The sequence below is a fragment of the Variovorax boronicumulans genome (genome assembly GCF_019352895.1).
Taxonomy (GTDB): domain Bacteria; phylum Pseudomonadota; class Gammaproteobacteria; order Burkholderiales; family Burkholderiaceae_C; genus Variovorax; species Variovorax boronicumulans_A.
The window spans coordinates 5,654-117,287 of the sequence record NZ_JAAAFX010000005.1 but is presented as its reverse complement, the minus strand read 5'-3'; the positions used below and the strand labels follow the sequence as shown (position 1 = coordinate 117,287).

The 111,634-nt window shown below is 69.7% G+C and carries 100 protein-coding genes, 1 pseudogene and 1 riboswitch (1 of these 102 only partly in view); of the genes and pseudogenes, 42 read left to right on the top strand and 59 right to left on the bottom strand.

Features of this window, described 5'->3' with window-relative positions; genetic code table 11:
• Both K0H49_RS14265 and K0H49_RS14260 read right to left on the bottom strand, forming a co-directional pair.
• Positions 1 to 681 carry the 5' portion of an ABC transporter substrate-binding protein gene (locus tag K0H49_RS14265; protein ID WP_257624865.1) on the bottom strand. The gene continues 456 nt to the left of window position 1, outside the view, so only the first 681 of its 1,137 coding nucleotides appear in the window; the start codon lies at positions 679 to 681; its stop codon lies off the left edge, out of view.
• A gap of 327 nt (positions 682 to 1,008) precedes the next feature.
• The gene (locus tag K0H49_RS14260; RefSeq protein WP_219213597.1) at positions 1,009 to 1,782 is read right to left on the bottom strand and encodes a helix-turn-helix domain-containing protein; all 774 of its coding nucleotides are present in this window, start codon (positions 1,780 to 1,782) and stop codon (positions 1,009 to 1,011) included.
• 189 nt (positions 1,783 to 1,971) lie between these two features.
• On the opposite strand from K0H49_RS14260, the gene K0H49_RS14255 reads away from it, so the two are divergent.
• From K0H49_RS14255 to K0H49_RS14215, 10 genes and pseudogenes are all read left to right on the top strand, one after another.
• Complete coding sequence (locus tag K0H49_RS14255; RefSeq protein WP_219213593.1) at positions 1,972 to 4,233, top strand: TonB-dependent receptor; 2,262 nt, start codon at positions 1,972 to 1,974, stop codon at positions 4,231 to 4,233.
• Positions 4,234 to 4,235: 2 nt separating this feature from the next.
• Entirely contained in the window at positions 4,236 to 5,630 is a 1,395-nt protein-coding gene (locus K0H49_RS14250; protein ID WP_219213590.1) for an MFS transporter, read from the top strand.
• Between the two features lie 45 nt (positions 5,631 to 5,675).
• Positions 5,676 to 7,346, top strand: a complete 1,671-nt coding sequence (locus K0H49_RS14245; protein ID WP_219213589.1) for a serine hydrolase domain-containing protein — start codon at positions 5,676 to 5,678, stop codon at positions 7,344 to 7,346.
• Positions 7,343 to 8,782 (top strand): annotated as a pseudogene (locus tag K0H49_RS30605) (M81 family metallopeptidase); the annotation flags it as partial. The gene K0H49_RS14245 and the pseudogene K0H49_RS30605, both read left to right, overlap by 4 nt.
• 36 nt (positions 8,783 to 8,818) lie before the next feature.
• Positions 8,819 to 9,727: an alpha/beta fold hydrolase gene (locus tag K0H49_RS30600; protein WP_307886062.1), complete on the top strand. Its 909-nt coding sequence runs from the start codon at positions 8,819 to 8,821 to the stop codon at positions 9,725 to 9,727.
• Positions 9,724 to 10,905 carry an alanine racemase gene (locus K0H49_RS14235; protein ID WP_219213584.1) on the top strand — a complete coding sequence of 394 codons (1,182 nt, stop codon included), beginning with the start codon at positions 9,724 to 9,726 and terminating at the stop codon, positions 10,903 to 10,905. Before K0H49_RS30600 ends, K0H49_RS14235 begins: the two co-directional genes overlap by 4 nt.
• A gap of 37 nt (positions 10,906 to 10,942) precedes the next feature.
• Entirely contained in the window at positions 10,943 to 11,815 is an 873-nt protein-coding gene (locus tag K0H49_RS14230; protein WP_219213583.1) for a MotA/TolQ/ExbB proton channel family protein, read from the top strand.
• 34 nt (positions 11,816 to 11,849) lie between these two features.
• Positions 11,850 to 12,278, top strand: a complete 429-nt coding sequence (locus K0H49_RS14225; RefSeq protein ID WP_183027338.1) for an ExbD/TolR family protein — start codon at positions 11,850 to 11,852, stop codon at positions 12,276 to 12,278.
• Between the two features lie 12 nt (positions 12,279 to 12,290).
• Positions 12,291 to 12,725, top strand: a complete 435-nt coding sequence (locus K0H49_RS14220) for an ExbD/TolR family protein (protein WP_219213581.1) — start codon at positions 12,291 to 12,293, stop codon at positions 12,723 to 12,725.
• A complete protein-coding gene (locus tag K0H49_RS14215; protein WP_219213579.1) occupies positions 12,722 to 13,378 on the top strand; it encodes an energy transducer TonB in 657 nt (218 codons plus the stop codon). The genes K0H49_RS14220 and K0H49_RS14215 overlap by 4 nt, the downstream gene beginning before the upstream one ends.
• 45 nt (positions 13,379 to 13,423) lie before the next feature.
• On the opposite strand, the gene K0H49_RS14210 is transcribed toward K0H49_RS14215, so the two are convergent.
• Together K0H49_RS14210 and K0H49_RS14205 are read right to left on the bottom strand one after the other, a co-directional pair.
• Positions 13,424 to 14,869 (bottom strand): M81 family metallopeptidase, encoded by a 1,446-nt coding sequence (locus K0H49_RS14210; protein WP_219213578.1) that lies wholly within the window; start codon positions 14,867 to 14,869, stop codon positions 13,424 to 13,426.
• A gap of 32 nt (positions 14,870 to 14,901) precedes the next feature.
• A complete protein-coding gene (locus K0H49_RS14205; protein WP_219213576.1) occupies positions 14,902 to 16,056 on the bottom strand; it encodes an NAD(P)/FAD-dependent oxidoreductase in 1,155 nt (384 codons plus the stop codon).
• 97 nt (positions 16,057 to 16,153) lie between these two features.
• On the opposite strand from K0H49_RS14205, the gene K0H49_RS14200 reads away from it, so the two are divergent.
• Entirely contained in the window at positions 16,154 to 16,843 is a 690-nt protein-coding gene (locus K0H49_RS14200; protein WP_219213574.1) for a helix-turn-helix domain-containing protein, read from the top strand.
• Between the two features lie 4 nt (positions 16,844 to 16,847).
• On the opposite strand, the gene K0H49_RS14195 is transcribed toward K0H49_RS14200, so the two are convergent.
• The 3 genes from K0H49_RS14195 to K0H49_RS14185 all read right to left on the bottom strand — a co-directional run bounded on the left by K0H49_RS14195 (position 16,848) and on the right by K0H49_RS14185 (position 22,453).
• Complete coding sequence (locus tag K0H49_RS14195) at positions 16,848 to 20,321, bottom strand: ATP-binding protein (protein WP_219213571.1); 3,474 nt, start codon at positions 20,319 to 20,321, stop codon at positions 16,848 to 16,850.
• A 3-nt stretch (positions 20,322 to 20,324) separates the two neighbouring features.
• Positions 20,325 to 21,578, bottom strand: a complete 1,254-nt coding sequence (locus K0H49_RS14190; protein WP_219213568.1) for a metallophosphoesterase family protein — start codon at positions 21,576 to 21,578, stop codon at positions 20,325 to 20,327.
• 134 nt (positions 21,579 to 21,712) lie between these two features.
• Positions 21,713 to 22,453, bottom strand: coding sequence for a response regulator (locus K0H49_RS14185; protein ID WP_219213565.1), 741 nt, complete (start codon positions 22,451 to 22,453; stop codon positions 21,713 to 21,715).
• Positions 22,454 to 22,721: 268 nt separating this feature from the next.
• On the opposite strand from K0H49_RS14185, the gene K0H49_RS14180 reads away from it, so the two are divergent.
• The 6 genes from K0H49_RS14180 (at position 22,722) to K0H49_RS14160 (ending at position 27,594) form a co-directional block, all read left to right on the top strand.
• The gene (locus K0H49_RS14180; RefSeq protein WP_219213561.1) at positions 22,722 to 23,093 is read left to right on the top strand and encodes a hypothetical protein; all 372 of its coding nucleotides are present in this window, start codon (positions 22,722 to 22,724) and stop codon (positions 23,091 to 23,093) included.
• A 43-nt stretch (positions 23,094 to 23,136) separates the two neighbouring features.
• A complete protein-coding gene (locus K0H49_RS14175) occupies positions 23,137 to 23,700 on the top strand; it encodes a thioredoxin family protein (RefSeq protein WP_219213558.1) in 564 nt (187 codons plus the stop codon).
• A 1-nt stretch (position 23,701) separates the two neighbouring features.
• On the top strand, positions 23,702 to 23,833 hold the full coding sequence (locus K0H49_RS30595) for a hypothetical protein (RefSeq protein WP_257624864.1): 132 nt from the start codon (positions 23,702 to 23,704) through the stop codon (positions 23,831 to 23,833).
• 140 nt (positions 23,834 to 23,973) lie between these two features.
• Positions 23,974 to 24,396 carry an organic hydroperoxide resistance protein gene (locus K0H49_RS14170; RefSeq protein WP_219213555.1) on the top strand — a complete coding sequence of 141 codons (423 nt, stop codon included), beginning with the start codon at positions 23,974 to 23,976 and terminating at the stop codon, positions 24,394 to 24,396.
• A 30-nt stretch (positions 24,397 to 24,426) separates the two neighbouring features.
• Entirely contained in the window at positions 24,427 to 25,782 is a 1,356-nt protein-coding gene (locus tag K0H49_RS14165; RefSeq protein ID WP_219213552.1) for an ATP-binding protein, read from the top strand.
• A 93-nt stretch (positions 25,783 to 25,875) separates the two neighbouring features.
• Complete coding sequence (locus tag K0H49_RS14160) at positions 25,876 to 27,594, top strand: cytochrome c biogenesis protein DipZ (RefSeq protein WP_219213549.1); 1,719 nt, start codon at positions 25,876 to 25,878, stop codon at positions 27,592 to 27,594.
• Here K0H49_RS14160 and K0H49_RS14155 read toward each other — a convergent pair.
• The 4 genes from K0H49_RS14155 to ruvB form a co-directional block, all read right to left on the bottom strand.
• Positions 27,581 to 28,753, bottom strand: coding sequence for a glycosyltransferase (locus K0H49_RS14155; protein ID WP_219213546.1), 1,173 nt, complete (start codon positions 28,751 to 28,753; stop codon positions 27,581 to 27,583). The two genes, K0H49_RS14160 and K0H49_RS14155, sit on opposite strands and share 14 nt — an antisense overlap.
• On the bottom strand, positions 28,750 to 29,628 hold the full coding sequence (locus K0H49_RS14150) for a UDP-2,3-diacylglucosamine diphosphatase (RefSeq protein ID WP_219213543.1): 879 nt from the start codon (positions 29,626 to 29,628) through the stop codon (positions 28,750 to 28,752). Before K0H49_RS14150 ends, K0H49_RS14155 begins: the two co-directional genes overlap by 4 nt.
• Before the next feature lie 54 nt (positions 29,629 to 29,682).
• Complete coding sequence (dmeF, locus tag K0H49_RS14145) at positions 29,683 to 30,654, bottom strand: CDF family Co(II)/Ni(II) efflux transporter DmeF (RefSeq protein WP_219213540.1); 972 nt, start codon at positions 30,652 to 30,654, stop codon at positions 29,683 to 29,685.
• Between the two features lie 161 nt (positions 30,655 to 30,815).
• A complete protein-coding gene (gene ruvB / locus K0H49_RS14140) occupies positions 30,816 to 31,871 on the bottom strand; it encodes a Holliday junction branch migration DNA helicase RuvB (protein WP_219213537.1) in 1,056 nt (351 codons plus the stop codon).
• Between the two features lie 320 nt (positions 31,872 to 32,191).
• On the opposite strand from ruvB, the gene K0H49_RS14135 reads away from it, so the two are divergent.
• The 4 genes from K0H49_RS14135 to K0H49_RS14120 all read left to right on the top strand — a co-directional run bounded on the left by K0H49_RS14135 (position 32,192) and on the right by K0H49_RS14120 (position 36,704).
• Positions 32,192 to 33,892, top strand: coding sequence for a bifunctional alpha/beta hydrolase/class I SAM-dependent methyltransferase (locus tag K0H49_RS14135; protein WP_219213534.1), 1,701 nt, complete (start codon positions 32,192 to 32,194; stop codon positions 33,890 to 33,892).
• Between the two features lie 53 nt (positions 33,893 to 33,945).
• Positions 33,946 to 34,380, top strand: coding sequence for a hypothetical protein (locus K0H49_RS14130; protein WP_219213531.1), 435 nt, complete (start codon positions 33,946 to 33,948; stop codon positions 34,378 to 34,380).
• A gap of 127 nt (positions 34,381 to 34,507) precedes the next feature.
• The gene (locus K0H49_RS14125; RefSeq protein WP_219213527.1) at positions 34,508 to 35,818 is read left to right on the top strand and encodes a ParB/Srx family N-terminal domain-containing protein; all 1,311 of its coding nucleotides are present in this window, start codon (positions 34,508 to 34,510) and stop codon (positions 35,816 to 35,818) included.
• Between the two features lie 130 nt (positions 35,819 to 35,948).
• Positions 35,949 to 36,704 (top strand): hypothetical protein, encoded by a 756-nt coding sequence (locus K0H49_RS14120; protein ID WP_257624863.1) that lies wholly within the window; start codon positions 35,949 to 35,951, stop codon positions 36,702 to 36,704.
• A 12-nt stretch (positions 36,705 to 36,716) separates the two neighbouring features.
• Here K0H49_RS14120 and K0H49_RS14115 read toward each other — a convergent pair whose 3' ends face one another.
• Both K0H49_RS14115 and ruvA read right to left on the bottom strand, forming a co-directional pair.
• Entirely contained in the window at positions 36,717 to 37,706 is a 990-nt protein-coding gene (locus K0H49_RS14115) for a hypothetical protein (protein ID WP_219213526.1), read from the bottom strand.
• Complete coding sequence (gene ruvA, locus K0H49_RS14110; protein WP_219213525.1) at positions 37,703 to 38,275, bottom strand: Holliday junction branch migration protein RuvA; 573 nt, start codon at positions 38,273 to 38,275, stop codon at positions 37,703 to 37,705. The genes K0H49_RS14115 and ruvA overlap by 4 nt, the downstream gene beginning before the upstream one ends.
• Positions 38,276 to 38,306: 31 nt before the next feature.
• On the opposite strand from ruvA, the gene K0H49_RS14105 reads away from it, so the two are divergent.
• Together K0H49_RS14105 and ybeY are read left to right on the top strand one after the other, a co-directional pair.
• Complete coding sequence (locus K0H49_RS14105; RefSeq protein WP_219213523.1) at positions 38,307 to 39,254, top strand: PhoH family protein; 948 nt, start codon at positions 38,307 to 38,309, stop codon at positions 39,252 to 39,254.
• Positions 39,254 to 39,706, top strand: a complete 453-nt coding sequence (gene ybeY, locus K0H49_RS14100; RefSeq protein ID WP_219213521.1) for an rRNA maturation RNase YbeY — start codon at positions 39,254 to 39,256, stop codon at positions 39,704 to 39,706. Before K0H49_RS14105 ends, ybeY begins: the two co-directional genes overlap by 1 nt.
• 126 nt (positions 39,707 to 39,832) lie before the next feature.
• Here ybeY and dtd read toward each other — a convergent pair whose 3' ends face one another.
• Together dtd and K0H49_RS14090 are read right to left on the bottom strand one after the other, a co-directional pair.
• Positions 39,833 to 40,273, bottom strand: a complete 441-nt coding sequence (gene dtd / locus K0H49_RS14095) for a D-aminoacyl-tRNA deacylase (protein ID WP_219213519.1) — start codon at positions 40,271 to 40,273, stop codon at positions 39,833 to 39,835.
• A complete protein-coding gene (locus K0H49_RS14090; RefSeq protein ID WP_374122363.1) occupies positions 40,270 to 41,199 on the bottom strand; it encodes a cation diffusion facilitator family transporter in 930 nt (309 codons plus the stop codon). The genes dtd and K0H49_RS14090 overlap by 4 nt, the downstream gene beginning before the upstream one ends.
• A 118-nt stretch (positions 41,200 to 41,317) precedes the next feature.
• On the opposite strand from K0H49_RS14090, the gene K0H49_RS14085 reads away from it, so the two are divergent.
• Together K0H49_RS14085 and K0H49_RS14080 are read left to right on the top strand one after the other, a co-directional pair.
• The gene (locus K0H49_RS14085) at positions 41,318 to 41,785 is read left to right on the top strand and encodes a FecR family protein (RefSeq protein WP_219213515.1); all 468 of its coding nucleotides are present in this window, start codon (positions 41,318 to 41,320) and stop codon (positions 41,783 to 41,785) included.
• Positions 41,782 to 42,384 carry an OmpA family protein gene (locus K0H49_RS14080; protein ID WP_219213513.1) on the top strand — a complete coding sequence of 201 codons (603 nt, stop codon included), beginning with the start codon at positions 41,782 to 41,784 and terminating at the stop codon, positions 42,382 to 42,384. The genes K0H49_RS14085 and K0H49_RS14080 overlap by 4 nt, the downstream gene beginning before the upstream one ends.
• Positions 42,385 to 42,450: 66 nt before the next feature.
• On the opposite strand, the gene tyrS is transcribed toward K0H49_RS14080, so the two are convergent.
• Positions 42,451 to 43,683, bottom strand: a complete 1,233-nt coding sequence (gene tyrS, locus K0H49_RS14075; protein WP_219213511.1) for a tyrosine--tRNA ligase — start codon at positions 43,681 to 43,683, stop codon at positions 42,451 to 42,453.
• A gap of 159 nt (positions 43,684 to 43,842) precedes the next feature.
• On the opposite strand from tyrS, the gene K0H49_RS14070 reads away from it, so the two are divergent.
• Both K0H49_RS14070 and K0H49_RS14065 read left to right on the top strand, forming a co-directional pair.
• The gene (locus K0H49_RS14070) at positions 43,843 to 45,192 is read left to right on the top strand and encodes a peptidoglycan DD-metalloendopeptidase family protein (RefSeq protein ID WP_219213509.1); all 1,350 of its coding nucleotides are present in this window, start codon (positions 43,843 to 43,845) and stop codon (positions 45,190 to 45,192) included.
• A gap of 22 nt (positions 45,193 to 45,214) precedes the next feature.
• A complete protein-coding gene (locus K0H49_RS14065; RefSeq protein ID WP_219213507.1) occupies positions 45,215 to 46,333 on the top strand; it encodes an anhydro-N-acetylmuramic acid kinase in 1,119 nt (372 codons plus the stop codon).
• Positions 46,334 to 46,351: 18 nt separating this feature from the next.
• Here the strand turns inward: K0H49_RS14065 and mdtD are convergent, their stop codons facing one another.
• The 4 genes from mdtD to rplM form a co-directional block, all read right to left on the bottom strand.
• Entirely contained in the window at positions 46,352 to 47,770 is a 1,419-nt protein-coding gene (gene mdtD, locus K0H49_RS14060; protein ID WP_219213505.1) for a multidrug transporter subunit MdtD, read from the bottom strand.
• 119 nt (positions 47,771 to 47,889) lie between these two features.
• Complete coding sequence (gene erpA, locus K0H49_RS14055; protein ID WP_183027375.1) at positions 47,890 to 48,261, bottom strand: iron-sulfur cluster insertion protein ErpA; 372 nt, start codon at positions 48,259 to 48,261, stop codon at positions 47,890 to 47,892.
• A gap of 342 nt (positions 48,262 to 48,603) precedes the next feature.
• The gene (gene rpsI / locus K0H49_RS14050; protein WP_162569459.1) at positions 48,604 to 48,996 is read right to left on the bottom strand and encodes a 30S ribosomal protein S9; all 393 of its coding nucleotides are present in this window, start codon (positions 48,994 to 48,996) and stop codon (positions 48,604 to 48,606) included.
• A gap of 11 nt (positions 48,997 to 49,007) precedes the next feature.
• Positions 49,008 to 49,439, bottom strand: a complete 432-nt coding sequence (gene rplM, locus K0H49_RS14045) for a 50S ribosomal protein L13 (protein ID WP_219213503.1) — start codon at positions 49,437 to 49,439, stop codon at positions 49,008 to 49,010.
• Between the two features lie 212 nt (positions 49,440 to 49,651).
• On the opposite strand from rplM, the gene K0H49_RS14040 reads away from it, so the two are divergent.
• Positions 49,652 to 50,581: a 23S rRNA (adenine(2030)-N(6))-methyltransferase RlmJ gene (locus tag K0H49_RS14040; RefSeq protein ID WP_219213501.1), complete on the top strand. Its 930-nt coding sequence runs from the start codon at positions 49,652 to 49,654 to the stop codon at positions 50,579 to 50,581.
• A gap of 29 nt (positions 50,582 to 50,610) precedes the next feature.
• Here the strand turns inward: K0H49_RS14040 and K0H49_RS14035 are convergent, their stop codons facing one another.
• From K0H49_RS14035 to ahcY, 4 genes are all read right to left on the bottom strand, one after another.
• A complete protein-coding gene (locus K0H49_RS14035; protein WP_374122362.1) occupies positions 50,611 to 51,237 on the bottom strand; it encodes a septal ring lytic transglycosylase RlpA family protein in 627 nt (208 codons plus the stop codon).
• Positions 51,238 to 51,314: 77 nt separating this feature from the next.
• Positions 51,315 to 52,148, bottom strand: coding sequence for a methylenetetrahydrofolate reductase [NAD(P)H] (gene metF / locus K0H49_RS14030; RefSeq protein WP_219213499.1), 834 nt, complete (start codon positions 52,146 to 52,148; stop codon positions 51,315 to 51,317).
• Positions 52,126 to 52,929, bottom strand: a complete 804-nt coding sequence (locus tag K0H49_RS14025; protein ID WP_219213497.1) for a TlyA family RNA methyltransferase — start codon at positions 52,927 to 52,929, stop codon at positions 52,126 to 52,128. Before K0H49_RS14025 ends, metF begins: the two co-directional genes overlap by 23 nt.
• A 15-nt stretch (positions 52,930 to 52,944) precedes the next feature.
• Positions 52,945 to 54,384, bottom strand: a complete 1,440-nt coding sequence (gene ahcY / locus K0H49_RS14020; RefSeq protein WP_219213495.1) for an adenosylhomocysteinase — start codon at positions 54,382 to 54,384, stop codon at positions 52,945 to 52,947.
• Positions 54,385 to 54,570: 186 nt separating this feature from the next.
• Positions 54,571 to 54,638, bottom strand: a riboswitch (S-adenosyl-L-homocysteine riboswitch).
• A gap of 141 nt (positions 54,639 to 54,779) precedes the next feature.
• Between ahcY and K0H49_RS14015 the strand changes: the two genes are divergently transcribed.
• From K0H49_RS14015 to K0H49_RS13995, 5 genes are all read left to right on the top strand, one after another.
• Positions 54,780 to 55,445, top strand: coding sequence for a hypothetical protein (locus tag K0H49_RS14015; RefSeq protein WP_219213493.1), 666 nt, complete (start codon positions 54,780 to 54,782; stop codon positions 55,443 to 55,445).
• A gap of 116 nt (positions 55,446 to 55,561) precedes the next feature.
• A complete protein-coding gene (locus K0H49_RS14010) occupies positions 55,562 to 57,190 on the top strand; it encodes a peptide chain release factor 3 (protein ID WP_219213490.1) in 1,629 nt (542 codons plus the stop codon).
• 12 nt (positions 57,191 to 57,202) lie between these two features.
• Positions 57,203 to 58,960: a glycosyltransferase family 39 protein gene (locus K0H49_RS14005; protein WP_219213488.1), complete on the top strand. Its 1,758-nt coding sequence runs from the start codon at positions 57,203 to 57,205 to the stop codon at positions 58,958 to 58,960.
• Complete coding sequence (locus K0H49_RS14000) at positions 58,957 to 59,940, top strand: glycosyltransferase family 2 protein (RefSeq protein WP_219213486.1); 984 nt, start codon at positions 58,957 to 58,959, stop codon at positions 59,938 to 59,940. The genes K0H49_RS14005 and K0H49_RS14000 overlap by 4 nt, the downstream gene beginning before the upstream one ends.
• A complete protein-coding gene (locus K0H49_RS13995) occupies positions 59,918 to 60,346 on the top strand; it encodes a GtrA family protein (protein WP_219213484.1) in 429 nt (142 codons plus the stop codon). Before K0H49_RS14000 ends, K0H49_RS13995 begins: the two co-directional genes overlap by 23 nt.
• Positions 60,347 to 60,351: 5 nt before the next feature.
• On the opposite strand, the gene K0H49_RS13990 is transcribed toward K0H49_RS13995, so the two are convergent.
• From K0H49_RS13990 to K0H49_RS13980, 3 genes are read right to left on the bottom strand one after another with little or no spacing between them, the layout of a single operon-like run.
• Positions 60,352 to 61,155 (bottom strand): ABC transporter permease, encoded by an 804-nt coding sequence (locus K0H49_RS13990; RefSeq protein ID WP_219213482.1) that lies wholly within the window; start codon positions 61,153 to 61,155, stop codon positions 60,352 to 60,354.
• Between the two features lies 1 nt (position 61,156).
• Positions 61,157 to 62,008, bottom strand: a complete 852-nt coding sequence (locus K0H49_RS13985) for an ABC transporter permease (RefSeq protein WP_257624860.1) — start codon at positions 62,006 to 62,008, stop codon at positions 61,157 to 61,159.
• Complete coding sequence (locus K0H49_RS13980; RefSeq protein ID WP_219213479.1) at positions 62,005 to 63,000, bottom strand: ABC transporter ATP-binding protein; 996 nt, start codon at positions 62,998 to 63,000, stop codon at positions 62,005 to 62,007. The genes K0H49_RS13985 and K0H49_RS13980 overlap by 4 nt, the downstream gene beginning before the upstream one ends.
• A gap of 103 nt (positions 63,001 to 63,103) precedes the next feature.
• On the opposite strand from K0H49_RS13980, the gene K0H49_RS13975 reads away from it, so the two are divergent.
• Complete coding sequence (locus tag K0H49_RS13975; RefSeq protein ID WP_219213477.1) at positions 63,104 to 63,931, top strand: HAD-IIB family hydrolase; 828 nt, start codon at positions 63,104 to 63,106, stop codon at positions 63,929 to 63,931.
• A 10-nt stretch (positions 63,932 to 63,941) separates the two neighbouring features.
• On the opposite strand, the gene K0H49_RS13970 is transcribed toward K0H49_RS13975, so the two are convergent.
• Positions 63,942 to 65,180 (bottom strand): MFS transporter, encoded by a 1,239-nt coding sequence (locus tag K0H49_RS13970; RefSeq protein WP_219213474.1) that lies wholly within the window; start codon positions 65,178 to 65,180, stop codon positions 63,942 to 63,944.
• Between the two features lie 88 nt (positions 65,181 to 65,268).
• On the opposite strand from K0H49_RS13970, the gene K0H49_RS13965 reads away from it, so the two are divergent.
• Complete coding sequence (locus K0H49_RS13965) at positions 65,269 to 65,841, top strand: TetR/AcrR family transcriptional regulator (protein ID WP_219213472.1); 573 nt, start codon at positions 65,269 to 65,271, stop codon at positions 65,839 to 65,841.
• Between the two features lie 131 nt (positions 65,842 to 65,972).
• Positions 65,973 to 67,415: an NAD-dependent succinate-semialdehyde dehydrogenase gene (locus K0H49_RS13960; RefSeq protein WP_219213470.1), complete on the top strand. Its 1,443-nt coding sequence runs from the start codon at positions 65,973 to 65,975 to the stop codon at positions 67,413 to 67,415.
• A gap of 282 nt (positions 67,416 to 67,697) precedes the next feature.
• Here the strand turns inward: K0H49_RS13960 and K0H49_RS13955 are convergent, their stop codons facing one another.
• From K0H49_RS13955 to K0H49_RS13945, 3 genes are all read right to left on the bottom strand, one after another.
• Positions 67,698 to 68,777: a Fic family protein gene (locus K0H49_RS13955; RefSeq protein ID WP_219213467.1), complete on the bottom strand. Its 1,080-nt coding sequence runs from the start codon at positions 68,775 to 68,777 to the stop codon at positions 67,698 to 67,700.
• Positions 68,778 to 68,888: 111 nt separating this feature from the next.
• On the bottom strand, positions 68,889 to 69,860 hold the full coding sequence (locus K0H49_RS13950) for a Bug family tripartite tricarboxylate transporter substrate binding protein (RefSeq protein ID WP_219213464.1): 972 nt from the start codon (positions 69,858 to 69,860) through the stop codon (positions 68,889 to 68,891).
• Between the two features lie 112 nt (positions 69,861 to 69,972).
• Positions 69,973 to 70,473 (bottom strand): hypothetical protein, encoded by a 501-nt coding sequence (locus K0H49_RS13945; RefSeq protein WP_183027392.1) that lies wholly within the window; start codon positions 70,471 to 70,473, stop codon positions 69,973 to 69,975.
• A 262-nt stretch (positions 70,474 to 70,735) separates the two neighbouring features.
• On the opposite strand from K0H49_RS13945, the gene K0H49_RS13940 reads away from it, so the two are divergent.
• Entirely contained in the window at positions 70,736 to 71,635 is a 900-nt protein-coding gene (locus tag K0H49_RS13940) for an SMP-30/gluconolactonase/LRE family protein (protein WP_219213461.1), read from the top strand.
• Between the two features lie 20 nt (positions 71,636 to 71,655).
• On the opposite strand, the gene uvrA is transcribed toward K0H49_RS13940, so the two are convergent.
• Positions 71,656 to 77,379, bottom strand: a complete 5,724-nt coding sequence (gene uvrA / locus K0H49_RS13935; protein ID WP_219213924.1) for an excinuclease ABC subunit UvrA — start codon at positions 77,377 to 77,379, stop codon at positions 71,656 to 71,658.
• Positions 77,380 to 77,562: 183 nt separating this feature from the next.
• On the opposite strand from uvrA, the gene K0H49_RS13930 reads away from it, so the two are divergent.
• On the top strand, positions 77,563 to 78,675 hold the full coding sequence (locus K0H49_RS13930) for an ABC transporter substrate-binding protein (RefSeq protein WP_219213458.1): 1,113 nt from the start codon (positions 77,563 to 77,565) through the stop codon (positions 78,673 to 78,675).
• Positions 78,676 to 78,681: 6 nt separating this feature from the next.
• Here the strand turns inward: K0H49_RS13930 and K0H49_RS13925 are convergent, their stop codons facing one another.
• The 15 genes from K0H49_RS13925 to K0H49_RS13855 all read right to left on the bottom strand — a co-directional run bounded on the left by K0H49_RS13925 (position 78,682) and on the right by K0H49_RS13855 (position 94,382).
• Positions 78,682 to 78,834, bottom strand: coding sequence for a hypothetical protein (locus K0H49_RS13925; protein WP_219213454.1), 153 nt, complete (start codon positions 78,832 to 78,834; stop codon positions 78,682 to 78,684).
• A gap of 129 nt (positions 78,835 to 78,963) precedes the next feature.
• A complete protein-coding gene (locus K0H49_RS13920; protein WP_219213450.1) occupies positions 78,964 to 80,658 on the bottom strand; it encodes an MFS transporter in 1,695 nt (564 codons plus the stop codon).
• 150 nt (positions 80,659 to 80,808) lie between these two features.
• On the bottom strand, positions 80,809 to 81,453 hold the full coding sequence (locus tag K0H49_RS13915; protein ID WP_219213447.1) for a 2-hydroxychromene-2-carboxylate isomerase: 645 nt from the start codon (positions 81,451 to 81,453) through the stop codon (positions 80,809 to 80,811).
• Positions 81,450 to 81,731, bottom strand: a complete 282-nt coding sequence (locus tag K0H49_RS13910; protein ID WP_219213444.1) for a DUF1289 domain-containing protein — start codon at positions 81,729 to 81,731, stop codon at positions 81,450 to 81,452. The genes K0H49_RS13915 and K0H49_RS13910 overlap by 4 nt, the downstream gene beginning before the upstream one ends.
• Positions 81,728 to 82,216 carry a YbaK/EbsC family protein gene (locus K0H49_RS13905; protein ID WP_219213442.1) on the bottom strand — a complete coding sequence of 163 codons (489 nt, stop codon included), beginning with the start codon at positions 82,214 to 82,216 and terminating at the stop codon, positions 81,728 to 81,730. The genes K0H49_RS13910 and K0H49_RS13905 overlap by 4 nt, the downstream gene beginning before the upstream one ends.
• 33 nt (positions 82,217 to 82,249) lie before the next feature.
• Entirely contained in the window at positions 82,250 to 83,170 is a 921-nt protein-coding gene (locus K0H49_RS13900) for a hydroxymethylglutaryl-CoA lyase (RefSeq protein ID WP_219213438.1), read from the bottom strand.
• 47 nt (positions 83,171 to 83,217) lie between these two features.
• On the bottom strand, positions 83,218 to 84,156 hold the full coding sequence (locus K0H49_RS13895; protein ID WP_219213435.1) for a 2-hydroxyacid dehydrogenase: 939 nt from the start codon (positions 84,154 to 84,156) through the stop codon (positions 83,218 to 83,220).
• Positions 84,157 to 84,200: 44 nt separating this feature from the next.
• Entirely contained in the window at positions 84,201 to 85,112 is a 912-nt protein-coding gene (locus K0H49_RS13890; protein ID WP_219213432.1) for a DUF4349 domain-containing protein, read from the bottom strand.
• Positions 85,113 to 85,170: 58 nt separating this feature from the next.
• Positions 85,171 to 87,171 (bottom strand): acetyl-CoA carboxylase biotin carboxylase subunit, encoded by a 2,001-nt coding sequence (locus tag K0H49_RS13885; protein ID WP_219213430.1) that lies wholly within the window; start codon positions 87,169 to 87,171, stop codon positions 85,171 to 85,173.
• Positions 87,164 to 87,835: a DUF4126 domain-containing protein gene (locus K0H49_RS13880; protein WP_219213427.1), complete on the bottom strand. Its 672-nt coding sequence runs from the start codon at positions 87,833 to 87,835 to the stop codon at positions 87,164 to 87,166. Before K0H49_RS13880 ends, K0H49_RS13885 begins: the two co-directional genes overlap by 8 nt.
• 1 nt (position 87,836) lies before the next feature.
• Entirely contained in the window at positions 87,837 to 88,625 is a 789-nt protein-coding gene (locus K0H49_RS13875) for an enoyl-CoA hydratase/isomerase family protein (protein ID WP_219213425.1), read from the bottom strand.
• The gene (locus K0H49_RS13870; protein WP_219213422.1) at positions 88,622 to 89,734 is read right to left on the bottom strand and encodes a dienelactone hydrolase family protein; all 1,113 of its coding nucleotides are present in this window, start codon (positions 89,732 to 89,734) and stop codon (positions 88,622 to 88,624) included. Before K0H49_RS13870 ends, K0H49_RS13875 begins: the two co-directional genes overlap by 4 nt.
• A gap of 44 nt (positions 89,735 to 89,778) precedes the next feature.
• On the bottom strand, positions 89,779 to 91,401 hold the full coding sequence (locus K0H49_RS13865) for a carboxyl transferase domain-containing protein (protein ID WP_219213421.1): 1,623 nt from the start codon (positions 91,399 to 91,401) through the stop codon (positions 89,779 to 89,781).
• Positions 91,398 to 93,074, bottom strand: coding sequence for an AMP-binding protein (locus K0H49_RS13860; RefSeq protein ID WP_307886058.1), 1,677 nt, complete (start codon positions 93,072 to 93,074; stop codon positions 91,398 to 91,400). Before K0H49_RS13860 ends, K0H49_RS13865 begins: the two co-directional genes overlap by 4 nt.
• A gap of 126 nt (positions 93,075 to 93,200) precedes the next feature.
• Positions 93,201 to 94,382, bottom strand: a complete 1,182-nt coding sequence (locus tag K0H49_RS13855) for an isovaleryl-CoA dehydrogenase (RefSeq protein ID WP_219213416.1) — start codon at positions 94,380 to 94,382, stop codon at positions 93,201 to 93,203.
• A gap of 142 nt (positions 94,383 to 94,524) precedes the next feature.
• Here K0H49_RS13855 and K0H49_RS13850 point away from each other — a divergent pair, with 142 nt between their 5' ends.
• Positions 94,525 to 95,553 carry an AraC family transcriptional regulator gene (locus K0H49_RS13850; RefSeq protein WP_219213414.1) on the top strand — a complete coding sequence of 343 codons (1,029 nt, stop codon included), beginning with the start codon at positions 94,525 to 94,527 and terminating at the stop codon, positions 95,551 to 95,553.
• On the opposite strand, the gene K0H49_RS13845 is transcribed toward K0H49_RS13850, so the two are convergent.
• Genes K0H49_RS13845 through K0H49_RS13835 form a run of 3 tightly spaced genes read right to left on the bottom strand, consistent with a single transcriptional unit; the run spans position 95,554 to position 98,462 of the window.
• Positions 95,554 to 96,399, bottom strand: a complete 846-nt coding sequence (locus tag K0H49_RS13845) for a PA4780 family RIO1-like protein kinase (RefSeq protein WP_219213412.1) — start codon at positions 96,397 to 96,399, stop codon at positions 95,554 to 95,556. It lies immediately after the preceding gene.
• A gap of 36 nt (positions 96,400 to 96,435) precedes the next feature.
• Positions 96,436 to 97,806 carry a sensor histidine kinase gene (locus K0H49_RS13840; protein ID WP_219213410.1) on the bottom strand — a complete coding sequence of 457 codons (1,371 nt, stop codon included), beginning with the start codon at positions 97,804 to 97,806 and terminating at the stop codon, positions 96,436 to 96,438.
• The gene (locus K0H49_RS13835) at positions 97,803 to 98,462 is read right to left on the bottom strand and encodes a response regulator (RefSeq protein WP_219213408.1); all 660 of its coding nucleotides are present in this window, start codon (positions 98,460 to 98,462) and stop codon (positions 97,803 to 97,805) included. Before K0H49_RS13835 ends, K0H49_RS13840 begins: the two co-directional genes overlap by 4 nt.
• A 134-nt stretch (positions 98,463 to 98,596) precedes the next feature.
• Here K0H49_RS13835 and K0H49_RS13830 point away from each other — a divergent pair, with 134 nt between their 5' ends.
• On the top strand, positions 98,597 to 100,636 hold the full coding sequence (locus tag K0H49_RS13830) for a S9 family peptidase (protein ID WP_219213406.1): 2,040 nt from the start codon (positions 98,597 to 98,599) through the stop codon (positions 100,634 to 100,636).
• A gap of 13 nt (positions 100,637 to 100,649) precedes the next feature.
• On the opposite strand, the gene K0H49_RS13825 is transcribed toward K0H49_RS13830, so the two are convergent.
• The 3 genes from K0H49_RS13825 to K0H49_RS13815 all read right to left on the bottom strand — a co-directional run bounded on the left by K0H49_RS13825 (position 100,650) and on the right by K0H49_RS13815 (position 104,210).
• A complete protein-coding gene (locus K0H49_RS13825; RefSeq protein WP_219213403.1) occupies positions 100,650 to 101,870 on the bottom strand; it encodes an MFS transporter in 1,221 nt (406 codons plus the stop codon).
• Between the two features lie 123 nt (positions 101,871 to 101,993).
• Positions 101,994 to 102,545, bottom strand: a complete 552-nt coding sequence (locus tag K0H49_RS13820) for a DUF3304 domain-containing protein (protein ID WP_219213401.1) — start codon at positions 102,543 to 102,545, stop codon at positions 101,994 to 101,996.
• Positions 102,546 to 102,602: 57 nt separating this feature from the next.
• On the bottom strand, positions 102,603 to 104,210 hold the full coding sequence (locus K0H49_RS13815) for an MFS transporter (protein ID WP_219213398.1): 1,608 nt from the start codon (positions 104,208 to 104,210) through the stop codon (positions 102,603 to 102,605).
• Positions 104,211 to 104,437: 227 nt separating this feature from the next.
• Here K0H49_RS13815 and K0H49_RS13810 point away from each other — a divergent pair, with 227 nt between their 5' ends.
• Positions 104,438 to 105,484, top strand: coding sequence for an alpha/beta hydrolase (locus tag K0H49_RS13810; protein WP_219213396.1), 1,047 nt, complete (start codon positions 104,438 to 104,440; stop codon positions 105,482 to 105,484).
• A 39-nt stretch (positions 105,485 to 105,523) separates the two neighbouring features.
• On the opposite strand, the gene K0H49_RS13805 is transcribed toward K0H49_RS13810, so the two are convergent.
• The 6 genes from K0H49_RS13805 to K0H49_RS13780 form a co-directional block, all read right to left on the bottom strand.
• Positions 105,524 to 106,195 (bottom strand): glutathione S-transferase family protein, encoded by a 672-nt coding sequence (locus tag K0H49_RS13805; RefSeq protein WP_219213394.1) that lies wholly within the window; start codon positions 106,193 to 106,195, stop codon positions 105,524 to 105,526.
• Between the two features lie 71 nt (positions 106,196 to 106,266).
• Positions 106,267 to 107,253 (bottom strand): Bug family tripartite tricarboxylate transporter substrate binding protein, encoded by a 987-nt coding sequence (locus K0H49_RS13800; RefSeq protein ID WP_219213392.1) that lies wholly within the window; start codon positions 107,251 to 107,253, stop codon positions 106,267 to 106,269.
• Between the two features lie 44 nt (positions 107,254 to 107,297).
• On the bottom strand, positions 107,298 to 108,134 hold the full coding sequence (locus K0H49_RS13795; protein WP_219213923.1) for an SDR family NAD(P)-dependent oxidoreductase: 837 nt from the start codon (positions 108,132 to 108,134) through the stop codon (positions 107,298 to 107,300).
• Positions 108,135 to 108,145: 11 nt separating this feature from the next.
• Entirely contained in the window at positions 108,146 to 108,973 is an 828-nt protein-coding gene (locus tag K0H49_RS13790; RefSeq protein ID WP_257624859.1) for a hypothetical protein, read from the bottom strand.
• Complete coding sequence (locus K0H49_RS13785; protein ID WP_219213390.1) at positions 108,970 to 109,767, bottom strand: citryl-CoA lyase; 798 nt, start codon at positions 109,765 to 109,767, stop codon at positions 108,970 to 108,972. Before K0H49_RS13785 ends, K0H49_RS13790 begins: the two co-directional genes overlap by 4 nt.
• Complete coding sequence (locus tag K0H49_RS13780) at positions 109,764 to 111,293, bottom strand: class I adenylate-forming enzyme family protein (RefSeq protein ID WP_219213388.1); 1,530 nt, start codon at positions 111,291 to 111,293, stop codon at positions 109,764 to 109,766. Before K0H49_RS13780 ends, K0H49_RS13785 begins: the two co-directional genes overlap by 4 nt.
• A gap of 172 nt (positions 111,294 to 111,465) precedes the next feature.
• Here K0H49_RS13780 and K0H49_RS13775 point away from each other — a divergent pair.
• Positions 111,466 to 111,634: helix-turn-helix domain-containing protein (locus K0H49_RS13775; protein ID WP_219213918.1), on the top strand; the 169-nt coding region annotated here is incomplete at its 3' end.

Below are 111,634 nucleotides of genomic sequence, written 5' to 3'. Positions count from 1 at the left end.
CTCGGCGGCCACGAACACGCCGTCGGCCTTGGCCGCGCGCAGCTTGGTCAGCAGCGTGTAGAAGTCGGTCGCGCCGTGGTCGAAGTACTCCTTCATCACGGTTTTCACGCCCATGCCGGAGAGGTCCTTGGAGAAGTCCTCGACACCGCCGCGGCCCCAGTCGTCGTTGACGCCGATGTAGGCCACGTTCTTGAGCTGCAGCTTCTCCGCGAGGATCTTGCTGAAGGTCTTGGACATCAGCCGGTCGGTCTCGGCCGAGCGGAAGAAGTACTGCATGCCCTTCTCGGTCAGATCGGCCTTGGACGACACGCCGCTGAGCAGCGGCACCTTGTACTTCTCGGCCACCGGCATGACCGCGGCCGTGGCCGAGCTGCAGAAGGCGCCGGTCACGGCCACCACCTTGTCGCGCTGGATCAGTTTCTCGGCTGCGTTCACCGAGTTGGCGGGGCGGCACTGGCCGTCCTCGATCACCAGTTCGATCTTCTTGCCGCCCACGCCGCCGGCCGCGTTGCGCTGTTCGACCGCCAGCTTGGCGCCCGCCACGAAGGCCTGGCCGTTGTAGGCCACCGATCCGGTCAGGGGCTGGATCACGCCGATCTTGACCGTGTCCTGCGCCCAGGCGCCGAGGCAGAAGGTCGGCAGCATCCACGCCGCTGCGAGGGATTTCCATTGGAAGTTCATGAGGTTCTCCTGAAAGAGCGTCTGCCAAGGCAGGACTTACATAATTAATCGATCAATTAATTTCAGGCGAAGTTTAGGGCGTACACCGCGCCACGCCACGGGACTAACCCTGACAATTAATTGATCGGTTAGTAAGCAATCGGCGTGCCAAGCGCGGCAACGCCTTTTCGCTCGTGACGGGCACCGTGGACGCCCGGGAACGTGCATGCCGCACCGGCACGCGGCGCCGCTCCCCGATCAGGGCATGGCTGGACTTGCGACGCCGGGCCGCAACGCAGACGGCCGCTGAACGACGGGGTGCCGTCGGCACCTTCGCGATGCGACAGGCTACTTCTTGCGCTTCGCGCTCGGCGCCGAGGACGGCGCGGATGGCGTGCCAGCCTCGACGCGCCGGACGATCGGCGGCATGGCCACCGGCGCGCTCATCGACGGATGCACGTCGTTGACCGACTCGCACACCGAGAGCATCAGGCACGGGCCCTCGCTCGCGGCCACGTAGGCGTGGCCCATGGCGCTGTCGAAGTAGACCGAATCGCCGGGATTGAGCAGCACGGGCGCATAGAGCTCGGTGTGGAACTCGATGCACCCCTCGAGCGCATAGATGAATTCCTCGCCCGGGTGGTGCGTGAGGCCGCCGAACTCCGAGAAGAAGTCGTCGAGGCTGCGCGCGCGCACCTCCGTGATCATGGGCGTGAGCCGCTTGTTGAGCAGTTCGGTCGCGAGGTAAGTCTGGCGGTAGGTGCGGTTGCTGACCGCCATGCCCTCGCCGTGGCGCTGCACCACGCGGCGCCCCGTGCCCCGCACCTGCGGCGCGGGTGCCAGCGCCGGGCCGCCGCGCGCGCCGGTCACGCCGCTGCCGGTGCTGCTGCCGGAGGGCTCGAGCACCTGCGCCATGTCGACGCCGAGGCCGCCGCTGATCAGCTGCAATTTCTCATACGTCAAAGACGCATGCCCTTTTTCCAATTTAGACAATGTGGAAACCCCTAGTCCCGTGCGTGCGCTGACCTCGCCCAGCGTGAGGCCCAGTCGCTTGCGAAGGGCACGAATCGTCTCGCCGGGCGCCACGCGCGCAGGGGAGAAAGCAGACGGGTTGTCGTTCATGAGGCGATGTGGTGAGAGGTCCTAGGGACGATACGGATTGCAGACCGCGAATCTATACGCAAGGCGGCATTTTGCCCAATTCGCCAAGTTTATACAGACAAGAAAATAAATTGCTAATTTGGAAATTCATTTGTAGGATGCCGACCGGATCGACTGCCGTCACAACCCCTTCGCTGGAGTGCCTCACCCATGATTCGTCTCGACAATACCGGCCTCAACCGGATCGCCCGCCCCTCTTTCCTGCGCGCCACGCCGCTCGCTCTGCTGGTGGCTTCGGCTGCCGTTCTGATGGGCCAGGCTGCGCACGCGCAGACCGCCGCCCCTGCGGCAGAGACCGAGAGCAAGGCAACGAACGCGCTCGACAGCGTGACCGTCACGGCCACGCGCCGCCGCGAGCCGGTGCGTGAAGTGCCGATGCAGGTCAACGTGGTGCCCAGCGAGAAGCTGGAGCGCGAAGGCGCGAAGAAGCTGGCCGACTACATCGCCGACCAGCCGGGCGTGAACCTCACCAGCAGCGGCACCGTCGGCGGTTCGCTGAGCATGCGCGGGCTGACCACCGGCCCGTCGCAGACCATCGCCACGGTCGGCGTGTACATCGACGACATCGCCACGGGCATGAGCTCGGCCTATGCGCTAGGCGGCTTCACGCCGCTGGACATGGGCATGCTCGACCTGCACCACATCGAAATCCTGCGCGGTCCGCAAGGCACGCTGTACGGCGCCGGCGCCATGGGCGGCGTGCTCAAGTACGTGACCAACCAGCCCGACACCACCGAGTTCTCGGGCGCGCTGAAGTTCGGCGCCTCGTCGACCAAGGGCGGCGGCAGCGGCTTCACCACCGGTGCGACGCTCAACATCCCGATCAAGGAAGACACGGCCGCGGTGCGCCTCTCGGCCTTCAGCGACCGCGTCGGCGGCAGCTACAACGCCGTCGGCCCGGCTGCAGGTTCGAACATCGACCGCGGCCACACCGAAGGCGGCCGCTTCTCGCTGCTGCTCACGCCGACCCGCGAGCTGACCGTGCGCATGACCGCGACCAGCCAGGAAGTCAGCCGCCGGGGCCTGGGCTTCGAGGACATGACCATCGCCACCGGCCGCCCCGTCTACGGCGAACGCACGCGCTTCCTGTACACCGGCGAGCCCTACAAGAACCGCACCACGCTGTGGGGCCTGGACGTCGAATACGACTTTGGCTGGGCCCGCCTGAACTCGATCACCTCCGTGCAGGACGTGAAGATCAGCAACGCCGCCGACATCAGCGGTGCCTATGTACCCTTCCTGCGCACGCAGGGCCTGACGGCCGTCTCGGTCCCGCTGGGCAGCAATGTGGACCAGCACCGCACGAGCCAGGAGTTCCGCCTGACCTCGCGCTCGGGCCAGACCTTCGAGTGGCTGGCCGGCCTGTACTTGAACCGCGAGCGCGGCAACGTCGCGGGCCGCATCGATGCGAACCTGCCCGCCGGCCTGCCCGACATGAACCTGCTGGTCACCGGCAAGCCCAACCGTTATCAGGAAGTCGCGGCCTACGGCGACATCACCTGGAACGCGACGTCCGCGCTGTCCTTCACGGGTGGCGTGCGCCTGGCGCACAACAAGCAGTCGTACACCGACCGCAACGCCGGCCTGCTGATCGGCCCGGTGCCCTCGACGGGCGGCGGCGAATCGTCGGAGAGCCCCACCACCTACCTGGCCACGGCCAAGTACGCGCTCGACAAGACCAGCAACGTCTACTTCCGCGCCGCCAGCGGCTACCGCCCGGGCGGCCCCAATGGCCTGAAGCCCAACACCAACCGCAACCTCGTCAAGCCGATGTACGAGTCGGACTCGCTGTGGAGCTACGAGCTCGGCTACAAGGCCGATTTGCTGAACCGCACGGTGTCGGTCGAAGCCGCGCTCTACGACATCGAGTGGAAGAACATCCAGCAGCCGATCCGCGACGGGGGCTTCGGCTTCTTCACCAACGCCGGCGATGCACGCATCAAGGGTGCCGAGCTGATGCTGGGCTGGAAGCCCACCCGCGACTGGAACCTGCACACCTCGGCCTCGCTGATCGATGCGCGCCTGCAGACCGATGCCGCCGGCCTCCAGGCCAAGGCCGGTTCGCGCCTGCCCTCGACGCCGCGCTTCGCGGCCTCGGCCGGCGTGACGCGAAACTTCAGCCTCGCAGGCCGCGACGCCTATGTCGGCATCGCCGCACGCTACACCGGCAAGCGCGACGCGGGCTACGAAGGCAGCACGGTCGCGCCCAGCATCAAGCTGCCGGCCTACACGATGGTCGACCTGCAGGCCGGCATCGAGTTCCCGCGCTTCAGCCTGGCCGCCTATGTCCGCAACCTGGCCGACAAGCGCGGCCTGGTGTCGGCTGAAGTGGGCGTGACCTCGCCCACCCAGGCCCTGGTGGCCCTGGCACCGGCACGCACCATCGGTGTGACCATGACCGTGCCGTTCTGACGATGGCGCTGTTCACGCCGATCGCGCCCTCGCTGGCGACCGAAGGGTCGTCGGCCGGGGTGTCCGAAGGGGTCGTCAAGGCCCCGCCCAGCGCCTGGTATGCGCTGATCGTCCTGATCATCGCCACGGTGCTGGGGGCGGTCGACAAGGTCGTGCTCACGCTGCTGACCGAGCCGGTGCGCCTGTCGCTGTCGCTGTCCGACACGCAGATCGGCCTGCTGCAGGGCGCGGGCTTGGTGCTGTTCACCGGCATCGCCACGCTGCCGCTGGGCTGGCTCAGCGACCGCTACGACCGCCGCGTGGTGCTCGCCGCCTGCGTGGTGCTGTGGAGCGCGGCCACCGGCCTGCGCGGCACGGCCGAAGGCTATGGCGTGCTGTTCATCGCCTCGATCGGGCTGGGCGTCGGCGAAGCCGGCCTCACGCCGATCACCAACAGCATGATCCCCGACCTGTTCCCGCGCGCGCAGCGGGTGTTCGCCAACGCGGTGTTCGCGCTGTCGATCATCTTCGGCAGCGCGCTCGGCGCCCTGCTGGGCGGCAGCGTCGTGAACCTGACCGACGAACTGCGGCACCTGCTGCCGGTGTCGATGCAGGGCTACGAGGCCTGGCGCCTGACCTTCTTCGTGATGGCCGCCACAGGCATCCCGGTGGCGCTGCTGGTGTTGTCGATACGCGGCGGCCGCGGCGGCAAGGGCAAGGCCGCGCCCCTGAGCTTCGACACCGTGACACCCGCCAACGCCATCGGCTTTCGCGAGCACCTCACCACGCACTGGCGCACGTTCGCCGGCCTGGTGATCGGCTTCGGCCTGGGCGCCGTGGGCCTGAGCTCGATCGGCACCTGGCTGCCGGTGGTCGCGGCGCGCGAGTTCGGCGCCACGCCGGCCGAAGTGGGCCGCGGCATCGGCCTGGCCTTCCTGACCGGCACGCTGGTCGGCGGTGCGCTGGGCGTGCTCGTGATGCGCTTCGTGCAGCGCCGCATGGGCCCGGCCGCCGCGTTGCGCATCATCATGCTGGGCAACCTCAGCGCGGCGCTGCTCTCGGTGCTGATGCTGTTCATGCGCTCGTCGACCGACGTGTTCATGCTGCTCGCGCTGCTGGTCGTGCCGCTCATCAGCGGTGCGGTGCTGCTGCCCAACGTGCTGCAGGACGCGGCCCCGGCGCATCTGCGCGCGCGGACCATCGCACTGCTCACCATGGCCAGCCTGCCCTTCGGCGTGATGGGTCCGCTCACGGTGGGCCTGCTGTCCGACAGCCTCAAGGGCTCGATCAGCGGCAACAGCCTGGCCACCGCCGTCGTGATCACGACGCTGGTCGGCGGCGTGCTCGGCGCGATGGTGCTGCGCGCCACCGAAGGCCGCTTCGTGCGCCTGATGCAGGCCGCGCAGACCACCACCTGAGCCCGCCCCGCCCTTCTTCCATGTCTTCTCTTGCAGAGCATCCCCATGTCTGAACCTGTTCCCTTCACGGCCGACAAAGTGACGGCCGCGCTGGCCGCGATCGACGCGTTGCTGGCCCCCTTCCAACGCAGCGATGCGCCCGGCCTGGTGATCGGCATCGCCCACCATGGCCAGCTGCTGTACCGCCGCGCCTTCGGCATGGCCAGCCTGGAGATGGGCGTGGCGCTCACGCCGACCAGCCGCATGCGCATCGCCTCGACGAGCAAGCACTTCACCTCGATGGGCATCATGCTGCTGGTCGAGGATGGCCTGGTCGAACTCGACGCGATGGCGCAGACCTACCTGCCCGAACTGCCGACGCTGAGCCACAACGGCCCCACGGTGGCCCAGCTGCTCGCCCACACCAGCGGCTGGCGCGGCCACGACGAACTGTGGGTCATGGCGCACGGCATGACCTTCTGCCACCCCGGACCGGGCATGCCCGCGATGGCGCGCCAGAGCGAACTCAACTTCGAGCCCGGCTCGCAGATGGTCTACAGCAACGGTGGCTACCACCTGCTGGCGAAGATCATCGAACGCGTCAGCGGCCTGAGCTACGACGCCTTCCTCAAGGCCCGCCTGTTCGGCCCGCTCGGCATGCCCGACACCGCTTCGGTGACCACCGACCTCGACGTGCATCCGGGCCTCGCCGGCCTCTACATGCCGGCGGCCGAAGGCGGCTGGCAGCGCGGCCTCTACCCCTGCGAACTCGACGGCGGCGGCTCGCTGGTGTCGACCGTGGACGACATGCTGCGCTGGCTGGCGCACCTGCGCGCGCCCACCAAGACCGTGGGCACCCCGCAAAGCTGGGACGCGCTGTCGGCGCCGACCACGCTGAGCTCGGGTTCGACCGTGACCTACGGCTACGGCCTGGCGCGCCACCCCTACCGCGGCGTCGAGATCATCCATCACGCCGGCGCGGTGCTGGGCGCCACTTCGCAGATGCTGAGCGTGCCCAGCCACGGGCTCGACATCATCATCATGGTCAACGGTGCACCGATCGCGCCGAGTTCCTTCGCGTGCAAGGTGGTCGACCTGCTCCTCGAGGAGCAACTCGAGCCCCACGAAACGCGCCCGCAGGCGGCCGACTTCCCCGGCCTGATCGGCCAGCGCTACCACGCACCGGCCACCGGCCACGTGATTTCCTTCGCCGACGTGGCCGGCAAGCTCGCCATGTCGTGGCAGGGCAATGCCGCGCTGCCGATGCACCACGGCGACGGCAAGCTCTGGCTGGGCCTGCAGGACCTGCCGGTCAACGACCTGGTGCTTCAGGCCTCCGACCTCGATCCGGCCAAGACCAACGAATCCCTGACGCTGTTCGAAGGCGGCCACGCGCGCCGCTTCGAGCGCCTGGACCAGAGCGCCCCCGACGCCGCCACGCTGGCACCGGCGCTGTGCGGCCACTACCACAGCCCCGACCTCGATGCCACCGCGCGCATGGAGCTGATCGACGGCCAGTTGCTGCTCACGGTGCAGGGCCGCCACGGCCAGCAGGCCGCCGTGCTGACGGTCCTGTCGGCCGACGTGATGGTGCTGACCTCGACCGATCCGCTGCTGGCACGCATGGGCCGCTCGATCCTCAATGTCGAGCGCCACGCCGACAAGGTCCTGGGCCTGCGCATGGACACCCTGCGCACCCACAACGTGCATCTGATCCGCGAGGAGTCCCGCGCATGAAGTTCTTCGCCGCCCTGCTCGCCACCGAGACCAACACCTTCGTCTCGGCCCCCACCGGCTGGGGAAGCTTCAACGAATACGGCGTCTTCCACGGCGACTCCAGCACGCGCGACGCGGACGGCTACGGCATGTTCGCGGTCGAGCTGCGCCGGCTGCTCGCGGCCGAAGGCCACGACATGGTCGAGAGCCTGCTGGCTTTCGCACAGCCGCTGGGCCGCACCGTGCGCACCGTCTACGAGAGCCTGCGCGACGAGATCCTGGCCGACCTGCGCGATGCCGGCCCGGTCGACGGCGTGATCCTGATCCTGCACGGCGCGATGGTCGCCGACAGCTACGACGATTGCGAAGGCGACCTGATCTCGCGCGTGCGTGCCATCGTCGGCCCGAACGTGCCGATCGGCGTCGAGCTCGACCTGCACTGCCACTTCACGCAGCAGATGGTCAGCGGCGCCGACGTGATCGTGGGCTACAAGGAATACCCGCACACCGACGCGGTGGTGCGCATGCAGGAGCTGACGCGCATCGTCGTCGACACCGCGCAGGGCCGCGTCAAGCCGACCACCGCCGTGCACGACTGCCGCATGGTGGGCCTCTGGCACACCACGCGCGAACCGATGGCCAGCTTCGTGCGCCGCATGGAAGCCGCCGAGAAGCAGCCGGGCGTGCTCTCGGTCTCGCTGGGCCATGGCTTCCCCTGGGCCGACGTGCCCGAGGCCGGCGCCAAGCTCTGGGTCGTGACCGACAACGACCCCGCATTGGCCGCCAGGCTGGCCGACGAACTGGGCCGCGAATTCTGGGACCTGCGCCATCGGATCGGTGCGCACGCACCCTCCGTCGAGGAAACGCTGGACGCGGCCATGGCCGTCGAAGGCGGCCCGGTGGTGATCGCCGACATGGCGGACAACGCCGGCGGCGGCGCCACCAGCGACGCCACCTTCGTGCTGCGTGCCATCCTCGATCGCGGCATCGCCGACGTGGCCATGGGCGCCTTCTGGGACCTGGGCGCAATCCACCTCTGCCGCGACGCCGGTGTCGGCGCCAGCTTCGACCTGCGCCTGGGCGGCAAGTGCGGCCTGACCTCGGGCGACCCGGTCGACCTGCGCGTGACGATCAAGGCCGTGGCGGAAGACTATTCGCAAGGCGGCCTCACGGCCGGCACGCGCACCCTGCTCGGCACCACCGTCTGGGTGCAGGCCGCCAACGGCCTGGACATCGTGCTGATCAGCAAGCGCAACCAGGTCATGTCGACCGACCTGTTCACCGGCCTGGGCATCGAACTCGCGAACAAGAAGCTGATCGTGGTCAAGTCCGCGCAGCACTTCCATGCGCAGTTCGGCCCCATCGCCAAGGCCGTGCTCTATGTCTCGACACCGGCCGCCCTGAGCAACGACTTCGCGAACCTGCCCTACCGCGTGCGCGATCTCGACTACTGGCCCCGCGTGGAAGAACCGACACGCCTCGCGCCCTCCCCAATGAAAGAAAAACTGAAGATGAAAGCACCCGGCGAGCTCTACACCATCGACGGACGCACGATGCACCTGCAGCGCAGCGGCCCCGCACCCGCCAGCGCCACGCAGCCCACCCTCGTGATCGAAGCCGGCGGCGGCTGCGCCTCGCCGATCTATGGCCGCTTGCAACAGGCCCTGGCCGTCAAGCATCCCGTGGTGAGCTACGACCGCGCCGGCACGGGCTGGAGCGAGGCCGACGGCGAAGGCTTCGACGGCGTGCGCAACGCACACCGCCTGCATGCGCTGCTCACGGCCGCCGGCGTGACGGGCCCGATCGTGCTGATCGGCCACTCGCTGGGCGGCCTGCTCAACCGCATCTACACCGGCCTCTATCCGGAACATGTGGCCGGCATCGTGATGCTCGACGCCAGCCACCCCGAGCAGTTCGAAGTGTTCTCCGAAGTGCCCGAAGCCGTGCTGGCCGCGGAGCGCGACAAGCGCGTCAAGTTCCAGGCCGGTGGCCCGCCGCCGCCGGAGTTCGCGCCGGTGCAGGCCATCTTCGCCGACATGCCGCAGGTCATCGAACAGATGATCGCGACCTACACGCCCGAAGCCGTCGACATGACGAAGGCCGAGCTCGTCGCACTGCAGGACGTCGCGCGCCAGGCCGGCGCATCGCCCGACTTCGGTGCACGTCCGCTGGCCGTGCTGTGGGCCGCGCTGCAGAAGCTCCCGCAAGGTGCCGAAGGCGCCAGCGCGGTGCAGCAACGCTGGCCCGAGTTCCAGGAAGCGCACACCGCGCTGTCGACGCAAAGCAGCCTGCAGCTGATCGAAGGCGCGGAGCACATGACGCTGGTGCTGCTGCCGCCTTTCGTGAGCCAGGTGGCCGCTGCCGTCGACCAGGTGGTGGCGCAGATCGAGGCGTCCCGATGACGGCGTTCGCAGACATGGCGCTGGCCGAACTCGCCACGCCGGCGCTGCTGCTCGACAGCACGATCCTCGAACGCAACTGCGCCGCGATGGCACAGCGCGCCGCGCACCATGGCGTGGCCTTGCGTCCGCACCTGAAGACGTCGAAGTCGGTGGAAGTGGCACGCCTGGCCACGCGCGGACAGGCCGGCGGCATCACGGTCTCGACCGTGGCCGAGGCCGACTACTTCGCGGCCAACGGCTTCCTCGACCTGACCTATGCGGTGGGCATCAGCACCAGCAAGATCGAAGCGCTCGATCGCATCCAGCGCACGCACGGTGCACGGATCACGCTGCTGGTCGACCGCGTCGAAGCGGTGCTCTCGGCAGCCGAACAGGCACGCGCACTGGAAGCCGCCTTCCCCATGCTGATCGAGATCGACACCGGCGGTGGACGCGGCGGCCTGGCGCCCGACGACGCCGAGTTGCTGACCGTCGCACAGGCCGTGCAGCAGAGCGAGGCCTTCACGCTGGTTGGCGTGCTGACCCACGCGGGCCACAGCTACCACGCCCAAGGGCGCGATGCGATCCGCGCGATCGCGGAGGCCGAGCGCGCGGGTGCGGTGCACGCCGCCGAGCGCCTGCGCGCGGCCGGCTTCCGGATCGACGTGGTGAGCGTCGGCGCCACGCCCACCGCGGTGTGCGCGGAGAGCCTCGAAGGCGTGACCGAGATGCGGCCCGGCGTCTACACCTTCTTCGATCTCGACCAGGTCGCACGCGGCATCTGCAGCGTCGACGACGTCGCGATGTCGGTGCTCGCCACGGTGATCGGACACAACCCGCGTTCGGGTCGGGTGCTGATCGATGCCGGTGCGCTCGCGCTGTCGAAGGACAGCTCGGGCGCCGAGTTCCGCGACGACCTCGGCTACGGCCTGGTCTGCCCGGCCGATGGCGGCGCACCGCTGCCCGGATTGCACGTGGCCGAGCTGCACCAGGAGCATGGCCTGGTGGCCGGCGATGGCGACCTGCAGGCCCTGTTCACCGCACTGCCCGTGGGCAGTCGCGTGCGCATCCTGCCGCACCACGCCTGCATGACCGCGGCGCCCTACGACCGCTACCACGTCGTGCGCGGCGCCGGCGCCGATGTGCATGCCATCTGGGGCAAGACCCGCGGCTGGCAAGTTGGCACGGGTAGTGCGTAAGCGACGCTCCTTCTCATTCTTTTCCCTGGAGACACACATGATCAAAACGCTTCTCGCCCGCTTCGTGCCGGCCGCTGCGATGGCACTGACCCTCTGCCTGGCAGGCGCACTGCCGGCCCATGCACAGAACGCCGCCGCACCCTCGACCGAAGCCAGCGCACCCGTCGCGGCACCGACGACCGAAACCGCTGCAGCACCCGCTGCCGCTGCGGCACCGGCACCCGTCGCGGCCCACGCCGCAGCGGTCAAGACCGACAACCCCTACGGCATCGGCGCCCTGTGGGCCCAGAGCGATGCCGTGACCAAGGCCGTGCTCGCGATCCTCGTGATCATGTCCATGAGCAGCTGGTACGTGATCGCGATGAAGCTCTTCGAGCAGTCGCGCATGGGCCGTCAGGCCAAGCAGGTCGACGATGCCTTCTGGAACGCCAACAGCGTGAAGAGCGGCGCCGAGCAGCTCGCCCCCACCAGCCCCTTCCGCTTCATCGCCGATGCGGGCGTGCACGCCACCAAGAAGCATGACGGCCTGCGCGGCAAGGTCGACTTCGCGGACTTCGTGGACCTGTGCATCCACCGCGCCACCGAGCGTGTGCAGCGCCGCCTGAGCAACGGCATGTCGCTGCTCGCGACCGTGGGCTCGACCTCGCCCTTCGTGGGCCTGTTCGGCACCGTCTGGGGCATCTACCACGCGCTCACCGCCATCGGCGTGGCCGGCCAGGCCTCGATCGACAAGGTCGCAGGCCCCGTGGGCGAAGCGCTGATCATGACCGCCATCGGCCTGGCCGTGGCCGTGCCCGCGGTGCTGGGCTACAACTGGCTGCTGCGCCGCAACGTCGCCGTGATGGACGACGTGCGCGAGTTCAGCGGTGAACTGCACTCGGTGATCCTGGCCAGCAGCACCCCGGCCTGACCCCCTTGTCGCAACACGACATGCGAGGCGCGCCATGGCAATGAACATCCCCTCCGCCGGCGGCGACGAGGAACAGGTCATCGCGGCCATCAACACCACGCCGCTGGTCGACGTGATGCTGGTGCTGCTGATCATCTTCCTCATCACCATCCCGGTGGTCAATTACTCGGTCCCGGTGCAGGTGCCCAAGGAACGCAACGAGGTGCGCGAGAGCAAGCCGGAGACCGTCGTCCTGTCGGTCGATGCGGCCGGCCGGATCTACTGGTACGACACGCCGGTGCGCGACACGAAGAGCCTCACCGACAAGCTGACCAAGGTGGCCGCGCTCAACCCGCAGCCCGAGGTGCACATCCGCGGCGACTGGCAGTCCGACTACGAACCGGTGGGCAAGATCATCTATGCCTGCCAGGCCGCGGGCATCGCCAAGGTCGGCTTCATCACCGAGCCGCCCGCGCGCAACTGACAAGGCAAGCCCATGCGAAAAGACAAGCCGGGGCGCCGCCGCAGCGCGCCCTCCGACGAGCCCATGATGGACATCAACACCACGCCGCTGATCGACGTGATGCTGGTGCTCCTGATCATGCTGATCATCACGATCCCGATCCAGCTGCACGCCGTGAACCTGAACATGCCCACGGGCAATCCGCCGCCGAGCGACATCAAGCCCGAGGTGCTGCGCATCGACGTGGACGAACGCAGCAACGTGCTGTGGAACGGCGAGATCGTGGCCGACCGCGCCGATGTCGAGCGCCGCTTCGAGGTGGTGGCCGCGCAGGCCGTGCAGCCCGAGGTGCACCTGCGCCCCGACAAGCGCGCCAGGTACGAGATCGTGGCCGGCCTGATGGCCGCGGCGCAGCGCACCGGCCTGACCAAGCTGGGCATCGTCGGATCGGAGCAGTTCATCCCATGACGCGCGCCCAAGACTTCAACCCCAAGTCGCGCTTCGGCCCGGTGAGCATCGCCGTGATGGTGCTGGCCCATGGCCTGATCGGCTACGGCCTGGTCTCGGGCCTGGGCGGGCATGCGCTCGAGCTGATCAAGAAGCCGATGGAAGCGACCATCATCACCGAGGTCAAGCTGCCACCGCCGCCTCCTCCGCCACCGCCGCCTCCTCCGAAGAAGATCGTGCGCCAGGAAGTGGCCAAGGTCCCGCCGCCACCGCGGCCGGCCTACGTGCCGCCACCGGCCGTGACGCCGCCCGTGAGCGCGGCGCCGGCGATCACCGCGGTGCAGAGCACGCAGCCGGTGCCCCCGCCGCCGGCTGCGCCACCCACGCCACCGGCACCGCCCGCGCCGCCGAAGGCCACCACCACCGACATCGCCGTGGCCTGCCCCAAGCAGGTGGCACCGCAGATGCCGCGCAAGGCGCTGGACGAAGGCGTCAACGGCGTGGTCACGGCCGAGGCACGCATCAAGGGCGGCCATGTGACGGAAGTGCGCGTGCTCTCGGGGCCGCGGGTCTATCACAGCGCGGTACGCGCGGCCATGATGAAGTACGAGTGCCAGACCACGGGCGACGCCGAACTCCTGGCCACCCAGGAGTTCATCTTCAAGTTCGAGTGAGCCCACGCGAGCGCCCCGACATCCGGGGCGCTCGGCGAAAAGCTCCTACACATCCAGCGGCCACTTCGGCCGCTGTACTTTCTGGTAGGGCAAGGTCCGGAGGTCCAGCGTCACGCTGCCCGGCGCGCCCGCATAGATCACCTGCTTCGCCACCTGGGAGAAGGAGGCGTAGAAGTGCTGCGAGGACTTCACCACCACGATCTTCTTCGCCGCCAGCTCGCAGCCCAGCTGCGTGAACAGGTCGGTGCCCATGGCCTGGTTGCGCCGCGTGACCAGCACGATCTCGATGCCGTTCGCCTCGACCAATGCGCAGTCGCCCATCGCCACCGGCGTGCCCGACAGCCCGCTCATCACCAGGTCCTGCTGCAGCGCCTTGACGATGCAGACCAGGTCGAGCGGATCACCCGACAACGGACTGATCTTGCCGCCGATGCGCATCGGCAGCCGCGCCCCCACGCCTGCATCGAAGGCGATGCGCACCGCGATCGGGTCCCACATCGGGCCCAGCGCCGCATCGCCGATGCCGCGCTCGCTCATCCGGCGCAGCATGAAGGTCGCATCGCCGGCCGCACCGCCACCGGGGTTGTCGGCGCCGTCGGAGATCACCACCGGCCTGCCGTCGAAGGCCAGCGCCTGGTCGAGCGCGGTGTCGATGTCCGGATAGGGCACGGTGAGGCCGTCGCGCATCGCGATGAACTCGTCGGCCAGCTGGCGGGCCAGCGCCTGGGCCCGGGCCGCATCACCGTCGGTGTAGACCAGCAGCTTGGTGCCCATGTCGGGCACGTCGCCCCAGGAAAAGCCGTGCGCGATCGAGATCGACAGCACGCCGTCCTTGCCTTCGAGCGCCTGGATGCGGTCGACGAAGCCGCGCGCCGGCTCGCGCGAGGTGTGGACCGTGACGATCATCCCGCAGTCGACCACCGCGGCCACGGGGTCGACCTGGCCCTCGACCATCGCGGCGCAGAGGTCGACCAGTTCGAGGCCGCGTTCGAGGATGTCGGTGTGCGGGTACTCCTTGAACGCGACGATCAGGTCGGCGTGGGCGGTCATGGCCTCTGTCAGGTGGCAATGCGGATCGATTTCCACACCGATCACCCGGTCCGGCCCGGTGATCGCGCGCACGCGCGCCAGCAGGTCGCCCTCGCAATCGTCGTAGCCATCGGCCACCATCGCGCCGTGCAGGCCCAGCAGCACCATGTCGACCGGCATCGCCTCGCGCAGGTCGGCGAGCAGCTCCTCGCGCAAGGTCTCGTAGGCATGGCGCGTGGTGATGCCGCCGGGTTGCGCGCCCGCCACCACGCCTTCCTGCAGGCGCCAGCCGCGCTCGGCGCCGCGCAGGCGCGCGGCCCACAGCGGGCCCGCATAGAGGCTCATCCGGTCCGGGTGCTGGCCGGCCGGGTAGTGGCCGAAGTCCTTGAACGAGGACAGCGCCGTCGGCATCGGCGCAAAGGTGTTGGTTTCGACCGCGAGGGTCGCGCTGAAGACGCGCATGACAAGGCCCTTGGAAGTTGCGAGGTTGCCGCTCAGGCCGCGGTGCGCAGCCGTTGCGGGCCCAGCATCTCGGTCGTCAGCCCGAAGGCCGCGATGCGCTCGGGCAGTGGCAGGCCGCGGGCCAGCGCGGCGCAGGCCTCGCCCATGGCGGCCGAGGTCTGGATGCCGTAGCCGCCCTGGGCCGCGACCCAGAAGAAGCCGGGCGCCGAGGGCTCGAAGCCGCCCACCAGGTCGCCGTCGGCGACGAAGGAACGCAGGCCGGCCCAGGTGCGCGTGGGGCGGCGGATGGCCAGCGTGGTGGCTTCCTCGATGCGGTGGATGGCGAAGGCGATGTCCAGCTCCTCGGGCTGCACGTCGTGCGGCTCGACCGGGTCGGCGTTGGCCGGCGAGCCCAGCAGCATGCCGGCGTCGGGCTTGAGGTACCAGCCTTCGTCGGCGCTGTAGACCATGGGCCAGTGTGCGGTGTCGGCGCCCTCGGCGGGCGCGAAGATCAGGGCCGAGCGGCGGCGCGGCTCGATGCCGATGGGCGGCACGCCCGCCAGCCGCGCGATGGCGTCGACCCAGGCGCCGGCCGCGTTGAGCAGCACCGGTGCTTCGTAGACCTTGCCACCGGCCGTCACGCGCCAGCGTTCGCCGACGCGCTCGATCGCCGTGACCTCGGCATCGCAGGCCAGCAGGCCGCCGGCCCGGCGCATGCCGCGCAGGTAGCCCTGGTGGATCGCGTGCACGTCCATGTCGGCCGCGTCGGGCTCGTAGACCGCGGCTGACACCTGCTCGGGCCGCAGCGCAGGCACGCGCGCCAGCGCTTCCTCGCGGCTCAGGCGCTCGGCGCCGGTGTCCATCGCGCGCAGCACCTCCCAGTGGGCCTCAAGCGTGGGCAGCTGTTCCTCGCTCGCGACCATCATCGCGCCGCGTGGCGTGAGCAGCGGGTGCTCGGAGAAGCCTTCGGGCGGATGGTCGAAGAAGGCGCGGCTGGCCAGCGTGAGCGCCCGCACCTGCGGCGTGCCGTAGCTCTCCATGAAGAGCGCGGCCGAGCGGCCGGTGGAGTGGTAGCCCGGCTGGGATTCGCGTTCGAGCAGGATCACGCGGCCGTGCGGCGCGAGCCAGTGGGCGACGGAGGCGCCGGCAATGCCGCCGCCGATCACGAGGTAGTCGGCCGCGAGCGGCGCGTGGGTGGTGGTGTTCATGCCGAAAAGTGTAGGAATAAATTTGCGGATACGCAAATTTATTCCTTCGAATATCGGCTGGCAGAATGGCCGCGCACTACCGAACAGAAGAACCCGCGTGAATCCACACACCGCGACCCCGAAGGGCGCCCGGCCGAAGCAGGCGCCCCCCACGCTGGACCCCGCCGCCTTCGGCCTGCGCCTGCGCGCCGCGCGCAAGCGTTTCGGCTGGACGCTGGCCCAGCTGGCCGAGCGCTCGGGCGTGTCGATCACCACCATCTCGCGCGCCGAGCGCGGCCAGCTCGCACTGGGCTACGAGAACTTCACGGCGCTGGGCCGCGCGCTCGAGATGGACATGAACGCGATGTTCGCGGGCGCCGGCGTCAAGCCCGCGCCGCTGGCCGGCCCGGTGGTGACGCGCGCGGGCCAGGGCGTGGTGTACCGCGGGCTCGCGATCAGCTACGAGTTCCTGGGCACCACGGCCGCAGGCAAGCAGATGAGCCCGATCGTCGGCACGGTGCACGCCCGCCAGGTGCACGGCCCCGAGGACTTCGTGCGCCACACGGGCGAGGAGTTCGTCTATGTGCTCTCGGGCGAGATCGACGTGCACTTCGACCACGGCGAGGTGCTGCGCCTGGGGCGCGGCGACTCGCTCTACTTCGACAGCCGCATCGGCCACGCCTATGTCAGCGTGAGCCGGCCGCTGGCGAAGATCCTGGGCATGACCTGGGGCGAGAGCGTCTCGCTGCCCGAGATGCCCAAGGCGGCACCCACGACGGCCTTGAAGAAGCGCCCGCCGCGCGCCTGAACGCTCAGGCCGCGTCGCGCACCAGCGCGACCACGTTCACGCCTTCGGAGAACACCTCGCGCACCAGCGGCAGCAGGTGCGCATGGTGGGTGAGGAAGATCACCTGCGTGTGCGCCGACAGCGCACGCAGCACGCGCAGGCCGGCCTCGGCGCGCGCATCGTCGAAGTTGACGAAGAGGTCGTCGGCCACGAAGGGCAACGGCGGCGCGCCGACCAGGTGCAGCTCGAGCGCCGCGATGCGCAGCGCCAGGTAGAGCTGGTCGCGCGTGCCTTCGCTCAGGCCCGCGACCTCGACCACCGGCCCGCCGCGGCGCTTGGCGTAGAGCGCCGGCGTGTCCTTCTCGTAGTCGACGCCCAGCTTGACGAAATCGCCCAGCGTGAGTTCGGCGAACACCGCGCTCGCGCGCTGCAGCATCGGCCCCTGCTGCCGGTCGCGGTAGCGGTCGATGGCCCACTTGAGCAGCTTGCCCGCGGTCGCGACCTCGAGGTATTGCTCGGCCGCGTCGCCCATCGCGGCCAGCGCCTCCTGCCGCTTGGCCTCGGCGATCGCCGCGTTGGCCTGCCCTGCGATGGCGGCCAGCGCCTGCTCGGCGGTCACGCGCTGGCGCACCAGCGCGGCGAGGCGCTCGGCCAATGCCGCCAGTTCGCTTTTCGCCTGCTCGCCGAGCCCGGCCACCTGGGTCGGATCGAGCGCCGCGATCTCGGCCTCGATGGCCTCGCGCGTCAGGCCGTCGCCATCGCGGATCAGGGCTTCGCGCGCGTCGTCGAGCGTCTGGCGCAATGCGCGGCGACTGTCGGAGCGCTCGACCAGCGGGATCGCCTCGGCCACCGACGCGACGCCGGCCAGCGCCAGCAGCGGCCGGAGCTGCGCCTGCACCGTGGCCAGCGCCAGTTCGGCCTCGCTGCGGGCCGACTCGGCCTTGCGCAGGGCCTGCTCGGCCAGCGCGGCCTGCTGATGGGCGGTGGTGGTGTCGCGCAGCCGTTGCGCCAGCCGCCGCGCCACCTCGGGCCAGTCGGCCAGCGCCAGCCACTGTGGCTCGACAGCGGCACCGAGACGCCGCGCCTCGACCTCGAGCCGGTCCAGGTCGGCGCGCATGGTGTCGATGCGTTCGCGCCGGATCTGGTCGGCGCGCTCGAGCCGTTCGGTGACCCGCTGGGCCAGCACGACCGCGCCCTCGGCCTCGGCGAAGGTGGCGGAAGCGGCATCGAGCCGGGCGCTGCGCAGCGCCGCGGCCCATTGCGCCGCCCATTGGCCGTACAGCGCGGTCGCCGCATCGGCGCCGGACTGCAGGCCTTCGAGCGCACGTTGTGCCTGCGCGCATTGCTGCACCAGGGCGTCGCGGCTGGCCTGGGTGCTGTCGGCCTGGCGCACCTGCAGGCTGGCTTGCGTGCACAGCGCCGACAAGGCGATGCCGGCCGGCACTTCCACGCCCGCTTCCTGCAGCGCGGCGACCAGCGTCGCCTGCGCCTCGCGGCCGGCGCGGGCCTCTTCGTCGAACTCGCGCTGCCGCTGCGCCGCTTCGTCGTGGGCCGCCAGCGCCTCGTCGCGCTGCGCCAGGCCCTGGGCCGCGTCGTCGAGCGGCATGCCGGCCCAGCCCACGCCGCGGGCCAGCGCGGCCCAGTCGGCGTCGAGCGCCGCCAGTTCGGCCGCGCGTTCGGCCAGCACCGTGTCCTGGCGCGCCACGTCGGCCTGGGCCAGCGCCAGGTTCTGCCGCGTGCCCTGCAGGGTCGCGGCCTCGGTGGCCGTGCCGAGCTGGGCATCGACCAGTTCGTCGGCGCGGCGGATCGCGGCGTCGAGCCTCGGCGCGCCCTCGGCCAGGCCGATCTCGCCGTCCTTGACCGCGAGCCAGGCCGCATCGCGGCCGTCCCGTGCCGCGCGCACCTGCTCGGCCGTGACCACGGCATGGGCCTGCTCGAACTGCTGCAGCGCCAGCGCGAGGCGGTCGGCGACGGCCTGCAGGTCGTCGCGCTTGCCGCGCGCATGGGCCAGGGCCGTCGCGGCATCGTGCCGCTGGCGCTGCAGCACGCCGATGCGCGCGGGCGACGGCAAGGCCAGCGCGCGCAGCGCGTCGACCGGCGCCTGCCAGGGACCCAGGGCCGCCAGCGCCTGCGAGAGCCGGTCCTGCGCGGTCTCGGCGGCCGCGGCCAGGCTGCGCTGGCGCGCGGCGCTGTGGCCCAGCGCCAGCGCATCGGCCAGCGCCTGCCGCAAGGCCGGCGAGACATCCGATGCAGGCAGCGCCTGCAGGTCCTGTCGATGGCCTTCGAGATCCGCCGTCTTCTGGCGCACGGCCTCCTGCGCGCCGCGCATCGCCTGGTGCAGGCCGCCGCGGTCGCGCAGCAGGTTGACCACGGCCTGCAGCGCCAGCGCGCTGGGCCGGCCCGCGCGGATCTCGGCCTCGCCCGCGGGCCAGCCCAGTTGCACGGCGGCGTCGCGGGCCTCCTCGAGCAGGCGCTCGACCTCGGCCTCGCGCAGCGGCAGGTCGCGCGGATGGTTGGCGCACAGGCTGCGCATCCGCTCGAGCGCCTCGATGTCGGCGCTCAATGCGAGCACGGCCGCGTCGTACGACACCTCGCCGTGCTCGCCGCGGCGCGCCTCGACGTCCTTGGCGCGCGCCTGGCAGGTGGCCTCGGCGCGCGACAGCGCCTCGGCGCCCGTGCGCAGCTCGGCCAGCGCAGTCGCGGGGAAATCGATCACCTCGCCAGGCTCGGCCCAGGCGGCTTCGAAGCCGCGGATCTCGAGCAGCCTGGGCCCGAGCCGGCGCACGCGCTCGAGGCGCGAACGCTGCACCTCGAGCGCCAGGCGCCGTTCCTCCTCGGTGGCGATGCCGGCCAGCACCGTGTCGAGCGCGGCCTTGGCCTCGGTCCAGACCTTGGTCTTGACCTGCGCGTTCCTGAGTTCCGCCTGCGCCTCGTCGAAGCGCTGTGCGGCCTGCGCGTAGTCGCTGCTGTTCTTGCGTGGCGCCCAGAGGTTGCCGGCCTGCTTCTCCAGCGCCTCGCGCACCGGCCCGAGGCTGGCGATGCCGGCGGCCGACTGGAACAGCACGCGGCCCACGTCCTTCGAACTGTCGAGGATGCTGCGGCCGCCTTCGACCAGCCGGTCGTGGTCCATGCAGAACATCTGCTCGAAGAAGTCCTTGTCGGCGGTGCCGAGGAAGGGCGCGAGCTGTGCGTCGGGCATCACGGCGTCGGCCGGCGTGCGCAGCGGCGTGCGGCCGCGTGCGCGATGGAAGGCGAGCTCGCCGGGCCCGCCCTGCAGCACGCCGCCCAGCCGCATCTCGGCCAGCGCATGGCGGAAGTCCAGCCGGGTGCGCATCGGCATGCCGAACAGCAGCTCGGTGATCGCGTTGCGCACGGTCGACTTTCCGGCCTCGTTGGGACCGACCACCACATGGAAGTCGGCCACGGTGTTCGAAGGAAAGTCGAGGCTGGTGCCGTCGAACTTGCCGTACTTGAGCAGTTGCAGTTGCCGGATGCGCATGCCTTATTTCTCCCCGTCCATCAGGCTGGCCAGCAGCGCGGGCGAGACCTGCTGCAGCAGCCGGCCGAAGTCGCCCTCGCGCGCCATGGCGAGCAGCGGCACCTCTTCCTTCACGTCGGCCGGCACCTTGGCGAAGAAGGGCTGCAGCTCGGTGCGCAGCTTCTGCAGGAACTCGGGGTCGCTGCTCGCCTCATCGAGGATCTCCTGCAGGTCGGCGATCGCGTCCCTGCGCGCGCCGATGTCGGCGCGCTCGGCCACAGGCTCGGTCGCGAGCTTGACCTTCTCGAGCCAGAGCCGCTCGTTGCCGATGGCGGCGATCTGCCCCAGCACCTCGGCGCGCAGTTCATGCGCCTTGCCGAACAGCGCGCCATGCGCGGGCGTGCGGCCGCGCAGCGTGACGCGCACCGCGCGCGGCACCTGGGCATCGACCGCCAACAGCGCATGGAGCTGCTGCCCCACCAGGCGCGCCACGTCGCCCATCGACACGCACGCCGACGCATCGACCTCCACGCTCTCCCAGCGCAGCACGTCGAGGTACAGCCGCTCGACCGCGGTCTGCCCGTCTTCCACCGTGACCAGCACCGCGCCGCGCCGGCCGGTCTCGCGGATCTGGCGGCCCTGCAGGTTGCCCGGGAACACGATGTGCGAGGCCTCGGCCCAGTGCTGGAACTCGTGCACATGGCCCAGCGCCCAGTAGTCGTAGCCGCGCGCATGCAGCTCGGCGCGCGAGCAGGGCGCATAGTTGGCATGCGCGGCACTGCCTTCGAGCGCGGTGTGCAGCACGCCGATGTTGTAGTAGCCGGGCACGGGCGCGGGGTAGCCCAGCGCGAGGTTGTCGGTGACGGCCTTGTCGCGGAAGCTTTGGCCGTGCAGCGCGACCTTCAGGCCGTCGAGCCGGTGCACCTCGGGCTTGCGCGCCGAGAAGGTCTTCACGTTGTCGGGCAGCGTGAGCTTCCGGGTCATCTCGCTTTCGGCATCGTGGTTGCCGAACAGCAGGAACACCGGGATGCCCGCGCGCTGCAGCCGGCCCATCTCCTTGCTGAAGAAAATGCCCGTGTTGTGGTCGCGCCAGTCGCCGTCGTAGAGGTCGCCCGCGATCACCAGGAAGGCCACGCCTTCGTCGATGGCCCGCTCGACCAGCTGCGAGAACGCCTCGCGCGAGGCGTTGCGCAGCTGCGCGGCCGGCGCGTCGGGGTACGCGCTCAGGCCATGCAGGGGGCTGTCGAGATGGATGTCTGCGGCATGAATGAATTTCATGCGTCCTCGCTGGGTGGGATCGGCTGATGATGATGTTTCCGGCAGCCTGCCCAAGCCATCGCAGGGTCGCCGGTCCAGCCCGCGGGCCGCGTTCGAACGGCGTCAGTATGACCGCTGCGAACGCCCGACGCGCCTCAATCCAGCCCCTGCACGCTCGAGGCGAACACATAGCCCTCGCTGCGCACCGTCTTGATGTAGCGCGGCTCGCGCGCGTCGTCGCGCAGGCGCTGGCGCAGCCGGCTCACCAGCAGGTCGATCGAGCGCTCGAAGAGCTCGGCCTCGCGGCCCTGCGTGAGACTCAGCAGCTGGTCGCGGCTCAGCACCTTCTGCGGGTGGTCGAGGAACACCCGCAGCAGCCGGTACTCGGCGCCGCTGAGCGCGACCATCACGCCGCTGTCGTCGAGCAGGTGGCGCGCCACGGTGTCGATCTGCCAGTCGCCGAAGGCCAGCTTCTGCGAGGGCTCAACCGCGCCCATGTTGGGCGGCAGCATGCGCGTGCGGCGCATCACGGCGCGGATGCGTGCGAGCAGCTCGCGTGCCGAGAAGGGCTTGGCCAGGTAGTCGTCGGCGCCCATCTCGAGGCCCAGGATGCGGTCGGCCTCCTCGCTGCGCGCGGTGAGCATCAGGATCGGCGTGGCCTTGTACTTGCCGGTGCGCAGGTCGCGGCACAACGTCAGGCCGTCCTCGCCGGGCAACATCAGGTCCAGGATGATCAGGTCGAAGGGCCCCGAGGCCTCGAGCGCGGCGCGCATGTGCCGGCCGGTGGGCACCGCCACCACGCGCAGGCCGTTCTTCACCAGGTAGGTGCTGAGCAGCTCGCGGATCTCCCGGTCGTCGTCGACGATGAGGATGTGGTCGGAGGTCTTGGGCGTCATGGCGGCAGTGGGAAAGGGCGGGGAGTAGCCGCAATGTAGCGCCGCCGCCGGGCGCCGGGCCGGGCTTTGTATGCCTGTGTATCCCGCGCCGAGGCGGACACCGTCTGTTGCGCGGACGGCATGCCCGGCCGGCCCGGACGAGAAACGTAATGTGTGGATTTCCGATGCCGATACACAGGCATACACAGCGGGCGTCCAAGGGGTGGGCGGCGGCGAAGAATCCGGTCGTTGATTCGAAACACCCCCTCCACTCCCGAAGGACATCCCCATGAAGACGCTCTCCCGCATCGCCCTCTCCGCTTCGTTCGCCTCCATCGCCCTGCTCGCGCTCGGCACCGCCCAGGCCGAGGAATACCAGGGCGTGCTGCAGGCCCGCTCGGCCGTGGCCCGCAGCGCCGTCCGTGCCGAGGCCATCGCGGCCGCGCATGTGTCGAACCAGAACGCCGACGCCGCCTCGTCGGTGGTCGCCGCCGCACCGTCCGCCCCGCGCGACCGCGCCACGGTGCAGGCCGAAGCCTATGCCCGTGCCCACGCGCCGCACCAGAACCTGCGCGCCGAAGCCTTCGCCGGCAGCCGCGTGCCGGCGTTCTACGACCTTGCCGCATCGACGACGCGCAGCGCGCGCCTGGACCTGCGCTGAAGCCGCCGCCGCACGCCCCCTGACCCACTTCCTGGAGCCCACCATGCGCATCCGATCCAGCATCCTCCTGCTCGTCGCGGGCCTCGCGGCCTCGGCGGCGGTCCTGACCTTCGCGGCTTCGCCGTCCGGCGGCGACCTGGCCCCGGGCGCCGCGCCGCTCGCGCCGGCGTTCCAGAACATCGAGGCCTGGCACAACTCGCCGCCGCTGCAGCTCGACGCGCTGCGCGGCAAGGTGGTGCTGGTCGACTTCTGGACCTACACCTGCATCAACTGCCTCAACCACCTGCCCTACGTGAAGGACTGGCACGCGAAGTACAAGGACCAGGGCCTGGTCGTGGTGGGTGTGCACACGCCGGAGTTCGCCTTCGAGAAATCGCAGCAGAACGTGAAGGACGCGATCGCGCGGCTCAAGATCGAGCACGCGGTGGCGCAGGACAACAGCTACGCGACCTGGAAGTCCTTCCGCAACCAGTACTGGCCCGCGGTGTACCTGATCGACAAGCAGGGCAAGGTCGTCTACTCGCACTTCGGCGAGGGCCGCTACCGCGAGACCGAGCAGAAGATCCAGGCGCTGCTGGCCGAGCCGGCCCCGGCCCCGGGCTCCTGACATGAAGACGCTCTGGTTCGCCCTGCTCTTCATGGCCGGCGGGCTCGCGCACGAGCTCCGCAACCCGGTCAGCTGCCAATGCATCACGGCCCGCGCGGCCACGGGCGCCGAGAAGAAACGCGCCCGGCGCTGAGCCGACGGGAAACGTAGTGTGTGGATTTCCGGCACGGATACAGAGGCATACAGAACCCGGCCCGACGCCCGTGAACACGGAAAACAATTCCTTCGTTCCCTTCAGAAATCCTCCTTTTTATCTTCCTCCAGGACATCCCCATGACCGCATCGCCCCCCAAGATCCTCTACACCGGCAAGACCCGCACCTCCTCCGGCGGCCGCGACGGCGACGCCCGCAGCGACGACGGCCGCCTGGCCATCCAGCTCTCGTCGCCGGGCGGCAAGGGCACGGGCACCAACCCCGAGCAGCTGTTCGCGGCCGGCTGGTCGGCCTGCTTCATCGGCGCGATGGGCCTGGCGGCGAGCAAGCTCCAGGTCAAGGTGCCGGCCGACACGGCCATCGATGCCGAGGTCGACCTCGCGAATGCCGACGGCGCCTACTTCCTGCGCGCCCGCCTCCACGTCAGCCTGCCCGGCCTCGAACGCGACGTCGCGCAATCGCTGGTGGACGCCGCGCACCAGACCTGCCCCTACTCCAAGGCGATCCGCGGCAACGTCGATGTCGTGATCAACCTGGTCTGAGCCTGAACGCGCAGCGCCTATAAACGAGCCATGGCCACGACCCCCGCCCTTTCGCAGACGCCCGCGGCATGGCGGCGGCTCGTGCCGCGCTCGCTGTTCGCCCGCGTGACGCTGATCATCGTGGTCGGCCTCGCGATCGCGCAGCTGCTGACCTTCGCCGCGATCCGCTACGAGCGCGACACGGCGCTGCGCGAACTGATGATGATCGGCATCGAGCGCGACATCGCGAGCTCGGTCGCGATCCTCGACCGCCTGCCGGCCGCCGAGCGCGCCGGCTGGCTCGACCGCCTCGAACGGCGCAACTACCGCTTCGTGCTGGGCAGCGAGCCCGTGACGGGCACCGCGCCCGACTCGCTGGCGCTGCAGCAGTTCGCCGATGCGATCGTCGATGCGCTGCATCCCTTCGCGGTGCTCAAGGTGGTGGAGGTGGCCTCGCCGCGCGAAAGCCTGCAGGTCGCGGTGCGGCTCGCGGACGGCAGCGAGGTAACGGTGCATGCGCGGCGCGTCGGCATGCCGGTCTCGGGCTGGGTGCTGTGGATGCTGCTGGGGCAGCTCGCGGTGCTGGCGGCCTGCGCCTGGCACGCGATGCGGCTGGTCACGCGGCCGCTCGCGCAGCTCGCCGCGGCGGCCGACGGTCTCGGGCCCGAGCTCAAGACCCAGCCGCTGGCCGAGGAAGGTCCGACCGAGGTGGCGCACGCCGCGCGCGCCTTCAACGCCATGCAGCGGCGCATCGGCGGCTACATGGCCGAGCGGGTGGAGATCCTGGCCGCGATTTCGCACGACCTGCAGACGCCCATCACCCGCATGCGGCTGCGCACCGAGCTGATGGACAACGAGCGCGACCAGGCCAAGTTCCGCCAGGACCTCGACGCGATGCACACGCTGGTGCGCGAGGGCGTGACCTATGCGCGCACCTTGCACGGCGCCACCGAGCCGCCCTGCCGCATCGACGCCGATGCGCTGTTCGAGAGCATGACCGCCGACTACGAAGACGTGGGTCAGCCGGTGCCGATCGAGGGCCGCGCCGGCGCGCCGATCGTGACGCGACCCAACGCGCTGCGCCGCATCCTGATGAACCTGATCGACAACGCGCTGAAGTTCGGCTCCGAGGTGCGACTGCGCGTGCACGCCGAAGCGGACCGGCTGACGGTCAGCGTACTGGACAACGGCCCGGGCATCCCGCCGGCCGAGCTGCAGGCCGTGCTCCAGCCCTTCTACCGCGTCGAGGGCTCGCGCAACCGCGGCACCGGCGGCACCGGCCTGGGCCTGGCCATCGCGCACCAGCTCGCGATGGCGATGGGCGCCGAGCTCACGCTGCACAACCGCGCCGAAGGCGGACTGGAGGCACGCCTCACGATGAGCACCCGCACCGCCACACCGGGCTGACGCCCGCGCCCCCACGCCTCTTCTCCCGCCGCGGCTCGCACCTCGCGAGGCCGCCGGGAGCCCGCACGCCCCTTCCACACCAGGAGCCATGCCATGCTCATCCTCTTCATCGCCTACCTGGGCGGGGTGCTCACCATCCTGAGCCCCTGCATCCTGCCGGTGCTGCCCTTCGTCTTCGCACGCGCCGACCGGCCCTTCCGCTCGCACGGCCTGCCGATGCTGGCGGGCATGGCGCTGGCCTTTGCCACCATCGCCACGCTGGCCGCGGTGGGCGGCGGCTGGGTGGTCACGCTCAACCAGTACGGCCGCTACGCCGCGATCGCGCTGCTGGCGGGCTTCGGCCTCACGCTGCTGTTCCCGGCCCTCGCCGACCGGCTGAGCCGGCCGCTGGTCGCACTCGGCATGCGGCTGTCGGATGCGCCCTCGGCCGTGGCCTCGCCGCTGCTGCTGGGCATCGGCACCGGGCTGCTCTGGGCGCCCTGCGCGGGCCCGATCCTGGGCCTGATCCTCACGGGCGCGGCGCTCAACGGCGCCAGCGTCGGCACCTCCCTGCTGCTGCTGGCCTATGCCGCGGGCGCCTGCACCTCGCTGGCCGCGGCGCTGCTGTTCGGCGGCCGGCTGTTCGCGCTGATGAAGCATTCGCTGCACACCGGCGAATGGCTGCGGCGCGCGGCCGGCGCCGCGGTGCTGGTCGGCGTGGGTGCGATCGCGCTGGGGCTGGACACGGGCCTGCTCGCGCGCCTGTCGATCGGCACCACCTCGGCGCTGGAGCAGGCGCTGGTGGAGAAGGTGCGCCTGCCGGCACCGGCGACCGATGCCGGCGGCCTGATGCCCACCGCCTGGCAGGAGCCGGCAACGGCACGCGTGCTGCGCACCGAAGGCACGCTGCCTTCGCTCGCGGGCGCGACCGAGTGGATCCACTCGCCGCCGCTCACGGCCGAAGGCCTGCGCGGCAAGGTGGTGCTGGTCGACTTCTGGACCTACTCCTGCATCAACTGCCTGCGCACCCTGCCCTACCTGCGCGCCTGGGCCGAGAAGTACAAGGACGCCGGCCTGGTGGTGCTGGGCGTGCACGCGCCGGAGTTCGCCTTCGAGAAGCGTTCGGCCAACGTGCACCGGGCGGTGCGCGAGCTGGGCATCGGCTTCCCGGTGGCGGTCGACAACGACTTCGCGCTCTGGCGCGGCTTCGGCAACCGCTACTGGCCGGCCTTCTACTTCGTCGATGCGCAGGGCCGCATCCGCCACCACCAGTTCGGCGAGGGCGACTACGCGCAGGCGGAGCAGGTGCTGCAGCAGCTGCTGGCCGAGGCGGGCCGGACGAACGTGCCGTCGACGCTGGTGGCGCCCCAGGGCCAGGGTATGCAGGCCGCGCCCGGCACGGCGCCGGTGCTGTCGAGCGAGACCTACCTGGGCTACGCGCAGGCGCAGGGCTTCGCGTCACCGGGCGGCCTGGTGCGTGACCGCCGCCAGGCGTACGCCGGGGTCGACACGCTGCGCACCAACCAGTGGGCCCTGACGGGCGAGTGGACCGCGGAGTCCGAGCGCATCGTGGGCAGCAGCGCCCATGGCCGCATCGCCTACCGCTTCCATGCCCGCGACCTGCACCTGGTGCTGGGCCCCGCAGCCGACGGCAGGCCGGTGCGCTTCCGGGTGCGCGTGGACGGCCAGCCGCCGCTGGCCGACCATGGCGCCGACACCGATGCGCAGAAGCTCTACCAGCTGGTGCGCCAAGCCACGCCGGGCCCAGACCGGCTGTTCGAGATCGAGTTCCTCGACGCCGGCGCGCAGGCCTACGCCTTCACCTTCGGCTGAGGCCCGGCGTGCGGAAGTCGGGCGCCGGCAGGTCGGCCTGGGCCACGATGCGCTCCAGGATGGCCGGCAGCTCGAACACCGCGCAGTTGTCCAGGCGCCGGGTGGCGGCGCGGTAGCGCGGCAGCTCACGCACCAGCTGCGCCACCGCGGTGTCGATGCGGGCGAAGCTGGGCAGCACCAGCCCGACCTCGTGCTCGCGCACCCACTGCGTGTTGTAGCGCTCCTGCGGCAAGGTCCAGCGGTTGCGCACCACGATCACCGGCAGCCGCATCTGCACCGCCTCGCTGAGGCTGCCGGGCCCGGGCTTGCCGATGAAGAAGTCGGCCAGCTGCATGGTGCGCGCGACCTCGGGCGTGAAGCCCAGCACCCGCCGCGGCGCCCGCGCGGGCAAAGCCGCGAGCGCCTTGGCCAGCGCGGCGTTGTGGCCGCAGACCAGGATCAGTTGGGTGTCGGGCAGGCGCTTGGCGATGCCCAGCATGGCCTTCGCGCCCTGGCCGCCGAACAGCACGATGCCGGTGGGGCGGTCCGGGTCGAGGCCCAGGCGCAGGCGCTCGGCCGCGCGGTCGGCCGGCGGCGGTGCATAGAAATCGTCGCGCAGCAGCATGCCCGAGCTGGCGTGGATGTGGCTCGCGGGCAGGCCGGCGTCGCGCGCCTGCTGCAGCGCATGGGCCGAGCCGCAGACCACGTGCTGGTCCAGCCCCTTGTCGATCCAGAAGCGCGGCGGGTGGTCGGCCAGGTCGGTCAGCACGGTCGCGAAGGGCACGCCGGGCAGGGCCGAGGCCAGCGACTCGCGCAGGCCGCGGTTGAAGTTGGGGATCATCGACACCACCAGGTCGGGCTCGGTGGCCAGCCAGTGCTGCTGCAGCAGGCGCACGGTCGGCGCGTGCCACCAGCGGATCATGGCCTGCAGCAGCCTGAGCTCCTGCGCGAGCCCGGCGGTCCAGCCCCGCGCGATGCGCTTGTTGTAGTAGTCCTCGGGCTCCATGCCGGTCATGCGGCGGAACTTCTGCGTCGGGTCCAGCACCTCGCGCAGGTTCAGCAGGCGCACGGTCCAGGGCAGGCCCGCGCGCGCGATCGCGGCGCGCAGTGCGAGGGCCGAGGCGCGGTGGCCGCCGCCGGCATCGAGATAGACCAGGTCGACCGTGCGCGCACCGGTCATGCCGACACCGGCTGCCGCTTGGGCGCGGCCCGGCGCGTGCGCGCGGCCACCGGCATGTGCTCGCCCCAGCGCAGGATCTCCAGCGTGCCGTCGGCCTGCTCGGCCAGGGCCGTGAGGCTCTCGACCCAGTCGCCGTCGTTGCAGTAGAGGATGCCGTCGATGTCGCGCATCTCGGCGTGGTGGATGTGGCCGCAGACCACGCCCTGCACGCCGCGTTTGCGCGCCTCGCGCGCCACCGCGTTCTCGAAGTCGCCCACGTAGCTGACCGCGCGCTTGACCTTGAGCTTGAGGTACTGCGACAGCGACCAGTAGGGCAGGCCCATGCGTGCACGCAACGAATTGAGATGGCGGTTGAGCCGCAACGTGAACTCGTAGAGCGAGTCGCCCACGTGGGCCAGCCACTTGGCGCACTGGATCACGCCGTCGAACAGGTCGCCGTGCATCACCCACAGCGCGCGGCCGTCGGCGGTCTCGTGCACCCAGTCCTCGACCACCTCGATGCCGCCGAAGTCGTGGTTGACGTACTTGCGCGCGAACTCGTCGTGGTTGCCCGGCACGAAGATCACCCGCGTGCCCTTGCGTGCCTTGCGCAGCAGCTTCTGGATCACGTCGTTGTGCGCCTGCGGCCAGTACCACTGCCGCCGCAGCTGCCAGCCGTCGATGATGTCGCCGACCAGGTAGAGCGTCTCGCACTCGGTGTGCTTGAGGAAATCGAGCAGCGCATGTGCCTGGCAGCCCGGCGTGCCCAGGTGCAGGTCGGAGATCCACAGCGTGCGGTAGCGCAGCGGCGGCCGCGTCGGTGGATCATCGGCCGTCTCGGGAGAGGGGGCCGCAGTGTCGCGCCATGCGCGAAGGAAGGCATCGTCGCGTTGCATGGGACCGCAGCGTCGGCCCCGCGCATGTCCGCCGCGCGGCGGCGGCGTGAATTTTCAGTGACAGGGCTGCCGGATGTCGCTGCAGCGCTGCACTTCGACCGTCGAATGCACGATCTCCTCGTGCATCGAGAACTGCGCGCGCACCTCGTCGGCGCCGAGCGTGGGCGAATGCGTGACCACGCTGAGCGCGCAGGCGTAGGCGTTGCGGCCCACGCGCCAGACATGCAGATCGGCCACGCGGGTGTGCGAGTCGGCCAGGCCCTGCTCGACGCCCGCGCGGATCTCGTTGACCACGGGATGGTCCATCTCGCGGTCGAGCAGCACGCGGCCGGTCTGCAGCAGCAGGCTCTTGGCCCAGACCGCCACCAGCACCGCGCCGACGATGCCCATCACCGGGTCCAGCCAGGCCCAGCCGTAGAGCCAGCCGCCGACCAGGGCCGCGATGGCGAGCACCGAGGTGGCGGCGTCGGCCAGCACGTGGAGGTAGGCGGACTGCAGGTTGAGGTCCTTGCCATGACCGTGTGCATGGTCGTGCCCATGGCCGTGGCCATGGTGATCGTCGTGCGCGTGGTGCGCGCCGCCCAGCAGCCGCGCGCAGACCAGGTTCACCAGCAGCCCGAGCACCGCAATGACGACGGCCTCGCGGTAGTGGATGGGCTCGGGCGACCACAGCCGCTGCAGCGAACCGACCACCATCAGCGCCGCGATGCCCAGCAGCAGCAAGGCGCTCGCGAAGCCCGCCAGCACCTCGATCTTCCAGGTGCCGAAGGCGAAGCGCGGATCGGCCGCATAGCGCCGCACCGCCGCATAGGCGAAGGCGCTGAGTCCCAGCGCGAAGGCATGCGAGCTCATGTGCCAGCCGTCGGCCAGCAGCGCCATCGAGTTGAACCACCAGCCGGCGCCGATCTCCACCAGCATGGTGGCGGCCGTGATCCACATCACGAGGCGAGTGCTGCGCTCGGCCTGGTGGCTGTCGGTGTCGAAGCGATGGCTGTGCTGCCAGGCGCTCAGGTCGTGGGTGTGCATGGGCGGGGCTCCTTTGCGGCGCACTATGCCTGCAGCCGCTTGCCCGATACGCGAGAAGGGCCAGGGCGCCGTGGAACCGGCTTCGCCGGGCCACTGGCAGCGCCCCCTCGAGGGGAAGGCGCAGCCACACGAAGTGGGCCAGCCTTCGGGGGTGGGCCTTTTCAGGCCCCGAACATGTCGCCGTCGCGCGTGGGCGGCGCCACGCCCAAGTGCCGGTACGCCGCCAGCGTGGCGATCCGCCCGCGCGGCGTGCGCTGCAGGTAGCCCTGCTGGATCAGGTAGGGCTCGATCACGTCCTCGATGGTGTCGCGCTCCTCGCCGATGCTGGCCGCGATGTTGTCCAGCCCGACCGGGCCGCCGTCGAAGCGGTGGATCACGGCCTCGAGCAGCTTGCGGTCCATCAGGTCGAAGCCCTGCGGATCGACGTCGAGCATGGCCAGCGCCTTGTGGGCGATGTCCTCCGTGATCCGGCCGTCGCCCTTGACCTGCGCGTAGTCGCGCACCCGGCGCAGCAGCCGGTTGGCGATGCGCGGCGTGCCGCGCGAACGGCGCGCGATCTCGAAGCCGCCGCTCGGGTCCATCGGCACCTTGAGCAGGCCGGCGCTGCGCGTGACGATGCGCGCCAGCTCCTCGGGCGTGTAGAACTCCAGCCGCGAGACGATGCCGAAGCGGTCGCGCAGCGGGTTGGTCAGCATGCCGGCGCGGGTGGTGGCGCCGACCAGCGTGAAGGGCTGCAGGTCGAGCTTGATGCTGCGCGCGGCCGGGCCCTCGCCGATCATGATGTCGATCTGGTAGTCCTCGAGCGCGGGGTAGAGGATTTCCTCGACCACCGGGCTGAGCCGGTGGATCTCGTCGATGAAGAGCACGTCGTTGCGCTCGAGGTTGGTCAGCAGCGCGGCCAGGTCCTTGGGCTTCTCGAGCACCGGGCCCGAGGTCTGGCGCAGGTTCACGCCCAGCTCGGCCGCGATGATGTGGCTCAGCGTGGTCTTGCCCAGGCCGGGCGGGCCGAACAGCAGCACATGGTCGAGCGCCTCGCCGCGCTGGCGCGCCGCGCCGATGAAGATCTCGAGCTGCTCGCGCACCTTGGCCTGGCCCACGTACTCGTCGAGCAGCTTGGGCCGCAATGCACGCTCGATCGCCTCCTCGTTGGGCGAGGCCGGAGCGGCCGACACCACGCGGGGCGGAGCGGGAGCGAAATCGTCGGTCTGGATGGTCATGATTCGGGTAGTTGTCGGACAGTTTAGTCGGCGCAGCGAGGGCAGAATCGCCCTCCCGACAAACAAGGGTGACGTGTGTCGACCCATGAACCGAGCCCCGATTCCAGGCCATTTTGCGGCCGCCCCCGCCAGGCCCAAGCGCGCTCGGCACGCCCTCCGACGGGGCCCCGCAGCCGACCCGCCCCCTCCCCGAACGATCGCCCGCCCCATCGCCCGGACTGTCGGGCTTCGTCGGTGACGCTCGCCCGCCGGCGCCCGGCCGCCGCACCGAGGAACAAAACAACAAGACCGACCCACGAAAAAGAATGCACAGGGATTCCATGACCGAACACACGGCCCGCGTCTGCGCGGAGCAGCACTTCACGACACACGACGGCCTCTGGCTGTTCTACCGCCACTGGCCCGCCACCCGCACGCCCCGCCGGGGCGCGGTGGTCCTGTTTCACGGCGACCACGAACACGGCGCGCGCATGGCGCACCTGGTCGACGAACTCGATCTGCCGGATTTCGACTTCTTCGCCTGGGACGCCCGCGGCCACGGCCGCTCGGCCGGCCCGCGCGGCCACAGCACGGGCTTCGCGCCCTCGGTGCGCGACGTGCAGACCTTCGTCGAGCACCTCGGCGCGGCGCACGGCGTGCCCGAGCGCGCGCTGTACCTGATCGCCCAGAGCACGGGCGCGGTGCCGGTCTCGACCTGGGCCCACGACTACGCCCCCGCGCTGCGGGGCCTGACGCTCGCGTCGCCGGCCTTCAGGCGCCGGCGCGACGGGGCCTGGAGGCGCACCGGCCTCGCGCTGATGCAAGGGCTGCGCGGCGCATCCTCTGTCGCCAACGACGTGCCGCCCCAGCGCCTCACGCACGACCCGCAGCGCATCGCCAGCCACGAGAGCGACCCGCTGGTCTCGCAGGCCATCGCGGTCGACGTGCTGCTCGAGCGCCATGCCGCGGCCGAGCGCGTGGTGGCCGATGCCGGCGCGATCGTCCTGCCCGTGCAGCTGCTGGTCTCCGGCGTCGACCGGGTGGCGCATCGCCAACCGCAGCAGGCCTTCTTCGATCGCCTGGGCAGTGCGGTCAAGACCCGAATGGAGGTGCCGGGCTTCTTCCACGACGTGCTGGGCGAGCGTGAACGCGCGCCGGTGGTGGCGGCGGTGCGCGACTTCATCCTCGAACGCTTTGAGCCCCCCCCGCCGGCGGTCGAGCCGCCCGCGGCACCTGCGGCCGCCCCGGGCGCCGAGGCGCCGCGCGGGCAGCTGCCGAACGCCGGCCTGCGCCTGGGCCGCCTGTTCTCCCACGGACTGAAGCTGGTGCGCGACACCGGCTTCGACTCCGAGCGCACGCGCGAGCACATCGACCGCAACGTGCCCGAGGGTACGGGCGCACTCGGCCGCTGGATCGACCGGCGCTTCCTGAACACCATCGGCCCGCGCGGCCTGCGCCAGCGCAAGGCCCACGTCCAGGAACTGCTGCGCGAGGCCATGGAGCGCCTGGCCGAGCAGCACCGCGAGGTGCGCGTGATGGACATCGCCGCGGGCACCGGCCGCGACCTGCTCGACGCGGTGCTCTCCAGCCCGGTCAAGGCGACGTCGATCCTGTTGCGCGACCCGAACGAGGACCATGTGCGCGCCGGCCCCACGCTGTTCGCGCAGAAGGAGGTGCAGCACCTCGCGAGGTTCGTGCAGGCCGATCCCTTCGACCGCATGAGCCTGGCCCGCGTGACGCCGCGGCCCACGCTGGCCCTGGTGTGCGGCCTCTACGAAGGCTGCCCCGACAACGAGAGCGTGCGGCGCTCGCTGCAGGGCGTGGGCGATGCGGTGGAAGACCGCGGCTACCTGGTCTACACAGCCCAGCCCGGGCCGACGCCGTTCACCGGCCACGGCCCGGACGGCACCACGGCCATGCGCCGGCGCAGCCAGGCCGAGATAGACCGGCTGGTCGAGGAGGCGGGCTTCCGCAAGATCGCGCAGCGCATTGACGCGGCGGGCCTGTTTTCCGTCTGCCTGGCCATCCGTACCGGACACTGAGAAGAAGCAACGAAGGCCCCGCTCGGCCCCGCGACGCGGCACACTCGCAGGCCATGACCGACCACGAACGTTCGCTGTGCACTGCCACCGCCCGCCTGCTCCAGGCGGCCGGTGCCGTCGCGGCCTGGGGCCTCGGGCTGAGCCTGATCGCGATCGCGGTGCTGGCCCTGACCGGGCGCTCGCTGTCGCTGCTGTCCTGCATGGGGTTCGGGGCCGTGGCGGTGATCGGGGTGCTGGAGCGCTACCTGGCCCAGCGCCTGCGCCTCGACGCCGGCCTGTTCCACGACCTGGCCAGCGGCGCCATCGCCTCGCTGGGCACGCTCGACCTCGCCCTGAAGAAGCTGGGCCTGCGCTTTGCGCCCGATGCGCCGCGCGACCTGGGCGTCAGGGCCCAGGCCGCACGCCAGCTGGTGCAGCGCCATGCCATCACGGTGGCCTGCCAGAGCGCGATGTTCCTGCTGGCGCTGCTGACGCAGGACCTGCGATGAACGCCAGCCCGACGCCGCGCCGCCCCCACGTCGCGGACGGGTTTCGCCATCGAACTGTCATATTCGATTTCGAGAATGGGTTTTTCCCTTCAACGGGCCCGCACCGTGCGGCCCGGCCTCCTGCCCCATGTCTCTGGCCTTCCGTTTCGGGCGTGCGCACGCCGCACCGACCCTGCGCACCTTGTCTTCCCTGAGCGTTCTCTGCGCGCTGCTGCTCGCGGGCTGCGGAGGCGGCAGCGACGCGGGCACACCGCCGGTGGCCGAGACGCCGCCCGTCACCGTGGCGCCCGATCCCGGCACACCGCCGACCGTGACCGAGCCGGTCGCCCCCGACCCCCTGCTGAGCGCGGTGGCAGGCGACGTGCTCAAGGTCGCGATCCAGGACCTGCACCCGACGCAGCCCTCGGTCGGCTACGACCAGATCTACTACCACCTCGGGCGCAAGCAACCCGACCTGACGCGCTTCGCGGCGACGCCGGCGGGCTACCTGGGCGACGACGCCAACGACAACTACTCGCGCTACCTCTACCGCACCGAACGCAAGCGCGTCGACGACTACTGCGCCGACAACGGCCAGGGCGGCGTCGACGATGCGCGCTACGTGCCCATGACCGTGCGGCTGATCGACCCCAAGACCTTCGCCTGCAAGGACCCGGTGCCCACCGCGGGCTCGACCGGCGCGCAGGTGCTCAAGACCGTGGTGGTCGGCCGCGGCGGCACGCTCTACCTGACCGACGGCCACCACACGATGACCGCGCTCAACGAACTGGCCGACGGCGGTGCCGCGCTGCCGGTGTGGGTGCGCGTGGCGGCCAACTTCAGCAGTGCGGGCAGCGACAGCGCGTTCTGGGACCAGATGAAGGCCCAGCAGTACACCTGGCTCTTCGACGCGCAGCAGCGGCCGATCACGCCCGAGCAGCTGCCCGCCAAGGTGGGGCTGGCCACGATGCAGGACGACCCGTACCGCTCGCTGGTCTACTTCACGCGCGGCCTGGGTTACGACAACACCAACGTCTCGGAATTCGCCGAGTTCTACTGGGCCTCGTGGCTGCGCAAGAACGGCTTCGACCTGGCGGCCTACACCCGCGACGACCTGGCCCGTGCCCGGATCGAGATCAGCGGCGGCAAGCCCGTCCCGCGTGCCTCGGACAGCATGACCAGCTACGTGGCGGCAGCCCGCGATGCGGCGCTGCGCATGGTGGCGCTGGCCGTCACCGACCCGGTCGATGGTGGCCGCACCGCCGCCGACCTGGGCAAGCTGGCGCCCCCGACGGCCGCCGGCACCTGGAACGACGCGATGGAAGAAGAGATCTGGCGCACCGACCTCAACAGCTCCAGCCGCTACCGGTCGGCCGGCAAGGCCTGGTATGCCAAGCGCTTCCGCCAGTGCGGTGGCGCGGCCTCGACGGCGCCGGCCTGCTGGCTGCAGAGCGAGTGAGGGACGCGGGCCGCGGGGCCCGCGCGCGTATTTCATAGCGGCGTGCGCGAACGTCGGTTGACGGGGCGGCGGGGCATCGATCAGATCGTCCCCTTGCCTTCTTCACGCGCCCTGCGGGGGCCGCCGATCCATGCACACCGAACCCTTCTCGCTGGCCGTCGCCACGCCCACGCATTACGGGGCCATGGCCTCGCCCTATGTCGTCGGACTGTGCGAGCTGCAGGCCCATTGCTTCAAGCAGGACATCGGTTTCGAGCTGCTGCTGCAGGAAGGCGTCAGCGCCATCGACCACGCACGCAACTTCCTGGCCAACCGCTTCCTGAACGAGACCCGCGCCAGCCACCTGCTGTTCATCGACGACGACATGGGTTTCAACGTCGAGGAACTGGCCGCGATGTTCGAATGGCGGCACCGCGAGGTGGTGGCGGCGATGTGCCCCAAGCGGCGCATCGACTGGACCCGGATCAAGGCCATCGTCCAGGCCCATCCCGACATCGCGCCCGCGGCGCTGGACAACCTGGCCGGCGACTACACCGGCATGTTCAAGCTGTCGGGCGACGCGCAGACCATGAAGATCGGCGCCCAGCCGCTGCGCGTCGATGCCATCGGCACCGGCATCATGCTGATCTCGCGCGATTGCCTCGTGCACCTGATCGATGCGGCCGCGCTGCCGACGGCTTCCGATGAAGGCGCCGACTACCCGATCTACTCGTTCTTTCGCTCGACGGCCGTGGGCGGCCGGCTGCAGGGCGAGGACTACCACTTCTGCGACCTGGTCAACCGCCACGGCGGCACGGTCTGGGGCTGCCCCTGGCTGACCGTGACCCACAGCGGCACCCACCGCTTCGTCGGCGACCTCAAGGGCATCGCGCGCTACGCGGTCTGAGCCGGCTCGACGTCAGTTGTCGTCGTCGAGGCCGCCCCCTCGGGCGACCAGGTAGCCGATCAACAGCCCGACGCTGGCGCAGCCGATCGCCACCCAGAGGCTGAGGAAGGTATAGACGTTGTGGCGACCCGGATCGCTGGCCAGCGCGAACACCAGGTCGGCATCGCGCAGCCCACCGAGCCGGCGCGCCGCCGCGAAGTCGTAGGCGGCCGAGCCCAGGTGCGCCAGCGCCACGAACAGGGGCACGATCAGGGCCAGCGGCAGCCACACCCGGCGCACCTTGCGCCAGGCCAGGAACTGGGTGAAGAAGAACAGGCCGACCCCGATGACGATCAGTCCGAGCACGAAATCGTCGCGCGCAAAAGGCAGCAGCCACGGCCACACCGAGGGCAGCGGCCACAGCAGCCATTCGGCACGCGGCGCCAGCGCGATCACCGGCCGGGCGAAGGCATCGAGGCCCAGCGCCAGCAGGCCGCGCCCGACCAGCGCCGAGGCGCAGGCGATGGCCGCCACGATGAAACCCGCGGCACGCAGCCGCCGCATCCGCGCCGCGGGCGGCGGCACCGGCGGCAGCGCGGTCTTGAGCGCGACCTGCCGCAAGGGACGGCCGGGCGCCAGCCAGATCGTGTGCGTGGTGGTGATGCTGCGCGGCTGCGGCGCCGACGGCGGGGGGCTGTCGCCGGCCACGAGCACGTCGATCAGGGCCACGGCCAGCGCGAGGCTCGCCGTGGCCGTGAGCCAGGCGCAGGCACCCGGCATGTCGATGAAGCCGCCGGGCGTGAGCAGGGCCAGGTGGCCGTAGAGCAACCCGGCGCTGCCGTAGCTGATCAGGATCGGCACGCAGCAGATCAGCGCGAGCCGGCCCAGCATCGCATCGCCCTCGGGCGATTCCTGGCGCGGGTCAAGGCGCTGCCAGAGCGCCACCCAGCCCGGGGCCTCGCCGCGCCGATAGACCTTTTTCGCCTTCGCGGCGGTGCGTCGCCACCCGCCGCGCCAGCTCATTTGGCCAGCGCCCTCAGGGCCAGCTTGATGCCCTCGCTCACGCCCACGTCCTTGGGCAGGGCCTTGAGCGAAGCGGCCGCTTCCTTGTCGCTGTAGCCCAGCGCGACCAGCGCCTGCAGGATGTCGGTCTGCGAATCCGACACGTCGTGCTGCGGCAGCGCGATGTCGGCGCCGAGCTTGCCCTTGAGCTCGAGCAGCAGGCGCTCGGCGGTCTTCTTGCCGATGCCCGGGATCTTCACCAGCCGGCCCGCGTCCTGCAGCGTCACGATCTGCGCCAGCTCGGCCACGCTGAGCCCCGACAGCACGCCCAGCGCCATGCGCGGGCCGACGCCGGAGATCTTGATCAATTGGCGGAAGGTCGCGCGTTCGGCGGGCGTGCCGAAGCCGTAGAGAATCTGCGCGTCCTCGCGCACCACGAAGTGCGTGAGCAGCGACACGCGCTCGCCGGTCGGCGGCAGGTTGTAGAAGGTGCTCATCGGCACATCGACCTCGTAGCCGACCCCGTTGCAGTCCACCACCACCTGCGGTGGGTTGCGTTCGGCCAGCGTGCCGGTCAATTTGCCTATCATGGGTGCCCTTCTCTAGAGCCGGAATTATCCTTTGATCGTTCGCCACACCTTCAAGCCCCTCAACAACGTGCGCCTCGGCCACCTGTGCGGCCCGCTCGACGAGCACCTGCGCCGCATCGAGGACACGCTGGGCGTGACGATCGCGCACCGCCACGAGCAGTTCAAGGTCGAGGGCCCCAAGGCCATCGCCGACCAGGCGCTCGAGGTGCTGCAGGCGCTCTACGAGATCGCCGAGCGGCCGATCGACCCCGCCGTGGTGCAGCTCACGCTGGCCAGCGACTCGGGCATGACCGCCGACGGCGAGACCGGCCCGATGCTGGTCACGCGCCGCGCCGACCTGCGCGCCCGCACGCCCACGCAGGCGAGCTACCTCGAGAACATCGCGACCCACGACATCACCTTCGGCATCGGTCCGGCCGGCACCGGCAAGACCTACCTGGCGGTGGCCTGCGCGGTCGATGCGCTGGAGCGCAGCGCGGTGCAGCGCATCGTGCTCACGCGCCCTGCGGTCGAGGCCGGCGAGCGGCTGGGCTTCCTGCCCGGCGACCTGTCGCAGAAGGTCGACCCCTACCTGCGGCCGCTCTACGACGCGCTCCACGACCTGATGGGCTACGACAAGGTGCAGAAGGCCTTCGAGCGCAATGCGCTGGAGATCGCGCCGCTGGCCTTCATGCGCGGACGCACGCTGAACAACGCCTTCGTGATCCTCGACGAGGCACAGAACACCACGCCCGAGCAGATGAAGATGTTCCTCACGCGCATCGGCTTCGGTGCCAAGGCGGTGGTGACCGGCGACGTGAGCCAGATCGACCTGCCCAAGACCCAGCTCAGCGGCCTGATCGATGCCGAGCACGTGCTCAAGCGCGTCAAGGGCATCGCGACCACGCGCTTCACCAGCGCCGACGTGGTGCGCCATCCGCTGGTGGCGCGCATCGTCGATGCCTACGACGGTCAGCGCAAGCGCGCGGGAGGCCACTGATGGCCTTGCCGGCACTCTCGCTGTCGCTGCAGTTCGCACGCTTCAAGGACGTCGAGCGCCACCGCCTCGCGTTGCCGCGCCACAGCGTCACGCGCTGGCTGCGCCACGCGCTCGCCATCGATGGCGAAATCACCGTGCGCATCGTCGATGCCGACGAGGGCCAGCAGCTCAACCGCGAGTTCCGCGGCAAGGACTACGCGACCAACGTGCTGACCTTCGACTACGCGCAGGAGCCGGTGGTGATGGCCGACCTGGTGCTGTGCGCGCCGGTGGTGGCGCGCGAGGCGAAGGAACAGCGCAAGACGCTGGCCGCGCACTACGCGCACCTGCTGGTGCATGGCGCGCTGCATGCGCAGGGCTGGGACCACGAAACCAGCGAGGCCGACGCCGAGGAGATGGAGGCCTACGAAATCGAAATCCTGGCCGAACTCGGCATCCGCAACCCTTACTGAGGAACATCCCCGAAGCGCCTGCGGCGCCTCTTCCTCAAGGGGGCGACAGCAGCGGCCCTGCGGCGCCGGTTCCGAGGAGCCCCTGGAAAGGCATGCGCCCGTTCTCCGCGCGCAGCAAGACGGCGGTCAGACCATCTGCAGCGGGATCGTGACGGGCCCGTCGTTGACCAGGTGCACCTGCATGTCGGCCGCGAACACGCCGGTGGCGACCACCGGGTGCGCGGCGCGGGCCTGGGCCACGAAGCGGTCGTAGAGGCGCCGGCCCTCGTCGGGCGCGGCGGCGCCGGTGAAGCTCGGGCGGTTGCCGCCGCTCACGTCGGCCGCCAGCGTGAACTGGCTCACCAGCAGCAGACCGCCACCGACGTCCTGCACGCTGCGGTTCATCTTGCCGGCCTCGTCCGAGAAGATGCGCAGCTTGAGAAGCTTGGCCAGCAGGCGGTCGCCCACGGCGTCGCTGTCGCCGCGCTCGGCGCACAGCAGCACCAGCAGGCCCGGGCCGATCGCGCCCACGGTCTGGCCGTCGATGTCGACGCGGGCTTCGCGCACGCGCTGCAGCACGGCCTTCATTCGTGGGCCGCCATCTGCACGGCGCGCGCTTCCATGTCCAGCGGCAGCAGCTGGATGGTCACGCGCAGGCCCGGCACCGCGTCCATCAGCGCCTGCTCCACCGCGTCGCGCAAGCCGGCGGCGCGCTGCAGCGACCAGTCGCCCGGCACGTGCATGTGCAGGTCGGCGAAGCGGCGCTGGCCGGCGCTGCGGGTGGCGAGGTCGTCGAAGCGCAGTTGCGGCCCGTCGGGCTGGGCGGCGGCGAAGCGCGCCAGCGCGGCCTGCAGCGCCGCCAGCGAGTCGGCATCGAGGGCCTGGTCCATCAGCCCCTGCGACGAGCGCCACACCAGCTTGGCGCCCTCGCGCACGATGTTCAACGCCACGCCGATGGCCAGCACGGGGTCGAGCCAGAGCCAGCCGGTGAAGTGCACCGCGACGATGCCGACCACCACCGCGGCCGAGGTCCAGACGTCGGTGACCAGGTGGCGGCCGTCGGCCTCCAGCGCGATGGAGCGGTGCTCGCGCGCGGCGCGAAACAGCATCACGGCCAGGCCGGCGTTGAAGGCCGAGCTGACGATCGACAGCGCCAGGCCCCAGCCCAGCTGTTCCAGCGGCTGCGGCGACAGCAGCCGCAGCACCGCGACCCAGCCGATCGCCAGCGCGGCACCGATGATCAGGATGCCTTCGAAGCCCGACGAGAAGTACTCGGCCTTGTGGTGGCCATAAGGATGGTCCTCGTCGGCCGGGCGGGCGGCGATGGTCACCATGGCCAGGGCGAACATCGCGCTGGCGAGGTTGACGAAGGACTCCATCGCGTCCGAGATCAGGCCCATCGAGTTGGTGATGTAGCCCGCCGCGCCCTTGAGCACGATGGTCAGCAGGGCCACGGCGATCGACAGCCGCAGCAATGCGGAAGGACCCCAGCGGGCGCTGCGAGAAGGTGGGATGGGAGTTGGAGCCACGGTGAAACGGTACTGGCACACGGTTGAGGCGTGAATTATCAGGGCCTGAGGAAGTCCGCAGACGGGTCGCGTACCATGACAGCCCCCCACGCCCTCCCACGCCATGAAAAACAGACTCCTGCCCCTGCTTTGCGCGCTGGCCTTGCTCAGCGGTGCGGCGTTCGCCCAGAACACCCCCTCGGCCGAGCAGCAGGCCGGCACGGTCAAGTCAGTGCGCGGCGATGTGCAGCTGCTGGGCGCCGGCGATGCCACGCGGCCGGCCGCGCCGGGCGACGCCCTGTCGCCGATCGACCGGATCGTGACCGGCCCGGATTCGGCCGCCAGCGTGGTGCTGCGCGACGGGACCACGATGGTGCTCGGCCCTTCGTCGCGGCTGGACGTGAAGGAATTCCATTTCGACGCCACCACCCATGACGGCGGCCTGCTGGTGTCGCTGCTGCGCGGCTCGATGCGCATGATCACCGGCCTGATCGGCAAGGCCCACCCCGACGCCATCCGCGTCGAAACCCAGACCGCCACCATCGGCATCCGCGGCACCGACTTCATCGTGCAGGCCGACCCCCAACCGTGATTTCTTCCCGTCTTCCCGCCGCGCTCGCCCTGAGCGCCTTGCTTGCGGCCTGCGCCGCCCCCAGCACCCGCGTCGTGCTGCTGCCCCAGGAAGACGGCTCGCCGTCGGCCGTGGTCGTCAGTGCCAACGGCGGCCGCGAAACGCTGGACAAGCCCTACGCGCGCGCCACCGCGGCCCGCGGCGCCACCGGCGCGCCGGTCGTCGACCAGGCCGATCCGGCCAAGGTGGCGGCCGACAACCGCAGCCTGTTCGAACTCAAGCCGCCGAGCCCGCAGCGCTACACGGTGTTCTTCGACCTGGGCGGAACGGCGCTGGCCGGCGACTCCCAGTCCACGCTGACCGAGGCGCTGGCAGCGGCCCTGGCCCGCAGCGGCGGCGAGATCGTGGTCACGGGCCACACCGACACCATCGGCAACCTCGAACAGAACGACGAGCTGTCGCGCCGGCGCGCGCAGCAGGTGCGCCAGATGTTCGAAGACCGCGGCTTCCCGGCGGCCCGGATCCTGGCCATCGGTCGCGGCAAACGCGAACTGGCCGTGCCGACGCCCGACGAGACCGTGGAGCCGCGCAACCGGCGCGTGACGATCGAAGTCCGCTGAGCCGCAGGGCCGTGCCGGCCCGCTCGCCGCTTCAGACCGGGTGCGCCCCTCGAATCGACCCCTGAATCAGCCCAGCAGCACGCGCGCGAACTTGCGCTTGCCGACCTGCACCACGTAGCTGCCGGCCTCGAGCTTGAGGCCCTTGTCGGAGACCACCGTCGAGTCGACGCGCACGCCGCCCCCGTCGATCAGCCGGTTGCCTTCGGAGGTCGAGGCCGCCAACCCGGCCTGCTTGAGCAGTTGGGCGATGCCCAGCGGTGCGCCAGACAGGCTCACTTCGGGGATCTCGTCCGGCACGCCGCCCTTGCTGCGGTTGACGAAATCCTGCTCGGCCGCATCGGCGGCCGCTGCGTCGTGGAAGCGCGCGGTGATTTCCTTGGCCAGGGCGACTTTGGCGTCCTTGGGATTGCGGCCGCCCGCGATCTCGGCCTTGAGCGCTTCGATCTCGGCCAGCGAGCGGAAACTCAGCAGCGTGTACCAGCGCCACATCAGGTCGTCGGAAATCGACAGCACCTTGGCGAACATGCTGTTGGCCGGCTCGGTCAGGCCGATGTAATTGTTCTTGCTCTTGGACATCTTCTCGATGCCGTCGAGCCCTTCGAGCAGCGGCATAGTGAGTATGCACTGCGGTTCCTGGCCGTATTCCTGCTGGAGATGGCGTCCGACCAAGAGGTTGAACTTCTGGTCGGTGCCGCCCAGTTCCAGGTCGCTCCTGAGCGCCACCGAGTCGTAGCCCTGCATCAGCGGATAGAGGAACTCGTGCACCGAAATGGACTGGCCGGCCTTGAAACGCTTGGTGAAATCGTCGCGCTCCATCATCCGGGCCACCGTGTACTTGGCGGCCAGCTGGATCATGCCGCGCGCGCCCAGCGGGTCGCTCCACTCGGAGTTGTAGCGGATCTCGGTCTTCGACGGGTCGAGCACCAGGCTGGCCTGGCGGTAGTAGGTCTGGGCGTTGGCCTCGATCTGCTCGCGGGTCAGCGGCGGCCGGGTGCTGTTGCGGCCGGAAGGGTCGCCGATGGTGGTCGTGAAGTCGCCGATCAGGAAAATCACGGTGTGGCCCAGATCCTGCAACTGACGCATCTTGTTCAGGACCACCGTATGACCGATGTGAATGTCCGGCGCCGTCGGATCCAGCCCCAATTTGATGCGCAACGGCGTTCCGCTGGCTTCGGAACGCTGCAGTTTGCGCACCCACTCGTCCTGGGGCAGCAATTCGTCGGTGCCGCGCAACGACACTTCGAGGGCGTGTCCTACAGCATCGGAAAGGCTCTGGGTTGTAACAAGCTCGGGCTTCATTGGGACTTTTTAACGGTTTGGCGTATGGCCGAAGCTATACTCAGCCCGACTTTCCACAAGCGTCGGATTCTAAGCGGCGCTTTCTTCGGCACCGTCCTACAGACGTGCACTGCAAGCCGTGCACCGAGGACCTGCTGAACCGACACAGGGCTCTAGACGTTGATCCACGCCATTCTCGCCGCCGAGGAGTTGCTAGCTTCCCGCGTGGCCCATACGTTCCGCACGTACCCCAAACAGATCGTCGGCGCCATCGGCGCACTGCTGCTGTGCGCGGGCGGCGGTGCTTTCGCCGTCGCTTCGCTCGGCCCCGACGTGGCCGACCTGCCTGTGCAGCAGGTGCTGGAAGCCGTCAAGCCGCTGGCCGCCGACGACCAGGTCGAGGCGCTCGACAGCCACGACTTCACGCTCTTCCGCACCGAGCTCACGCGCTCGAGCGACACCATCGAGGCGCTGCTCAAGCGCCTGGGCATCGCCGACCCGGCGGCTGCGGCCTTCGTGCGCGGCAATGCCGAGGCCCGCGCCGCGCTGCTCAACCGCACCGGCCGCACCGTCACCGCCGAAGCGGCCCGCGACAACACGCTGCAACGCCTGAGCGCCCGCTGGATCCCCGACGGCGACGGCGCCTTCAAGCGCCTGGTGGTGGTGCGCGGCGACAAGGGCTTCAGCGTGCGCACCGAGGTCGACCAGCTGACCGCCGCCACGCGCCTGGCCAGCGGCGTGGTGCGCAGCTCGCTGTTCGCCGCCACCGACGAGGCACGCATCCCCGATGCCGTCGCCAGCCAGCTGGCCGACATCTTCTCGAACGACGTCGACTTCCGCTCGCTGCGCAAGGGCGACCGTTTCGCCGTGGTGTACGAGACCTTCGAAGCCGACGGCCAGTCGCTGCGCAGCGGCCGGGTCCTGTCGGCGGAATTCGAGAACAACGGCAAGACCCACCAGGCGCTCTGGTTCCAGGAACCCGGCAAGAAGGGCGGCTACTACCGCCCCAACGGCGACAGCCTGGTGCGCGCCTACCTGGCCTCGCCGGTCGAGTTCTCGCGCATCTCCAGCGGCTTCGCGATGCGCATGCATCCGATCATGAACAGCTGGCGCCAGCACAACGGCATCGACTTCGCGGCGCCCACGGGCACCGCGGTGCGCGCGGTCGGCGACGGCACGGTGGAGTTCGCCGGCCGCCAGAACGGCTACGGCAACATCATCATCCTCAAGCACCGGAATAACCAGCAGACGGTCTATGCGCACCTGAGCCGCATCGACGTCAAGGTCGGCCAGAGCGTGAACCAGAGCCAGTTCATCGGCGCGGTCGGCTCGACCGGCTGGGCCACCGGTCCGCACCTGCACTTCGAATTCCGCGTCAACGGCCAGTACACCAACCCGGCCAACATCGCGCAGCAGGACGGCGGCACGCCGATCACCGCTTCGGCACGCCCGGCCTTCAACCGGCTGGCGATCGCCACGCGCATGGAGCTGTCCGCGGCCTTCTCGGTCGTGCAGGCCAGCGCCGAATAAGGCCTGCCCCTCGGCATCGGGCATGGCTGAACGCTTCATCGGCCTGATGTCGGGCACCTCGCTCGACGGGGTCGACGGCGTGCTGGCCACGTTCTCCGATGCCGGCCGGGTCACGGTCGTCGGCCATGCCACGGCCGACTTCCCGCCCGCGCTGCGCGCAGAGCTGCTGGCCCTCAACACCGCCGGCGACAACGAACTCCATCGCGCCGCGCTGGCCGCCAACGGGCTGGTGGGCGTCTATGCCGGCGTGGTCCGGCAGCTGCTGGCCGACACCGGGCTCGGCGCCGCTGACGTCACCGCCATCGGCGCCCACGGCCAGACCGTGCGCCACCGGCCCGGCGAGTTCGATGGCATCGGCTACACGCTGCAGCTCGACAACCCCGCCCTGCTGGCCGAACGCGCCGGCATCGACGTGGTGGCAGACTTCCGTCGCCGCGACGTCGCGGCGGGCGGCCAGGGCGCGCCGCTGGTGCCGGCCTTCCACCGCGCGGTGTTCGGGCGCCCGGACCAGACCGTCGGCGTACTCAATCTCGGCGGCATCGCCAACCTCAGCGTGCTGCCGGCGGCGGATAGCGGCGGCGACGTGCTCGGCTTCGATTGCGGCCCCGGCAACGCACTGATGGACCACTGGTGCCAGGCCCACATCGGCCAGCCCTTCGACGCGGGCGGCCGCTGGGCCGCCAGTGGCCGGGTCCTGCCCACGCTGCTGGCCCGGCTGCGCGCCGACCCCTTCTTCACCAAGGCCCCACCCAAAAGCACGGGGCGCGACCTGTTCCACCCGGCCTGGCTGACTGCGCGGCTGGGCGACGACGGCGCCGCCCCGGCCGACGTCCAGGCCACGCTCTGCGAACTCACGGCCGGCGCCTGCGCCGACGACCTGCGGCGCTACGGTGCGGCGGCGCATGAACTGGTGGTCTGCGGCGGCGGCGCGCTCAACACGCACCTGATGACGCGGCTGGCGGCCCTGCTGGCGGGCGTGCGGGTGCTGTCGTCGGCCGAACGCGGCCTGCCACCCCAGCAGGTCGAGGCCGCGGCCTTTGCCTGGCTGGCGCGCGCCACGGTGCGCCGCGAGCCCGGCAACCTCGCCAGCGCGACCGGCGCCCGGGGCGAACGCGTGCTGGGCGCGCTCTACCCCGCCTGATCCGCCCGCCCTGATCGGTCAGCCCTGGCCCGAAACCTCGGGCTGCGCCGGCTGCACCGCACGCGCCTGCGGCGGCAGATGCCAGAAGATCATGGCCGAGGCCAGCGTGATCAGCCCCATGGTGGCGAAGGTGGCCTGGAAAGCATGCAGCGTGTCTACCGAGGCCTGGGTGCCAAACATGCCGGTGTAGCCGCCGAGCACCGAGCTCGCGGCCGCCACGCCCAGGCTCATCGCCAGCATCTGCACCATCGACAGCAGGCTGTTGCCGCTGCTGGCCATGCTGCCGTCGAGGTCGCGCAGCGTCACGGTGTTCATCGCGGTGAACTGCAGCGAATTGACCGCGCCGAAGAACAGCAGCTGCAGCAAATGCACCACCAGCGGCTGCCCCGGCGCAGCGAAGGCGAAGGTGGCCATCGCGACGCCGACCAGGGCGGTGTTCACGACCAGCACGCGGCGGTAGCCGAAATGCGTGATCAGGGGTGTGGTGAAGCGCTTCATCGCCATCCCCGCCAGCGCGATGGGCAGCATCATCAACCCGGCCTGCACCGGCGAGTAGCCCATCGACACCTGCAACAGCAGGGGCACCAGGAAGGGCATGCAGCTGCTGCCCAGGCGCGAGAACAGGTTGCCCAGCAACCCGATGCTCAGCGTGGGCACCTTGAACAGCAGAGGCGAGAACAGCGGCGCCGGCTCGCGCGCGGCGCGCAGCCAGTAGGCCGTGAGGCTGGCGAAGCCGAACACCAGCAGCACGAAGACGCTGACCTGGCGCAGGCCGAGCTCGGCCACGCCGTCGAGGGCCAGCGAGATCGTCACCATGCCCAGGGCCAGCATCGCGTAGCCGGCGGCATCGAAGCGCTGCTGCACCGCGCCGCGCAGGTCGGGCATGAAGCGCAGCGTGGCGATGCAGCCCAGCAGGCCGACCGGCACGTTGATCAGGAAGATCCAGTGCCAGGACGCGTACTGCACCAGCCAGCCGCCCAGCGTCGGCCCCAGCAGGGGCCCGATCAGCCCGGGAATGGCGACGAAGCTCATGGCCTGCAGGAACTCGCTGCGCGGCACGGTGCGCAGCAGCGACAGCCGCCCCACGGGCAGCAGCAGCGCGCCGCCCAGGCCCTGCACGACGCGCGAAGCGACCAGCTGCCCCAGGCTCTGCGACAGCGCACAGGCCACCGAGCCCAGCACGAACAGCACGATGGCCGAGAAGAAGATCCGGCGCGTGCCGAAGCGGTCGGCAATCCAGCCCGAGGCCGGGATCAGCATCGCCATCGTCAGCGAGTAGGCCACCACCACCGACTGCATGCGCAGCGGGCTCTCGCCCAGGCTTGCGGCCATGGCCGGCAGCGCGGTGTTGATGATGGTCGCGTCCAGCGTCTGCATGAAGAAGCCGACCGCGACCAGCCACAGGAGGCTCTTGCGAGCCGAGATCTCAGAAGCCATGGGAATGAGCAAAGACGCCGCGACGAGGCGCACGGCAGGCAACAAAAAACCGCCCTGAGGCGGTTTGTCGGGAGATCGAGGGGGTCAGACGCAAGACCGGCACCCTCGTGATCGCGGGTTCAGGCCGAGAAGCTCGAGCCGCAGCCGCAGGTGCTGGTGGCGTTGGGGTTCTTGATCACGAACTGGGCGCCCTGGAGGTCTTCCTTGTAGTCGATCTCGGCGCCGACCAGGTACTGGTAGCTCATGGCGTCGATCAACAGCGACACGCCGTTCTTGGTCATGGTCGTGTCGTCTTCGTTGGTGATCTCGTCGAAGGTGAAGCCGTACTGGAAGCCCGAGCAGCCGCCGCCTTGCACGAACACCCGCAACTTGAGCTCGGGATTGCCTTCCTCGGCGATCAGATCGGCCACCTTGGCGGCGGCACTGTCGGTGAAGACGATCGGCTCGGGCATCTGGGTGGGGGTCTGGATGGTTTCGGCAACAGCGCTCATGTGCGGGACTCCTGTGGGGTGGGCCGAACAAGCGGCCAATGGGAGGATGCTACTTCAACAAAGCGAAAGCCGCCCGGAGGGCGGCTTTCGGCAATGCACGAAGTGCGGATATTCGCGTCGCGAGGGCCTGCAGCGCAAGGCGCGAACCGGAACCGAGTCTGGCGACGGCTCGCAACCTCGCCTGCGGAAAGCAGGCGACAAAAAGCCGCCCGGAGGCGGCTTTCGGCACAAACGAAGTGCATATATTCGCGTAGCGAGGGCCTGCAGGGCAAGGCGCAACCCGGAGCCGGACTGACGTCCGGCGAGGATTGCAACGCGGCCATGCAGGTCCGTAGTAGCGAATCAGCGCTTCGAGAATTGCTTGCGGCGGCGTGCGGAGTGCAGACCGACCTTCTTACGCTCGACTTCACGCGCATCGCGCGTCACGAAGCCAGCCTGGCTCAACACCGGCTTGAGCGTCGCGTCGTAGTCGATCAGGGCACGGGTGATGCCGTGGCGCGCAGCGCCGGCTTGACCCGATTCGCCGCCACCGGCCACGTTGATCATGATGTCGAAAGCTTCGACGTTGTTCGTCAGGAACAGCGGCTGCTTCGCGATCATGATGGACGTTTCGCGGCCGAAGTAGGCCTGGATGTCCTTGCCATTGACCGTGATCTTGCCGGTGCCTTTTTTCATGAACACACGGGCGACGCTGGATTTGCGACGGCCGGTTCCATTGTTCCATTCACCAATCATCTCAAGGCTCCTTAGAGTTCCAGCACTTTGGGCTGTTGGGCGGTATGCGGGTGCTCAGCGCCACCGTACACCTTGAGTTTCTTGATCATCGCGTAGCCAAGCGGACCCTTGGGCAGCATGCCCTTGACGGCCTTTTCCAGGGCACGGCCCGGGAACTTGGATTGCATGTCGCGGAAGTTGGTGGCACTGATGCCGCCCGGGTAGCCCGAGTGACGGTAGTACACCTTGTCGATCGACTTGGCGCCAGTGACGCGCAGTTGCGCGGCATTGATGATGACGATGTAGTCACCGGTATCGACGTGAGGCGTGTAAATGGCCTTGTGTTTGCCGCGCAAACGGAGAGCAACTTCGCTGGCTACTCGTCCGAGGACCTTGTCGGTCGCGTCAATCACAAACCACTCGTGCGTCACGTCAGCGGGCTTGGCGCTGAACGTTTTGGTCATGAGTTTTTCTCTTCAAAAGAGGGTTTGGCGGGCCCTTTTCCACGGTCGGCGTTCCTCTGATGGGAATCTCTTAGGTGGGGATCGCGACGCCGCCGAAACGGGCATTGCGCACTTCGCCGCGGGGTCACAAAACGCTGCGAAGCCCTCGATTATACGAAGAATCAAGGACTTGGAGCAACCTGACCCTCCCGGTGCGGGTACGATCGACCCCTATGTTCAGTTACCGCCACGCCTTCCACGCCGGCAACCACGCCGACGTGCTCAAGCACACGGTGCTGATTGCCACGCTCGACCACATGCTGGAAAAAGACGCGGCGCTCACCGTTGTCGACACCCACGCCGGGGCCGGCCTGTACCGCCTCGACGGCGACTACGCCGACACCAGCGGCGAAGCCAGCCAGGGCGTGCTGCGCCTGCTGGCGCCCCCGCCGCCCGCGGCCCCGCCGAAGAAGGGGGCCCCGCCCAAGGCCGAGGTTCCGCTGGCCGGCGCGATCGCGCGCTACCTCGAGGTGATCAGCGACTTCAACCCCAAGGGCGGCGCCAAGGTCTACCCGGGTTCGCCGTTCGTCACGCAGCACCTGCTGCGCGACCACGACCGGCTCAAGCTGTACGAGCTGCACCCGACCGATGGCCGCACGCTCGCGGCCAACATCGCGCAGCTCGATGCCGGGCGCCAGATCGCGGTGCTGAACGAAGACGGCTTCGGCAGCGCCACCAAGTTCCTGCCGCCGCCTTCGCGCCGCGCGCTGGTGCTGTGCGACCCGAGCTACGAGATCAAGAGCGACTACGCCCGCGTGCTCGATTTCGTCGACGGCGCGCTCAAGCGCTTCGCGACCGGCACCTACGCGGTCTGGTACCCGATCATCCCGCGGCCCGAGGCACACGATCTGCCACGCCGGCTCAAGACCATGGCGACCAAGGCCGGCAAGTCGTGGCTGCACGCCACGCTGACGGTCAAGTCGAGCAAGATCACGACCACGCCCACGGGCGAGACGCGCCGCCCGGGCCTGCCCGCCAGCGGCATGTTCCTGATCAACCCGCCCTACACGCTCAAGGCGCAGATGGCGGCCGCGTTGCCGCAACTGGCCGAACGCCTGGGGCAGGACCGCAACGCCACCTTCTCGCTCGACGCGGGCGGCTGATCGCGACGGAGATTGCCGCCTGACCCGGCCTAGCGCCGGCGCCGCACCGGCGCCTTGCGCACCGCGCGGGCCACGGGCGCGGCGACCGGCTCCTCGGGCGCCCACTGCTGCAGCGCCGTCACATCGGCCACCTCGCCGTTGCAGCGCATGCCCGGCTGGTCGACCACATGCAGCGCGACCTGCTTGATGCCCATGCTCAGCATGTCCAGCGCCTCGGCCGCGGCACGGCTCAGGTCGATGATGCGACCCGGCCCGAAGGGCCCACGGTCGTTGATGCGCACCAGCACCTCGCGGCCGTTGACCAGGCTGCGCACGCACACCACGGTGCCGAAGGGCAGCGTGCGGTGCGCGGCGGTCATCGCGCCCATGTCGAAGCGCTCGCCGTTGGCGGTCCTGCGCATGTGGAAGCCGATGCCGTACCAGGAAGCGCCGCCGCGCTGGAAGATCGTGCGCGGGCCCTCGTCGCCCGGCACGCCGTCGTCGGGTGTGAGCTCGTCCGGGCCCGAGACCGCCAGGTCGTAGCGCACCGAGGGCACGTCGGAACGCGGGGCCACGCCGGGTGGCACGGCCAGGCCGGTGGGAAGGGGCTTCAGGGCGAGGTCGGGCGAGATGGCGCCAGCCACGGGCTCGGTGGGCGCATCGGGGGCCGGCGGCACCGCGCAGGCCGTCACCATCAGCCCGGCTGCCAGGCTCAGCAGCGCCGCGCGCCAGGAACCGTGGCGCGCGCCGAAACTCATGCGTTCAGCCCCAGACGCTCCAGCAAGGCGAGCGTGGCCGTGGCCTGGTTCATGGTGTAGAAATGCAGCGCCGGGGCGCCTCCCGCGCACAGGCGCTCGCACATCTGCGCCACCGCATCGAGGCCGAAGGCCTTGATCGAGGCGGTGTCGTCGCCGTAGCTCTGCAGCCGCAGCCGGATCCAGCGCGGGATCTCGGCGCCGCAGGCATCCGAGAAGCGCATCAGTTGCGTCGAGCTGGTGATGGGCATCACGCCCGGCACGATCGGCGTGTCGATGCCCAGCCGCCGTGCGTCGTCGACGAAACGGAAATAGGCGTCGGCGTTGAAGAAGTACTGCGTGATGGCCGAGTCGGCACCGGCCCTGGCCTTGGCGGCGAAGGCCTGCAGGTCGGCCTCGGGCGAGCGGGCCTGGGGATGCACCTCGGGGTAGCAGGCCACCTCGACATGGAAGTCACGGCCCGTTTCCTCGCGGATGAAGCCGACCAGGTCGCTGGCGTACTGGAACTCGCCGCCCACGCCGTAGCCGCTGGGCAGGTCGCCGCGCAGGGCCACCAGGCGCTTCACGCCCATGGTCTTGAGTTCGGCCAGCTGCGTGCGCACCGTCGCGCGGGTGGCGCCGATGCACGAGAAGTGGCTGGCCGCGTCCACGCCTTCGGACAGGATCTCGCCCACCGCGGCGAAGGTGCCCGCATGGGTCGAGCCGCCTGCACCGTAGGTCACGGAGCAGAACTCGGGCTTCATCTCATAGAGCTGCTGGCGCACCGCGCGCAGCTTGACCGCGCCTTCGGGCGTCTTGGTCGGGAAGAACTCAAAGCTCAGCGGAAGGCGCACGTGCGGCTCCTGGGTCGCCGCCCGCGTGGACGGCATGAATGAAGAACTCGCGATTGCCGTCGCCGCCGGCGATCGGGCTGTCGATCCAGCGCAGCACGCGCAGGCCGAGCGCAGCGCAGCTCTCGCGCAGCCGCTGTTCGACGATGGGGTACATCGCATCGTCGCGCACGATGCCGCCCTTGCCCACCTGGCCCGGCTGCAGCTCGAACTGCGGCTTGACCAGCAGCAGCAACTCGCCCTCGGCCGCCAGGAACGGCACGACCGCGGGCAGCACCAGCGTGAGCGAGATGAAGGACAGGTCGGCCACGATCAGATCGAAATCCGTGCGCTCCACTTCGTCCTGCAGGTCCTCGAGGCTCAATGCGCGGGCATTGACCTTCTCGATGGCCGTCACGCGCTCGTCCTCGCGGATGCGCGCATGCAGCTGGCCATGGCCGACGTCGATGCCCACCACCTGCGCCGCGCCATGCTGCAGCAGGCAATCGGTGAAGCCGCCGGTCGATTGACCGACGTCGAGGCAATGCTTGCCCGTGGGATCGACGCCGGTGGCGCGCAGCGCGCCCTCCAGCTTGAGCCCGCCGCGCGAGACGTAGCGCGACTCCGCGGCATCGGCGAGCTCGAGCTCGGCCGAGGCGGGGATCTCGTCGCGGTTCTTGCCCACGCTGCGCCATTCGGCGCCACTGCCGGCATCGCGCCAGCGCAACCCGCCCGCGATCAGGCGGACGGCCTGTGAACGCGAGGCCGCGAGGCCCCGCTCCACCAACAATTGATCAGCGCGCAAAGCTTGGGTGCGCCATCAGTAACGGTAGGTGTCCGCCTTGTACGGACCCGCCTTGTCGACGCCGATGTAGGCGGCTTGCGCGTCGGTCAGCTCGGTCAGCATGGCGCCGACCTTCTTCAGGTGCAGGCGCGCGACCTTTTCGTCGAGATGCTTGGGCAGCACGTAGACCTTGCCGGCCTCATAGGCTTCGGGCTTGGTGAACAGCTCGATCTGGGCGATGGTCTGGTTGGCGAACGACGAGGACATCACGAAGCTCGGGTGGCCGGTGCCGCAGCCCAGGTTCACCAGCCGGCCCTTGGCCAGCAGGATGATCTTCTTGCCGTCCGGGAAGGTGATGTGGTCGACCTGCGGCTTGATCTCTTCCCATTCGTACTTCTCGATCGACGCGACGTCGATCTCGTTGTCGAAGTGGCCGATGTTGCAGACGATGGCCTGGTCCTTCATGGCGGCCATGGTGTCGTGCGTGATGACGTCCTTGTTGCCGGTGGTGGTCACGAAGATGTCGGCCTTGTCGGCGGCGTATTCCATGGTCACGACCTTGTAGCCTTCCATCGCGGCCTGCAGGGCGTTGATGGGGTCGATTTCCGTGACCCACACCTGGGCGCTCAGTGCGCGCAGGGCCTGGGCCGAGCCCTTGCCCACGTCGCCGTAGCCGGCCACGCAAGCCACCTTGCCGGCGATCATCACGTCGGTCGCGCGCTTGATGCCGTCGACCAGCGATTCACGGCAGCCGTAGAGGTTGTCGAACTTGCTCTTGGTGACCGAGTCGTTGACGTTGATCGCGCGGAACTGCAGCGTGCCCTTGGCGGACATCTCGTTGAGGCGGTGCACGCCGGTGGTCGTTTCCTCGGTCACGCCGATGATCTCGGCGGCCTTGCGGGTGTACCAGGTCGAATCGACCGCGATCTTGGCCTTGATGGCGGCGTAGAGGATGCGTTCTTCCTCGCTGGTCGGGTTGGCCAGCACCGACAGGTCCTTCTCGGCGCGCTGGCCCAGGTGCATCAGCAGCGTGGCGTCGCCGCCGTCGTCCAGGATCATGTTCGGGCCTTCGCCGGCCGAGCCCTTGGGGCCGAACTCGAAGATGGCATGGGTGTAGTCCCAGTAGTCCTTGAGCGACTCGCCCTTGACGGCGAACACCGGCGTGCCGGCGGCGGCGATGGCGGCGGCCGCATGGTCCTGCGTCGAGAAGATGTTGCAGGACGCCCAACGCACCGAGGCGCCCAGCGCCTGGAGGGTCTCGATCAGGACCGCGGTCTGGATCGTCATGTGGATCGAGCCGGTGATGCGCGCGCCCTTGAGCGGCTGGGCCGCCTTGAACTCTTCGCGGATGGCCATCAGGCCGGGCATCTCGGTTTCGGCGATGCGGGTTTCCTTGCGGCCCCAGGCAGCAAGGGAGATGTCGGCGATCGCCTGATCGGCGGTGGAGACGGGGGTGGGCTTGAGAACAGCGCTCATGGAAACTCCAAAACTTGTTTGAACGAGGCCACTGTGTTCGACGGGAAACTCAGAACGCGTGAAGGAACCGTCGCGAGCGACCCGAGCCTGCATCGAGGAGCGGAGCCGCACTTGCGTGCGGTGAGCACCACAGGTGCGGGATCGGGGTGCGCAGCAGGTTCATTCACGTGTTCTCGCCGCGAGAACAGCGGATGAGCGTCGTTGCGATGGGTCCGAGCCTCACGCCTGACGGCGCTGCAACGCTCCTCGGAAGCGCGATTTTAGCTCAGCACGCCGCCCGCCGTCGCCTGCGAGTCGAGGCCCCGGCCGACAGATGCGCCCGGCGCCGAAGTCCACCATGGCGCTTCGTCCGCGTGACAGCACCGCTGGTGTCTGGCGTGGTCGCCCGAGGTCCCATGCACCCCCTCTTCCCCAAAATCTCTTCGGCCGCCCTGGCCGCCACCGTTCTCGCGGCCGGCATCGCCCTGCCGCTCGCGGCCTCGGCCCAGAACGCCTCTGCGAGCGCTCCTGCGGCGGCGCCACTGGTCCGCATCCGCGGCACGGTGGTCTACAACGACGCGAAGCAACTGATCGTCAAGGACCGCGGCGGCGAGGTGGTCACGCTGGCGCGCGCGGCCGACCTGCCGGTGTCCGAGGTCTACCGGATCAAGCTGAGCGACATCAAGCAGGGCAGTTTCATTGGCACGGCCGCGATGCCGCAGGCCGACGGCAGCCAGAAGGCGCTCGAGGTGCTGGTGTTCCCCGAGGCCGCGCGCGGCACCGGCGAGGGCCACTTCCCCTGGGACCTGCAGCCGCAGAGCACCATGACCAATGCCACGGTGGCCGACCTGGCGGCCGCGCCTTCGTCGGCGCGCGGCGGCCAGCAGCTCAAGCTCAGCTACAAGGGCGGCGAGAAGATCGTCATCGTCCCGGCGAACGTGCCGGTGGTGACCTTCAGGCCCGGCACCGACGCCCTGCTCACGCCCGGCGCCAGGGTGCTGGTCAACGCGCAGGAACGCAACGGCACGCCGACCGCCATGCGCGTGATCGCGGGGCGCCACGGTTTCACGCCGCCCATGTAATAAGGCCCGGCCGCCCCGCATGCCAGGGGCGGCTCGCTAAAATCGACGGCTTTGCGTAGCCGCCGCGCCGTGAGCGCCTCGCGCTCACCGTTCTTCGCGCGCCCCGCGTTCACGCCATGACCTTCGAATCCGAAACCCGCCGCCGTCGCACCTTCGCGATCATTTCCCACCCCGACGCGGGCAAGACCACGCTGACCGAGAAGCTGCTGCTGTTCTCGGGCGCGATCCAGATCGCCGGCTCGGTCAAGGCGCGCAAGGCCTCGCGCCACGCGACCTCCGACTGGATGGAAATCGAAAAGCAGCGCGGCATCTCGGTGGCCTCGTCGGTCATGCAGATGCTGTACCGCGACCACGTGATCAACCTGCTCGACACGCCCGGCCACAAGGACTTCTCGGAAGACACCTACCGCGTGCTCACCGCCGTCGACTCGGCGCTGATGGTGATCGACGCGGCCAACGGCGTGGAAGCGCAGACGCGCCGGCTGATCGAGGTCTGCCGCCAGCGCGACACGCCCATCATCACCTTCGTCAACAAGATGGACCGCGAAGTGCGCGAGCCGCTGGACATCCTCGACGAGATCGAGCGCGAGCTGGGCATGCCCTGCGTGCCGATGACCTGGCCTGTGGGCCAGGGCAAGAGCTTCGGCGGCATCATGAACCTGCGCACGCAGACCATGACGGTGTTCGATTCGGGCAAGGAACGCCTGCCGCAGGAGTTCGAGACCATCGCGCTGGACAACCGCGCCGAACTGATCAAGCGCTTCGGCACCGAGTTCGAGAACGCCGAGCAGAGCATGGAGCTCGCTGCGGGCGCTTCGCCCAGCTGGGACCGCGAGGCCTTCCTGGCCGGCAAGCAGACGCCGGTGTTCTTCGGCTCGGGCGTGAACAACTTCGGCGTGATGGAAGTGCTCGACGCGCTGGTCGACCTGGCGCCGGCGCCGCAGTCGCGCACCAGCACCACGATCGTCAACCGCCAGCCGGTGGTCCGGGAGATCCAGCCCGCCGACAAGGACTTCGCCGGCGTGGTGTTCAAGGTGCAGGCCAACATGGACCCCTCGCACCGCGACCGCATCGCCTTCGTGCGCATGGCCTCGGGCAAGTACACGCCGGGCATGAAGCTCAAGGTGCAGCGCACCTCGAAGGAACTGCGTCCCACCAGCGTCGTGACCTTCATGAGCCAGCGCCGCGAGGCCGTGGAAGAAGCCTACGCGGGCGACATCGTGGGCTTCACCACCCACGGCGGCGTGCAGTTGGGCGACACCATCACCGACGGCGCGAGCCTGATGTTCACCGGCCTGCCCTTCTTCGCGCCCGAGCTCTTCATGACCGTGATCCTGAAGAACCCGCTGCGCACCAAGCAGCTGCAGCAGGGCCTGGCCCAGCTGGGCGAGGAAGGCGCGATCCAGGTCTTCCGGCCCGAGGTCGGCGGCCCGATGCTGCTGGGCGCCGTCGGGCAGCTGCAGTTCGAAGTCGTGCAGCACCGGCTCAAGGGCGAGTACGACTGCGACGTGCGGCTCGAGGGTTGCCAGTACACGGGCGCGCGCTGGATCACGGCCGACACCCCGGCGGAACTGCGCGAGTTCGTCCACGCCTACCCGGTGCGCATGGCCAAGGATGCGGCCGACACCCTGGCCTTCCTCTGCACCTCGCCCTACGACGTGCGGCTGGCGCAGGAACGCTTCCCGAAGATCCACTTCCATCCGCTGCGCGAGCACGCGGGGCTGGCACTGCAGAGCGCCGGCTAGACGCCGGGAGCCATGGACAAGCTCGGCCATGTACTGGCGCAGTACGGTGCCCTGACGCTGGTCGTCCTCGCCTGCTGGGGTGCGGGCGACATGCTGCTTCGAGGGCTGAAGATCGACCGCGATCCGCACACCCGGCTCGGCGCGCCGCTGGCCATCGCGCTCGGGCTCGGGATCGGCATCTGCGTGTTGCAGTGGCTGGCGATCGCCGGCCGGCTGACATCGACCTTCGTCACGGCACTGCTCGCGGTCGGCCTGATCCCGGGATTGCGCCTGGCCATCGAACGAGGCGCGGCGCTGCGACAGGGCGGGCTTCGCGACCGGTGGCGCACAACGCCGATGCCCGAACGCTGGGCGGCCGCGGCGCTGGCCCTGGCCCTGCTCTGCACGCTCATGGCCCCGTTGCCGCCGCCCATGGCCTGGGACGAGCTGCTGTATCACCTGCCGCATGCGCAACAGTGGGCCGCGAGCGGCCACCTGACGGTCAACGACTGGCTGCGCTACCCCTGGTTCCCCTACAACTTCGACCTGCTCTACGCCGCGGCGCTGCTGTTCGGCAACGACGTGCTGCCGCACCTGCTGCATGCGCTCGCGGGCTGGCTCACGGCCGGGCTCGTGTACCGCCTGGGCCGGCAGCATCTGGACCGGCTCACGGCCTGCCTGGCCGCCGCGCTGTGGGTGCTGCTGACCCTGAGCGAATTCACCCGCGCCTATGTCGAACTGGGCGTGGCGCTGTTCGTGCTCGTCGCGGCCGCCGCCTACCAGCAATGGCGGCTGACCGAGGACCGCCGATGGCTGCTGCCCTGCGCCTTCGCCATCGGGCTGGCGATCGGTTCGAAATACCAACTGCTCACGCTCTTGCCCCTGTTCGCGCTCGGCCTGGCGCGGCACGACCGCCGGCCGACGACGTGGCTGCTGGTGCTGGGCGGGCTGCTGGTGCCCTGCATCTACTGGTATGCGCGCAACGCGCTGCTGACCGGTGATCCCTTCAATCCCGTCGGCGGACGACTGTTCGGATTCACCGACTGGAACGCCCTCGACTATCGGGGCCAGTTCGAGGACCTGCGGCGCAACTACGACCTGCCCGCCTGGCCCTTGTGGCCCGCGCTCGTGGTGCCCTTCATTCCCGCGCTGAGAGGCAGCGCCGCAGTGCGCCGGGCGCTGATCCTGTCCGCCTACATGGTGCTCGTCTGGGTCGCCAGTGCGCCCTATCCACGCTACCTGACGCCGGCCTACCCGCTGCTCGCGCTGCTGTCGGCCGCGGCCTGCGTGCATCTCGTGCGCCGTGCGGCGGCCCTGTGGCCGGCACTGCACCAGCGGCACCTGGTGCGCGCGACGGCCGGCCTGGCGCTCGCCTGCCTGGCCGCGCTCGCGACGGCGGACGGCGTGCGGTACTGGAAACGGATTGCCCCGACACCCGCGGCGCGCGAGGCCCTGCTCACGGAGCGCGTGACCGGGTACGCCCTGTGGTCGCAACTGCGCGCCCATCCGGTCGGGCGCATCTACCAGATCGGCGTCGAGGACTCGCTCTACTACGCGCCGCAGCCCGTGTGGGGCGATGTCTTCGGTCCGTGGCGCTACAGCGACTACACGGCGCTGGACGCCGCCCAACTGCATCGGAAGCTGGCCGCCGAGCACTTCGATGCGCTGGTGGTCCATACCGGCCGCTTCCCGCAGGTGACCGCGCAACCCGGCTTCGACCGCTACTTCGACCCTGTGCAGTCCGATGGGGCGGTGAAACTCTACCAACTGAAACCCCAAGGCACGCCATGAGCGCACCCGACTCCGCCGCGCGCCCCGGCCCGCGCATCGCCGTCATCCTTCCCTGTTTCAACGAGGCCGGCGCCATCGCCACCGTGATCGCGGACTGCAGGGCGGCGCTGCCGCAGGCCACGGTCCATGTGTTCGACAACCACTCGACCGACGACACCGCCGCCATCGCCCGAGCGCACGGCGCACGCGTGACGCAAGTGGCGCTGCGCGGCAAGGGCAACGTGGTGCGGCGGATGTTTGCCGACGTGGAGGCCGATGTCTACGTGATGGTCGACGGCGACGCCACCTACGACGTGTCCCACGCCGCGCAGATGGTCGAGCGACTGGTCCACGAGAACCTCGACATGGTCGTGGGCGCGCGCTTCGACGACGGGCGCAACCCGCAGACCTACCGCCCCGGCCATCGCCTGGGCAACACGCTGCTGACCTCTGCGGTGGGCGCGCTGTTCGGCGGGCACTTCAAGGACATGCTGTCAGGCTACCGCGTGTTCTCGCGGCGCTACGTCAAGTCCTTTCCCGCGGCGGCGCACGGCTTCGAAACCGAGACCGAACTCACGGTCCATGCACTCGAGCTGCGCATGCCCTATGTCGAGCTGCCGGTGCCCTACCTCGCGCGGCCCGAAGGCACGCAGAGCAAGCTGTCGACCTTCCGCGACGGCCGCCGCATCCTCGGCACCATCCTGCGCCTGTTCGTGAGCGAGCGCCCGCTGGCCTTCTTCACCGTGGTGGCGGGCCTGCTGGCGCTGCTCTCGGTGATCCTCGCGGTGCCGCTGATGATCGACTACCTGCACACCGGCCTGGTTCCGCGGCTGCCGACCGCGCTGCTGTCGGTCGGCGTGATGCTGTCAGCGATGCTGGCGCAGGCCAGCGGCGCGATCCTGCACACCGTCACGCTCGGGCGACAGGAAGCCAAGCGCCTGATCTACCTCTCGATCCCGGCACCGTTCTTTTCCGTACATGCTGAAGACACTGCTCGCTAGCCGCTTCCTGCGCTTCGGCGTGGTGGGCGTGGCCGGCCTGCTGGTCGACCTGACGGTGCTGCACCTGCTCGCGCCATGGCTGGGCTGGTATGGGGCGCGCATCGTCTCCTTCCTCGCCGCGGCCACCAGCACCTGGTGGCTCAACCGGTCCTTCACCTTCCGCAGCGGCTCGGCGCCGCGCACCGGCCTCGCCCTCGGCCGCGAGTACCTGGCCTACCTCTCGTCGATGCTGGGCGGCGCCGCGATCAACTACGCGGTCTACGCGCTCACCCTGCACTGGGTGCAGGGCGACATCGCGCCCTCGCTGGGCGTGGCCCTGGGCAGTTGCGCGGGGCTCGTCGTCAACTTCGCCGCCGCGCGCAAATTCGTGTTCAACGATGCCCCGAAGGGTCCGCGCGAGCCTTGATTCGCTCAACTGCCCGTCGACGCGTAGCGCCGCAGTCCCAGCCGCCACACGCCGAAGGCCGCCGCCAGGAACACGAAGCCCGCGAGCGGCGACAGCGCGCCCATCCAGGCCGGCGCGCCCAGCGGATCGGGCTTGCCCAGGATCGCCAGCGCCGGGTAATAGGCCACGCAGGCCAGCGGCACGACGAAGGTCAGCACGCGGCGGAACCAGTTCGCATACAGCGCCAGCGGGTACTGCGCCGCCTGCACGCCACCGTAGGTGAGCACGTTGGCGATCTCCAGGCTCTCGACGGTCCAGAACGCCAGCGTGCCCTGCAGCACCAGGATGCCCAGGAACAGCGCGATGCCGCCGACCAGCGCGAACAGCGCCACGGCCACCGTGGCCGGCGTCCAGGCGATGGGCGCCTGGTGGGTGGCGAATACCAGCACCGCCATGCCCTGCAGCAGCCGGCCCAGGCGGCTGATGCGGAAGTCGTGCCCCATGAGCTGCAGCGCCAGCGGGCGCGGGCGCAGCAGCAGCCGGTCGAAGGCGCCGGTGCGCAGGAACTCGGTGCCGAGCACGTCGAAGCCACGCCCCAGCGCATCGGCGATCGCGAACATGCAGTTCACCAGACCGTAGAACAGCGCCACCTCGCCGATGTGCCAGCCCTGCACGCTGCCGAAACGGTGGAACAGGGCCCAGACGGCGACCATCTCGATGCCGGTGCCCAGGAACTGTCCGAGGGTCAGCAGCAGTGCCGAAGCGGGATAGCGCGCCTGGCCGCCCACGGAGGCGCGCACCAGGCGGAGGAAAAGAGGAAGCGAGCCCATCTCAGCCCCCCTGCACCTGCAGGTTGCGCATCGTGCGCCCCATCGCGAACCGGCCCAGTGTGACCAGCACCGCGATCCAGAAGCACTGCAGCCCCAGGCCGCCCGCCGCATGCCAGCCGCCCAGCTGCCCGAAGTACAGCCGTGCCGGAATGTCCATCAGGCCGGCCAGGGGCTGGACCAGCAGCGCGGTCTGCCAGGCGTCCGGCAGCAGCGCGAGCGGCAGCAGGTTGCCCGAGAGCACGATGACCACCGGCGTCGCCACCGCATTGATGCCGCGCTCGTTGAGCGCCGCCGTGGCCGCCACGTTGAGCAGCATCACCATCGCGGTCGAGAGCAGCAGCGCGAGCCCGGCCGACAGCAGGAAGGCGGCGCCTGCCGCCACGCTCGCCGGCAGTTGCCAGGCCCACTCGCCCAGGCCCGCCAGCGGCAGCGCGACCGCGGCGAAGGCGGCCATGAGCGCCACGCGCGGCAACAGGCGCGCGGCGATCCAGCCGGCGCTGCGCGCGAACCAGAGCGTATAGGCGTCCACCGGGCGCAGCCGGTCGTAGGCGACCGCGCCGGTGCGCACGGCCTGCGCCACCTCCGGGTCGCCCAGCCAGGGCATCAGCACCAGCATCCCCTGAGCCAGCCAGGTGTAGGTGATGGCCTGTGCGAGCGACATCGACGTGCTGGCACCGGCGACGGCCGTGCCGCCGTAGAAGGCGGCGAACACCATCACCTTGATGCCGCCCCACCAGCACTGTGTGGCGAAGCCCGCGAGCGCGGCCGTGCGGTACTGCAGCATCTGCAGGAAACGCGAGGCGAAGGCGGCGAGGTAGGGGCGCAGCACGTCCGCAAGACCGATCCGGCTCATGCCTCGGCCGCCCCATGCAGCGCATAGAAGCGCGCGATCACGGCCTCGATGGCCAGGCCTTCGAGCCGCAGGTCTTCCACCGGATGCGCCGCAGCGATGCGCGCGATCAGCGCTGGCGCCGTGGTCACGGCGGGGTCGAAGTCCAGCACCAGCGTCTGGCCGTCGCGCGAATGCACGGTGGCGCCCGGCACCTGCGTCGGCAGCGCGGCGCCCTGCGCGAAATCGACCACCAGCCGGCGCTCGGCCATCACCTGCGCGCGCAAGGCTTCGACCGGGCTGTCGGCCAGCACGCGGCCGTGGCCGATGACGATCACGCGTCGCGCGAGCGCTTCGATGTCGTGCATGTCGTGCGTGGTCAGCAGCACGGTGGTGCCGCGCTCGCGGTTGGCGCGCCGCACGAAGTCGCGCACCGCCAGCTTCGAGGGCGCATCGAGGCCGATGGTCGGCTCGTCGAGGAACAGGATCTCGGGCTCGTGCAGCAGCGCCGCCGCGATCTCGGCGCGCATGCGCTGGCCCAGCGAGAGCTGCCGCACCGGCTGGTCGAACACGCGCTCCAGGTGCAGCAGCGCGACCAGTTCGTCGCGCGTGCGGCGATAGCGCTGCGGGTCGACGCGGTAGATGTCGCGCAGCAGGTCGAAGCCGTCGCCCACCGGCAGGTCCCACCACAGTTGCGTGCGCTGGCCGAACACCACGCCGATGCGTGCCACGTGCCGCTCGCGGTCCTTGAACGGGTCGTGGCCGTCGATCTCCACCCGGCCGCCGTCGGGCCGCAGGATGCCCGCGAGGATCTTGATGGTGGTGGACTTGCCCGCGCCGTTGGGCCCGATGAAGCCCAGCAGTTCGCCGCGCTCGAGCGAGAAGGTCACGCCCGACAGCGCCGCCACCGTGCGGTGGCGGCGGTGCACGAGCCCGCGCAGCGCGCCCATCACGCCCGGGTCGCGCTCGGAGATGCGGTAGGTCTTGAGGAGCTGGTCGACGAGGATGTGGGGCATGGAGAGGGCCGCGCCGGCCCTGGAGGCGCGGCGGGGGCGGGATGCTACACGAAAGCCCGCATGCCACCCGGTACGATCACGGCCCCTTCAGAGATTCCTTTCCATGCCTGTGTTGTTTTCCCTGCCCTCCTCGCCGAACCACCTGCTGCCACTGACCCGATGGGGCGCGCAGGCGCGCAGTGCGCTCGTCGGCGTGTTCACCGACATCGACGACACGCTGACCACCGACGGCGCCATCACGCCTGATGCACTGGCCGCCCTGGCCGCGCTGAAGAATGCGGGCCTTCGGGTCGCGGCCATCACCGGCCGCCCCGTCGGCTGGAGCGTGCCCTTCGTCTCGGCCTGGCCGGTCGAAGCCATCGTGGCGGAGAACGGCGCGGTGGCCTTGCTGCCCCTGGCGGATGGTCGCATCGAAAAGCGCTACCTGCAGGATGCACCCACGCGCGCCGCCAACGTCGAGCGCATGCGGCTCGTGCTGGAGCGCATCGAGCGCGAGATCCCGGGGGCGGTGCGTGCCACCGACTCGCCGGGCCGCGAGACCGACATCGCGATCGATCACAGCGAGTTCCAGCACCTGAGCGAGGCGCAGATCGCGGCCGTGGTGGCACTGATGCAAAGCGAGGGCATGCGCGCGACCGTAAGCAGCATCCACATCAACGGCTGGTACGGCGACCACAACAAGCTGGTGGGCGCGCGCTGGATCGTGCGCGAGCTCTGGGACCGCGACCTCGACCAGGAGATGGACCGCTGGGCCTATGTCGGCGACTCGACCAACGACCAGCTGATGTTCAAGACCTTCGACCACAGCATCGGCGTGGCCAACGTGGCGCGCTTCGTGCCGCAGCTCGCCGACCTGCCGCACTACGTGACGGCGGGCGAGCGCGGCGCGGGCTTCGCCGAGGCCGCGGCCGCGATCCTCGGCGCGCGCTGAGCGCCCGCTCTCAGGCGACGGCCACCAGGCGCGGTGCGCGCCACTGCGTCCAGGCGCCGACCAGCGCCATCGCGATCAGGGCCGCGGCATAGCCTTCGACCGTGGTGCGCAGCCCCAGGGACGCGATCAGCAGGCCGGCCCCCATCGCCGGCACGCTGAACGCCAGGTAGCTCACGAAGAAGATGGCCGCGAACAGCTCGGCGCGCTCATGCGGCTGGGCCAGCGGCGCCAGGGCCTGCACCTGCGACGAGAAGGACGAGCCGAAGCCCATGCCGGCGACCACCGTGCCGACGAAGAACAGCGCCACCGAACCGATCGCGAAGGCCCCGATCAGCAGCGCCGAGCCCGCCGCGATGCACAGCATGCCGAGCAGGGACACCCGCGCGCCGAAGCGGCTCATGAGCGTCGGCGAGGCCGCGCCCATGCCGAACAGCACCGCGATCGCCAGCCCGTTGACGATGCCGCTGTCGATGCCGAACACCTGGCGCAGCAGCGAGGGCACGAGCGACAGGAACAGGCCGCCCAGCGCCCAGCTCGTGACCAGCACCGGCAGGCTGCGCACGAAGACCGCGCGCGCCGCCCGCGGCACCGCCATGCGCGGCACCAGCGAGGCCCACGCACCGGGCCGTGGCGACACGCTCTCGGGCAGGAAGAAGGCGGCCACTGCGGCCAGCGCCAACAGCACCGCGAGCACGCCGAAGACCAGCGGCACCGGGTCGCGCGTCATCGAAACCGTCAGGCCGGTCAGCAGCGCGCCCACGGCCAGGCCGGCCAGCGGCGAGACGCTGGTGATCAGCATGCCCATGCGCTTGCGTGCGGCCGGTGCGGCCTCCACCACCGCCGCGCTGAGCGTGCCGCTGGCCACGCCGGTGGCCAGGCCCTGCACGATGCGCGCAGCCACGATCCCGCTGATGCTGCGGGCCATCAGGAACATCACCATGGCCGCGGCCTGCAGCACCAGCGCCACCACGATCACCGGACGCCGCCCCACATGGTCCGACAGGGAGCCGCCCACCAGCAGCGAGCCCAGCAGCGCCAGCGCATAGACCGCGAACGCGACCGTCAGCAGCGCCGAGGAGAAACCCCAGCGCTGCTGGAACAGCACGAACAGCGGCGACGGTGCCGCGGCGGCCAGGAAGAAGGTGAACAGCACGGCGGCCAGCAACGCGAAGGCCGCGCCCGCCGGCAGGCGCCAGGGGGTGGCGGTGGCGCGCGGCGAAGTCGAAGGAGAAGAGGTGGAGCTAGGCATGGGGCCCTTTAACGCAAACAAATTTGCTTTTGCGTATTGTAGGCAGGTCGGATTTTTAATGCAACGATCTTTGCGTTAAAGTGGCGCCATGGACTCCTCTCCGATCCTTCGCCGCCCCGGCGGCCGCAGCGCCCAGGTGCAGACCGTGGTGCGCAAGGCCCTGGAAGAACTGGTGGCCGAACACGGCCGCGACAAGGTCACCGTGCCGGCCGTGGCCGAGCGCGCGGGCGTCAGTGCCTCCAGCATCTACCGCCGCTGGGGCGACCTGGCCGGCCTGCTGGCCGAGACCGCCACCCGGCGCCTCGACCCGAAACGGCCGCTGCCGGACACCGGCGACCTGCACCGCGACATGACGGCCTGGGCCCAGGAACTGATCGAGCACCTGAGCCAGCCGCATTCCACGTCGCTGTTGAAAGCCGCGGCCGCGCTGGCCAACGATGGCGACACCGACTGCCTGCGCAACCGCCGCGCCGAGGCCAGCACGCTGATCGACCAGGCCCTGGCCCGCGGCGACCGCACGCCCGCACTGCACCAGGTGATCGACCATGTGATCGCGCCCATCGTGTACCGGCTGATCTTCGGCAAGGCCCCCTTGGAGCCGGACATGGCCCTACGGCTGGTCGATGAGCTTTTCGCCATCGTGGGCACTCCGCCCCGCTGAAGAGAAAAGACGCGCGGGTGGCGTAGCATCGTGTGCTCGGCCCCGCGCCGCTGCCCGCGACGACGGCGCCGTCCCCCGGCCCCCGTCCACCCCCTCCCTCCCTCCATCTGTTGTCCGACGAAAGACGCCTCATGACCACTTCCTATCCTTCGACCCAGTTGCTGATCGCCAACGAATGGGTCGACGCCGTGAGCGGCAAGACGCTCGACGTGCGCAACCCCGCCAACGGCCAGGTGATCGGTCAGGTCGCGCACGCCGGCATCGCCGACCTCGACCGCGCGCTGGCCGCCGCGCAGAAGGGCTTCGAAGCCTGGCGCGACGTGCCCGCCAACGAACGCGCCGCGATCATGCGCCGCGCCGCCGGGCTGATCCGCGAGCGCGCCGACGAGATCGCGCGCGTGCTGACGCAAGAGCAAGGCAAGCCGCTGGCCGAAGCCAAGGGCGAGACGCTGGCGTCCGCCGACATCATCGAATGGTTCGCCGACGAAGGCCGCCGCGTCTACGGCCGCATCGTGCCCTCGCGCAACCTGGCCTCGCAGCAACTGGTGATGAAGGAGCCCGTGGGCCCGGTCGCGGCCTTCACGCCCTGGAACTTCCCGATCAACCAGGTGGTGCGCAAGCTCGGCGCCGCGCTGGCAGCCGGCTGCTCCTTCCTGGTCAAGGCGCCCGAAGAAACGCCCGCCGCCCCCGCCGCGCTGATCAAGGCGTTTGTCGACGCGGGCATTCCGTCGGGCACCGTGGGCCTGGTCTTCGGCGACCCGGCCGAGATCTCGAACTACCTGATCCCGCACCCGATCATCCGCAAGATCACCTTCACCGGCTCCACGCCCGTGGGCAAGCAGCTGGCCGCGCTGGCCGGCGCCCACATGAAGCGCGCGACCATGGAACTGGGCGGCCACGCACCGGTGATCGTGGCCGAGGACGCCGACGTGGCGCTGGCCGTCAAGGCGGCCGGTGCCGCCAAGTTCCGCAACGCCGGCCAGGTCTGCATCTCGCCGACCCGCTTCCTGGTGCACAACAGCCTCAAGGCCGAGTTCGCGCAACTGCTGGTCAAGCATGCGCAGGGCCTCAAGCTGGGCGATGGCCTGGCCGACGGCACGACCATCGGCCCGCTCGCCAACGACCGCCGCCTGAGCGCGATGGCCAAGGTGGTCGCCGATGCGCAGGCCACGGGCGCCACGGTCGCGACCGGCGGCGAACGCGTGGGCAGCAGCGGCAACTTCTTCGCGCCGACCGTGCTGACCGACGTGTCGCTCGAGTCCGACGTGTTCAACAACGAGCCCTTCGGCCCGATCGCCGCCATTCGCGGTTTCGACACGATCGAAGAAGCGATCGCCGAATCGAACCGCCTGCCCTTCGGCCTGGCCGGCTACGCCTTCACCGCGTCGATCCGCAACGCGCAACTGCTGGCGCGCCGCGTCGAGGTCGGCATGCTGTGGATCAACCAGCCCGCCACGCCCTCGCCGGAAATGCCTTTCGGCGGCGTGAAGGATTCGGGCTACGGCTCGGAAGGCGGACCGGAAGCGGTCGAGGCTTATCTGAACACCAAGGCGGTGTCGATCATGGCCGGATAAAGGGCTCGCTCCCGAGGGCGGCACGCACTGCATGTCGCTTCGCCTTCCCCCTCCGGGGGCAACACCGGCGGCCCGGCAAAGCCGGTTCCGCGGTAGTACTTGGCTCTCCCCCGAGGGCTCGCGCACTGCGTGTCGCTTCGCCTTCCCCCGTCCGGGGGCAACACCAGCGGCCCGGCAAAGCTTCACGAAGAAGAGGGGCGATGCTTTTCTTCTTGAAAAGCCGCCACCGGCGAACGGTGGCGGCCTTTTTCGTTCACGGCACCGGCCTTCTCGCGGTCGCGCTCATCGGTTCGAGGACTCTCGCTGCAGGATCTCGGTCAGCACCAAGTTGACGTAGTAATTGCTCCGCCCGACCCTCTGCTTCTGCACGAAGCCCCCATCGACCAAGGCCTCCAGGTACTTGGTCGCCGTGAGACGCGACACCTTGAGATCTCGCTGAACGAAATCGATCTTCGTATACGGGTGGGTGAAGAGGTTGTTGATCAGGTCTTGGCTGTAGAACTTGTAGCCCTCGCGGATGCGATGCTTGTAATCGGCCAGTGCAACCTTGATGGCGTGGATGGTCGCCACCGTTCGTTGTGCGGTTTCCTCTACGGCCTCCAGCAGGTAGATCACCCATTCCTCCCAGCGATCGTCCTCACGCACCATCTGCAGCAAGCGGTAGTAGTCGGACTTGGTTTGAACGATGTAGCTGCTCAGGTACAGCACCGGAATGTCGAGCAGCCCTTCCTTGACCAGATACAGCACATTGAGGATGCGACCCGTGCGTCCGTTGCCGTCATAGAAGGGATGGATGCTCTCGAACTGGTGGTGAATGAGGGCCATCTTGATCAGCGGGTCGACAGCAAGCAGTTCGCTGTCGTTGATGAACTGCTCCAGTCCTCGCATCAACGCCACGATCTCGGCCGGGTCCTGTGGCGGTGTGTAGACCGTCCGTCCGGCACCGTCCTTCAACGCCGTGCCCGGCAGCTTGCGAAAACCTGCGTTGTTGCGCTCCAGCTCCGACTGGATGTCCACGATGTGATTCGCCGTGATCAATCCGCTGGCCTGCACTTGGGCAAATCCGACGCGCAGCGCTTGGCGGTAGCGCAGAACCTCCTTGGCTGCAGGATTGGCGAATGCCTCGGGAAGCACGTCGTCCTTGAAGAGCTCATCGTGCGTTGTCACGATGTTCTCGATCTCCGAACTGGCCTTCGCTTCCTGCAACCCAAGGGTGTTGATCAGAATGCCCTGGTTCGGGATCGCTGCGGCAATGCCCTTGAGCTCAGCGAGTTGGCGGCTCGCACTGGCGAGCTTCTTCAGGATCGCGGGCGTGTCGAAGCGTGCGGGGTCGAGCTGATGAAGAGAAGCGATGGCGACCATGGGCAATGAAAGTTTTTTTGCATGGTAGCCCCGCTCATGTATATAAAAATGGATTTTCTATACATATCAAAGCCGAGATGTATAGAAAACACGAAATCCATGCGCGAGGCCCTACTGCCCCTTCGCCAACCCCAGCTTCTCGATCACCACCTTTTCCTTCACCACCGTGTCCTGCGCGAACTTGGTGTAGGTCGCCGAGCTCATGTAGTTCGGCAGCATGTCGTAGCGGTCCAGCGAGGCGACGTAGCTGGGCTCCTCCATCGCCTGCTTGAAGGCGTCGTGCAGCTTCTTCACGACTTCCGGCGGCGTGCCCCTGGGGGCGCCGATGCCGAAGGGCGAGTTCTGCACCACGTCGTAGCCCAGCTCCTTGAGCGTGGGCGCGTCCGGGAACTTGGCCAGGCGCTTGTCGCCCCAGGTATTGAGCACGCGCAGCTTGCCGGCTTCGACCTGCGGCGCGAAGCCGGTGCTGTCGGCGGCGGCCATCAGTTGGCCGCTGACCACCGCGAGCATCAGGTCGGCGCTGCCCTTGTAGGGCACGTGCTGCAGTTGGATGCCGGCCTTCTGCGCAACGATCTCGGTGGTCAGGTGCGGACTGGTCAGGTTGCCGGTGGAACCGTAGGTGAGCCTGCCCGGATTGGCCTTGGCATAGGCCACGAAATCGGCCCAGGTCTTGAACGGGCTGTCGGCCGGCACCACGATGCCGAAGGCATAGCCGGTCACGTTCAGGACGTAGGTGATGTCCTTGAGCGGGTCCCAGTTGATCTTGGTGGTGTAGCCCAGGCGGAACACGCCGAGCGGAATCTGCGCGACCGTGTAGCCGTCGGGCTGCGAGGTCTGCAGCGCCTGCGCGGGCAGCGTGCCGCCGGCGCCGGGCTTGTTGTCGATGATGACCGGCTGGCCGAGGATCTTGCCGGCGTTATCGGCCAGTTGGCGCATTGTGATGTCGGTCGGGCCACCGGCCGGAAAGGCGATGACCAGCTTGACCGGCTTCTGCGGAAAGCCTTGAGCCAGGGCTGTCAGGGGGGACACCAGCACGGCGGCGGCCATCGCGATGGCGCAGCGTGAAAAGGAACGGCGGGACATGGTCTCTCCTGAAATCGAATAAGACCTGCATTGGGCCCGCCGCCCTCCCACCCGGCAATCGGGGCTCACCCCCGGTGCTGTCGCGCAGGCGATCGCGCCTGCGCGCGAACGCTCAGCAGCCCGTGGGGCGGCTGCCGCGCATCGGCACGAGGCCGGTCACGCGCAAGGTGGCGCCGCTGTTGTCGGTGGCCGTCAGCTTCTTGCCGCTGAACTGGATGCGATCGCGGTCGCGTTGCACCGCGGTGTCGACGCCCTCGCCGCTGCTGAACTCGCGGCCGTTGACGGTGATGAACGCGACATAGAGCACGTTGGCATCGGGCTGGTAGCGGATGTCACCGAAGGCCGTGCCGTCGCCCAGCACGCGGTTCGCACCGTCGAACTTGAAGCTGCAGACCTGAGGGCTGGAGCCGATCGGGTTGATCTTGTCGACGTCGGTCAGGTTCAGCGATCCGTTGCCGTACACGCCGTCGAGGCCGCTCACGCTGGCCTCGGTGATGGTCAGCACGCCGGTGCGGTCGCTGGGACTCGGATCGTCGTCATTGCCGCCGCCGCAGGCGGACAGCAGCGCCGCGGCGGCAAAGGTGACGGCACAGGTCTTGAGCAGAGTGTTCATGGACGGAGTTCCCAGAAGAGAGAGTGATGAAAGAAGAGGGTGGCGGTCCGCTGAACCGCCGGTGCTCATCTTCAAAAGTTCCCCGCGCCCGCGCGTGAGTGTTTCTAGCCGTTGCCGGTAGGAGCAGGCCGACGATCACCTGCGTCGAGGGCCGGCGGTGCGCTGTACAGGCGGGCAACGCCTAGGGTTGCGCCCGGTCGACGCCCGCACCCCGCTGCGGCAGGATGGCCCGTTCATCAGAAGCAACAACGGAAGCCTTTCCATGACGCAAGCATTCACCGAAGTCCTGTCGGGCTTCAGCTTTCTCGAAGGTCCGCGCTGGCACGCGGGCCGGCTGTGGCTGTCGGATTTCTACACGCATCGCGTGGTTTCGGTCGATGCCCAGGGCAAGGCGACGACCGAAGCCGAGGTGCCGCAACAGCCCTCGGGCCTGGGCTGGCTGCCCGACGGGCGCCTGCTGATCAGTTCGATGCGCGATCGCCGTGTGCTGCGCCGCGAAGCCGATGGCACGCTGGCCGTGCATGCGGACCTGTCGGGCATCGCGGGCGGCCACCTCAACGACATGGTGGTCGATGCGCAAGGCCGTGCCTATGTGGGCAACTTCGGCTTCGACCTGATGGGCGGCGGCGCCGCATCGACCGCGAAGCTGGCCTGCGTCCAAGCCGACGGCCGCGCGCGCGTGGTGGCCGAGGACCTGTACTTCCCCAACGGCGCGATGATCACGCCCGATGGCAAGACGCTGATCGTGGTCGAGACCATGGGCAACCGGATCTCGGCCTTCGACATCCGCGCCGACGGCGACTTGGGTCCGCGCCGCGACTGGGCCGTGTTCGGCCCCTTGCCCACCAGCACCGACGTGGGCGAACTCATCGGCAGCGTGGCCGTGGCGCCCGACGGCGCCGTGCTCGATGCCGAGGGCGCGGTGTGGCTGGCCGATGCCACGCACAACCGCGCGCTGCGCGTGGCCGAGGGCGGCCGCATCCTGCAGGAGATCTCGACCGGCGCGCTGGGCACCTTCGCCTGCACGCTGGGCGGCCCGGAGCGCCGCACGCTCTACCTGTGCGTCGCGCCGGACTTCCTCGAGCACCACCGCATGGCCGCACGCGAGGCCAAGCTGCTGGCCGTCCCGGTGGAGGTGCCGGGCGCGGGCTGGCCCTGCTGAACGGCCGCCCGCGTCCTTCCTCAGCGCGCCAGCACGCCGGCCAACGCCACGCCGGTGTGCGTGCCCAGGCGCACCACTTCCTCGGGCGGCGCCGCGGCCACGATGCGGCCGCCGCCGTTGCCGCCTTCGGGGCCCAGGTCGATCAGCCAGTCGGCCTCGGCGATCACGTCGAGGTCGTGCTCGATCACCACCACGCTGTGGCCGCCGTTGACCAGCCGGTGCAGCACGTGGATCAGCTTCTCGACGTCGGCCATGTGCAGGCCCACGGTCGGCTCGTCGAGCACGTAGAGCGTGTGCGGCGCCTTCTGGCCGCGGCGCGTGATGTCGTCGCGCACCTTGCTCAGTTCGGTCACCAGCTTGATGCGCTGCGCCTCGCCGCCGCTCAGCGTGGGTGAAGGCTGGCCCAGCGTGAGGTAGCCCAGGCCCACGTCCTTGAGCAGCTGCAGCGGATGGCTGATGTTGGGCATGGCGGCGAAGAAGTCGACCGCCTCGTCGACCTCCATCTGCAGCACGTCGCCGATGCTCTTGCCGCGCCAGGTCACGGCCTGCGTCTCGGGGTTGAAGCGCGTGCCGTGGCAGACCTCGCAGGGCACCTTCACGTCGGGCAGGAAGCTCATGCCGATGGTGCGCACGCCCGCGCCGTCGCAGGCCGGGCAGCGGCCCTCGCCGGTGTTGAAGCTGAAGCGCGCCGGGCCGTAGCCGCGCGCCTTGGCTTCCAGCGTGTCGGCGAAGAGCTTGCGGATGGTGTCCCAGAAACCGATGTAGGTCGCGGGGCAGCTGCGTGGCGTCTTGCCGATCGGCGTCTGGTCGACCTCGAGCACGCGGTCGATGGTCTCGTAGCCGTCGACCGAGCGGCAGCCCGACCAGGCGGGCCGCTTGCCGGCGGCATCGTTGTCGCGGCCGGCCTTGGTCATGCGCTGGACCACGATGGCCTGCACGTTGGCCAGCAGCACGTCGCGCGCCAGCGTCGACTTGCCCGAGCCGCTGACGCCGGTGATCGCGACCAGGCGGTGCAGCGGCACGGTGGAGGTCAGGTCCTGCAGGTTGTGCAGGTCGGCGCCATGCACCGTGAGCCAGTCGGGGGCGCCCGGCTCGGGCAGCGGCACCGGCCGGCGCGCCGCCAGCGGATGCTTGATCGCATCGCGCAGGTAGCGCCCGGTCTGCGAGTCGCCCGCGGCCTCGATGTCGGCCACCGAACCCTCGGCCACCAGCCGGCCGCCGCGCTTGCCCGCGCTCGGGCCGATGTCGATGATGTGGTCGGCGCGGCGGATGGTGTCCTCGTCGTGCTCGACCACCACCAGCGTGTTGCCCTTGTCGCCCAGCTTGTGCAGCGCATTCAGCAGGATCTGGTTGTCGCGCGCATGCAGGCCGATGGTCGGCTCGTCGAGCACGTAGCACACGCCCTGCAGGTTGCTGCCCAGCTGTGCCGCCAGGCGGATGCGCTGCGCCTCGCCACCGGAGAGCGTGGGCGCGCCGCGGTCCAGCGTGAGGTAGCCCAGGCCGACCTCCTCGAGGAACTCGAGCCGGCTCTTGATCTCGGGCACCAGGTCGCGCGCGATCTCGGCCTCGCGGCCGCTCAGCACCAGGCCTTCGAACCACTTGCGGATGTCGGTCACGCTCATGCGTGCGATCTCGGTGATGCCGATGCTGGCCGCGCCGAAGCTCACGGCGCGCGCCGTGGCGTTGAGCCGCGTGCCCTCGCAGGTCGGGCAGGCGGCCTCGCCCACGTCCTCGGCCTCGGGTTCGGCGAAGGTCTGTTCGCGGCCCTTCTGGTCGTCGGCCAGCACCGAGTCGTCGTAGACCTTGCGCTGGTCCTTGGTCAGCTTGACGCCCGTGCCCACGCAGTCGGGGCACCAGCCGTGCTTGCTGTTGTAGCTGAACAGCCGCGGATCGAGCTCGGCATAGCTGGTGCTGCAGACCGGGCAGGCGCGCAGCGTGGAGAACACGTGCGTGCGGCCGATGCCCGCGGTCGGCGCGCCGGCCATCATCGCGGCGCGCAGGCCGTCGAGCTCGCTCATCACATGGACCACGCCCTTGCCGTGCTCCAGCGCCTTGGTCAGCAGCGCGCGCAGCGCGGCCTCGTTCTGCGGCAGCACATCGAGGCTGCCCACCGGCAGTTCGATGCTGTGCTCCTTGAAGCGGTCGAGCCGCGGGAACGGGTTCGTCGGCAGGAAGCCGCCGTCCACCCGCAGGTGGGTATAGCCGCGCGGCCGCGCCCAGTCGGCCAGCTCGGTGTAGACGCCCTTGCGGTTGCTCACCAGCGGCGCCAGCAGGCCGATGTGCTGGCCCTTGAAGTTCTTCAGCAACTGCGCCGCGATGCTGTCCGGCGTCTGCGGCTGCACCGCCGTGCCGTCGTGGATGCAGTGTTGCGTGCCGAGCTTGACGTAGAGCAGGCGCAGGAAATGCCAGACCTCGGTGGTGGTGCCCACCGTGCTCTTGCGGCCGCCGCGCGACAGGCGCTGCTCGATGGCCACGGTCGGCGGGATGCCGTAGACCGCGTCGACCTCGGGCCGGCCCGCGGGCTGCACGATGCTGCGCGCATAGGCGTTGAGCGATTCGAGGTACCGCCGCTGCCCTTCGTTGAACAGGATGTCGAAGGCCAGCGTCGACTTGCCCGAGCCGCTCACGCCCGTGACCACGCTGAACTTGCCGCGCGGGATGTCGACGCTCAGGTTCTTCAGGTTGTGCTCGCGCGCATTGACGATCTGGATCGCATCGCGTCCGAAGGCCGGCAGCGCACGCGGTGCCAGATTCGCGCCGCCGCGCTCGCGCGCCGCCAGCCGCGACGGGCCGAGCGCGAGCTCGTAGTCGCGCAGCGCTTCGCCCGTCGAGGTGCCGGTCATCTCGCGCACATGCTCGGGCGTGCCGACCGCCACGATCTGGCCGCCACCGTCGCCGCCCTCGGGGCCGAGGTCGATCAGCCAGTCGCTGGCGCGGATCACGTCGAGGTTGTGCTCGATCACGATCAGCGAATGGCCGGCGTCGAGCAGCTTGCGCAGCGCGCGCATGAGGCGCGCGATGTCGTCGAAGTGCAGGCCGGTGGTGGGCTCGTCGAACAGGAACAGCGTGCCCTTGCGCGCCACGGCCTGCCGGCTCGCGGTGCCGCTCTTCGCGGCCTCGGCCAGGAAGCCCGCGAGCTTGAGGCGCTGCGCCTCGCCGCCCGACAGCGTGGGCACGGGCTGGCCGAGCTTCACGTAGTCCAGGCCCACGTCGGAGATCGGCTGCAGCGTGCGCAGCACCTCGCGGTCGACGGCGAACAGCGCGGCCGCCTCGGCCACGGTCAGGTCGAGCACGTCGGCCACGTTGAGCTGGCGGCCGCCGCGTTCGATCCTCACCTCGAGGATCTCGGGCCGGTAGCGCTTGCCGTCGCAGTCGGGGCAGCGCAGGTAGACGTCCGACAGGAACTGCATCTCGACATGCTCGAAGCCCGAGCCGCCGCAGGTCGGGCAGCGCCCGTCGCCCGAGTTGAAGCTGAACTTGCTCGCGGTGTAGCCGCGCTGGCGCGACAGCGCCGCGGTGGCGAAGATCTCGCGCACCGCATCCCAGGCGCCCACGTAGCTCGCGGGGTTGGAACGCGCAGTCTTGCCGATGGGCGACTGGTCGACGAACACGACCTCGCTCAGGTGGTCGGCGCCCAGCAGGCGGTCGTGCTCGCCCGGCGTTTCGGTCGCCTTGCCGAAGTGGCGCATCAGCGCGGGTGCCAGCACGTCCTGCACCAGCGTGGACTTGCCCGAGCCGCTGACGCCGGTGACGACCACCAGCCGCTGCAGCGGGAAGTCGACGGTGATGTTCTGCAGGTTGTGCTCGCGCGCACCTTCGAGGATGAGGCGCGGCGTGCTGTCGGTCACCGCGCGCTTGAAGCCCATGCCGATCTGCTTGCGGCCGCCGAGGTAGTCGCCGGTCAGCGTGGCGGCATTGCGCAGTTCGTCCGTGGTGCCATCGAACACGATCTGGCCGCCGCGGATGCCCGGGCCCGGGCCCATGTCGATCACGCGGTCGGCCGCCAGCATCACCGCCGGGTCGTGCTCGACCACCACCAGCGTGTTGCCCGCGTCGCGCAGCCGCAGCATGGCCTCGGTGATGCGGTTCATGTCGCGCGGATGCAGGCCGATGCTGGGCTCGTCGAGCACGAACAGCGTGTTGACCAGCGAGGTGCCGAGCGCGGTCGTGAGGTTGATGCGCTGCACCTCGCCGCCCGACAGCGTGCGGCTCTGGCGGTCGAGCGTGAGATAGCCGATGCCCACGTCGTGCAGATAGCGCAGGCGGGTGGTGATTTCCTCGAACAGCAGCTTGAGGGCCTGCACGTCGCCTTCGTTGGCGGTCGAGCTGTTGCCGTGGCTCTCGATGCCGTCGAAGAAGCGCCGCAGCCGCTCGATCGGCAGCAGCATCAGGTCGTGCAGGCACAGCCCCGGCAGCGCCTCGAGCTGTTCGCGCGACCACTTCACGCCCACCGGCATGAAGCGCCTGGCCGGCGCGAGCACCGCGTCGGCGTCCTGCTTGCTGCCGATGCGCCACAGCAGGCTGTCGAGCTTGAGCCGCGCGCCGGCGCAGGTCGGGCACGGCGTGTAGCTGCGGTACTTCGACAGCAGCACGCGGATGTGCATCTTGTAGGCCTTGCTCTCCAGGTAGCCGAAGAAGCGCTTGATGCCGAACCACTGCTGGTTCCACTTGCCGTTCCAGTTCGGCGAGCCGTCGATGACCCAGTCCTTCTGCGCCTGCGTGAGCTTGGCCCAGGGCGTGTCGCGCGGGATGCCGGCGTCCTCGGCGTGGCGCATGAGGTCGTCCTGCGCCTCCTTCCAGGCCGGGGTCTGCATCGGCTTGACCGCGCCCGCGCGCAGCGTGAGCTTGTCGTTGGGGATGACCAGGCCGAAGTCGACGCCGATCACACGGCCGAAGCCGCGACAGGTGTCGCAGGCGCCCACCGCCGAGTTGAAGGAGAACATCGATGGGATCGGGTCGCCGTAGCGGATGTCGCTCTCGGGGCAATGCAGGCCCGTGGAGAACTTCCACACCTCGGGCGCCGCGCCTTCGTCGGCCGGCACCGCATACACCGTGAGCCGCCCCACGCCGCGCTTGAGCCCGGTCTCGATGGCCTCGAGCACGCGGGCGCGCTCGGCACCGGCCAGCCGGAAGCGGTCGGCCACCACGTCCAGCACCTTGCGCGGGCCGGTGGGCGTCGCGACCTCGCGCTCGGCCTGCACGCGCGTGAAGCCGCTGGCCGACAGCCATTGCGTGACTTCGTCGGGCGTGGTTGAAGCCGGCAGCTCGACAGGAAAGGTGACCACGATGCGCGGGTCGCCGGCCGCGGCCGCGCGCTCGACCATCGCCGCATAGATGGTGTCGGGCGTGTCGTGCCGCACCGGCAATGCGGTCTCGCGGTCAAACAGCTGCGAAGCGCGTGCGAACAGCAGCTTCAGGTGGTCGTTGAGCTCGGTCATCGTGCCCACCGTGGAGCGCGAGGAGCGCACCGGGTTGGTCTGGTCGATGGCGATGGCGGGCGGCACGCCCTCCACCTTGTCGACCGCCGGCTTGTCCATGCGGTCGAGGAACTGGCGGGCGTAGGCCGAGAAGGTCTCGACGTAGCGGCGCTGGCCTTCGGCATAGAGCGTGTCGAACACCAGGCTCGACTTGCCCGAGCCGCTGGGGCCGGTGACCACGGTCATCTCGCCGGTGCGGATGTCGAGGTCGAGGTTCTGGAGGTTGTGCTGGCGTGCGCCGCGAATCCGGATCGAGCCCTGTGTCATGAATGCCTTGAGGGGTGGGGCAGACATTCTAGGAAGCGCAGAAGAAGGCATCGGATGCGCTTCGGCATGGCGCACGCGATGCAAGGGTTTCCACGCTGGAACGATTGAGACAATTGGTAACAAATGCGGTCAGCGCCGGCGCCCCCGGCCCTCCCCCTTGTTCTGACACGGAGCACACACCGCATGAAGTCCCTTCGCCTGCTTTGCACGGCCGGCCTGCTGACGCTGAGCGCGCTTCAGGTCGCGGCCCAGATCGTGATCGGCCAGACGGCCGGCACCACCGGTCCGGTCGCCGCCGGCGTGAACGAGACCATCGCGGGCGCGCAACTGCTGATCGACAGCGTGAACGCGCAGGGTGGCATCAACGGCGAGCGCATCGAGATCCTGCGCCTGGACGATGGCTTCGACCCCAAGCGCGCAGGCGAGAACGCCCGCGTGCTGATCGAGGACCGCAAGGTGGTCGCGTTGTTCCTGAGCCGTGGCACGCCGCACACGCAGGCCATCGTGCCCTGGCTCGACAAGCACGGCGTGGCGCTGGTCGGGCCCTCGACGGGCGCGATGGTGCTGCACAAGCCGCTGCAGAAGCATGTGTTCAACGTGCGCTCGACCTACCAGCGCGAGGCCGAGAAGGCTGTGCAGCACCTGCACACCGTGGGCATCGACCGGATCGCGGTGGTGCATGCCGCCGACTCCTTCGGCAAGGACGGGCTCGAGGGCGCGACCACCGGCTTCACCAAGGCCAGGCTCACACCGGTGGCCGTGATCCCCGCCGACCGCGAGAAGCCCGACTACGCCGTGATCCTGTCGGCGCTGGCCAAGGCCAATCCGCAGGCGGTGCTCTGGATCGCCTCGGGCGATGCGGTGGTCGATGGCGTGAAGGGCCTGCGTGCCGCGGGCTCGGCGGCCCAGGTCGTGACCTTGTCGAACAACGCCTCCAGCGGCTTCATCAAGCAGTTGGGCGCGGTCAGCTCGGGTGTGATCGTGACGCAGGTCTTTCCTTCGGAACGCGCCGTCGGCCAGCCGATGGTCAAGGAAGCGATGGTGCTGGCCAAGGCCCAGGGCCAGGAAGCGCTGTCGCCACAGATGCTCGAAGGCTTTGCCGCAGCCAAGGTGCTGGTCGAGGCGCTGCGCCGCGCCGGCCCCAAGCCCACGCGGCCGCGCGTACTCGCGGCGCTCGAGAGCATCCGCGGCTTCGACCTGGGCGGCGGCCTGGACGTCAGCTACTCGCCGACCGACCACACGGGCATCGACTTCGCCGATCTGTCGATCATCAGCGAAGGCCGCTTCAAGCGCTGACGCGGCCTACTTCGGCGCGCTGGCCGCCGCGGCGGGCTCCGGCGCGTGCACGTCGCCGCTGTGCTTCTCGCCGGACATGTCGATCTTGTCGCCCGCCTTGCTGATGACGAAGAGCGCGATGGCGGCGAAGATGACGAAGCCGACGACGATTTTCCACATGGGGTGAGTCTCCTTCTGGACGAGCGACAGTGCTCAGAAAAAAAGCTTCACGCGGCCGGCTGGCCCGCATGAAGCCTCTGTGCTGAACAGCCTCGCCGCGCAACCGCAGTCGAGGCCTGTGTCGTGCGATCAGTCGTTGGCGTAGATGTCGACGTCCTTCGTTTCCTTGACGAAGAGCGTGCCGATGACCAGCGTGACGCCCGCGATGATGATCGGGTACCAGAGGCCGTTGTACATGTTTCCGGTGCTGGCCACGATCGCGAAGGCGGTGGTGGGCAGCAGGCCGCCGAACCAGCCGTTGCCGATGTGGTACGGCAGGCTCATCGAGGTGTAGCGGATGCGCGTGGGGAACATCTCCACCAGCATCGCGGCGATCGGGCCGTACACCATGGTCACCAGCAGCACCAGCCAGAACAGCAGCGCCACGGTCAGCACCTTGTTCATCTTCTCCGGGTCGGCCTTGGCCGGGTAGCCGGAGAGCTTCAGGTCGTCGCCGACTTCCTTCTTGAAGGCCGCGATCGACTTGGCCGAGGCCTCGTCGAACTTCAGGTTGACCACGTTGCCCACGGGTGCGGCCACGGTCTTGTCGCCGATCTTCACCACCGCGGGCGAACCGGCCGGGCCGGCCACGTTCTCGTAGCTCACCGAGTTCTGCACCAGGTAGCGCTTGGCGATGTCGCAGGAGCTCTTGAAGTCGATCTCGCGGGCCACCGGGTTGCCCTGGAAGGAGCAGGTCGCGGGGTCGGCCGTCACCGTCACGCCGGCCGTGGCCTGTGCCTTGGCCAGGTCCGGGTTGGCGGCTTCGGTCAGCATCTTGAAGACCGGGAAGTAGGTGACCACGGCCAGCAGGCAGCCGGCCATGATGATCGGCTTGCGGCCGATCTTGTCGGACAAGATACCGAAGATCACGAAGAAGGGCGTGCCCAGCAGCAGGGCCGCGGCGATCATCAGGTTGGCTGCGGTCGCATCGACCTTGAGCTGGGCCGTCAGGAAGAACAGCGCGTAGAACTGGCCCGTGTACCAGACCACGGCCTGGCCGGCGGTCAGGCCCACCAGCGCCAGGATCACGATCTTGAGGTTCTTCCATTGGCCGAAGGACTCGGCCAGCGGCGCCTTCGAGGTCTTGCCCTCGGCCTTCATCTTCTGGAAGGCGGGCGACTCCGACAGCGTCAGGCGAATCCACACCGAGATGGCCAGCAGCAGGATCGAGACCAGGAAGGGAATGCGCCAGCCCCAGTCGGCAAAGGCCGCTTCACCGACGCCCAGCCGCACGCCCAGGATCACCAGCAGGCTCAGGAACAGGCCCAGCGTGGCCGTGGTCTGGATCCAGGAGGTGTAGGCACCGCGCTTGCCGTGCGGCGCGTGCTCGGCCACGTAGGTGGCAGCACCGCCGTACTCGCCGCCGAGCGCCAGGCCCTGCAGCATGCGCAGCGCGATCAGGATCACCGGCGCCGCGACGCCGATGGTCGCGTAGCTGGGCAGCAGGCCGACGATGAAGGTCGACAGGCCCATGATCAGGATCGTGACCAGGAAGGTGTACTTGCGGCCGATCATGTCGCCCAGGCGGCCGAACACGATGGCGCCGAAAGGACGCACCAGGAAGCCGGCCGCGAAGGCCAGCAGCGCGAAGATGAAGGCCGCGCCCGCATCCAGGCCGCTGAAGAACTGCTTGGCGATGATGGCCGCCAGCGATCCGTAGAGGTAGAAGTCGTACCACTCGAACACGGTCCCGAGCGAGGATGCGAAGATGACCTTCCGCTCCTCCTGGGACATGGGCCGGGGGGCCGGGTGCGGCACTCCCCTCGAATCTAGTGTGGCTGCCATGGCTGTCGTCTCCTGTTGTATGGGTGCGGTCCTTTTCATGGACCGTGCCGCATTCTTGGAGTCGCGACTGACCCGAGCCTTTCGCCAAACTGAACCGTTGCTTACGATTTAGGGTGAAACCCGCGCCCCGGGTTTCGGGATGCAGGAAAGTCAGGGTTTGTTCGGGCGCTGCAAACCCGGACGCAGGTCCGCTGCGGTCCAGCCCGGGCCGTCGAACCAGGCATCGCCCTGCACCGCGGCGCGCAGCATCGGCAGGCTGTCGAAACCCCAGAGCATGTGGCCGTCGACCTCGAAGGCCGGCGTGCCGAAGGCGCCCTGTGCCAGCGCTTCGTCGGTGTTGGCGCGCAATGCGGCCTTGGCGGCCTCGCCCGCGCCATCGCGCACCGACGTCAGCTGCGCGGCCAATGCCGCACGGCGTGCCTCGTCACCGGCCTCGGCACCGCCGCGCCAGATGTCGCGAAACACCGTCTCGGCCACGTGGCGGCTGATCGTACCGCCGTGCGTGGTCGACAAGGCCAGCCGCAGGTGCGGCAGCGGGTTGTAGGGATGGGTGGCGGGCATCTCGAGCGGGATGCCGTGCGCATGGCCCAGCCACAGCACATGGCGGTAGGTCCAGGCGCGCTTGCTCGGCACCTCGGCCGGGCCGACCAGGCCGTGGTGCTTGAGCATCGCCCCCAGCAGCACCGGCTTGTAGTCGACGCTGTAGCTCAGGCCCTCGAGGGCTTCGGGCAGCTGCTCGAACGCCAGGTAGGCAAAGGGCGAGATGAAGTCCAGGTAGAACGTGAGGTGCTTCATGGAGCCCACTCCTGCGGCAGGTCGTCGGCCGGCGCCGGCAAGGCCTGCAGCCGCTGCGTGATGGCGCCCCAGATCGCGCGCTTGCCCGCGCCGTCCGTGCGGCTCCAGCCCGCGATCTCGGGGATGGTGCGCAGGCAGCCCACGCAGAATTCGCGGTGGTCGTCCATGCGGCAGACCGAGACGCAGGGCGACGGCAGCTCGGCATCGGGCGTGGCATCGATGCCGGCGGCGCGCTCGATCAGCCGCACGGTGGCTTCGCGGTCGAGTGCGGCCGTCATACGACCTCCGCCACCGGTGCGCCGGTCAGGCGCTCGAGGTCCTGCGGCTGCAGCTTGACCACCGCATGCGGATGGCCGGCCGCGGCCCACACCTCGTCGAAGCGGAACAGCTCGCGGTCGATCAGCACCACGAGTTCGGTCGCATGCGCGAAGGGCGACACGCCGCCGATCGAGAAGCCCGTCTTGGCCTTGACGAACTCGGCGTCGGCGCGGCCCGTCTTGCCGACGAGGGCGTCGACCTTCTTCTCGTCGACGCGCTTGTCGCCCGAGGTCACGACCAGCACCGCGACATCGTCGCTCTTGCGCCGGAACACGATGCTCTTGGCGATTTGGCCGACCGCGATGCCCAGCGCATCGGCGGCCTGCTGCGCGGTGCGTGCGGCGTCGTCGAGCATGCGCGGCGCATGCGGATGGCCGGCGTCCTGCAGCAGGCGCGCGACGCGCTGCACACCTTCGGGCAACGCATGGAGTTCAGCACCGCACATGGGCGCTCCTCCAACGGAATGGACGGTGCGCCATCAGCCGGCTCGCTTGGTGCGGATGGCCTTGGAGACGCGCGAGCTCGGCTCGCGGCCCAGCGCATCGCTGATGTAGACGCCCGCGTCGATCAGCGCGTCGAGGTCGATGCCGGTCTCGATGCCCATGCCGTGCAGCATGTAGACCACGTCCTCGGTCGCGACGTTGCCCGTCGCGCCCTTGGCGTAGGGGCAGCCGCCCAGGCCGGCCGACGAGGTGTCGTACTGCCACACGCCCATCTCCAGGCTGGCCAGCGTGTTGCTCAAGGCCTGGCCGTAGGTGTCGTGGAAGTGGCCCGACACGTCGTCGAGGCCGTAGTGCTTGAGCGTGGCTTCGAGCGCGCGCCGCACCTTGTTGGGCGTGCCCACGCCGATGGTGTCGGCCACGCCCACGTGCTGCACGCCGATGCCCTTCATCAGGCCGGCCAGCATGTCGACGCGCGAGGGGTCGATCTCGCCTTCGTACGGGCAGCCGACCGTGCACGACATCGCGCCGCGCACATGGATGCCGCGTTCGCGTGCCGCCGCCACCACGGGCGCGAAGCGCTCGATGCTCTCGGCGATCGAGCAGTTGATGTTCTTCTGGCTGAAGGCCTCGCTGGCGGCGCCGAACACCACGATCTCGTCGGGCCACTGTTCGCGCGGCGCGGCGATCGCCGCCTCGAAGCCCTTCATGTTCGGCGTGAGCACCGAGTAGGTCACGCGCGGGTTGCGCCGCAGGCCGGCCATCACCTCGGCGTTGTCGGCCATCTGCGGCACCCACTTCGGGCTGACGAAGCTCGTGACCTCGATCGCGCTCAGGCCGGCATCCTGCAGGCGGTGCACGAGTTCGATCTTCACCGCGGCGGGCACGGGCTGTTTCTCGTTCTGCAGGCCGTCGCGCGGGCCGACGTCGACGATCTTGACTTTGGAGGGGATGTTCATGGGCGTTCTCGTGGCGTTACAGGTTCAGCGGACCATCGTTCTTGTCATCAGTATCCGCGCTTCGGATCGACGACGCCCGCGATGCGGTCGAAGTCCCCACCCGCTTCGACGGCACGGATCTTCCCGGCGATCTGCGCGATCGACTCTTCGCGCTGCGTGCGGGCCGAGGCATGCGGCGTCACGCTGATCTTCGGGTGGCGCCAGAAGGGGTGGTCGGCGGGCAGCGGCTCGGCCTCGAATACGTCGAGCGTGGCGCCGGCCAGCGGGCCGTCGTCGAGCAGCGGGATCAGGTCGGCTTCGACCAGGTGGCCGCCGCGCGCCACGTTGATGATGTAGCCACCGGGTTGGCCGCCATGGAGCTTCAGCAGGGTCTCGCGCCGCAGGATGCCGCGCGTGTCGGGCGTGAGCGGCAGCAGGCAGACCAGCACGCGGCTCGCGGCCAGGAAGGCGTCGAAGTTCTCGTGGCCGGCAAAGCACTGCACGCCCTCGATCTGCTTGGGCGAACGGCTCCAGCCGTTGACCGGGAAGTCGAACTGCGCCACCGCCTTCGCCACGCGCTGGCCCAGCACGCCCAGGCCCATCACGCCGACCGGGAAATCCTGCCGCACATGCGGCTTGCGGTAGCTCCAGCGGCCTTCGCGCGCATCGGCGGCGTAGCCGTCGAAGTCGCGGAAATGGCGGATCAGCGCATGGCACACGTACTCGGCCATCTGCACCGACATGCCCGCGTCGTCGAGCCGCACGATGCGGGCCTCGGGCGGCAACCTGAGTTTCGTCAGCGCATCGACGCCGGCGCCGATGTTGAAGACGCCGCGCAGCCGGGGCTGCTGGTCCAGGAAGGCTTGCGGCGGAGCCCAGACCACGGCGTGGTCGGCAGGCGGCGCGTCGGGCGTCCAGGCCGAAACCTCGGCATCGGGCAAGGCGGCGCGCAGGCCCTCGATCCAGGATTCGGGGCGGGTGTCGGTGAGGCAGACGGTGATTCGCATGACCCGAATCTTAGTCAGGCCGTCGCCCGGCCTTCATGCGGCCTTCATGCGGCCTTGCTGCGACGACGGCGCCACAGCACGCGCGCCAGCCAGCCCACGGGCAGCAGCACCAGCAGCACCCATGGCAACACCGCCGCCACGAAGGTGATGAGCGCGCCCACGCTCTCCGCGAGCACGGTGCCCGCGTTGCGCAGTGCCTTCATCATCGGGCTGTAGCTCTCGCCGCCGCGCACCAGCGCGCGGGTCGGCGTGAACTGGATCTGGATGTGCTGCTTGCTGGTTTGCTGCCCCAGCACCTTGCGTTGCGTGGCCATGGCATCGAGCTCGGCCTGGGTGTCCGACAGCGTGCGCTGGATCGCCAGCAGGTCGGACATGGTGCGCTTGGTGACGGTGTCGCGCAGCATCAGGCGCAGGCTGTCGCGGAACTCGGTGCGATTGCGGATGCGCGCCTCGACGTCGATCACCTCGGCGGTCTTGTCCTCGCTGGTGGTGGTGTGCGAGACCACCTTGCCCACATTGGCCAGGCCACCGAGCAGCTTGTCGGCATCGGCCGGCAGCACCCGCATCTCGAGCTGCGCGTTGCCGGGCTGCTGCGGTGTCTCGCGCAGCAGCGAGGACGACAGCAGCTCGCATTGCAGGGTCCCGCACAGGTCGCGCATCCGGCCCCAGGCCTCGGCGAGCTGCTCGGGCGGCACCTCGACGTTCAGGTCCTGGCGCACTGCGAGAAAACGCTGCAGCGGGGAGGCCTCGGCCTGGTCCGCGGAGGCCATTTCGCCCTGGACCGCCGCCCGCTTCGCCGCGCCGGCGCCCATGCCCGGCGCCATCACCGGTGCGGGGGCCGACAGGGCGACAGGCTCGCTCGGTTCGTTCCTGCGGCCGCAGGCCGTGAGCGCGAGGACCGCGATCAGGGGCAGCAGGACCGTGCGGGTGAGGATCAGGGGCTGGCGATGCGTCATGGCGTCCTTGAGAAAAAGTGAGGGATGTCCGTGATACGTCCCAGCCGCACAAACGGGGTCAAGCCGTGGCAGCGATTCTCAGAAGCTCCGAACCTTCGGTCACCTGGTCGCCTGGCGCGTACAGCAACTCCTCCACCGTGCCGTCGGCCGGCGCGGCGATGGTGTGCTCCATCTTCATCGCCTCCATCACTGCCAGTGGCTGGCCGCGCGTGACCTTGTCGCCGGCCTTGACCGCGAAGGACACCACCTTGCCGGGCATGGGCGCGGTCAGCCGGCCGCCTTCGGCCTGCGTCTCGCCCGCATGGGCGAGGCGGTCGATGGTGCTGATCTTCGTCGCGCCCCTGGCCGCGAACACATGGGTGGTGGCCTGCCGTTCGTAGACGTCGAGCGTGTGGCGCTCGCCGTTGAACGACAGCTCGATCTGTCCGTCGGGCAGGCGGCCGATGGCCAACACACCCGACACGCCGCCGGCTTCCAGCGTGAGCGCGCCGTCGTGCAGGTAGCGCAGCGTGGCGGTCTGCGGCTCGCCGCGGAACTCGAAGGCGAAGATGCGCGCCGTGACGCCCAGCGAGCGCCAGCCGTCGCGCTGGCTGAAGGGGTCGGGCGTGCCCGTCGACCGTTCGTCGAGCAGCGTGCGCGCGACCGAGGCCGCCGCCGCCAGCGGCAGGCCCAGCGGCTCGCGGTCGAACAGCACCGCGCGCTCGCGCTCGATCAGCGCCGTGTCGAGGTTGGCCTTGGAGAACGATTGCGTGGCGAGGATGCCGCGCAGGAACTGCACGTTGGTCTGCACGCCCACGATGTGCACCTGCGCCAGCGCGGTGTCGAGCCGGGCCAGCGCTTCGTCGCGCGTCGCGCCGTGCACGATCAGCTTGGCGATCATCGAGTCGTAGAAGGGCGAGATCTCGCCGCCCTCGCGCACGCCGTCGTCGATGCGCACGCGGCCGCGCTGGAAGGCGGTGGCCTGCGGCTTGCGGTAGACCTGCAGCGTGCCGGTGGCCGGCAGGAAGTTGTTGTCGGGGTTCTCGGCGCAGATGCGCGCCTCGATCGCATGGCCGTGGATCTTCAGTTCACCCTGCTTCAGCGGCAGCGGCTCGCCCGAGGCCACGCGCAATTGCCACTCGACCAGGTCGAGGCCCGTGATGGCCTCGGTCACGGGGTGTTCGACCTGCAGGCGGGTGTTCATCTCCATGAAGAAGAAATTCATCTCCCCGCCGTCGCGCTGCTCGACGATGAACTCCACGGTGCCCGCACCGACGTAGTTCACGGCCTTGGCCGCGGCCACGGCGGCCGCGCCCATCTGTGCACGCATCGCCTCGGTCATGCCGGGCGCGGGCGCTTCCTCGAGCACCTTCTGGTGGCGGCGCTGCACCGAGCAGTCGCGCTCGAACAGGTAGACGCAGTCGCCATGCGTGTCGCCGAAGACCTGGATCTCGATGTGGCGCGGGCGCTGCACGTACTTCTCGATGAGCACCGCGTCATCGCCAAAGCTGTTGATGGCCTCGCGCTGGCAGGAGGCGAGCGCGGCCGCGAAGTCTTCGGACTTCTCGACCGCGCGCATGCCCTTGCCGCCGCCGCCCGCGCTGGCCTTGATCAGCACCGGATAGCCGATGCGGTCGGCCTCGCGCTGCAGCAGCGCCGGGTCCTGGTCGTGGCCGTGGTAGCCCGGCACCAGCGGCACGCCGGCCTTCTCCATGAGCTGCTTCGACTCGGCCTTGAGGCCCATGTCCTTGATGGCCGAGGGCGGCGGGCCGATGAAGACCAGGCCTGCATCGGCACAGGCCTGCGCGAACTCCTCGTTCTCGCTCAGGAAGCCGTAGCCCGGATGGATGGCTTCGGCACCCGTGGCCTTGGCAGCCTCGAGGATGCGTTCCCAGCGCAGGTAGCTGTCCTTGGGTGCGCTGCCGCCGATGTGCACCGACTCGTCGCAGGCGCGCACATGGTTGGCATGGGCGTCGGCGTCGGAATACACGGCGACCGTGCGGATGGCCATGCGGCGGGCGGTGGCTGCGACACGGCAGGCGATTTCACCGCGGTTGGCGATCAGGATTTTCTTAAACATTCGGAGTGTCTCCCGGAGGACTTTTTTTCAGTTGAAACGCGGGCACCACGCCCGGATCGGATCGGCCGCTGAAGATGCGGGCCACGCGTCCGAACAGCGCCTTGAGGAAACGCCAGCTCTTGCGGATCAGCCACACGCTCAGCACCAGCACCAGCACGAACAGCACGAGGAAGACGACCGGGTGCGCGAGCGCAAGCCAGAGCCCCGCCGGCACCGCCGTGTCTTCGACCAGCGAAGCGCCGACGTTGGAGAAGGGTTCGGGCGAGGTGTTGATGGCCGCGCGCGTGGTGGCCTTGGCCGCATGCGCGGTGGCCGCGAAGCCGCCGCCCAGCAGCGCGGCGACCAGCGCCATCAGCGCGTGGTCGCCGCCGAACACGCCGGCGGCCAGTGCGGCGCCCGCGGGAATGCGGATCACCGTGTGGACCATGTCCCAGAGCGAATCGAGCCCGGGGATCTTGTCGGCGAAGAACTCGACGAACACCATGAAGCCGCTCACGGCCAGCACCACCGGATGCGCCAGCAGGTGCAGTCCGCTGGGCAGTGGCACCCAGCCCATGTAGCCGACCAGCCCGGTCAGCAGCACCACCAGGTACAGGCGGATGCCGCTGGCCCAGCCGATGGCGGCGGCCAGCGCGAGCAGTTGGGGCAGGTCGAGTGAAGTCATGTCAGGCCAGCCAGGAAGGCTTGCGCTTCTGCAGGAAGGCCTGCACGCCCTCGCGGCCTTCGTCGCTCGCGCGGATGTCGGCGATGCCCTCGACCGTCTTGGCGATCAGCGCGTCGTCGATCTCGCGGCCCGTGACATCGGCCAGCAGTGTCTTGCAGGCACGCACGGCCGCGGGGCTGGCACCGGTCAGGGCCTTGAGCAGTTCGTCGACCTTGCCATCGAGCGCATCGGCCGCCACCACCTCATGCACGAAGCCGATGCGGTGCGCCTCGGCCGCTCCGAAGCGCTCGGCCGTGAGGAAGTAGCGCTGGGATGCACGTGCGCCCATCGCGCGGATCACGTAGGGGCTGATGGTCGCGGGAATCAGGCCGATCTTGACTTCGCTCAAGCAGTACCAGGCCGTGTCCGCGCTCACCGCCATGTCGCAGGCCGCGACCAGGCCCATGCCGCCCGCGTACACGTCGCCCTGCACGCGCGCGATGGTGGGCTTGGGGCACTCGGCGATGGTGCGCAGCATGTCGGCCAGCTTGCCCGCGTCGGCGAGGTTCTCGTCGCGCGTGTAGTCGGCCATGCGACGCATCCAGTTCAGGTTGGCACCCGCGCAGAAGGCCGGGCCGTTCGCGCCCAGCACGATCGCCTTGACCTGTGGCGCCGCACCGGCCTCGAGAAAGGCCTGCGTGAGTTCGGCGATCACGACGTCGTCGAAGGCGTTGCGCGTGTCGGGCTGGTCGAGCCAGATGCGGGCGGCCGGGCCTTCGAGGGTGAGCTTGAGTTTGGTGTATTCGTTCATGGTGTCGGGTTCCAGACGACCTTGTCGTCGACGGCGTAAAGGTGGCACTCGCCCGACGTAGATTTGCGGGCGCAGCTCTCCATGGCGCGCCCCGTCGGGTCGGCACCGCCCCAGGCAGAGCCCCAGCCTCCCTGCGCGTTGACAGCGAAGGCTCGCGGAGTATTCTTCGTGAGAAAGACACGGTAGCCGCTCAGGGAGGCGATGCTCTGATCGGGCACGCGATCAACGGCGTCGAGCAGCGCAAAGCCGCTGGCGGGCGGCGCTGCGGTCGTTGCATAGCGTGCGAACACAGGCAGGGGCTGGTCGGGCAGCCCGATCTCGCGCAGGAAGTTGGCCACTTCCGGCTGCCAGATGGGTGCACCTGCGGCAGAGCCGAACATGGCATGCGAGTCGCCGCCGAAGGTTCCGAAGGCCACCAGCTTCGCGCGCCCGCCAGCCGCTGCATAACGCTCGTGCATGCCCCGCCACACGAACGGTGGAAAGTAGCTGTCGTTGTCGCCGTAGAACCAGAGTGAGGGAACGTCCGTTTCCTTGCCGTAGGTGCCAGCCGCGCCGATCAGGCCGTTCTGCCACCCCACGCACTGTTCCTGCCGAAGGCCGCCGGCGAAGTCGATCAGCCCCTTGACGCCGGGATAGTGGAGCGTACCGAAGGCCAGCGTGGTCCAGCCGCCGTGTGATTGGCCCACGACCACGATGCGCGACTTGTCTGCCCAAGGCTGGGCGTTCACGTAGTTCAGTACCGCCGCCACATCACCGGCCTGCTCGCGGCCATTGCTCTCGATGTTGCAACCCCCACCGATGTAGCTGCCGCTGGACTTTGAGAAACCCTGCCGCATAGGCACGGCCACCGCATAGCCGCGCGACAGGAAGAAGCGAACCGCGCCCAGCGGCTTGTAGCGCGCCTGAAACCGAGGATCGCCGTTCGCCTTGCCGTGATTGATCACTGCAATGGGAAACGGGCCTGCGCCCTCCGGTATGTAGAGCGTGGTTTCCAGTTCGGTCGTGAACAATCCGCCCTTCTTGGGCACCATGACCACCGATTCAGGAAGCGCGACTTCAATGGCTTGCGCGCAAACCGCCAGCGCGGCCAGTCCGAGGGCTGCCGCCATCCGACTGACACGCGAACCGGAAATGTGCCCAGGCCGCATCGTCATCACATCCGGAAGATGCCGAACTTCGGCTCTGGGATCGGCGCATTGCGCGCGGCCGCCAGACCCAGCGCCAGCACGCGGCGCGTGTCGGCCGGATCGATGATGCCGTCGTCCCACAGCCGTGCGGTCGCGTAGTAGGGGTGGCCCTGGTCCTCGTACTGCTGGCGGATCGGTGCCTTGAAGGCTTCCTCTTCCGCGGCGCTCCACTGGCCGCCCTTGCCCTCGATGCCGTCGCGCTTGACCGTGGCCAGCACGCTCGCGGCCTGCTCGCCGCCCATCACGCTGATGCGCGCGTTGGGCCACATCCAGAGGAAGCGCGGGCTGTAGGCCCGGCCGCACATGCCGTAGTTGCCGGCGCCGAAGCTGCCGCCGATGATGATCGTGAACTTGGGCACGTTGGCCGTGGCCACGGCCGTCACCATCTTGGCGCCGTGCCGCGCGATGCCTTCGTTCTCGTACTTGCGGCCGACCATGAAGCCGGTGATGTTCTGCAGGAACACCAGCGGGATCTTGCGCTGGCAGCACAGCTCGATGAAGTGCGCGCCCTTCTGGGCCGATTCGGAAAACAGGATGCCGTTGTTGGCCACGATGCCCACGGGCATGCCCTCGATCTCGGCGAATCCGCAGACCAGCGTGGCACCGAAGCGCGACTTGAACTCGTGGAACTCGCTGCCGTCGACGATGCGCGCGATGATCTCGCGCACGTCGAAGGGCTTGCGCGTGTCGGTCGGGATCACGCCGTACAACTCTTCGCGCGGGAACTCGGGCGCGCGCACGTCGGGGTGCGGCGCTTCGGTCGCGTCCTTGCGGTTGATGTGGGCGATGGCCGAACGCGCGAGCGAGAGCGCGTGCAGGTCGTTCTGCGCCAGATGGTCGGCCACGCCCGACAGGCGCGTGTGCACGTCGCCGCCGCCCAGGTCCTCGGCCGTCACGACCTCGCCGGTCGCCGCCTTCACCAGCGGCGGGCCGCCCAGGAAGATGGTGCCCTGGTTCTTCACGATGATCGACTCGTCGCTCATCGCCGGCACGTAGGCGCCGCCGGCCGTGCACGAGCCCATGACCACCGCGATCTGCGCGATGCCCTGCGCGCTCATGTTGGCCTGGTTGTAGAAGATGCGGCCGAAGTGGTCGCGGTCGGGGAAGACCTCGTCCTGGTTCGGCAGGTTGGCGCCGCCCGAGTCGACCAGGTAGATGCAGGGCAGGCGGTTCTGTTCGGCGATCTCCTGTGCACGCAGGTGCTTCTTCACCGTCAGCGGGTAGTAGGTGCCGCCCTTCACGGTGGCGTCGTTGCACACGATCATGCAGTCGACGCCGCTCACGCGGCCGATGCCGGCGATCAGGCCCGCGCCGGGTGCCGATTCGGCGCCCTTGGCATCGAGGTACATGCCGTAGGCCGCGAGCGGCGCGATCTCGAGGAAGGGCGTGCCCGGGTCCAGCAGTTCGGCCACGCGGTCGCGCGGCAGCAGCTTGCCGCGCGCGACGTGTTTCGCACGCGCCGCCTCGCCGCCGCCGGCCTCGACCTTGGCGAACTGCGCATGCAGGTCGTCGACCAGTGCGCGCATCGCGGCGGCGTTGGCCTGGAAGTCTGCGCTGCGCGCATTCAGTTTGGTTTCGAGTTTGCTCATGCCGTCTTTTCTTCGTTGAGCCCGAGCCGCTCTTTCATCGCGTCACGGATCTTGAATTTCTGAATCTTGCCGGTCACCGTCATCGGGAACTCGGCCACGAACTGGATGTACTTGGGCACCTTGTAGTGCGCGATCTGGCCCTTGCAGAAATCGCGGACCTCGTCTTCGGTGGCCGTCTGGCCGGGCTTGACGATGATCCAGGCGCAGAGTTCCTCGCCGTAGCGCTTGTCGGGCAGGCCCACGACCTGCACGTCCTGCACCTTGGGATGGCGGTAGAGGAACTCCTCGATCTCGCGCGGGTAGATGTTCTCGCCGCCGCGGATCACCAGGTCCTTGATGCGACCGACGATGTTGACGTAGCCTTCGGTGTCCATCACCGCCAGGTCGCCGGTGTGCATCCAGCCCTCGGCGTCGATGGCCTCGCGGGTCTTCTCCTCGTCCTGCCAGTAGCCGTGCATCACCGAGTAGCCGCGCGTGAGGAACTCGCCCGACTGGCCGCGCGCCACGGTGGCGCCGGTCTCGGGGTCGACGATCTTGATTTCGAGGTGCGGCTGCACCGTGCCGACGGTCGACACGCGCTTGTCCTGCGGCGTGTCGGTGCTGCTCTGGCAGCTCACGGGCGAGGTCTCGGTCATGCCGTAGGCGATGGTGATCTCGCCCAGGTGCATCTGGTCGACCACGCGCTTCATCACCTCGGTCGGGCACGGCGAGCCGGCCATGATGCCGGTGCGCAGCGTCGAGAGGTCGAATTCCTTGAAGCGCGGATGGTCGAGCTCGGCGATGAACATCGTGGGCACGCCGTGCAGCCCGGTGCAGCGCTCGGCCTGCACCGTCTCGAGCACGGTCAGCGCGTCGAAGCCGTCGTTGGGATAGACGATGGTCGCGCCATGCGTGAGCACAGCCAGGTTGCCCAGCACCATGCCGAAGCAGTGGTAGAGCGGCACCGGGATGCACAGCCGGTCTTCGGGCGTGAGCTTCATGCACTCGCCGATGAAGAAGCCGTTGTTCAGGATGTTGCGATGGGTCAGCGTGGCGCCCTTGGGGAAGCCGGTGGTGCCGCTGGTGAACTGCAGGTTGATCGGGTCGGTGGCCTTGAGCGTGGCGCCGATCTGCGCGATGCGCGCGTCCTGCGGGTCGCCGCTCGCGAGCAGGGCCGAGAAGCGCTGCATGCCGGGCTGCTCGGCATCGCCGGCCTTGTCGATCCATACCGTGTGCTGCAGCAGCGGCAGCCGCTTCGGGCCCAGCTCGCGCAGCATGCCCAGGTAGTCGCTGGTCTTGAACTGCGCCATGGTCACCAGCGCCTTGGCGCCCACCTTGTTGAGCGCGTACTCGAGTTCCGAGGTGCGGTAGGCCGGATTGATGTTGACCAGGATCAGGCCGACCTTCGCGGTCGCGATCTGCAGCAGCACCCAGGGCACGTTGTTGTGCGACCAGATGCCCACGCGGTCGCCGGGCACCAGGCCCAGGTTGAGCAGCGCGCTCGCGAGCCGGTTCGACGCGGTCTGCAGTTCGCGATACGTGAAGCGCTGCGCTTCGTGGCGGCTGACCAGGGCCTCGCGTTCGGGCTGCTTCGCGACCATGTCGTCGAAGAAGGCGCCGATGGGTTGTTCGATCAAGGGGACGTCGGTGGCGCCCTTGGCGTAGCTGTCGGTCGATGAAGAAGTCATGTTCATGTCCTTGGTCTCCTTGTCTGGCTCCTTCTCCCGCTGGGGGAAGGTGGGGATGGGGGCCCGCAGCGCCAATCGAACGCCGCAAGCCCCAACCCCTCCCCTCCCCCGGCGGGAGAGGGAGGAAAACGATCAGGCCGTTTCCGAGAACAGCTCGCGCCCGATCAGCATGCGCCGGATCTCGCTGGTGCCCGCGCCGATCTCGTAGAGCTTGGCGTCGCGCCACAGGCGCTCGACCGGGAAGTCCTTGGTGTAGCCCACGCCGCCCAGCGCCTGGATCGCCTCGCCGGCCATCCAGGTGGCCTTCTCGGCCGAGTACAGGATGGCGCCGGCCGCGTCCTTGCGGAAGGTGCGTGCGTGGTCGTTGCGGTCGCAGGCCTTGCCCACCGCGTACACGTAGGCGCGCGTGGCTTGCCAGGTCGAGTACATGTCGGCGATCTTGCCCTGCATCAGCTGGAACTCGCCGATGCTCTGGCCGAACTGCTTGCGCTCGTGCACGAAGGGGATCACCGCGTCCATGCAGGCGGCCATGATGCCCAGCGGGCCGCCCGACAGCACCGCGCGCTCGTAATCGAGGCCGCTCATCAGCACCTTGGCGCCCATGCCTTCACCGCCCAGCACGTTCTCTTCGGGCACTTCGCAGTTGTCGAAGAACAGCGGGAAGGTGTTGCTGCCGCGCATGCCCAGCTTGTCGAGCTTGGTGCCGGCCGAGAAGCCCTTGAAGCCCTTCTCGACGATGAAGGCCGTCATGCCGCGCGCGCCCATCTCGGGCTCGGTCTTGGCGTAGATCACCAGCGTGTCGGCGTCACCGCCGTTGGTGATCCACATCTTGCTGCCGTTGAGCACATAGCGGTCGCCCTTCTTCTCGGCGCGCAGCTTCATGCTGACCACGTCGGAGCCGGCGTTGGGTTCGCTCATGGCGAGCGCGCCCACGTGCTCGCCGCTCACCAGCTTGGGCAGGTACTTCTTCTTCTGCGCTTCGCTGCCGTTGCGATGGATCTGGTTCACGCACAGGTTGGAGTGCGCACCGTACGACAGACCCACCGACGCCGAGGCGCGCGAGACTTCTTCCATCGCCACCATGTGCGCGAGGTAGCCCAGCTCGGTGCCGCCGTACTCTTCCTTGACCGTCATGCCGTGCAGGCCCAGGTCGCCCAGCTTCTTCCACAGGTCGTGCGGGAACAGGTTGTCGCTGTCGATCTGGGCGGCGCGCGGCGTGATCTCGTGGTGCGCGAAATCGGCGATCGCATCGCGCAGCGAGTCGACGGTGTCGCCGAGGTCGAAGTTCAGGCCGGGAAGGGTCGGGGCGGGCATGGGGCTTGTCTCCTCTGAAGGGTGCACGGTGCGCTCGCATGCACGGGGACGGCTGCGCGCGCAAAAGCCGCAGCTTACGCCCGCAGGCTTCGCATTTGCCGCCACAATGGTTGCAAATTACGCCACGCCTTTGCGCTTCGAGATGCCCGCCCCTGCCTTCCTCAGACCTGGCCGTGCCGCCACGCCCATGGCCTTCGTGCAAGCGATCGTCCAGGGCTATGCACGCTACGGCGTCGACCCGGCGGCGGCCCTGGCGCAGGCACAGATCGCGCCGCAGGAACTCGCGCGCGCGGGCGCCCGCGTCACGGCCGCGCAGTTCGAGGCGCTCAATGCCCACGCGATGCAGGAACTGGACGACGAGGCACTGGGCTGGTTCTCGCGCCGGCTGCCCTGGGGCAGCCACGGCATGCTGTGCCGCGCCTCGCTGACCTCGCCCGACCTCGGCGTGGCCATCAAGCGCTGGTGCCGCCACCACCGGCTGCTCACCGAAGACATCACGCTCGAACTGCAGGTGGCCGACGGCATCGCGACCGTGGCGGTCACCGAGCACCGCGCGCTCGATCCGGCGTTCCGCGAGTTCTGCCTGGTGTCGACCTTGCGCTTCCTGCACGGCTACGCCTGCTGGGCCATCGATTCGCGCATCTCGCTGCGCGCCGCCAGCTTTCCCTTCGCGCCACCGCCGCACCGCGATGCCTACCCGCTGATGTTCACCGGCGACCTGCACTTCGATGCAGAGCGCGCGAGCTACAGCTTCGACGAGCGCTACCTCGCGCTGCCGATGCAGCGCGACGAGGCGGCGCTGCGCACCATGCTCAGGCGCGCGCTGCCGCTGACCGTGCTGCAGTACCGGCGCGACCGGCTGCTGGGCCAGCGCGTGCGCGAGCTGCTGAGCGCGCGCGCGGGCGGCCCGGGCACCGGCGAGGCGCTGGCCGCGCAGCTGCACCTGTCGAGCCGCACGCTGCATCGCCAGCTGAGCGAGGAAGGCACCTCGCTGCAGGCGCTCAAGGACGAGGTGCGGCGCGAGCAGGCGATCGACCAGCTGCGGCGCACCACGCGGCCGATCAAGCAGATCGCGCTGGCCGTCGGTTTTCGCAACGAGAAGAGCTTCTCTCGCGCCTTCCGCGGCTGGACCGGCGTGGCGCCGGGGGCGTTCCGGCAGGAAGGTCGCTAGCTAACGCGCCGCCATCCGCACCAGCCGCGCCGCCTCTTCGGCGCGCGCATCGTCGACCTCGCGCAGCACGTTGCCCAGGTCCACCGGCCCGGTCGCATGCGCGAAGCGGCCGGTGAGCGCGGTGCCTGGATCGAGTTCGCCGCTTTCGTACAGGGCCCACATCTCATCGCCGTAGTGCGTCTGCAGCAGCTCCGGCGCGAACTGGCCGAAGAAGTTCTTCAGGTTGGCGACATCGCGCAGCAGCATGCGCTTGGCGTGGTTGTTGCCGGCCGCGTCCACCGCCTGCGGCAGGTCGATGATGACCGGCCCGTCGGCCGCCAGCAGCACGTTGAATTCCGACAGGTCGCCGTGCACCACGCCCGCGCAGAGCATGCGCACCACCTCGACCAGCAGGCTCGCGTGGTGGCGCAGCGCATCCTCGGGCGTGAACACCACGTCGTTGAGGCGCGGCGCGGCATCGCCCTCGGCGTCGGTCACGAGTTCCATCAGCAAGACGCCGTCGCAAAAGTTGTAGGGCTCGGGCACGCGCACGCCAGCGGCGGCCAGCCGGTAGAGCGCGTCGACCTCGGCGCTCTGCCACGCGGCCTCGGTGGCCTGGCGGCCGAACTTGGTGCCCTTGGCCATCGCGCGCTGCAGCCGGGTGTTCTTGACCTTGCGGTTCTCGGTGTAGTCGACGGCCTGGCGGAAGCTGCGGGTGGTCGCTTCCTTGTAGATCTTGGCGCAGCGCGTCTCGTCGCCGCAGCGCACCACGTAGACCATGGCTTCCTTGCCGCTCATCAGCTGTCGCACCACGGTGTCGATCAGACCTTCGTCGACCAGCGACTGCAATCGGGGGGGTGCTTTCATGCGCCCATTTTGCGCTGCGGCGCGCGCGCTCCGTTTTCAGGGCGGCGCCAGCGGCAGCCAGACATGGAAGCCCGCGCCGCGCCCCTGCAGGCCCGTGCCGAGCCGGATCCGCCCGCCCATGCGCTCGACCGCCTGCCGCACGATGGCCAGCCCCAGCCCCGAGCCGGACACGGTGGGGTCCGCGCAGCGGTAGAAGCGCTCGAACACGCGCTCGCGCTCGGCCGGCGCGATGCCGGGTCCGTCGTCTTCCACCGCGAGCGTCAGCGCGTCTTCCTCGCGCACCAGCGTGACCGCGATGCGGGCCCCGTCGTGCACGTAGCGCAAGGCGTTGTGCAGCAGGTTTTCGACGATCGACTGGAAGGCCGGCAGGTCGAGCCGTGCCGCCAGGCCGTCGGGCGCGTCCAGCGTGAGCTCGATGCCGCGCGCGATGGCCTGCGGCGCGGCCTGCGCCAGCGCCTGCCGCAGCCGCTGCGCCGCGTCGGCCGGCGCATTTGCCGGGCCCAGCGTCTCGTCGAGCGCGGCCAGCGCGAGCAGTTGCTGCGAGAGATGCGACGCACGCGCGATCGCCTGCTCGAGGTGCGCGCGCGCGCGCTGCCGATCGGCCGGGCTTTCGGCGCCCACCAGCGCATGCGCCTCGGCCGCGATCACCGCCATCGGCGTGCGCAGCTCGTGCGCCGCATCGTGCACGAAGGCGCGCTCGCGCTCGAGCCGGCCGCGCAACTGGCCCAGCATGCGTTCGAGCGCGCCCACCAGCGGCGTCAGCTCGGCGTAGCGCGGATCGAAGCCGACCGGCGACAGATCGGCGACGCTGCGCCGCGCGATGCGGTCGGCCAGCCGCTGCAGCGGCTTCAGGCCATGCCGGACCGCGAGCCAGACCAGCAGCAGCACGATCGGCAGCGCCAGCAACAGGTAGGGCAACACCACGTGGGTGTTGTTGCGCAGCACGCGCCCCAGCGTGCGCTCGGGCTCGGCCGCGTGCAGCGACCAGCGCGTCGACTCGCCGGTGTAGACCCAGTAGGGCTGGCCCTCGAAGCTGCGCTCGACCACCTGCCCGGGCAGGCCGTCGAGGATGCGTCCGCCCAGCGCGGGCGAACTGTAGACCGTCCGGCCACCGCGGTCCGACAACTGCAGCAGCACGGTGCCGGCCGGGTTGCCGCTGATGCGCAGGCTCTTGTAGAGCGTGTCGGTCGAGGCCATGATCGCGCGCGCCTGTGCTTCGTCGTCGATGCGTGCCAGGGCCTCGGTGAGTGCGCGGCCCAGCCTGCTGAGCCCCTGGTCGACCGCGAGCGACTGGCGGAACGCGACGTACATCCAGAGCTGGATCGCCAGCAGCACCAGCACGAAGGCGCACACCACCGCCAGGAACACGCGCCGCACGATGGTCGGCCGACGGGGGCGCCGCGTCATGACGCCACCAGCATGTAGCCCACGCCGCGCACGGTGTGCACGCGCGCCGCGCCGATCTTGCGGCGCAGGTTCGACACGTGCACCTCGATGGCGGCGAAGTCCAGCGGTTCGCCCAGCGGTTCGAGCTTCTGCGCGAGCACGCCCTTGGCGACCACCGCGCCGGGTTCGCGCGCCAGCTCGCGCAGCAGGCTGAACTCACGCGGCGACAGCTCGAGCGGTGCGCCGTTCAACTGCGCACGGTGGCTGCGCGGCTCGATCGACAGCGCGCCGAAGTGCCAGGTCTCGCTGGCCTGCCGCGCCGAGCGGCGCAGCACGGCGCGGATGCGCGAGATCAGCTCGACCGTGGCGAAGGGTTTGATCACGAAGTCGTCGGCACCGCCGTCCAGCCCGGCCAGCCGGTCCTCGACCGCCGAGCGCGCGGTGATCACGATCACCGGCAGCGTGCAGCCGGCCTCGCGCCAGCGCTTCAGCAAGTCGTAGCCGCTGCCGTCGGGCAGCGTGAGGTCGAGCAGCACGCAGTCAAAGGCAGCCGGGTCGAGCCGCTGCGGCACATCGGCCGCGCGCCGCAGCCATTCGCTGCTCAGGCCGTCGACCTTGAGCGCGGCCTGCAGGGCGCGGCCGAGGTCGAGGTCGTCTTCGATCAGGAGGAGGTGCACCGCGGCATTGTGCGGGCGCCAACCTTGGGGAAAGCCAAAGACGTGCGGCGGCGCATCGCGCCCGGCCTTTGGCTGCGCCCAAGGTTCGGCAGGCCACAATCCGCGCCGCCCCGTCCTTCTCAGGAGACTGTCCCATGGCTGCCGCACTTCACCGTCTTGCCACTCTTGCCGCAGGAGCCTTCGCCGCCCTGGTGCTTGGCGCCTGCACCACCGCGCCGACCCACCCGGCGCTGGTGGCCGCGCAACAGGCCGGCCCCTTGCCGCCGCTGGTGCCGGTCCGGCGCTTCGTCGCCAACATCGACGTGGTCGAAGGACATGCGTTGTCGCCCGACGCGCGTAAGCTGCTGTGGGCGCAGGCCGTCGGCACCGACATCGGGCTCGCGGTGCGCGACGCGCCGCAGGGCGGCTCCGTCACCACCTTCGCCACCGGCACCCTGGCCGCTTCGGGCGTTTCGGGTCCGACCTATTCCTGGCTGCCCGACAGCCGCCGCATCGCCTACATCCGGGACGCGAGCGGCAACGAGAACACGCAACTCTTCGTGCTCGACACCCAGGTCCCGGACGCGCCGGCCTGGGCCGTCACGCCCTGGCTGGGCGTGCGCTCGGCCTACGTGGCGCGCGGTGTACCGGGCAGTGCGCGCTTCTTCTTCACCAGCAACCGGCGCGAGCGCAGCAGCATGGACCTGTTCGAAGCCGATGCCGCCACGCGCACGGTGCGCGAGGTGGCGCGCAGCGGCGACGACGACCGTGTGGTCGACTGGTTCATCGGCACCGACCGGCAACTGGCCGGCCGCAGCCGCCAGCTCGGCAGCGCCGACGGCTCGGACGTGGCGATCGAGCTGCGCAACGCCGACGGCAGCTGGCGCCTGCTGCGCACCGTGAAGGCCTTCGACTTTTTCTGGCCGCAGCGCATCGACCTCGCGGGCGGCCGGCTGTGGGCCCTGACCAACATCGGCCGCGACAAGTCGGTGCTGGTCGCCGTCGATCTCGCCAGCGGCAGCGAACAGGTGCTGGGCGAAGACCCGAGCGTCGACCTCGACGGCGCCTATTACCTGCCCGGCACCGGCGAGCCCATTGCCTATGCCGCCACGCCGGGCTTGCCAGAGCTGCGCTGGCGCGACACCGCACTGGCGGCCGAGGTGGCCCAGGCCACGCAGGCGGCGCGCCAGCGCGGCTGGCTCGATGCCGAGCCGGTGCTGGTGCGCCCGTCGAGCATCGCCGAGGGCGCACGCCGCATGGTGCTGCGCGCGGTGACGCAGGACGAGGCCGTCGAATTGCTGCTCGACCGCGACACACAGGCCCTGACCCGCCTGACGCCGCCGCGCAAGCCCGAAGCCGGCCTGTTCGCACCCACGGCGCCCTACGCCTTCCGCACATCGGACGGGCTCACGGTGCACGGCTACGTGGTACGCCCGCCGGGCGTGCAGGGCCCGGTGCCGATGGTGGTCAGCATCCATGGCGGCCCGTGGGCTCGCGACACCTGGCAGGCGGCCGGCTTCAACACCACGCAGATGCTCGCCAACCGCGGCTATGCGGTGCTCAAGGTCAACTACCGCGGCTCGAGCGGCTACGGGCGTGCGTTCATGATGGCCGGCGCAGGCGAGACCAGCGGGCGGATGCAGCGCGACATCGCCGAGGCCGTGCAGTGGGCCATCGACCAGGGCATCGCCGACCCGCAGCGCATCGCGGTCATGGGCGCCAGCTTCGGCGGCTTCTCGGTGCTGGCCCAGCTGATCCAGAAACCACACGACTACCGCTGCGGCATCGACGTCGTCGGCGTGGCGAACTGGCCGCGCGTGATCGAGAACTGGCCGCCCTTCTGGCGCAACCGCCACTACTTCGCCCGCTTCTTCGGCAACGTCGAGAACCCGGACGAGCGCGCCGCCATGCTCGCGGCTTCGCCCATCGCGCAGATCGACCGGATCACCGCGCCGCTGCTGGTGGTGCACGGCGCCAACGACGTGCGCGTGCTGCGCCAGGACTCCGACGACGTGGTGGCCGCGCTGCAGCGCCTCGGGCGGCCGGTGCGGCTGCTGAGCTTCGCCGACGAAGGCCACCAGGTGCGCCGCTGGCGCAACCGGCTGGCGTTCTGGCGCGAGGTCGAGGACACGCTGGCCGACTGTCTGGGCGGGCGCAGCAACGGCTTCGACTTCTATCAGTTGATGCCGCGCTGAGCGGCGCGCCCCTTCATCCCGCCGCCGCCGGCAGCCGCCGCAAGCCACCGACCTGCGACCCCAGGATCAGCAGCGCCTGCAGCACGAAGCCGGCCAGCGCAAGCCACAGGCAGGCCGCCTCGCCCCAGCCCGCACCGACCAGCCCGCCCAGCGCGGCACCGACCGGGCGGGCGCCGGTGTTGACCGTGAGGAACAGCGCGCCCACGCGCCCCAGCATCGCGGCCGGCGTGAGGCTCTGGCGCAGCGTGGTCGAGGTGATGGTCCACACGATCGGGCCGGCGCCGAAAAGGAAGAAGGCCGATGCGGCGAGCACGCCGCTGGGCACGAAGAGCGTGGCGACCATCGTGGCGGCGGCCAGCACGGACACCAGCGGGCCGAGCTGGATCGCGCGGCCGAAGGGCAAGGCCGCCACCACGCGTGGCGCCAGCAGCGCGCCCACCACCATGCCGGCGCCGAAGGCGCCGAGCGTGAGGCCGACGGCGTCCGCGCCCAGGCCCAGCACGCGGACCGCATACGGCACGTACGCGGCCTGCAGCACGAACCACGCGATGTTCCAGGCCGCGCCCGTCAGCAGCATCGGGCGCAGCAGCGGGTCGCGCCAGACGAAGGACGCGCCGTCCTGCACCTCGCGCAGCGGATGGCGCGGTGGACGCGCGGGCCGCGCCGGTTCGACCAGCCGCAACAGCAGCGCCACGGCCGCCAGCGACAGCACCGCCGCCAGCACGAACGCCGCCGGCGCGCCGGCCCACGCCACCAGGGCGCCGCCCAGTGCAGGCCCGCCCGCAAAGGCCGCGCTGCGCGCCAGCTCGAGCCGTCCGTTGGCGCGCGCCAGTGCGTCGCGCGGCACCAGGGCGGGCACCAGCGCCGGTGCCGCGACGCTGAAGCCCACCGTGCCCACGGCCCCCAGAAAACCCAGCAGCGCCAGACCTTCGACCGACAACCGATCCAGCAGCACGGCCGCCAGCAAGGCCAGCAGCGACAACGCGCGCAGCACCTCGGCGGCCACCATGAGCCGCCGCCGAGGCAGGCGGTCGGCCATCCAACCCAGCGGCAGCGACAGGAGCAGGAAGGGCAGGGTCTGCAGCGCCGCCAGCAGCCCGATCTGGCCCGGGCCGGCACCGAGCACCAGCACCGCCACCAGGGGCACGGCCGCGAGGCTCAGTTGCTCGGCCGATTGCGCCGCCAGGTTGGCGCCGGTCAGGGCGGCGAAGGAACGGGGCAGCGGGGCGTGCATGGCGGGGCGCAGGAGAAGTCGAAGCACCGAGGGTCTGCGATGACACGCCGCAGCGCTGGCCGTTTGCGGACATGCAAGCGTCCCGTGCGCGCACGGGGCGGCGCGAGCATCCCGCGCACTCGGTCAGTGATCCTTTTCCTTCGGCAGCACCAGGCAGACCGCGTCGGACGGCCGCAGCGCACAGTAGTTGCGGTACACGCCCCAGTCGAGCTTCACGCCTTCGAGCAGCGGGTAGCGCGGATGCCCCGGTGCAAAGCGCGAGACCACGATGCGCACCCGGCCGCCCGGATAGAAATGCGCCTGCAGGGTGCCGCGCGCGTGGCCCCGGTACTCCTCCACCGGCACCTGGACGACCCTCGGCGACGGCCAGGGTGGCAGGCCGTATCCGAATTCGACCGTCGCCGTGAGGCCGGGCCGCCATTCAAGGGGAAGGGTGACGCAGCAAACCCCCTTGCCGGGCCCGTCGCCCGCGTCCGGCATCGCGCCGGTCACGCCGTCGATCTTGAAATACCGGACCGGGTCGTCGGCGTCGTCGTGCATGTAGCCGCGAATGCCCAATTGCACCGTCCCGCCACCGCAGGCGGCCATCAGCGAGAGCAGCAGGCCGGCGGCCGTCGCGCAGGCCGCACGCGCACCACGCGGCTGGCGCGCATTCCACATGCCTTGGTTCTTCATTCTTCTCTCCCTTTCGCGACGCTGTTGCCGGTGACACGGCGCGTCGTCCGAGGCAGTCTAACGAGCCTGGGCGGCCCCGGTTGACACGCTGCTGCCGCCGGCCCGTCCGCCGATCCACAGCCAGGCGCTCAACGCACTCAGCCAGGCCAGCACCGCGCCCAGGCCCATCACCCAGCGGAAGCCCGCGACGAAGGCCTGCTGCACCGCCGCCGTGACCGCTTGCGCCGTGGCCGCATCGAGGCCCGGCGGCGGCGCGGCCGCGGCGAGCCGGCTGCGCTGGCCGACGAGATGGGCCGCGAGTTCGGGCGAGGCGTGCATGTCGCGCAGCGCATTTGCCAGGCTGGCGTCGAAGGCCCCGGCCATCACCAGGCCGAACACCGCCACCGCCAGCACCGCGGCCGTGCGCGACACCGCGTTGTTCACGCCCGAGGCGATGCCGGCCTGCTCGGGCCCGACCGCGTTCATCACGGTGGTGGTGAGCGGCGCCACCGTGATCGTCATGCCGATGCCCAGCACCACCACCGCGGGGAAGAAGGCCGTCCAGTAGTTCGCGTGGGTGCCCGGCACGACGAACAGCGCGAAGCCCAGGCCCGCGATCACCGGCCCGACCACCAGCGGCAGCCGCGGGCCGAAGCGGTCGACCAGTTTTCCTGCCTGGCGCGAGAACGCGAACATGATCAGGATGAAGGGCAGCAGCGCCGCGCCGGCCGCGGTGGCCGAGTAGCCCTGCACCTGGATCAGGTTGAGCGGGAAGAAGTACAGGCTGCCGCCCAGCGCCGCATAGAGCAGCAATGTCAGCAGGTTGGCGCCGCCGAAGTTGCGGCGCCGGAACAGGGCCAGCGGCAGCATCGGCTCGCGCACGCGCGCCTGCACGGCAAAGAAGGTCGCACTGGCGACCAGGCCCAGCACCAGCGCGGCGACGACGGCCGGTGCGCGCCATTGCTGCACCGGCGCCTCGATGAAGGCGTAGACGATGCCGCCCAGGCCCACCGTCGCGAGCACCGCGCCCACGCCGTCGAGCCGGCCGGCCGAGGGGTTGCGGCTTTCGGGCACGCGGCGCCACACGACCCACAGCACCACCGCGGCCAGCGGCACGTTGATCAGGAAGGCCCAGGTCCACGAATACTGGTCGACCAGCCAGCCGCCGATGACCGGCCCGATGGCCGCGGTGATGCCGCTCGCGCCCGACCAGGTGCCGATCGCCTTGCCGCGCTCGCCTTCGGGGAAGGACGCGCTGATCAAGGCCAGGCTGCCCGGCACCAGCAGCGCGGCGCCGATGCCCTGCAGCGCGCGCGCCGCGATCAGCTGCTGCACCGTGGCCGACAGCGCGCAGGCCACCGAGGCCAGCGCAAACAGCGCCACGCCGATCGCGAAGACCCGGCGCCGGCCGAAACGGTCGCCCAGCGAGCCGCCCACCAGCAGCAGCGCCGCGAGGAACAGCGCATAGGACTCGACCACCCATTGCGCCTTGAAGGCATCGGCATGCAGGTCGCGCTGGATCGCGGGCAGCGCCACGTTGACCACCGTGCCGTCGATGAAGGCCATGCTGGAGCCCAGGATGGCCGCGAGCAGAATGCCGCGCTTGGCGGCCGCCGAGCAAGGCGCGGCGACCGCGCCGCTGTGGATCGCGGCTTCGTCGCACGGGGGTTTGCCGATCTGGGTCATGGCGCTCCTGGCACGCCGGAATGGCGCCTGCGCACTGTGGGGCGAAAGCGCATGGGGCGTCAATCGGCCGCGCGTGGGCGGCGGGCGCTGCCTTGGTGCGTCTGTCGGTCACCCACCGCGGCTCGGGCCGCCGTCCGACACACGTTCGAAGCCCTGGACTCAACGCTGTGCGCAAGCGCCGCGCTGGTGCCGCTTCATCTTCCATCTCTCCCCAAAGGTCCCCTTCCATGAGCGACGACGATCTCCGCCACGAGGACAACGGCAAGCCCAACCCCGTGATCAACGCGATCTCCAACGCCGTGGCGTCGTTGCGCGCCGACGACGACATGCTGGCACTGGCCAAGGCCCATGAGTCGCTCCACCCCAAGGCCACCGAGAAGCTCGAGGTGGCCGAGGCACGCCGGCAACCCACGGCCGCCGATGCGGTGAACGCCCTGCTGCAGCAGCAGGGCCGCTCGACCCGGCCCGAGGACCTGGTGCCGGGCGTGCGCACCAGCGAGATCTCGGTCGACGGTGCCGCGGGCGCCCTGCCCGCCACGGTCTACACGCCCGAAGGCACGGGGCCGCTGCCCGTGGTGCTGTACTTCCACGGTGGCGGCTGGGTGATCGCCGACCGCAAGGTCTACGACGGCGGCGCGCGCGGCCTGGCCAAGGCATCGGGTGCGATCGTGGTGTCGGTGGACTACCGCCAGGCGCCCGAGCACCGCTTTCCCGCGGCCTGGGACGATGCGCTGGCCGCCTACCGCTGGCTCGGCGTGAATGCGGCCTCCCTCGGCGGCGATCCGTCGCGGCTCGCGCTGGCCGGTGAGAGCGCCGGCGGCAACCTGGCCGTGGCCACGGCCATCGCGGCCCGCGACGCCGGCCTGACGCCGCCGCGCCATGTGCTGTCGGTCTACCCGGTGGCGCAGACCAGCCTGAACACCGAGTCGTACATCGAGAACGCGATCGCCAAGCCGCTCAACCGCGCGATGGTGAAGTGGTTCGTCGAACACCTGGTGCGCAGCGACGACGACCTGAAGGACACGCGCCTGCAACTGATCGATGCGCAACTCGCCGGCCTGCCCTCGGTCACGCTCATCAATGCACGGCTCGACCCGCTGCGCAGCGACGGCGCAAAGCTCGAGGACGCGCTCAACACCGCGGGCGTGCCGGTGGAGCGGCGCGAATACGAAGGGGTCGCGCACGAGTTCTTCGGCGCCGCGGCGGTGCTCGAGAAGGCGCGCGAAGCGCAGGCCTTCGCGGGCGCGCGTCTGCGCGAAGCCTTCACGCGCTGAGGGCGCGGAGCGCGGCGCGGCTGCCGACGGTGGCGCGCGTCAGCCGACCGTGGCGGCCTGCGCCGACACGCCCTGTGCATCGGCCGCTCCGGCCTGCGCAGCCAGTGCGCGCGCATAGCCCTCGCGCTGCTGCAGCCGCTGCCAATAGGCCGCGACGTTGGCCGGAAAGCGTTCGACCAGTTGCAGGTGGCTGGCCAGCATCAGCGCATAGCCCACCGACACGTCGGCCGCGGTGAAGCGATCGGCGCAGAGCCATTCGTGATCCGCCAGTGTCGCATCGATGCCGCGCAGCCGGGCGAGGAACCACTTGGTGTAGTCCTCCGCGGCCTGGGGCAGGCGGCGTTCGGCGGGCTCGAAGCGGCCGTAGCGCAGCACCAGCGTCTGCGGAAAGGTCAGCGTCGCTTCCCCGTGGTGCAGCCAGTTGAGCCACATGCCGTAGGCCGGCTCGTCGCGCCGCACCGCCAGGCCGGTGAGGCCCTGCGGATCGCAGCGTTCGGCCAGGTACTGGCACATCGCGGCCGATTCGGTCATCCGCGTGTCGCCGTCTACCAACAGCGGCACGGTGCCCAACGGGTTGAGTTCGAGAAAGGAACGGGCCAGCGCACGCGGCGGGAAGGGCAGCATGCGCAATTCATAGGATGCGCGCAGTTCCTCGAGCATCCAGAGCGGACGGAAGGAACGGGCGCTGACGCAGTGGTGCAGGACGATCATGCGCCGAGCCTACCGAAGTGGGGCCGGCGCCGCCTCGGGCACATCCCCAAGGCCGTCCGGCCGCGGCGTGCTCAGTCCGCCGTGATCTTGCCGAACTCCGCCACCTTCTTCCACTTGGCGATGTCGGCCGTGATCAGCGCGGTGAAGGCCTCGGGCGTGTCCTCGACCACCAGCGCGCCGGTGGCGGCATAACGGTCCTTCACCGACTGCGTGCGCAGCGCGCGGATCACCGCGCCGTGCAGCGTCTTGAGCACCTCGGGCGGCAGGCCGGCCGGGGCCAGCACGCCGTTCCAGAAGCCTTCGTTGAAGGTCTTGAGGCCGGTCTCGACGAAGGTCGGCACGTTGGGCAGTTCGCCCGCGCGCTGGGGCGCGGCCACCGCCATCGGGATCAGCGTGCCGGCCTTGATGTGCGGGTAAGAGGAGGCCAGCGTGTCGAAAATCATCTGCACCTGGCCGCCGACCACGTCGTTGAGGGCCGGGCCGGTGCCGCGGTAGGGCACGTGCACGATGCGCAGGCCGCTGAGCGACTTGTAGTACTCCATCGCCATGTGCGTGGCGCCGCCGTTGCCCGAGGAGGCGTACGAGAACTTGCCCGGCGATTCCTTGGCCAGCTTGTAGAACTCGGCATAGGTCCTGGCCGGGAAGCTGGAGGTCACGCTCAGCACGCCGGGCACGGTGACGATGCGCGTGATGGGCGTGAAGCTCTTGACGCCGTCGAAGGGCAGGTTCTTGTAGACCGCCGAGTTGGTGCCATTGGTGCTCGAGGTGCCCAGCAGCAGCGTGTAGCCGTCGGGCTTGGCGTCGGCCACGAAGCGCGCGCCGATGGTGCCGCCCGCGCCGCCCTTGTTCTCCACCACCACCGGCTGGCCCAGTTCCTTGCCCAGCGCCTCGGCCAGGATGCGGCCCGTGATGTCCGAGGTGCCGCCCGGCGGGAAGGGCACGATGAGCTTCACCGGCTTGTCGGGGAAGGTGCCCTGGGCGAAGGCCGGGGCACCAAGGCCCAGCAGGGAGGCCGCGGCAAAGGCGGCGGTGAGGACGAGAGGTTGGCGTCGGTTCATGGTTGTGTATCTCCTGATTTTTTCGTTGAATGCGCGGCAGGGCTCTACCTTCCTGCGCAGCTCTTTCCACCATCGATCGGAATGCACACGCCCGTGATGTAGTTCGCTTCGTCCGAGGCCAGGAACAGCGAGGCATAGGCCACGTCCCAGGCATCGCCCATGCGGCCCATGGGGCTGGCGGCATTGCGCGTCTTGATCATCTCCTCGGTGCTCGCGAAGCGGCCCGCGATCTGCGTGTGGATCAGCGGCGTGTTCATCACGCCCGGCAGCACCGCGTTGGCGCGGATGCCCTGGGCCGCGTACTGCACCGCGAGCGCGCGCGTCAGGTGGTTGAGCCCGGCCTTGGCCGCGTAGTACGGCATGTAGGGATAGGTGTTGACCTGCATCGAGGCCAGCGAGGAGATGTTGACGATCGCGCCGCGCTGCTGCGCCAGCATCAGCGGGATCACGTGCTTGCAGGTCAGGAACACGCCGGTGAGGTTGGTGTCGATGACCTGGCGCCAGTCGTCCTCGCTCATCTCGACCACGCTCCCCATGCGCGTGATGCCGACGTTGTTGTGCAGGATGTCGACCGTGCCGAAGCGCGCCTGCACCTGCGCCACCACCGCGGCCACCTGTTCGGACACGGTGACGTCGGCCACGTAGGCCTCGCAGTCGAAGCCCTCGGCGCGGATCACGTCGCGCGTGGCCTCGGCGGCCGCGCGGTCGATGTCGACCGCCGCCACGCGCGCGCCTTCGCGCGCATAGACCGCGGCCGCGGCCTTGCCGTTGCCCCAGCCCGGGCCCGAGGAGCCGGCGCCGAAGACCAGCGCGACCTTGCCGGCGACGCGTTGGCGGCCGGCGGGCGGCGTGGCACCGGCGTGGATGTCGTTGGGGGTCATGGAAGAAGTGCTCATGGAATGGCGCCGCACATCAGCACGGCGAAGTCGCGGGCCCGCATGCCGGCCCGCGCGCCCAGCATCTCGGCCGTGTGGTTGACATGGCTCAGCACGCCGGTGGCATAGGCCGAATGCGCGTCGCCGATGCGCGCGCTCATCGCGACCACGGTCGCACCCGCGATGCCGCGCGCATCGAGCGCGGGCAGGCGCGACAGGCCGGCCTCGTCGGCGCCGATGCCGGCGTCGTTGTAGAGCGCGGCGAACACATCGACCTTGATCGCGGTTTCGGGCTGCCCGCCCAGCAGGCCGCCGTGCGAGCCGGTGAAGACCACCGCGCCGACGTCTTCGGGCAGCACCAGCGAGACCGAGTCGATCAGCACCAGCGGGCGCAGCGCGCCGGCCAGCGCCACGGTCTCGCGCACCTCGGCCGGCAGCGGGCCGGGGAAGGCCGGGGCCAGCGCCGCCGCCTGCATGCGCTCGGCCGCTTCGCGCGCCGGCATGCCGGGTTGCACGCCGAGTTGCGTGGCCGCCGCGTTGGCATGCGAGACCAGGCCGCGCGCCGCGTGGTCGGCACCATCGCCGATGCGCGCGCTGCGGTGGTCGACCACGGCGCAGGGCACGCCGAAGCGATCGCAGTACGCCAGGCCGCCGAGGCCGGCCTGGTCGAGGCCCACGCCGGCGTCGTTGAGCAGCAGGCCGACGATGCCGCCGGCCAATGCCATGTGGGCCGCGATCACGCCGCCGTGCGAGGCCGCGATCGCGACCGCGCCGTGCGCCTCGGGGCCGAACCTGGTGACCGAGTCGAGCACCAGAATGCCGGGCCGTGCCATGGTGCCGCTCAAGGCCGGGCCTTGTTGTGGCCTTCGCCCTCGCCCTGGTACGGCACCGCGTGGTCGACCAGGTCCCAGATGAAGCGGCCGGTGGGCACACGCTGTTCTTCGGCGATATGCGCCACCAGGCCGGCGGCGCGCGAGATCACCGCGAAGCCGCGCATCAGCGCGGGCGGGATGCCGAGCTCGCCCAGCAGCGTGCCGACCGCGCCGGTGGCGTTGATCGTGATGTGCTTGCCGTAGGCGAGGTCGACCTCCGTCGACAGCGCCGCGATGGCCTTCAGGTAGTCGCCCTTGAATTCGGGATGTTCGCGGCCGATGGCCAGCAGCCGGGCGGCGCGCGGGTCGTCGGGCTTGTGCAGGTGCTGGCCGAAGCCGGGCAGCGGCTTGCGTTCGCGCTGGTGGCGCTGCGCCACTTCGCGCGCCGCGGCTTCGATGCCTTCCGGCGCGTCGATGATCTGCTTGAGCAGCACGGCGCAGTTCTCGACCGTGCCGATGAATTGGCTGCCCACAGCCAGCAGGCCCGCAGCCACGCCGCTCTGGATGTTCTCGGGCGAGCTCATGTAGACCAGCCGCGTGGCGATGGCACTGGGCGTGAGCCCGTGCTCCATGATCGCGATCAGTGCCGCATCGACTACCCGGAGGTCGTGCGCGCTGGCATCGCGGCCCATGATCTGCGAGAACATGACTTCGGTAAAAGTCTTCTTGCCGAGGATGTCCTCGACCAGGTTCTCGTTGCGGTAGTGGATCGAGCTTTGCGAGTGCGTGCAGAGCTCGGTGTACGGCGCTTTCTTGTCGGGGGTCATGCGGCGGTCTCCTGGCGGTTGAGCCTGCGGTGCACCTCGGCCTTGATCGTCGGCTTGTGCACCTTGCCCGCCACGCTGCGCGGCAGGTCGTCGTAGAAATGGATGGCCTTGGGCGTCTTGACCGAACCCAGCTCGGGCTTGGCGAAGGCGATGAGTTCCTGCTCGCTCAGCACGGCGCCGCGCTTGAGCTGCACGGCCGCGTGCACGGCCTCGCCCCACTTGTCGTCCTCGATGCCGAACACCGCCGATTCGTGCACCGCGGGGTGCTGGTCGAGCACGCTCTCGACGTCGATCGGGTAGACGTTGAAGCCGCCGGTGATCACGACCTCGCGCAGCCGGTCCTTGAGGTAGAGGTAGCCGCGCGCATCGACGTAGCCACGGTCGCCGGTGTGCAGCCAGCCGTCGACGAGGGTCTCGGCGCTCTTCTCGGGCATCTTCCAGTAGCCCGCCATCACCAGGTCGCCGCGCACCACGATCTCGCCGACCTCGCCCACCGGCAGCAGCGCGCCCTGCGGGTCCATGATGGCCATGTCGGTCAGGAGGCCCTGGCGGCCGACCGAACGCCAGTTGCGCTCGTCGGCGAAGTCCTCGGCGCGCATCACGCTCACCACCTGCGGCGCCTCGGTCTGGCCGTAGGTGGTCTCCAGCACCGGGCCGAAGAAGGCGCGCATGCGGCCGATCTTCTCGGGCGGCATCGGCGCGCCGCCATAGATCAGGTGCCTGAGCGCGGGGAAGTGCTCGTGCGCCGCACCGGCCTCGGCCGCCACCATGTAGAGCAGCGTGGGCGGCATGAAGGTGGTGGTGATGCCCTGGGTGCGAAAGCACTGCAGCAGCGTCGCGGCCTTGGCGTCGGCCGGCAGCACATGGCAGCCGCCCACCGCGAGGATCGGCAGCAGGTAGGTCGAGGTGCCGTGCGTGACCGGCGCGGCCACCAGGTAGCGCTCGTCGGCATCGAAGCCGAAGGCATGGATCTGGTTGACGATGGTCGTGACCCAGGCGCGGTAGGGCTGCATCACGCCCTTGGGCACGCCGGTCGAGCCGCCGGTGAACTTGATGGCCTGCACCTCGTCGCGCGAGCGGCCGTGCGGCCGGGGCGTTTCACCACGGTGGCGATAGAGCAGGTCCTGGAAGCGCGGCTGGCCGGTGGCTGCATCGCCGAGCGCGATCACCGCGCCGACATCTTTGAGGTTCAAGGTGCCCAGGTGCGCGGGCTCGGCGATCACGATCGAGGGCTCGGTGAAGGCCACGATGCGGTCGAGCTCCGCGGCCGGGTTGCGCCAGTTGAGCGGCACCCAGGTCTTGCCCGCGGCCAGCACCGCGAGCAGCGCCACGATGTGCTCGACCGTGTTGCCCGCGCAGATGCCCACGCGCGAGCCGGGCGTGGGGTCGAGCGCTTGCAGCGCGGCGGCCGCGGCATCGACGCGCAGGCGCAGTTCGTCGTAGCGCAGTGCGGTGTCGCCGCTCTGCAGCGCAATGCGTTCGGGCATGAGGCGCGCGGCGCGGTAGAAGAAATCGATGGGGTACATGGCGGCTTTGGGTTGAGCCTCATAGTCCGCAATACGGACTTATTGGCCGGCACACGGAAGGTCTCTCGTCGATCCCTGCGCTTTTGAAGGCCCGAAGTATCGCGACGCACTTCCGAAGCGCCAACACACAAAGTCCATAATTCGGATTTCAATGTCGTTCCACGGGTAAACCATGAGTACTGTCCAGAGCCTGGACCGCGCGATCGAACTGCTGCGCCTGATCTCCGCCAACTACCGCGACGGCGAGCGCCTGTCGGACCTGGTGACGGCCAGCGGCCTGGCCCAGCCCACGGTGCACCGGCTGCTCAAGCAGCTGGTCGAGGGCGGCCTGGTGATGCAGG

Bases quoted from the DNA above. Each gene is read 5' to 3' on its own strand.
- K0H49_RS14260 (WP_219213597.1), bottom strand. From the start codon at position 1,782: ATGAACGACAACCCGTCTGCTTTCTCCCCTGCGCGCGTGGCGCCCGGC.
- K0H49_RS14255 (WP_219213593.1), top strand. From the start codon at position 1,972: ATGATTCGTCTCGACAATACCGGCCTCAACCGGATCGCCCGCCCCTCT.
- K0H49_RS14250 (WP_219213590.1), top strand. From the start codon at position 4,236: ATGGCGCTGTTCACGCCGATCGCGCCCTCGCTGGCGACCGAAGGGTCG.
- K0H49_RS14245 (WP_219213589.1), top strand. From the start codon at position 5,676: ATGTCTGAACCTGTTCCCTTCACGGCCGACAAAGTGACGGCCGCGCTG.
- K0H49_RS30600 (WP_307886062.1), top strand. From the start codon at position 8,819: ATGAAAGAAAAACTGAAGATGAAAGCACCCGGCGAGCTCTACACCATC.
- K0H49_RS14235 (WP_219213584.1), top strand. From the start codon at position 9,724: ATGACGGCGTTCGCAGACATGGCGCTGGCCGAACTCGCCACGCCGGCG.
- K0H49_RS14230 (WP_219213583.1), top strand. From the start codon at position 10,943: ATGATCAAAACGCTTCTCGCCCGCTTCGTGCCGGCCGCTGCGATGGCA.
- K0H49_RS14225 (WP_183027338.1), top strand. From the start codon at position 11,850: ATGGCAATGAACATCCCCTCCGCCGGCGGCGACGAGGAACAGGTCATC.
- K0H49_RS14220 (WP_219213581.1), top strand. From the start codon at position 12,291: ATGCGAAAAGACAAGCCGGGGCGCCGCCGCAGCGCGCCCTCCGACGAG.
- K0H49_RS14215 (WP_219213579.1), top strand. From the start codon at position 12,722: ATGACGCGCGCCCAAGACTTCAACCCCAAGTCGCGCTTCGGCCCGGTG.
- K0H49_RS14210 (WP_219213578.1), bottom strand. From the start codon at position 14,869: ATGCGCGTCTTCAGCGCGACCCTCGCGGTCGAAACCAACACCTTTGCG.
- K0H49_RS14205 (WP_219213576.1), bottom strand. From the start codon at position 16,056: ATGAACACCACCACCCACGCGCCGCTCGCGGCCGACTACCTCGTGATC.
- K0H49_RS14195 (WP_219213571.1), bottom strand. From the start codon at position 20,321: ATGCGCATCCGGCAACTGCAACTGCTCAAGTACGGCAAGTTCGACGGC.
- K0H49_RS14190 (WP_219213568.1), bottom strand. From the start codon at position 21,578: ATGAAATTCATTCATGCCGCAGACATCCATCTCGACAGCCCCCTGCAT.
- K0H49_RS14185 (WP_219213565.1), bottom strand. From the start codon at position 22,453: ATGACGCCCAAGACCTCCGACCACATCCTCATCGTCGACGACGACCGG.
- K0H49_RS14180 (WP_219213561.1), top strand. From the start codon at position 22,722: ATGAAGACGCTCTCCCGCATCGCCCTCTCCGCTTCGTTCGCCTCCATC.
- K0H49_RS14175 (WP_219213558.1), top strand. From the start codon at position 23,137: ATGCGCATCCGATCCAGCATCCTCCTGCTCGTCGCGGGCCTCGCGGCC.
- K0H49_RS30595 (WP_257624864.1), top strand. From the start codon at position 23,702: ATGAAGACGCTCTGGTTCGCCCTGCTCTTCATGGCCGGCGGGCTCGCG.
- K0H49_RS14170 (WP_219213555.1), top strand. From the start codon at position 23,974: ATGACCGCATCGCCCCCCAAGATCCTCTACACCGGCAAGACCCGCACC.
- K0H49_RS14165 (WP_219213552.1), top strand. From the start codon at position 24,427: ATGGCCACGACCCCCGCCCTTTCGCAGACGCCCGCGGCATGGCGGCGG.
- K0H49_RS14160 (WP_219213549.1), top strand. From the start codon at position 25,876: ATGCTCATCCTCTTCATCGCCTACCTGGGCGGGGTGCTCACCATCCTG.
- K0H49_RS14155 (WP_219213546.1), bottom strand. From the start codon at position 28,753: ATGACCGGTGCGCGCACGGTCGACCTGGTCTATCTCGATGCCGGCGGC.
- K0H49_RS14150 (WP_219213543.1), bottom strand. From the start codon at position 29,628: ATGCAACGCGACGATGCCTTCCTTCGCGCATGGCGCGACACTGCGGCC.
- dmeF (WP_219213540.1), bottom strand. From the start codon at position 30,654: ATGCACACCCACGACCTGAGCGCCTGGCAGCACAGCCATCGCTTCGAC.
- ruvB (WP_219213537.1), bottom strand. From the start codon at position 31,871: ATGACCATCCAGACCGACGATTTCGCTCCCGCTCCGCCCCGCGTGGTG.
- K0H49_RS14135 (WP_219213534.1), top strand. From the start codon at position 32,192: ATGACCGAACACACGGCCCGCGTCTGCGCGGAGCAGCACTTCACGACA.
- K0H49_RS14130 (WP_219213531.1), top strand. From the start codon at position 33,946: ATGACCGACCACGAACGTTCGCTGTGCACTGCCACCGCCCGCCTGCTC.
- K0H49_RS14125 (WP_219213527.1), top strand. From the start codon at position 34,508: ATGTCTCTGGCCTTCCGTTTCGGGCGTGCGCACGCCGCACCGACCCTG.
- K0H49_RS14120 (WP_257624863.1), top strand. From the start codon at position 35,949: ATGCACACCGAACCCTTCTCGCTGGCCGTCGCCACGCCCACGCATTAC.
- K0H49_RS14115 (WP_219213526.1), bottom strand. From the start codon at position 37,706: ATGAGCTGGCGCGGCGGGTGGCGACGCACCGCCGCGAAGGCGAAAAAG.
- ruvA (WP_219213525.1), bottom strand. From the start codon at position 38,275: ATGATAGGCAAATTGACCGGCACGCTGGCCGAACGCAACCCACCGCAG.
- ybeY (WP_219213521.1), top strand. From the start codon at position 39,254: ATGGCCTTGCCGGCACTCTCGCTGTCGCTGCAGTTCGCACGCTTCAAG.
- dtd (WP_219213519.1), bottom strand. From the start codon at position 40,273: ATGAAGGCCGTGCTGCAGCGCGTGCGCGAAGCCCGCGTCGACATCGAC.
- K0H49_RS14085 (WP_219213515.1), top strand. From the start codon at position 41,318: ATGAAAAACAGACTCCTGCCCCTGCTTTGCGCGCTGGCCTTGCTCAGC.
- tyrS (WP_219213511.1), bottom strand. From the start codon at position 43,683: ATGAAGCCCGAGCTTGTTACAACCCAGAGCCTTTCCGATGCTGTAGGA.
- K0H49_RS14065 (WP_219213507.1), top strand. From the start codon at position 45,215: ATGGCTGAACGCTTCATCGGCCTGATGTCGGGCACCTCGCTCGACGGG.
- mdtD (WP_219213505.1), bottom strand. From the start codon at position 47,770: ATGGCTTCTGAGATCTCGGCTCGCAAGAGCCTCCTGTGGCTGGTCGCG.
- erpA (WP_183027375.1), bottom strand. From the start codon at position 48,261: ATGAGCGCTGTTGCCGAAACCATCCAGACCCCCACCCAGATGCCCGAG.
- rpsI (WP_162569459.1), bottom strand. From the start codon at position 48,996: ATGATTGGTGAATGGAACAATGGAACCGGCCGTCGCAAATCCAGCGTC.
- rplM (WP_219213503.1), bottom strand. From the start codon at position 49,439: ATGACCAAAACGTTCAGCGCCAAGCCCGCTGACGTGACGCACGAGTGG.
- K0H49_RS14040 (WP_219213501.1), top strand. From the start codon at position 49,652: ATGTTCAGTTACCGCCACGCCTTCCACGCCGGCAACCACGCCGACGTG.
- ahcY (WP_219213495.1), bottom strand. From the start codon at position 54,384: ATGAGCGCTGTTCTCAAGCCCACCCCCGTCTCCACCGCCGATCAGGCG.
- K0H49_RS14015 (WP_219213493.1), top strand. From the start codon at position 54,780: ATGCACCCCCTCTTCCCCAAAATCTCTTCGGCCGCCCTGGCCGCCACC.
- K0H49_RS14010 (WP_219213490.1), top strand. From the start codon at position 55,562: ATGACCTTCGAATCCGAAACCCGCCGCCGTCGCACCTTCGCGATCATT.
- K0H49_RS14005 (WP_219213488.1), top strand. From the start codon at position 57,203: ATGGACAAGCTCGGCCATGTACTGGCGCAGTACGGTGCCCTGACGCTG.
- K0H49_RS14000 (WP_219213486.1), top strand. From the start codon at position 58,957: ATGAGCGCACCCGACTCCGCCGCGCGCCCCGGCCCGCGCATCGCCGTC.
- K0H49_RS13995 (WP_219213484.1), top strand. From the start codon at position 59,918: ATGCTGAAGACACTGCTCGCTAGCCGCTTCCTGCGCTTCGGCGTGGTG.
- K0H49_RS13990 (WP_219213482.1), bottom strand. From the start codon at position 61,155: ATGGGCTCGCTTCCTCTTTTCCTCCGCCTGGTGCGCGCCTCCGTGGGC.
- K0H49_RS13985 (WP_257624860.1), bottom strand. From the start codon at position 62,008: ATGAGCCGGATCGGTCTTGCGGACGTGCTGCGCCCCTACCTCGCCGCC.
- K0H49_RS13980 (WP_219213479.1), bottom strand. From the start codon at position 63,000: ATGCCCCACATCCTCGTCGACCAGCTCCTCAAGACCTACCGCATCTCC.
- K0H49_RS13975 (WP_219213477.1), top strand. From the start codon at position 63,104: ATGCCTGTGTTGTTTTCCCTGCCCTCCTCGCCGAACCACCTGCTGCCA.
- K0H49_RS13970 (WP_219213474.1), bottom strand. From the start codon at position 65,180: ATGCCTAGCTCCACCTCTTCTCCTTCGACTTCGCCGCGCGCCACCGCC.
- K0H49_RS13965 (WP_219213472.1), top strand. From the start codon at position 65,269: ATGGACTCCTCTCCGATCCTTCGCCGCCCCGGCGGCCGCAGCGCCCAG.
- K0H49_RS13960 (WP_219213470.1), top strand. From the start codon at position 65,973: ATGACCACTTCCTATCCTTCGACCCAGTTGCTGATCGCCAACGAATGG.
- K0H49_RS13955 (WP_219213467.1), bottom strand. From the start codon at position 68,777: ATGGTCGCCATCGCTTCTCTTCATCAGCTCGACCCCGCACGCTTCGAC.
- K0H49_RS13950 (WP_219213464.1), bottom strand. From the start codon at position 69,860: ATGTCCCGCCGTTCCTTTTCACGCTGCGCCATCGCGATGGCCGCCGCC.
- K0H49_RS13945 (WP_183027392.1), bottom strand. From the start codon at position 70,473: ATGAACACTCTGCTCAAGACCTGTGCCGTCACCTTTGCCGCCGCGGCG.
- K0H49_RS13940 (WP_219213461.1), top strand. From the start codon at position 70,736: ATGACGCAAGCATTCACCGAAGTCCTGTCGGGCTTCAGCTTTCTCGAA.
- uvrA (WP_219213924.1), bottom strand. From the start codon at position 77,379: ATGACACAGGGCTCGATCCGGATTCGCGGCGCACGCCAGCACAACCTC.
- K0H49_RS13930 (WP_219213458.1), top strand. From the start codon at position 77,563: ATGAAGTCCCTTCGCCTGCTTTGCACGGCCGGCCTGCTGACGCTGAGC.
- K0H49_RS13925 (WP_219213454.1), bottom strand. From the start codon at position 78,834: ATGTGGAAAATCGTCGTCGGCTTCGTCATCTTCGCCGCCATCGCGCTC.
- K0H49_RS13920 (WP_219213450.1), bottom strand. From the start codon at position 80,658: ATGGCAGCCACACTAGATTCGAGGGGAGTGCCGCACCCGGCCCCCCGG.
- K0H49_RS13915 (WP_219213447.1), bottom strand. From the start codon at position 81,453: ATGAAGCACCTCACGTTCTACCTGGACTTCATCTCGCCCTTTGCCTAC.
- K0H49_RS13910 (WP_219213444.1), bottom strand. From the start codon at position 81,731: ATGACGGCCGCACTCGACCGCGAAGCCACCGTGCGGCTGATCGAGCGC.
- K0H49_RS13905 (WP_219213442.1), bottom strand. From the start codon at position 82,216: ATGTGCGGTGCTGAACTCCATGCGTTGCCCGAAGGTGTGCAGCGCGTC.
- K0H49_RS13900 (WP_219213438.1), bottom strand. From the start codon at position 83,170: ATGAACATCCCCTCCAAAGTCAAGATCGTCGACGTCGGCCCGCGCGAC.
- K0H49_RS13895 (WP_219213435.1), bottom strand. From the start codon at position 84,156: ATGCGAATCACCGTCTGCCTCACCGACACCCGCCCCGAATCCTGGATC.
- K0H49_RS13890 (WP_219213432.1), bottom strand. From the start codon at position 85,112: ATGACGCATCGCCAGCCCCTGATCCTCACCCGCACGGTCCTGCTGCCC.
- K0H49_RS13885 (WP_219213430.1), bottom strand. From the start codon at position 87,171: ATGTTTAAGAAAATCCTGATCGCCAACCGCGGTGAAATCGCCTGCCGT.
- K0H49_RS13880 (WP_219213427.1), bottom strand. From the start codon at position 87,835: ATGACTTCACTCGACCTGCCCCAACTGCTCGCGCTGGCCGCCGCCATC.
- K0H49_RS13875 (WP_219213425.1), bottom strand. From the start codon at position 88,625: ATGAACGAATACACCAAACTCAAGCTCACCCTCGAAGGCCCGGCCGCC.
- K0H49_RS13870 (WP_219213422.1), bottom strand. From the start codon at position 89,734: ATGGCGGCAGCCCTCGGACTGGCCGCGCTGGCGGTTTGCGCGCAAGCC.
- K0H49_RS13865 (WP_219213421.1), bottom strand. From the start codon at position 91,401: ATGAGCAAACTCGAAACCAAACTGAATGCGCGCAGCGCAGACTTCCAG.
- K0H49_RS13860 (WP_307886058.1), bottom strand. From the start codon at position 93,074: ATGAACATGACTTCTTCATCGACCGACAGCTACGCCAAGGGCGCCACC.
- K0H49_RS13855 (WP_219213416.1), bottom strand. From the start codon at position 94,382: ATGCCCGCCCCGACCCTTCCCGGCCTGAACTTCGACCTCGGCGACACC.
- K0H49_RS13850 (WP_219213414.1), top strand. From the start codon at position 94,525: ATGCCCGCCCCTGCCTTCCTCAGACCTGGCCGTGCCGCCACGCCCATG.
- K0H49_RS13845 (WP_219213412.1), bottom strand. From the start codon at position 96,399: ATGAAAGCACCCCCCCGATTGCAGTCGCTGGTCGACGAAGGTCTGATC.
- K0H49_RS13840 (WP_219213410.1), bottom strand. From the start codon at position 97,806: ATGACGCGGCGCCCCCGTCGGCCGACCATCGTGCGGCGCGTGTTCCTG.
- K0H49_RS13830 (WP_219213406.1), top strand. From the start codon at position 98,597: ATGGCTGCCGCACTTCACCGTCTTGCCACTCTTGCCGCAGGAGCCTTC.
- K0H49_RS13825 (WP_219213403.1), bottom strand. From the start codon at position 101,870: ATGCACGCCCCGCTGCCCCGTTCCTTCGCCGCCCTGACCGGCGCCAAC.
- K0H49_RS13820 (WP_219213401.1), bottom strand. From the start codon at position 102,545: ATGAAGAACCAAGGCATGTGGAATGCGCGCCAGCCGCGTGGTGCGCGT.
- K0H49_RS13815 (WP_219213398.1), bottom strand. From the start codon at position 104,210: ATGACCCAGATCGGCAAACCCCCGTGCGACGAAGCCGCGATCCACAGC.
- K0H49_RS13810 (WP_219213396.1), top strand. From the start codon at position 104,438: ATGAGCGACGACGATCTCCGCCACGAGGACAACGGCAAGCCCAACCCC.
- K0H49_RS13805 (WP_219213394.1), bottom strand. From the start codon at position 106,195: ATGATCGTCCTGCACCACTGCGTCAGCGCCCGTTCCTTCCGTCCGCTC.
- K0H49_RS13800 (WP_219213392.1), bottom strand. From the start codon at position 107,253: ATGAACCGACGCCAACCTCTCGTCCTCACCGCCGCCTTTGCCGCGGCC.
- K0H49_RS13795 (WP_219213923.1), bottom strand. From the start codon at position 108,134: ATGACCCCCAACGACATCCACGCCGGTGCCACGCCGCCCGCCGGCCGC.
- K0H49_RS13785 (WP_219213390.1), bottom strand. From the start codon at position 109,767: ATGACCCCCGACAAGAAAGCGCCGTACACCGAGCTCTGCACGCACTCG.
- K0H49_RS13780 (WP_219213388.1), bottom strand. From the start codon at position 111,293: ATGTACCCCATCGATTTCTTCTACCGCGCCGCGCGCCTCATGCCCGAA.